At 46.9% G+C, this 81,433-nt stretch carries 73 protein-coding genes, 1 tRNA gene and 2 riboswitches (1 of these 76 cut by a window edge); of the genes, 16 read left to right on the forward strand and 58 right to left on the reverse strand.

The window, feature by feature from the left end; all coding sequences use genetic code 11:
- The 3 genes from DXB83_RS07810 to coaBC all read right to left on the reverse strand — a co-directional run.
- On the reverse strand, nt 1–80 hold the start of the coding sequence (locus DXB83_RS07810; RefSeq protein ID WP_022461124.1) for an NlpC/P60 family protein. It extends 1,924 nt beyond the left edge of the window; 80 of the gene's 2,004 nt are visible here — the first part of the coding sequence; its start codon is at nt 78–80; the stop codon falls past the left edge of the window.
- Between the two features lie 85 nt (nt 81–165).
- Nucleotides 166–936, reverse strand: coding sequence for a TatD family hydrolase (locus DXB83_RS07815; RefSeq protein ID WP_022461123.1), 771 nt, complete (start codon nt 934–936; stop codon nt 166–168).
- A 203-nt stretch (nt 937–1,139) separates the two neighbouring features.
- A complete protein-coding gene (gene coaBC, locus DXB83_RS07820; RefSeq protein WP_117813435.1) occupies nt 1,140–2,336 on the reverse strand; it encodes a bifunctional phosphopantothenoylcysteine decarboxylase/phosphopantothenate--cysteine ligase CoaBC in 1,197 nt (398 codons plus the stop codon).
- A gap of 166 nt (nt 2,337–2,502) precedes the next feature.
- Between coaBC and DXB83_RS07825 the strand changes: the two genes are divergently transcribed.
- On the forward strand, nt 2,503–3,288 hold the full coding sequence (locus tag DXB83_RS07825; RefSeq protein WP_022461121.1) for a type III pantothenate kinase: 786 nt from the start codon (nt 2,503–2,505) through the stop codon (nt 3,286–3,288).
- A gap of 90 nt (nt 3,289–3,378) precedes the next feature.
- Here the strand turns inward: DXB83_RS07825 and DXB83_RS07830 are convergent, their stop codons facing one another.
- The 11 genes from DXB83_RS07830 to nagA all read right to left on the reverse strand — a co-directional run bounded on the left by DXB83_RS07830 (nt 3,379) and on the right by nagA (nt 16,744).
- Nucleotides 3,379–3,987, reverse strand: a complete 609-nt coding sequence (locus DXB83_RS07830; RefSeq protein WP_147399372.1) for a hypothetical protein — start codon at nt 3,985–3,987, stop codon at nt 3,379–3,381.
- 323 nt (nt 3,988–4,310) lie between these two features.
- Complete coding sequence (locus DXB83_RS07835) at nt 4,311–5,021, reverse strand: hypothetical protein (RefSeq protein WP_117805290.1); 711 nt, start codon at nt 5,019–5,021, stop codon at nt 4,311–4,313.
- A gap of 267 nt (nt 5,022–5,288) precedes the next feature.
- Entirely contained in the window at nt 5,289–6,029 is a 741-nt protein-coding gene (locus DXB83_RS07840; RefSeq protein ID WP_022461191.1) for a hypothetical protein, read from the reverse strand.
- 396 nt (nt 6,030–6,425) lie between these two features.
- Entirely contained in the window at nt 6,426–8,222 is a 1,797-nt protein-coding gene (locus tag DXB83_RS07845) for a helix-turn-helix domain-containing protein (protein WP_022461190.1), read from the reverse strand.
- Nucleotides 8,223–8,786: 564 nt separating this feature from the next.
- A complete protein-coding gene (locus DXB83_RS07850; protein ID WP_022461189.1) occupies nt 8,787–9,020 on the reverse strand; it encodes a hypothetical protein in 234 nt (77 codons plus the stop codon).
- A gap of 148 nt (nt 9,021–9,168) precedes the next feature.
- Nucleotides 9,169–10,074 carry a hypothetical protein gene (locus DXB83_RS07855; protein WP_022461188.1) on the reverse strand — a complete coding sequence of 302 codons (906 nt, stop codon included), beginning with the start codon at nt 10,072–10,074 and terminating at the stop codon, nt 9,169–9,171.
- A gap of 224 nt (nt 10,075–10,298) precedes the next feature.
- The gene (locus tag DXB83_RS07860) at nt 10,299–10,946 is read right to left on the reverse strand and encodes a helix-turn-helix domain-containing protein (RefSeq protein WP_022461187.1); all 648 of its coding nucleotides are present in this window, start codon (nt 10,944–10,946) and stop codon (nt 10,299–10,301) included.
- A gap of 524 nt (nt 10,947–11,470) precedes the next feature.
- Nucleotides 11,471–12,223: a hypothetical protein gene (locus tag DXB83_RS07865; protein ID WP_022461185.1), complete on the reverse strand. Its 753-nt coding sequence runs from the start codon at nt 12,221–12,223 to the stop codon at nt 11,471–11,473.
- Between the two features lie 191 nt (nt 12,224–12,414).
- Nucleotides 12,415–14,397, reverse strand: coding sequence for a methionine--tRNA ligase (gene metG, locus DXB83_RS07870; protein ID WP_117805108.1), 1,983 nt, complete (start codon nt 14,395–14,397; stop codon nt 12,415–12,417).
- A gap of 462 nt (nt 14,398–14,859) precedes the next feature.
- Nucleotides 14,860–15,600: a glucosamine-6-phosphate deaminase gene (gene nagB / locus DXB83_RS07875; RefSeq protein WP_117761352.1), complete on the reverse strand. Its 741-nt coding sequence runs from the start codon at nt 15,598–15,600 to the stop codon at nt 14,860–14,862.
- A 34-nt stretch (nt 15,601–15,634) separates the two neighbouring features.
- Entirely contained in the window at nt 15,635–16,744 is a 1,110-nt protein-coding gene (nagA, locus tag DXB83_RS07880) for an N-acetylglucosamine-6-phosphate deacetylase (protein WP_117805110.1), read from the reverse strand.
- A 242-nt stretch (nt 16,745–16,986) separates the two neighbouring features.
- Here nagA and DXB83_RS07885 point away from each other — a divergent pair, with 242 nt between their 5' ends.
- From DXB83_RS07885 to DXB83_RS07900, 4 genes are read left to right on the forward strand one after another with little or no spacing between them, the layout of a single operon-like run.
- Nucleotides 16,987–17,802, forward strand: coding sequence for a MurR/RpiR family transcriptional regulator (locus tag DXB83_RS07885; protein ID WP_022462919.1), 816 nt, complete (start codon nt 16,987–16,989; stop codon nt 17,800–17,802).
- A complete protein-coding gene (locus tag DXB83_RS07890) occupies nt 17,768–18,232 on the forward strand; it encodes a DUF2752 domain-containing protein (protein WP_199608700.1) in 465 nt (154 codons plus the stop codon). The genes DXB83_RS07885 and DXB83_RS07890 overlap by 35 nt, the downstream gene beginning before the upstream one ends.
- Nucleotides 18,233–18,247: 15 nt before the next feature.
- Nucleotides 18,248–18,646 (forward strand): DUF4234 domain-containing protein, encoded by a 399-nt coding sequence (locus DXB83_RS07895; RefSeq protein WP_055220966.1) that lies wholly within the window; start codon nt 18,248–18,250, stop codon nt 18,644–18,646.
- An 18-nt stretch (nt 18,647–18,664) separates the two neighbouring features.
- Complete coding sequence (locus DXB83_RS07900; RefSeq protein ID WP_117510573.1) at nt 18,665–20,017, forward strand: MATE family efflux transporter; 1,353 nt, start codon at nt 18,665–18,667, stop codon at nt 20,015–20,017.
- Between the two features lie 179 nt (nt 20,018–20,196).
- On the opposite strand, the gene DXB83_RS07905 is transcribed toward DXB83_RS07900, so the two are convergent.
- The 3 genes from DXB83_RS07905 to DXB83_RS07915 all read right to left on the reverse strand — a co-directional run bounded on the left by DXB83_RS07905 (nt 20,197) and on the right by DXB83_RS07915 (nt 21,985).
- Nucleotides 20,197–20,730: a cob(I)yrinic acid a,c-diamide adenosyltransferase gene (locus DXB83_RS07905; RefSeq protein WP_022462915.1), complete on the reverse strand. Its 534-nt coding sequence runs from the start codon at nt 20,728–20,730 to the stop codon at nt 20,197–20,199.
- Between the two features lie 140 nt (nt 20,731–20,870).
- Nucleotides 20,871–21,416 carry an NADH peroxidase gene (locus DXB83_RS07910; RefSeq protein WP_022462914.1) on the reverse strand — a complete coding sequence of 182 codons (546 nt, stop codon included), beginning with the start codon at nt 21,414–21,416 and terminating at the stop codon, nt 20,871–20,873.
- 170 nt (nt 21,417–21,586) lie between these two features.
- Nucleotides 21,587–21,985: a Fur family transcriptional regulator gene (locus DXB83_RS07915; RefSeq protein ID WP_022462913.1), complete on the reverse strand. Its 399-nt coding sequence runs from the start codon at nt 21,983–21,985 to the stop codon at nt 21,587–21,589.
- 513 nt (nt 21,986–22,498) lie between these two features.
- On the opposite strand from DXB83_RS07915, the gene DXB83_RS07920 reads away from it, so the two are divergent.
- The gene (locus DXB83_RS07920; RefSeq protein WP_117805112.1) at nt 22,499–23,650 is read left to right on the forward strand and encodes an ROK family transcriptional regulator; all 1,152 of its coding nucleotides are present in this window, start codon (nt 22,499–22,501) and stop codon (nt 23,648–23,650) included.
- 425 nt (nt 23,651–24,075) lie between these two features.
- Here DXB83_RS07920 and rsmA read toward each other — a convergent pair whose 3' ends face one another.
- From rsmA to ileS, 4 genes are all read right to left on the reverse strand, one after another.
- Nucleotides 24,076–24,948, reverse strand: coding sequence for a 16S rRNA (adenine(1518)-N(6)/adenine(1519)-N(6))-dimethyltransferase RsmA (gene rsmA / locus DXB83_RS07925; RefSeq protein WP_022461748.1), 873 nt, complete (start codon nt 24,946–24,948; stop codon nt 24,076–24,078).
- Nucleotides 24,949–24,963: 15 nt separating this feature from the next.
- Nucleotides 24,964–27,858: a hypothetical protein gene (locus tag DXB83_RS07930; protein ID WP_117805113.1), complete on the reverse strand. Its 2,895-nt coding sequence runs from the start codon at nt 27,856–27,858 to the stop codon at nt 24,964–24,966.
- 207 nt (nt 27,859–28,065) lie between these two features.
- Nucleotides 28,066–30,528, reverse strand: coding sequence for a glycogen/starch/alpha-glucan phosphorylase (locus tag DXB83_RS07935; protein WP_117805114.1), 2,463 nt, complete (start codon nt 30,526–30,528; stop codon nt 28,066–28,068).
- A 108-nt stretch (nt 30,529–30,636) separates the two neighbouring features.
- A complete protein-coding gene (gene ileS / locus DXB83_RS07940; RefSeq protein ID WP_117761356.1) occupies nt 30,637–33,756 on the reverse strand; it encodes an isoleucine--tRNA ligase in 3,120 nt (1,039 codons plus the stop codon).
- Nucleotides 33,757–34,246: 490 nt separating this feature from the next.
- Here ileS and DXB83_RS07945 point away from each other — a divergent pair, with 490 nt between their 5' ends.
- Together DXB83_RS07945 and DXB83_RS07950 are read left to right on the forward strand one after the other, a co-directional pair.
- Complete coding sequence (locus DXB83_RS07945) at nt 34,247–35,845, forward strand: AAA family ATPase (protein WP_118640503.1); 1,599 nt, start codon at nt 34,247–34,249, stop codon at nt 35,843–35,845.
- Nucleotides 35,845–36,981: a glycerate kinase family protein gene (locus tag DXB83_RS07950; protein ID WP_118640504.1), complete on the forward strand. Its 1,137-nt coding sequence runs from the start codon at nt 35,845–35,847 to the stop codon at nt 36,979–36,981. The genes DXB83_RS07945 and DXB83_RS07950 overlap by 1 nt, the downstream gene beginning before the upstream one ends.
- A 107-nt stretch (nt 36,982–37,088) precedes the next feature.
- Here DXB83_RS07950 and DXB83_RS07955 read toward each other — a convergent pair whose 3' ends face one another.
- From DXB83_RS07955 to DXB83_RS08040, 17 genes are all read right to left on the reverse strand, one after another.
- Complete coding sequence (locus DXB83_RS07955) at nt 37,089–37,328, reverse strand: GNAT family N-acetyltransferase (protein WP_242991196.1); 240 nt, start codon at nt 37,326–37,328, stop codon at nt 37,089–37,091.
- Between the two features lie 109 nt (nt 37,329–37,437).
- Nucleotides 37,438–38,202, reverse strand: coding sequence for a nucleoside phosphorylase (locus tag DXB83_RS07960; RefSeq protein ID WP_118640505.1), 765 nt, complete (start codon nt 38,200–38,202; stop codon nt 37,438–37,440).
- Nucleotides 38,203–38,287: 85 nt separating this feature from the next.
- On the reverse strand, nt 38,288–38,779 hold the full coding sequence (locus DXB83_RS07965; protein WP_330426809.1) for a hypothetical protein: 492 nt from the start codon (nt 38,777–38,779) through the stop codon (nt 38,288–38,290).
- Nucleotides 38,748–39,230, reverse strand: a complete 483-nt coding sequence (locus DXB83_RS07970; protein ID WP_118595646.1) for a prolyl-tRNA synthetase associated domain-containing protein — start codon at nt 39,228–39,230, stop codon at nt 38,748–38,750. Before DXB83_RS07970 ends, DXB83_RS07965 begins: the two co-directional genes overlap by 32 nt.
- A 38-nt stretch (nt 39,231–39,268) precedes the next feature.
- The gene (locus DXB83_RS07975; RefSeq protein WP_117761360.1) at nt 39,269–40,855 is read right to left on the reverse strand and encodes an AAA family ATPase; all 1,587 of its coding nucleotides are present in this window, start codon (nt 40,853–40,855) and stop codon (nt 39,269–39,271) included.
- A 463-nt stretch (nt 40,856–41,318) separates the two neighbouring features.
- Nucleotides 41,319–42,008 carry a TMEM165/GDT1 family protein gene (locus DXB83_RS07980; protein ID WP_118640506.1) on the reverse strand — a complete coding sequence of 230 codons (690 nt, stop codon included), beginning with the start codon at nt 42,006–42,008 and terminating at the stop codon, nt 41,319–41,321.
- 12 nt (nt 42,009–42,020) lie between these two features.
- On the reverse strand, nt 42,021–43,022 hold the full coding sequence (locus DXB83_RS07985) for a calcium/sodium antiporter (RefSeq protein ID WP_117510557.1): 1,002 nt from the start codon (nt 43,020–43,022) through the stop codon (nt 42,021–42,023).
- Between the two features lie 460 nt (nt 43,023–43,482).
- Entirely contained in the window at nt 43,483–45,447 is a 1,965-nt protein-coding gene (locus DXB83_RS07990; protein ID WP_118640507.1) for an ABC-F family ATP-binding cassette domain-containing protein, read from the reverse strand.
- 419 nt (nt 45,448–45,866) lie between these two features.
- Nucleotides 45,867–46,355 (reverse strand): hypothetical protein, encoded by a 489-nt coding sequence (locus DXB83_RS07995; RefSeq protein WP_117510553.1) that lies wholly within the window; start codon nt 46,353–46,355, stop codon nt 45,867–45,869.
- A 277-nt stretch (nt 46,356–46,632) separates the two neighbouring features.
- Nucleotides 46,633–47,157: a GNAT family N-acetyltransferase gene (locus tag DXB83_RS08000; protein ID WP_055225836.1), complete on the reverse strand. Its 525-nt coding sequence runs from the start codon at nt 47,155–47,157 to the stop codon at nt 46,633–46,635.
- Between the two features lie 25 nt (nt 47,158–47,182).
- Nucleotides 47,183–47,623, reverse strand: a complete 441-nt coding sequence (locus DXB83_RS08005; RefSeq protein WP_117510551.1) for a GNAT family N-acetyltransferase — start codon at nt 47,621–47,623, stop codon at nt 47,183–47,185.
- 27 nt (nt 47,624–47,650) lie between these two features.
- Nucleotides 47,651–48,145, reverse strand: coding sequence for an AAA family ATPase (locus DXB83_RS08010; RefSeq protein ID WP_117510549.1), 495 nt, complete (start codon nt 48,143–48,145; stop codon nt 47,651–47,653).
- Nucleotides 48,142–48,702 (reverse strand): histidine phosphatase family protein, encoded by a 561-nt coding sequence (locus tag DXB83_RS08015; RefSeq protein ID WP_117805117.1) that lies wholly within the window; start codon nt 48,700–48,702, stop codon nt 48,142–48,144. Before DXB83_RS08015 ends, DXB83_RS08010 begins: the two co-directional genes overlap by 4 nt.
- Nucleotides 48,703–49,050: 348 nt before the next feature.
- A complete protein-coding gene (locus DXB83_RS08025; protein ID WP_117761365.1) occupies nt 49,051–49,656 on the reverse strand; it encodes a thymidine kinase in 606 nt (201 codons plus the stop codon).
- Between the two features lie 92 nt (nt 49,657–49,748).
- Nucleotides 49,749–49,979 (reverse strand): hypothetical protein, encoded by a 231-nt coding sequence (locus DXB83_RS08030; RefSeq protein WP_117510543.1) that lies wholly within the window; start codon nt 49,977–49,979, stop codon nt 49,749–49,751.
- Between the two features lie 82 nt (nt 49,980–50,061).
- Nucleotides 50,062–51,687: an AAA family ATPase gene (locus DXB83_RS08035; protein ID WP_117761366.1), complete on the reverse strand. Its 1,626-nt coding sequence runs from the start codon at nt 51,685–51,687 to the stop codon at nt 50,062–50,064.
- Between the two features lie 122 nt (nt 51,688–51,809).
- Nucleotides 51,810–52,760, reverse strand: a complete 951-nt coding sequence (locus DXB83_RS08040; RefSeq protein WP_117761367.1) for a 3'-5' exonuclease — start codon at nt 52,758–52,760, stop codon at nt 51,810–51,812.
- A 283-nt stretch (nt 52,761–53,043) separates the two neighbouring features.
- Between DXB83_RS08040 and DXB83_RS08045 the strand changes: the two genes are divergently transcribed.
- On the forward strand, nt 53,044–55,101 hold the full coding sequence (locus DXB83_RS08045; RefSeq protein ID WP_117805118.1) for an ATP-binding protein: 2,058 nt from the start codon (nt 53,044–53,046) through the stop codon (nt 55,099–55,101).
- Between the two features lie 149 nt (nt 55,102–55,250).
- Here DXB83_RS08045 and DXB83_RS08050 read toward each other — a convergent pair whose 3' ends face one another.
- The 17 genes from DXB83_RS08050 to DXB83_RS08130 form a co-directional block, all read right to left on the reverse strand.
- Nucleotides 55,251–56,426, reverse strand: coding sequence for a glycoside hydrolase family 130 protein (locus DXB83_RS08050; RefSeq protein ID WP_022461807.1), 1,176 nt, complete (start codon nt 56,424–56,426; stop codon nt 55,251–55,253).
- Entirely contained in the window at nt 56,416–57,594 is a 1,179-nt protein-coding gene (locus DXB83_RS08055; RefSeq protein ID WP_055221154.1) for an AGE family epimerase/isomerase, read from the reverse strand. The genes DXB83_RS08050 and DXB83_RS08055 overlap by 11 nt, the downstream gene beginning before the upstream one ends.
- Nucleotides 57,595–57,612: 18 nt before the next feature.
- Entirely contained in the window at nt 57,613–58,635 is a 1,023-nt protein-coding gene (locus tag DXB83_RS08060; RefSeq protein ID WP_117510535.1) for a glycoside hydrolase family 130 protein, read from the reverse strand.
- A 305-nt stretch (nt 58,636–58,940) separates the two neighbouring features.
- Nucleotides 58,941–59,942 (reverse strand): substrate-binding domain-containing protein, encoded by a 1,002-nt coding sequence (locus DXB83_RS08065; RefSeq protein WP_117805119.1) that lies wholly within the window; start codon nt 59,940–59,942, stop codon nt 58,941–58,943.
- 12 nt (nt 59,943–59,954) lie between these two features.
- Nucleotides 59,955–62,144, reverse strand: coding sequence for an alpha-galactosidase (locus tag DXB83_RS08070; RefSeq protein ID WP_117805120.1), 2,190 nt, complete (start codon nt 62,142–62,144; stop codon nt 59,955–59,957).
- A gap of 107 nt (nt 62,145–62,251) precedes the next feature.
- The gene (locus DXB83_RS08075; protein ID WP_055225852.1) at nt 62,252–63,970 is read right to left on the reverse strand and encodes a phospho-sugar mutase; all 1,719 of its coding nucleotides are present in this window, start codon (nt 63,968–63,970) and stop codon (nt 62,252–62,254) included.
- 167 nt (nt 63,971–64,137) lie between these two features.
- Nucleotides 64,138–64,488, reverse strand: coding sequence for a winged helix-turn-helix domain-containing protein (locus DXB83_RS08080; protein ID WP_117805121.1), 351 nt, complete (start codon nt 64,486–64,488; stop codon nt 64,138–64,140).
- A complete protein-coding gene (locus DXB83_RS08085) occupies nt 64,485–65,744 on the reverse strand; it encodes an AfsR/SARP family transcriptional regulator (RefSeq protein WP_117805122.1) in 1,260 nt (419 codons plus the stop codon). Before DXB83_RS08085 ends, DXB83_RS08080 begins: the two co-directional genes overlap by 4 nt.
- A 255-nt stretch (nt 65,745–65,999) precedes the next feature.
- A complete protein-coding gene (locus DXB83_RS08090; protein WP_158565921.1) occupies nt 66,000–66,638 on the reverse strand; it encodes a metal-dependent hydrolase in 639 nt (212 codons plus the stop codon).
- Nucleotides 66,639–66,898: 260 nt separating this feature from the next.
- Nucleotides 66,899–68,515 carry an amidohydrolase gene (locus DXB83_RS08095; RefSeq protein ID WP_117805124.1) on the reverse strand — a complete coding sequence of 539 codons (1,617 nt, stop codon included), beginning with the start codon at nt 68,513–68,515 and terminating at the stop codon, nt 66,899–66,901.
- A gap of 117 nt (nt 68,516–68,632) precedes the next feature.
- Nucleotides 68,633–70,111, reverse strand: coding sequence for an alanine/glycine:cation symporter family protein (locus tag DXB83_RS08100; protein WP_117510525.1), 1,479 nt, complete (start codon nt 70,109–70,111; stop codon nt 68,633–68,635).
- 185 nt (nt 70,112–70,296) lie between these two features.
- Nucleotides 70,297–70,471: riboswitch (Lysine riboswitch) on the reverse strand.
- A gap of 104 nt (nt 70,472–70,575) precedes the next feature.
- Nucleotides 70,576–70,701: a maltose acetyltransferase domain-containing protein gene (locus DXB83_RS08105; RefSeq protein ID WP_117510523.1), complete on the reverse strand. Its 126-nt coding sequence runs from the start codon at nt 70,699–70,701 to the stop codon at nt 70,576–70,578.
- 43 nt (nt 70,702–70,744) lie between these two features.
- On the reverse strand, nt 70,745–71,155 hold the full coding sequence (locus DXB83_RS08110) for a peptide deformylase (protein WP_117805125.1): 411 nt from the start codon (nt 71,153–71,155) through the stop codon (nt 70,745–70,747).
- A 41-nt stretch (nt 71,156–71,196) separates the two neighbouring features.
- Nucleotides 71,197–71,613, reverse strand: a complete 417-nt coding sequence (locus DXB83_RS16665) for a hypothetical protein (RefSeq protein ID WP_173827430.1) — start codon at nt 71,611–71,613, stop codon at nt 71,197–71,199.
- Between the two features lie 72 nt (nt 71,614–71,685).
- Nucleotides 71,686–72,291 (reverse strand): class I SAM-dependent methyltransferase, encoded by a 606-nt coding sequence (locus DXB83_RS08120; protein ID WP_117805126.1) that lies wholly within the window; start codon nt 72,289–72,291, stop codon nt 71,686–71,688.
- A complete protein-coding gene (locus DXB83_RS08125; RefSeq protein ID WP_117805127.1) occupies nt 72,278–72,829 on the reverse strand; it encodes a hypothetical protein in 552 nt (183 codons plus the stop codon). Before DXB83_RS08125 ends, DXB83_RS08120 begins: the two co-directional genes overlap by 14 nt.
- Nucleotides 72,826–73,395 (reverse strand): GNAT family N-acetyltransferase, encoded by a 570-nt coding sequence (locus DXB83_RS08130; RefSeq protein ID WP_117510517.1) that lies wholly within the window; start codon nt 73,393–73,395, stop codon nt 72,826–72,828. Before DXB83_RS08130 ends, DXB83_RS08125 begins: the two co-directional genes overlap by 4 nt.
- Nucleotides 73,396–73,590: 195 nt before the next feature.
- On the opposite strand from DXB83_RS08130, the gene DXB83_RS08135 reads away from it, so the two are divergent.
- Complete coding sequence (locus DXB83_RS08135) at nt 73,591–74,427, forward strand: AIM24 family protein (RefSeq protein ID WP_117805128.1); 837 nt, start codon at nt 73,591–73,593, stop codon at nt 74,425–74,427.
- A gap of 161 nt (nt 74,428–74,588) precedes the next feature.
- Nucleotides 74,589–75,923 (forward strand): MATE family efflux transporter, encoded by a 1,335-nt coding sequence (locus DXB83_RS08140; RefSeq protein WP_118697422.1) that lies wholly within the window; start codon nt 74,589–74,591, stop codon nt 75,921–75,923.
- A gap of 300 nt (nt 75,924–76,223) precedes the next feature.
- Here the strand turns inward: DXB83_RS08140 and DXB83_RS16905 are convergent, their stop codons facing one another.
- The 3 genes from DXB83_RS16905 to DXB83_RS08150 form a co-directional block, all read right to left on the reverse strand.
- Nucleotides 76,224–76,406 carry a hypothetical protein gene (locus DXB83_RS16905; protein WP_243108879.1) on the reverse strand — a complete coding sequence of 61 codons (183 nt, stop codon included), beginning with the start codon at nt 76,404–76,406 and terminating at the stop codon, nt 76,224–76,226.
- Nucleotides 76,403–77,221, reverse strand: coding sequence for a DUF3878 family protein (locus DXB83_RS08145; protein ID WP_243108881.1), 819 nt, complete (start codon nt 77,219–77,221; stop codon nt 76,403–76,405). The genes DXB83_RS16905 and DXB83_RS08145 overlap by 4 nt, the downstream gene beginning before the upstream one ends.
- A gap of 174 nt (nt 77,222–77,395) precedes the next feature.
- Nucleotides 77,396–77,536 carry a response regulator gene (locus DXB83_RS08150; protein WP_117805130.1) on the reverse strand — a complete coding sequence of 47 codons (141 nt, stop codon included), beginning with the start codon at nt 77,534–77,536 and terminating at the stop codon, nt 77,396–77,398.
- A gap of 18 nt (nt 77,537–77,554) precedes the next feature.
- A riboswitch (cyclic di-GMP riboswitch) is annotated at nt 77,555–77,630 on the reverse strand.
- A gap of 109 nt (nt 77,631–77,739) precedes the next feature.
- Here DXB83_RS08150 and DXB83_RS16435 point away from each other — a divergent pair.
- The 5 genes from DXB83_RS16435 to DXB83_RS08175 all read left to right on the forward strand — a co-directional run bounded on the left by DXB83_RS16435 (nt 77,740) and on the right by DXB83_RS08175 (nt 81,321).
- Complete coding sequence (locus DXB83_RS16435; RefSeq protein WP_158565922.1) at nt 77,740–77,883, forward strand: hypothetical protein; 144 nt, start codon at nt 77,740–77,742, stop codon at nt 77,881–77,883.
- A 374-nt stretch (nt 77,884–78,257) separates the two neighbouring features.
- Nucleotides 78,258–78,331 (forward strand) — tRNA-Arg (locus DXB83_RS08155).
- Between the two features lie 326 nt (nt 78,332–78,657).
- Nucleotides 78,658–79,623 (forward strand): ParB/RepB/Spo0J family partition protein, encoded by a 966-nt coding sequence (locus DXB83_RS08165; RefSeq protein WP_071143508.1) that lies wholly within the window; start codon nt 78,658–78,660, stop codon nt 79,621–79,623.
- A 14-nt stretch (nt 79,624–79,637) separates the two neighbouring features.
- Nucleotides 79,638–80,423 (forward strand): ParA family protein, encoded by a 786-nt coding sequence (locus DXB83_RS08170; RefSeq protein WP_117805133.1) that lies wholly within the window; start codon nt 79,638–79,640, stop codon nt 80,421–80,423.
- The gene (locus tag DXB83_RS08175) at nt 80,413–81,321 is read left to right on the forward strand and encodes a ParB/RepB/Spo0J family partition protein (protein ID WP_117805131.1); all 909 of its coding nucleotides are present in this window, start codon (nt 80,413–80,415) and stop codon (nt 81,319–81,321) included. Before DXB83_RS08170 ends, DXB83_RS08175 begins: the two co-directional genes overlap by 11 nt.
- The last annotated feature ends 112 nt before the right edge of the window (nt 81,322–81,433 follow it).

An 81,433-nucleotide genomic window follows, 5' to 3' on the forward strand; every position in this document is an offset into this window, starting at 1 on the left:
AGTGTCACTGCGAGCGCACCGATCATCGCGGCGCGCACCAGCTCGGCGCATTTGTCGCCCATCATTGTTTTATCAACCATTTTCGCTTTCTCCTATTCAATTTGTCCGGCCAGACGGAATTGATCCGAACAAATAAAACAGAAGAAACACCTCTGGTATCGCTTCCTATTCCTCTGCTCGAAACAGTCTGACCGCATTTTTTTCTGTCGTCTCAATGACTTCTTCTTCCGAAATTCCCTTGAGTTCTGCGATCTCCTGCACAACGTACGGCAGATACAGAGATGAATTTCGTTTTCCCCGGTACGGAACCGGTGCCAGATACGGACTGTCTGTTTCCAGCAGAATGCGCTCCATCGGAGCCATCTGAACCACTTCTTTGATCTTCTTCGCATTTTTGAACGTCACCACGCCGCCAATGCCAAGATAAAATCCCATTTTCAGGTATTCCTCTGCCATCTCCACAGAGTAGGAAAAACAATGAATGACGCCGCCGATCTCCTCCGATTTTTCCTCTTTCATGACGCGGAGCGTATCGGCCGCCGCCTCCCTGCTGTGAATAATCATCGGAAGTTTTTCTTCCCGAGCAAGCGCAATCTGACGGCGGAACCAGTATTCCTGCTTCTCGTGATTCTCCTTGTCCCAGTAATAGTCAAGGCCAATCTCACCGACCGCGACCGCCTTTTCCATGCGGCAGAGTTCCCGCATCCGCGCCATCACGTCCTCGTTCAGATCGCCCACCTCATCCGGGTGAAGGCCGAACGCGCCGTAGATGAACGGATACGCTTCCATCAGTTTTCTTGTATTTTCCAGTGATTCCAGATTTGCCGAGACATTGATGATACGCCCGATTCCGTTTTCCTGCATCGAGGAAAGCAGCTCTGCGCGGTCTTCATCAAATTTCTCATCGTCATAATGTGCATGTGTTTCAAATATCATATCCGAATTTCTCCTTAAAAAAACGAAACAGAAACGGAAGAAAGCTCTGCATAGCCTTCCCCTGTTTCCGTTTCCACGTTTATCCATCCTATCGTTCGTTGTTTTCGTAAAAGTAAAGTGCGCCGCTGCGCCTGTGCTTATTATAACGCATTCATTTTTCCCGCGTCAACCAGGAAACGAAAAAAAGTCACTCTTCAACATGATCACCGCCGCGCCGCAATCTCATCCAACAGGCAGCCCGCCACTTCGTCTTTTCCCATGAGCGGAAGCTCCTTGATGCCGTCCTTCGTGATCAGCGTCACCACATTCGTCGCCACACCGAAGCCGGCACCCTCTGTCTTCAAATTGTTTGCCGCGATCATGTCCAGATGCTTCTTCTCCAGCTTTGCACGCGAGTTTTCCACCATGTTCTCGGTTTCCATCGAGAAGCCGCATACAAACAACCCCGGATGACGGTTCTTTTCCACCCATCCCAGAATATCGTCGGTGCGCTCCAGCGGAATGCTCATGTCACCGTCCTTCTTTTTGATTTTCTGATCCGCCACCGTCACAGGCCGGTAATCAGCAACCGCGGCCGCCTTAATCAGAATATCCGTCTCCGGCAATGTCTCCCGCACCGCCTCCAGCATGTCCTTCGCCGTCGTCACCGGTCGCATCGCAACGCCTGGAACCGGGGCTAATGAAACCGGGCCGGAAATCAGCGTCACCTGCGCGCCGCGGAGCATCGCCTCCCGCGCTATCGCGTATCCCATGCGGCCGCTGCTGTGGTTCGTCAGATACCGCACCGGATCGAGGGATTCCTGCGTCGGGCCTGCAGTCACGGTGACACGCACACCAGCGAGCGTCTTTTCGCGGGCAAGCTCCATCGCGATATAATCGAGCAGCACCTCCGGGTCCGGCAGTTTTCCTTTTCCGACGTCCTTGCACGCCAGCATTCCCACGGTCGGCTCGATGATGCCGAAACCGTATTTTTTCAGCGTCGCCAGATTATCCTGCGTAATCGGATTTTCCAGCATTGCCGTATTCATCGCCGGAGAGACCAGCTTTTTGCACTTCGCTGCGAGCACCACCGTTGTCAGCATATCATCTGCAATGCCGTGTGCCATTTTTGCAATCACATTGGCGGTAGCCGGGGCAATCATAATCAGATCCGCCGCTTTTGCCAGCGAAATATGCGTCACCTCATATTTAAAATCACGCGCAAACGTATCGACCACGCAGCGGTTGTTGGTCAGCGTCTCGAACGTCAGCGGGGTGATGAACTGCGTCGCGTTTTCGGTCATGATGACATGCACGTCTGCTCCGGCTTTCCGAAGACCGCTCGCCACATTTGCCATTTTATAGGCGGCAATTCCGCCTGTCACACCAAGTACAACACATTTTCCGTCAAGATTTTCCATTGTAACTCCGTTCTGCTGCCTCGAAGCAGCTTTTTTCCTATGATAGTTTTAAGTATAGCAGACAGAAAAACAGATTACAACCAATCCTGTTTGCCATTGATGCAAAAAGGCTTTATAATAAAAGTACAAAAGAACTCTACTTTTAAAATAATCGCGAGGTATTTTTATGATTTTAGCCATTGATATCGGGAACACAACCGTTACGCTCGGCGGCGTCCGGATCGCACCGCAGCAAGCGTATTCCCTCGAATTCACAGCCCGGATTGACATCAACCACACCTGGTCTGCCAGCCAGTATGAATCTGCGATCGAGCAGCTTTTTGAAGACAAGAATCTTTCCCCGTCCGACTTTCGGGGCGTCATCATTTCCAGCGTTGTTCCGTCGGTTCTGACGCTTCTGCAGGAATGTGTCCGTAATCTGTTCGGCACAGAACCGCTGCTCGTCACATCCGAAAGTGATCTCGGCATGACATTTTCCATCCCGGAACCGGAAAAAGTAGGCCGCGACCGCCTCGTTGATGCAGCCTGGGCCGCCGCACATTATCCGCTGCCGGTCATCACCGTGGATCTTGGAACAGCGACGACCTTCAATGTCATCCGGGAAAACAGCGTCTTCTGCGGCGGCGCCATCGCACCGGGACTCGATATGGGACTTGGCGCCCTCTCCGAGCGGACCGCCCAGCTCCCGCGGCTCGACCTCCAGATCCCGAAACGCATCATTGGCAGAAACACCGAAGAATGCATTCTCTCCGGCACCATCGTCGGCATGGCCGCGATGCTCGACGGAATGGTCCAGCGCATCGAAGCCGAACTCGGCTCCCCCGCCACCCTCATCCTCACCGGCGGCGCGGCACGCTTCGTCGAACCGCTCGTTTTACATCCTCATATCTATGACCCGAACCTTCTGCTGAAAGGGCTGGCGTTCCTGTGTGAGCGGAATTGTGCAAATTAAAATCGTACTTCCAAATATTCATCAAACTTTTTCATTCTGCATGACGTTAAAAAGCGTGTCTGTTCTCCAGGCACGCTTTTCTCTATTTTTCTATGGAATCGTAACCCTTCTTTGTGTTGCCTCTCCGCTTTTCAGTTTTTCCTGATTCTCCTCTTTCAGTTTTAAAATACACGGGCGAATGCTTTCATCATACGTTTCTGTTGTCTGAAGTACATGACCATTGTATACAATCACATCATCGGAATACAGAAATACAAGCGCCATCTGATTCATCTCATGATCGTAGATCAGAACATACCAGTTATAATCATACAAAATCCTCTCTGTCATGTTGAATACCTGTTTTGGCTTCTGGCAGGAAATTTTTTCTCCGTAAATGGTCGAGAGAATTTCGTCCATCTCCTCCGGACGATCCTCGCGCGTGATCGCAAAGGACATTCCGGCTCCGGTGTCTTCCGGGATATAAAGATAAATCATCTCGGCTTTGTCCGTATCAAAGGTTTCGATTTCCTGCAGCAGTTCCTGATCCGATTTTTCTGAGATGAAATCTGCTGCCGTCAGGAAAACATCTGTCGTACCCCGCTCAGGACCAATGGGATTTTCTTTCTGTGTATACACCGCCGTCATTCTTTTTACCAGACATCCTGCAATCACGCAAAGGATCACTCCAGCTAACACAGTGATTTTTCTCTTTTTCATACGTTTCAAGGAAATCACCTCTCTTCCAAAACAGACATTCCGGGAACCTTCCAAAAGTTGAATTTTCTCTTTTCAGTATATCATGAATTTTTCCGGGACACACTCTTTTCCTTCTCCCTATGCACGGAAAAACTCCCGGCACTGCCGGGAGTTTATGACTTTCTTATTTCATAGTAACTATTCAGAACCCCATCTCGATTCCGCTTGCGCTGCATCTCGATGTTGCTTCTCGCCATATGAAATTCCAGAAAACCGTTCATTCATGCAAGCATGATTCACGATTTTCTTCCATTTCGCATGGCTCTGAATAGTTACATTTCATATTACTTTTTCACCTGCTCATATACCAGTCCCGGATAAGCTTCGAGGCTGACACCGTTTTTTTCAAACATTGGAAATGCTTCTGCGCCGGATGCGCATACGGCGGTTGCCATGCTTGCCTGTTCGGTGTAGTTCTCCCAGTTGTCGGTGGTAAGGCCAGGCTGGTATGCTTCCCAGGCGGTTTCGTATTCGGTGCTCTTATCGGAAGGAATCGCATCTTTCAGGCTCTCGCCGGACCAGACGGCAAGCTGATCTGCTTTTTTGTAAGTGTATTCCGGGAGCTGATCGTCGCCCAGCGACTGGTACAGTTCGTAGCGGGTAATGGAGTCTTTGGAACTTCCGTAGGATTTTTCCATTTCTTTTTTCACGGTATCCATATCGGCATCATCCGGGTAGGTGATGTCTACTTCGCACAATACCGGTTTTCCCGTCGCTCCGGTCTGATCGAGGTTGATAAACTGAAACATGACTCTGGAAGTTTTCTCGCCGAAAACAGTGGCTTCTGTATCTACTGCGATCGCGGCTGCACTTTCGGTCTCAGAGAAAATTTCCACCTGATCCCGATCTAAATTCCAGTCGGCAAGCACTTCATCCACTGTTTTTCCCCATCCGGTATCCGGCGGCGTAATTTCCTTGCTGCTCTCTTTCGCTCCCTGACATCCAGTCAGCAACAGAGCGCATATTGCAAAAATACCTGCTAATTTTTTATTCATACACCTGCATCTCCTTTCCGTTTTGTTATTTTTTTCACATACTTTTTTTGTTAGCCCTATACTACCATATATTCTTCTGAAAATCTATGACGTTTGGTGAAAATTTTCTTACATTTTTCTTATGCATTCGATTTAAATCAAAGAAAAAGCAACAACATCCCTTATAGAAATTCTCTACCGCTATTAAAAAACGCTCCCCCAGTATCTATAACGCAAGGGGAGCGTCTATTTTCAATTAGTTCGCTTGTTCTGATAATCGAGTTTTGCTTAAGCTCTCTCCCAGCGGCCTCCCGGGGCTGAAGATATAACACAATAAGCAATATTCAAACTTGAGGTTCCAGCTTTAATATACGAACGACAGGACCGTCCACACTCTAAAGTCGAATATGTAATCATCTGCGTATTATTTGGAGTATAGTGATATGGGGTTCCTCCAGCAGGATTTGAAATTGTTTTTGTAATATCATCATACTGGAATCCCACCTCTGGTGAATATTTGGATGTCTGCATTAAACTACTTGCTTTCATAGAGGTTCCGTAGTTCAGTGTTGTTTCAAACCAATTAATTCGTACCTTTAATGCCTGACGGTCATTTGTCACGGATACTTTCATGGTTGCATAAATGCTGTACTGGCTAAGCTGCCCCGTATTGCTTACAATATCAGTGATTGCTACTCTTTGCTGATGCTCGTCTACAATCAACAAACCCGTTGAAATAATATCCTGCTCGCTGCCATTTTCATCCACTACCTGTGTGATTGACAAATAATCATCCGGCTTTGCATCAATGGCGCGGGTCTTCATCTGTTTTTCCTGATATTGTTCAATTGCAACCTTAATTACGTCACTTTCATTCGTGATGTGATTGTTTAAAACCTCTTCATACACTCTGTTTTTTAATTCTGCATTTGTTTCTGCTTTTACTGTTGTAGCAAATACACTAGTCATCACCAAAGCTAACATACAGAAGCCGATTGCTGTTAACGCATTTTTCAATCTTTCTTGCATAAATAACTCCCTCTCTTTCGATTTGCAAAATTAATCACTGCTATTAATTCTCTTCTGCATTGGACTTTTCTCCTTCCTTCATTTTGCCTGTTAGCCTAGGCTCATTTAAAGCCTGGATTCAGTTTTTCACATTTCTTTACTTAAAAGCCCAAAAAGTTTATGATGTTAAATGAAAATAAAAAAACCATCTAACATCATAAACTTTTTATTTTTTTTCATATATTTTATAGATATATTATTTTACTTAACGAAAGCGAGATCTTCTATGAAAAAAACATTCAAAAAATTATTACTTATCTTCCTAATATTTTCTCATATAACTATTACTATTCCTGCACCCAAATTTCCACCATTTTCAACAACTTCAGCTCCACTCCCTCCAAATGATAATGATCATTAATTTAACAAATTTCTTTCCTCTACATAATTTTTCATTACCTTGTAATCTGCATCCATTTTATACAGCTTGAGCAGATTCAAGTTTTGTTTAAAATATTTTTTACATACTTCTTTTCCTTCTTCTTCCATAATGCACGCCTGAATCATCAAGCAATATCCTAAAGATGCACCCTTGCCTGCATACAGCATCTGCTGAACAGCTTTTTGACATGTGCACATAGCCTCCTTAAAATATTTTAATTCATCCAGTGCTCTTGCATAATTCGCTATATTCATATTCCAATCTAACATATGAAATACTGGCTTTATACAGCTATCACTATATCTGTCGTCTATAAAGTGATAGATTTCCAACGCCATTTGATAATCTTTTTTCCCCCAATAAATAAGTGCTATTTCTGTCAAAACACTGATTTCCTGGCGATTCAATACATATTCTGTTCTATATACATCTTCAAATTTCAATGTTATCTCTAACAATGCTTTTAGTTGCTGTACAAGTTCTTCTGAATTGCCTAGATGTTTATGATATTTTAATTGTATTTTTCCAACTTCTACATACTGTTTGTTTTCTGGCTCACTACGATCTATCTTACTTTCAATCTCAAAAAGTATTTTTTCCGCTTTCTCATATTCTTTACGATGCATATATTTTGAAAATTCTATTTTTAATTCTAATATTTCATATTCTTCTACCTGAATTCCTGTCTCAATTCTTTTTCCATTTCTATCCATTTTTTCCATAATTTGCCAAAGCTTTTCACTTCGCGGCTGCTGATTTCCGTTTTCTATCCGCGCCAGTGTCTCCTGTGTGCAAATATCCTCACTTAACGATTCTTGTGTGAGTTTGGATGCTCTTCTCGTTCTTCGAATTAATTCGGCATCCACCTCAAAATTCCGAATTACATGTTCAAACAAACGATAATTCTCAAACGACACATTATAATCATGTTCTACCTCTAATATGCATTTTTGTTCCTGACGTAATATTTCAATAAAATCCGCATTTGACTGTTCTTTCTCTAAAATTCGTATATACTGACTTAAAATTTCCGGCATATAAAGTAGCTTTCCTTCGTCTCTTAACGCTTCCAGCGCTTCTTCTGTTCTCATTTTTATATATGTAGTATTTTCACCCTCTTCTATCACTTTACTTATTAAAAGTGCTGCGTACGGAATTATTTTTACTCGTTCTGTCTTTTCAAAATTTTTTCGGAAAATTTCTTCTACTAACGCTTTAATTTCATCTTTGGCTCGTTTTTGTTCTGTTTCTTGACAGACTTCCCACCTAAAAAGAAGTAATTTATATTCCTCAGCACTTAAAACTCCCGTCTTTCTTTGGTTTTCTGCCTCCGGCATTGTTTGTAGAATTGCCGTTTCCAGATGCTCACAAACCAGTTCTACCGATTCTCCGCGCAGCCACGCAATCTGCGCACGTTCCTGTTCTATGAATTGTCGATGCAATGGTTCTTTTGCCCGTTTGTTCTTTTCATATTCATCCAGATATTGTTCTGCTTCTTCCCATTTTCTTTGACATATTTTTTGTTGAACTTCCTGTCGTAATTCATAAATTTTATAAACATCCATCGGCAATATATAAGTAAGTCGCTCTACTGATTTTCCTAATCGCCCCATAATTCGATCAATCAGGAAAAAATCTATTTCCTGCTGATCCGCTTCAATTCTTGCATATTTCGACAAAGAAGAAATTCCCATGCATAATTGTTTTTGGCGTATTCCTTCTTTTTCTCGTAGTTTCCACAGTAGCTGTCCAATTCCTTGCATTTGTTTCATTTTTTCTCAATAAGTCCTCTTTTATATGTTATATTTTTTGACTTTTATTATATCTCGTTCTTCTACATATTTACTAATCAATTCTTTGCTAACTTGAACTAAATCTGGCGTACGTACTCCTTCTCTCTTAACGTCCACAACAACTGCCCGATTTTTTTGTCTATTTCATAATTTTCTCGTAATACTTTTGGTTACATTTTGATTTATTTTGACAAAACTACAAATATTATCATTCCTTCTATTATAAATTCTCATTTCTTGCAACAACAAGAGAAATTATATACATATTTGTGTGCTTTTCTTTGTACAAAACAACGTATTTCATTTTTTTTCAATAAAAGTGTAATTTTTCATTCTTTTAAACGTATAAGATTATCTTAGGCGTAAAAAAGGCCCCAGCGTAAACCGAAGCCTTCCTTTGCTCTGCAACTATGCCCTCTTTTTTTCCGAATCATCACACCAATTTCATAATTTCCCTTTTCCCATTTATTTTTTCATCTCTTCTATGTTTTTTTGTCCTCACTTTCACTGAGACTTTTCTATGTTCTAGCAAAACCTTTGCTTTTAATACCCTTCTCGGCTCTCAGATTCCTCATACACTTCCACCGTACCGGAATGATTTCCCATCATAGGACGGTAAATGTACTGCCGCACGTTGATGTCTACCTTCGCTGCCTTATCATCTGCGGAAATGTAAATTCCAGCCTCTGTGTTGTCATCGTCTACCGTGTAGGTATCTCCTGTTCCAAAATAGGAAAGATCGCCGTCCTCTTTCTGCTTCTGTGTTTCTTCTGGCAATTTATCTCTTGTTGTTGTGTTCACGTACCTTTTAGTAAGTTCATATTACGCCTAAATTATCTGAAAATCTATGATTTTATTTAAAATTCTTCTTACATTTTTCTTTATATAAAAGACTTCTTTCCATACGCCAAGGCAGGTTGGATTTTCATGCATCTTCTCTCTTACTTTTTCTTCTAACTACCACTCCCAATACTATGATCGCTGCTAAAACTCCCCCCTCCGTCATCAACATACGATACATCATTTTATGCTGATATTTCCCCGGCTGTGCCGCTACATCAAGAACCGAGCTAGTTCCTCCGAGGGAATTTTCCAGCTCTATGTAAGTGGAATCTGCAACAGCGGCTACAACCGACGGATAGCTGTATGCCGGAAATGCCGTCTGCTTCACAAACATATCATTCGTATTATTTTCCGCCCGTGAACTGTCGGTAAGACAGCCTGCCGCATCTTCGCGTCCCGGGATCAGATATTCTACACTTTTTTCATTCATTGCAATCCAGATCGGAAAACGGATGGGATCTGCTCCACCGACCAGATGAAACTGATAATCTTCCCACGCAACGTCTGGATTTGCAGCAAGCGAAGTCTTTAACTGCTCGATATAGGTAGGTGTATTGTCATTTTCATACCCTCGAGTGCCGCTGATGTGCCACGCATCGCCCGGCTTTCCATCCTCTCCATCAGCTCTCACTGCGCACGCCTCATACAAATGACCATAAGCTTTGATCGGAACAATCCAGATATAATCACTCTCTTCCAGTGCCGTTTCGACTTCCGAAACAGAAAGCAGCTCGGAAGTAAAAAGCGGCGTGTCAATATACTCTTTCAGCGCATTGTCGAAATCAATATCATCGACCGTCACCCCTTCTGAAAACGGGTCGTAAACAGGCCCGCCATTCGTAGAAGACACAATTTCATCTGCAAGCGCCACAATTTTTTCATAGTCTCCGGAATCCGGCAATGTTTCGAATGTTGATGCAGAAACACTCATTGCTGATACTGCAACAGCACCAACCAGTCCCCAAAATATTCCCAATTTTCTTTTCATGCAACGCCCTCCTTTCCCTTTTCATCTCTTCCCTTTTTTCTTTATTATATCTGATCCCGCTTTTCCCAGACAATGCAGCACTTTTCCTATATTTTCCTTTTCTTTTTTGTTACTATTTTAATTGCAACTTGTTATCTTCTTCAAATGATTACCAGTTCCAACACGCAAAAACAGAGGCTCACCTCCTCATTGGAAATGGCCTCTGCTTTTTTTCATTTTTCTTCTTACATCGGAACTTTTTCCACCAGATCTTCTACCTTGCATACTAACACCCGTGCAATCTTCAACAACGTTTCTGTCTGCGCCTTGTTAATGTCTTTTCTTCGCTGTTCGTACTGCTGAATAGTACGAACTGAAACACCTGATTGCTGTGCCAGTTCACTCTGACTTAAATTTGCAAAGGTACGCAATTCTTTCAGGTTCGTCTCCGGTTTTGCTTCACGATATAATTCATTCATTTTGTCCACAAACTGGCGTATATCCATTTCATGGTATGGTGTGTAAAGCATTCGTACTTCAGTTACAGGGATGGCCTGATTTATTTCCGCAAAGGATAAACTAGTACTCCACTGATAATAGGCCAGTGCCCAGCCGATCCAGTATTCAGGGCTTCGATTGTAGGAATATGAAGGTGTTTGTTTCGGATGTGGTTTTCCAGTTTCCCTTAATACTTCATATGCAATCTCAACTCCCGATCTTCCAGCCACTATAGAGCAGTCACCTCTTTCAAACCGCGATGCTGTATTACTCATGCAAAACCACTGCCATGCCGTTTCCAATGGATATTTTAAATTATTCACCATATAATCCAGCATGCAGGCAAGATTTTTTTGAGCAACAGAAAGATATAATTTATCGTAAGCATAGATCATCTGGTTTCATCTCCTCATCCAAACTTTTTTCAAAACAAAGCAAAAAGAACTTTTGACATTTTCACAAAAGCGTGATACTATGATATTGAAAAAGAGTGCTACCGGTAGACGGTTAGTCCGATATAGTTTGCAAAAATAACCGCAACGTTTGTCAGACTGTATGGCGGTTATTTTTGTGTCTTATTGTTATCCTTGCCAAGCGTATATCCGATACTAAAGCAGGTTAAGCCGAAGCTCATTACTGCAAGAAAGTCCATAATACTCATTGGCTTAGCCCTCCTTTCAAAAGATTCTCTTTCGAGTTTCTATGTAATCAGAGGGTCACAGGTCTACACTTCGTTTCGGTCGTTGCTAAACGAGTGCCACCGGCACTCAGCAACCCTCTGTCGAAGGACTAACCGCCTACCGTTTTGATAGCACCCATATTTTTATTATATCCTCTTCACAATCAGCTTTCAACAACAAATTTACTCTCTTCGGTTATATTATAGTGTTTCTTTTTGGTTGTATTTTACGTTCGACACTTATTTTAAAACTTTCTCTTTCCACCACCATACGATCCCCACAACAATTCCTCCCGCCAGCACAAAAATCATCTGCCTTCCTGAAAGCTCCCATCCAAATAACTCAACCCTTGCTTTCTTCGGCTGATACGAATACCCCATCAAAATTCTGTTATCATCCCCCGTCCCCACTGTAGCATGGCAATATGTGGTTCCCATAAATTTCATTGCAGAATTTGATGTTCCCAACTGGCTTCCGGAATAGCTGGCGCCGTTTAGCTGTTGATTATTTGCGACAAGATTTCCACTGACTTCCCAGTCGTTCATTTTGCTGTTTTTGTACCATAAGGTTCCGCCAAATTTATACGGTCTTATCGCCTCTCCCAGCAAAAACGAAAAGCTGTCGTTTCCACATGGCTTTTTATCCTCTGTGAATTCATACGTTGGATAAACATAAATCGTCGAACCATTTTTGAAGGCTGATGCAGAAAATTCAATCCCTTCGAAATCTTCCTCTCTTCCATTCATCGCCTGTTTTCCTACATCGATTTTCATATACTCAAATTTTCCATCCCCATTTTTTAAATCATCGACGATAAACTGCTTCACATGCTCATCCAGCTTTTGTATCTCATTCTCTGGCATCCCTGTTTCCTGCAAATAAGCATCGTAATCAGAAGGAACCTTTTCCTCTGCCTTCACATAAGATACCCCCGCATACAATGACAGTCCGCAGCAAAGTAAAACCAGAAATAACGTCCGCATTTTTCTCATACAACGCTCCTCCTTCCTGTTGTCATATTCGATAAACCCGTTCAAATATTCTCTCTTTATCATTATATTATCATAAGATTCAGAATCTTTATATGACGTTTTCCTTAACTTTTTAAAACGCAAAAAATCCCTCCCCACACATCACGCATGGAAAGGGATTTCTCTATTTACTCTATTTTTCTTTTAATCCATCAGCAGATCTCCGCACCCGCCGGCATTGCTTTTTCCGGGGTCATGAGGCATACGTTGCCTTCGGCGTCTTCTGCACAGAGCAGCATTCCTTCGGACATCATTCCTGCCAGTTTGGCCGGTTTCAGGTTGGTGAGAACCATAACCTTCATTCCGATGGTGTCTTCCGGTTTGTAATATGCTTTGATTCCGGAGACGATCTGTCTTACCTGGCTTCCTACTTTGACCTGGAAGCAGAGGAGTTTTTTGGATTTCTTGACTGGCTCGCAGGAGATGATTTCACCTACCTGGAACTGCATTTTTCCGAAGTCTTCGAAAGTGATTTCTTCCTTCGGCTCAAGGTCAATCACTGCTTCCTCTTCTTTTTCCTCTTCCTGGGATGCAGCAGCCATAGCAGCTTTCTGTTTTGCCTGGATCACTTCTACTTTTTCCATTACCTCTTTGACATCGAGTCTCTGGAACAGGATCTGCGGCTGATCGGTTACTTTATTGCCCGATACGTACAGTCCGAACTGATTGAGCTCTTCGTAGCTGCGTTTCTCTGCGTTCAGCTGAGCCAGGATCTTCTCAGTAGTCTCCGGCATGAAGGACTCGAGCAGGCATGCGCCGATGGTGATGCTCTCTACCAGGTTGTACAGAACTTCTTCCAGACGGTCTTTCTTTGCCTCATCCTTTGCCAGTGCCCACGGCATCGTCTCGTCGATGTATTTGTTGCAGCGTTTGAACAGACCAAAGATCTCAGTCATTGCATCTGCCACACGCAGCTCTTCCATCTTTGCAGCAACTTTTGCTTTTGTTGCGGTAACGACTGCTTTCAGATCATCATCCACCTCTTCTGCTGCGCCGGTCTTTGTCACAACGCCGCCGAAGTATTTGTTGCTCATGGAGATGGTACGGTTTACCAGGTTTCCAAGAGTATTGGCAAGGTCGGAATTCATACGCTCAACCAGCAGCTCCCAGGTAATGACACCGTCGTTCTCAAACGGCATCTCGTGCAGAACGAAGTAGCGGACAGCGTCTACGCCGAACAGGTCTACCAGATCGTCTGCGTAAATCACGTTTCCTTTGGATTTACTCATCTTGCCGTCGCCCTGCAGCAGCCACGGATGACCAAATACCTGTTTCGGCAGCGGCAGATCAAGTGCCATCAGGAAGATCGGCCAGTAAATGGTATGGAAACGGATGATGTCTTTTCCGATCAGATGCAGGTCTGCCGGCCACAGCTTGTTGAACTGCTCGGAACTGTTTCCGTCACAGTCATAACCGATTCCAGTGATGTAGTTGGTCAGTGCATCCAGCCATACATAGGTAACGTGCTTCGGGTCGAAGGATACCGGGATTCCCCAGGTGAAGGAGGTTCTGGATACACAGAGATCCTGCAGTCCCGGAAGAAGGAAGTTGTTCATCATCTCGTTCTTTCTGGAAACCGGCTGGATGAATTCCGGATGAGTGTTGATATAATCGATCAGTCTCGGTGCATATTTGCTCATCTTGAAGAAATATGCTTCTTCTTTTGCCGGCGTAACCGGGCGTCCGCAATCCGGGCATTTTCCGTCTACGAGCTGGGACTCGGTGAAGAAGGATTCACACGGTGTACAGTAAAGACCTTCGTAATATCCTTTGTAGATATCTCCCTGATCGTACAGTTTTTTGAAGATTTTCTGTACCTGTGCCTCGTGATCGGCGTCGGTGGTACGGATGAATTTGTCGTAGGACGTATTCATCAGATCCCAGATTCTCTTGATCTCGGTGGATACGTTGTCTACGAATTCTTTTGGCGTGATACCTGCCTCTTCTGCTTTCAGCTCGATCTTCTGGCCATGCTCATCGGTTCCGGTCTGGAAGAATACATCGTAGCCCTGCTGACGTTTGAAGCGGGCGATGCTGTCCGCGAGTACGATCTCGTAGGTGTTTCCGATGTGCGGCTTGCCGGATGTGTAGGCAATCGCCGTGGTGATATAATATTTTGGTCTGATTTTTTCCATTGCTTTCATTTCTCCTTTCAAATAAAAAAACTGCCTTATTCCGCTCTCTTGTAGTCGGAAGAAGACAGGTTTGTTTACCCGTGATACCACTTCTTTTCGTCCCTGCCTCACGGCAGAAACCTCTGCAGGTACATGTGCTATACCTCTCCGCTGTAACAGGCGGAACCTGTCGCAGCCTTACCGTTTCAGATTGTTGTTCTCACGGTTCGGTGCGCCTCTCGGAAGCCATGTTCGATCTGCCGCTCCTCCTCCCCTCTCAGCCTGCAAAACCGGAATAGTTTTCGGGGGTGTTCTCTGTAAATTCGCACATGCAGATGTACTCTCTTCGTCACTGTGTTTTGTTTTTATGCACTGGTTTTATGCTAACACATTTACATCAATTTGTAAACCGCAAAAAAGCCCGCCGTACGGGGATTTTTTCATATTCTCCCCATTCGGCGGACCTTTCATTCATCGTAACAATTATCTGTGGTTTGCTTTGATCACAGACATTGCTGCTTCATCTGCTACAACTGTCAGATCGTTGTGAAGCTGCAGGATGGAAGCCGGAACCTGCGGAGTAACCGGTCCGTACAGAACTTTGTCGAGGATCTCTGCTTTTCCTTCGCCGCTGACGATCAGCAGAACTTTTCTCGCCTGCATGATGTTCTTGATTCCCATGGTGTATGCCTGGGTCGGAACATCCTCTACTTTTTCAAAGAAACGTTTATTTGCCTGAATGGTGCTCTCGGTCAGGTCAACGCAGTGTGTCTCTTTCTCGAATGCTGCGCCCGGCTCGTTGAATCCGATGTGGCCGTTGTTTCCAAGTCCAAGAAGCTGCAGGTCAATGCCGCCGACGCTGCGGATGATTTCGTTGTATGCTGCACATGCTTTTTCGCTGTCCGGCTCCAGTCCGTTCGGAACGAAGGTGCGCTCTTTGTTGATGTTGACATGATTGAACAGGTTGGTGTTCATGAAGTAACGATAGCTCTGATCATTCTCCGGAGAGAGTCCTTTGTACTCGTCCAGGTTTACGCTGGTGACATTTGCGAAATCAAGGTCGCCTTTGTTGTACCACTCAACGAGCTGTTTGTAAGCGCCGACCGGGGTAGATCCGGTTGCAAGGCCGAGCACTGCGTGCGGTTTCATGATCACCTGCGCGGAGATGATGTTTGCTGCTTTTCTGCTCATATCATTGTAATCTTTTGCTTCAATTAATAACATTTGTTTTTCCTCCAAATTTCTTCTATATAATAAATTACATAATAACCTGTTTCAGGTTCAGTTCGTCGTCCACCAGAAGTACATGCGCTTTTTTGCCCGGTGCAATGGATCCTACTTCATCGTAGATACCGATGCTCTGTGCCGGATTTCTTGTTGCCGCAAAAATGGCATCTGCCAGCGGAATATCAAACGAAACTGCTTTTCTCATGCAGTCGTACAGGTTCGTAGCGGAACCCGCGATGGTCTCACCGTCGGTCAGGGTTGCTTTTCCGTCTTTCATCCAGACAGCCTGTCCCCCGAGGGAATACGTTCCGTTCGGCATTCCCGTTGCCATCATGGAATCGCTGATGAGAACCATGCGCTCACTTCCCATCATGGAGAAGGTCGCGCGGACAACCGCACCGTGAATGTGATAGCCGTCACAGATCAGCTCCATGCGGCACTCCGGATCGTCGAATGCGGCGCCGATGACACCAGGGTTACGGTGTGCGAACGGCGGCATGGCGTTGTACAGATGGGTGACATGGTGTGCTCCTGCTTTCATGGCAGCCAGCGCGGTGTCATAATCTGCTGTTGTATGGCCGATGGAAACCATGACTTCATCGGAAACCTCTTTGATAAATTCCAGTGAGCCAGGCATATTCGGGGCCAGGGTTACGAGACGGATTTTTCCGCCGCTCGCCGCATTGCATGCGCGGAAGAACTCAGCGTTCGGAGCCACGATGTTCTCCTCTGCCTGTGCGCCTTTTTTGATCGGATCGATGAACGGTCCTTCCATGTTGACGCCGGCGATCACTTCTGCTTCCGGCTCATCTTTGATTGCTTCGATGGTTCCGAAGATTTTCAGCAGATCGTCTTTTGGCAGTGTCATGGATGTCGGGCAGTAAGAGGTAATGCCGTGCGCTTTCTCGTAGCGCAGGATCTCTTTTAAACCTTCCACGTCTCCGTCTGAAAAATCATGTCCGGCAGCGCCGTGGCTGTGTACGTCAACCAGTCCCGGCAGAACCATCATGCCTTTCGCATCGATCACTTCCTGATTGATCACTTCTTCTTTTGTGGAAACGAAACGTTTTCCTTCTATATAAAGATCTTTTTCCGCAAACGTTCCGTCTTCCTGAAATACACGTCCGTTTTTGATAATCATTGTCTTGCCTTCTTTCTTTGATCTGTTCTGATTATAATTTATGTTGATTTTATTTTCAACTATTTTTATATTTTAGAAATTACTTTCACGTCATTAAAGTTCTTTCCATTTTTCCGCCCGCTTTCCCGTGCAATTCACACACAATTGAAAGTTGATTCACCACTCTGCCTGTGATACAATAAAACAAGAACTGATCTGAATTTTTTTCAGATATTTACAGATACCAGGAGGACTTACGTTCCATGGAACACTTTGAAAAATCGATTATTCCTGTCATTGAGTCTGTCTATCCCTCGTTCACTCCCCTGGAACGGACGGTAGCAGATTTTTTTATTCATAATACCGACGAGTCGGATCTGTCCGCGCGCCACGTTTCGGAACTACTCTATGTTTCGGAGGCTTCGCTCTCCCGCTTTGCGAAAAAATGCGGCTACACGGGCTACCGCGAATTTGTCTACCGTTACCAGGAAGGCCTGAACGCCGCACTGCCTGGCACGGACGATCACATCAAACAGGTGCTGAATACGTATCAGGAGCTGCTGAATAAAAGCTACTCGCTCGCCGACCGCGCGCAGATTGACCGCATCTGCCATATTCTCACTTCGAAGCGTCGGGTGTATGTCTACGGTCTTGGAAGCTCCGGACTTTCCGCCCAGGAAATGAAGCTGCGTTTTATGCTTGCAGGCGTGGATATTGAAGCAATTACCGACATTCACATCATGAAAATGAATGCCGTTCTGCTCAATGAGAGCTGCGCTGCAATCGGCATTACCGTCAGCGGACAGACACCGGAGGTGCTGCGTGCACTCGGAGCCGCAAAGGAAAAGGGAGCCTCTACCATTCTCTTTACCTCCCGCAGTTCGAGCGATTACGATGCCTTCTGCGATGAGGTGCTGCTGCTGGCAGTCAAGGAGCATCTGAAAAACGGCGGCGCAATCTCTCCGCAGTTCCCGATTCTCGTTATGATCGACGTTCTGTACTCGCATTTTCTCACGACCGACAGCGAGCGCAAGGAGGCTTTATATGAATACGCCGTTACCAAACTCCATGAAACGTGATCCCGGCCGCGGCAGCGCGTATCTTTCTTTTCTGAGGAAACGCTGCCGCGATTTCTTTTTCTTCTGCCTGCTCCTCGGCGTTTACGTCGCCTTCATCACCCTCACAGGCATCGGCTGTCCGATCCGTTTTTTCATAGGCATTTCCTGCCCGGGCTGCGGAATGAGCCGCGCGGTACTGTTAATGCTCTCCGGTCATTTTCAGGCGGCGTTTCGGATGCATCCGCTTGTCTATGCCGTACTGCCCGCAGGTGTCTGGCTCTTCTTCGGGCCGGAACAGACGGCGGGACTTCGGCGTTTTAAAAAGGGGATCATTACGGTGCTTGTCGTGCTGCTTCTCGCCGTTTATGCCTGGCGCATTTATTACCACGACCCGCTCCTTTCTATTGACCCCTCTCTCGGGCGCGTGCTACAATGGTTCTATCTTAATTAAAGGGGGTATTTACAAATGAATGTAAAAGACAACCGCAGTTTCTGGGTCTATCTTCTGCTTTCGATTGTCACCTGCGGACTCTACTCGATCTACTTCTGGTATGTTTATGTGGAAGACCTGAACACCATCTTTTACGGTGACGGCGAAGACAGCCCGAACTACATTATTGTGCTGCTTCTGTCCTGGGTTACCTGTGGAATTTACGGCGTTTACTGGCGTTACAAGCAGGCGAACCGCATGTACCGCGAATCCTACGACCGCTATGGGGTGATGATTGAGGAAAATGGTTCTGCCATTCTTCTGTGGACGCTGCTTGGCTACCTGACCGGCGGCATCGGCCAGCTCGTTGCCGACTATTTCATGATCCAGAACCTGAATAAGACGGCGCTCGTTTATAATTCACGTGCATATTAAGCAGGGGAGGCGTTTTTTATGGCAACATCTATGGTAAAGGGAAATCCGGTAAAGCTGATGCTCTCGTTTGCCTTTCCGCTTCTCATCGGAAATCTGCTGCAGCAGACGTATAACATCATTGATGCGGCGATTGTCGGCCAGGCACTTGGCCCGGAGGCACTCGCCAGCGTCGGTGCAAGCAGCAGTGTACAGTTTCTGGTGCTCGGCTTCTGTATGGGAAGCTGCACGGGATTCAGTGTCCCGGTTGCCAAGTATTTCGGCGCCGGAAAGCTTGATAAAATGCGCGATTATATTTTTAATGGTGCTGCACTTGCTGTCCTGATTGCGGCCATTCTGACCACACTCTGCAGTTTACTCTGTGCACCAATTCTGCACCTGCTGTCGGTTCCGTCCGATATCTTCGCGGATGCCTACGCATATCAGCTTGTGATTTTCCTCGGGATTCCGTTTTCGATTCTGTACAATTATCTTTCCAGCATCCTGCGTGCCGTCGGGGACAGCCGCACGCCGTTTCTGTTTCTGGCATTTTCGGCAATCCTGAATATTTTCCTCGATCTGTTCTGTATTATCATTCTGCATCTGGGATGCGCAGGAGCGGCGATTGCGACGATTTCCGCCCAGGCGATCAGCGGACTCTTATGTCTGTTTTTTATTTCCCGTAGGGTAAAGCTCCTGCTTCCGACAAAAGAAAACCGCACTCTGCGAAAGGATGCCGCGCAGGAACTCCTCGCAATGGGCATTCCGACGGGACTGCAGTTTTCGATCACAGCGATCGGCAGTATGGTAATGCAGTCAGCGAATAATGGACTTGGCAGTGTTTATGTTTCGGCGTTCACAGCTGCTATGAAAATCAAACAGTTTATGATGTGCCCGTTTGATGCGATCAGTACCGCGGCTTCCGTCTTCTGCAGTCAGAATCTCGGAGCCGGCCAGGCAAAGCGAATCCGTCAGGGACTCCGCCAGGGTGTGCTTGTCGGTGTCGGCTATGGTGCGTTTGCGGGTGTCATCATGATTCTGTTCGGACGGCCGCTGACAAAGCTCTTTATTGTCAGCTCTGCTTTTGAAGCAATCAACGCTTCGGCAAAATATCTGCGCTGCCTCGGATTTTTCTACTGGATGCTTGGTATTTTGAATGTCTGCCGTATGGTAACGCAGGGACTTGGCTACTCGGGAAGAGCCGTTTTCTCCGGCGTAATGGAGATGCTGGCACGAACGATTGTCTGCCTGGGATTTGTCGGTGCGTTTGGCTTCACCGCAATCTGCTTTGCGGACCAGGCTGCATGGCTCGCCGCCTGCTGCTATATCGCACCGACATGTCTGTACTGCGTGAAGAAATCCACGAAGATGATTGCGGATCGCGGTGCGAAATAATAACGTTATTTTCTGTCTTACAGCGGCTTCCAGATACTTCTCAGGTTATCGCGGCAATCACCAGAAACTTGTTCCATCACAGATTTTGGTTCATTGCCCGCAAAACAAGAAAAAAGATACTGTTCTGCATGGAATCATCTTCCCCGCAGAACAGTATCTTTTTTCTTGTTTTTTCAGCGTTACCGCTCGATTCCATCTCTTGCCGCAAGACCCTTGTCAAACGGATGCTTGATTTTTTTCAGCTCCGAAACATAGTCCGCCCGCTCAATCAGCGCCTCCGACGGTCCCTGCCCGGTCAGAATCACTTCCAGCTTCTCCGGCTTGTGATCCAGAAAATCCAGAAGGAGCTGCTCATCAAACAGTTTGCTTCCAATCGTATAAACCAGCTCGTCCAGAAACAGTACATCGTATTCTTCCTGAACTGCTTTTTCTGTCACTTTCTGAAACTGCTCTTCATAATACCGTTTCTGCTCTGCCTTCTCCTCCGGTGTCATCAGAAACGAAAACTTTATCTTGTCCTGCCCCGGCACAAACGTCACATTCGGCGACAGCAAGAGCACCTTCCGCTCGCTCGTGCTGTTATCTTTCATAAACTGATAAATCAAAACACGGTATCCATACCCTGCCGCACGCGTGCAGAGTCCCATACCACAAGTCGTCTTTCCTTTTCCATCCCCACAGTAGATGTGGACACAGCCTGTCTGTTTTTCCATGGTGAAAACCTCGCTTTTTCTTTCTATGTTCATTTGTAAACAACAGGTAATTCGAAACAAGTTCGCAATCCCAAGTAAAAATTGTAAACAACGGAAAAAGGAGGGCAGATTTTATTCCGCCCCCCAAAAAGGTTTCCTGATTATTTACCAAAATATCTGGCCAGCAGTCCGGCAAATGCTTTTCCGTGTCTAGCTTCGTCTCTTGCCATCTCATGCACGGTGTCATGGATTGCATCAAGATTCAGGGCTTTGGCACGTTTTGCAAGATCTGTTTTGCCAGCGGTTGCTCCGTTCTCTGCCTCTACACGCATCTGCAGATTTTTCTTGGTGCTGTCGGTTACGACTTCGCCGAGAAGCTCTGCGAATTTTGCTGCGTGCTCTGCTTCTTCGTAAGCTGCTTTTTCATAGTACAGACCTACTTCCGGATATCCCTCGCGGAATGCTACTCTGGACATTGCCAGGTACATACCAACCTCGGAGCACTCACCCTCGAAATTGGCTCTCAGGTCTTTTTTGATATCTTCCGGAACGTCGGATGCTACGCCAACTACGTGCTCTGCTGCCCAGGTCAGATCCTCGCCCTGCTCGATAAATTTCTCTTTCGGTGCTTTACAGATCGGACAGACTTCCGGTGCTTCTGCTCCTTCATAAACATATCCACATACGCTGCATACAAATTTTTTCATAGTCTTTCTTTCCTTTCTTTTTGTTGTGTATTTAATTTTATCATTTCCAATTTTGTGGTTTATAACAGTTTTTTATTTTTGATATTAGTAACTGTTACTGATATTACTTTAGCATAAGCTTCCCTTTTTGTCAATACCTATTTTTAATTTTTTCTTTCTTCCTGGGGATGCTATACGTTCCCCGGGTGATTTTTGCAGTTCTCGCAGATGCCGTAAAAATTCACAGAGTAATCTTCGATCGTACCTCTGAAATTTTCCGCTGCTACGTTCTTGATTTCGCTGATGTCACGCATTGTAAGGTCTGTCACGCAGTGACATTTTCTGCAAATGAAATGGTGATGCGTGGAAGTATCTCCATCGAACCGGTCCGGGCCATCTCCTGTTGTAAGACGCTTGATCTCTCCTAATTCAGAAAGAAGAGACAGGTTCCGGTATACTGTGCCAAGACTGATATTGGGAAATTCTTTCCGTACATCGGTATAGAGCATATCTGCGGTCGGGTGATCCTTTCGCCCCTGAAGGCAGACTTTGATGCTTTCTCTTTGTCTGCTATACTTGAGTGTTGACATAGTTTTTTTCCTTTCGTATCTTTCGATAACAGTAATTGTTATTATATTTATACTATAAGGCTGCTTCTCGCAAAAGTCAAGAAAAAGATCACTACCCTGTCTACACAGATTTCCGTCTGTCCCAAGATCAAAAATTCCTCAAAAATGAGGAGTGCCCAGGAACCTCTCGGCGCCTGGGCTATTATTATGAAAAAATCTTAATTGTGTAGTGATTGCATACACGCTGTTCCTTTGGAACTGAGATAACTATACCAATTAATTATGAACAGATTATGAACGTGCAGTGAATCTTCTGTGAATCTGTACATTTTTTAGAATTATTTTATACTTTCTTTGTGTATTTATCACATATTTTATTTCTAATTCTGTCCCTTACTCTCTACTCTGTCTAGAAATCGTTTTTCTCCGTTAATTTTTCTATTCGTATTGCCCATCCCCGATTTTCCCTGTCATTTCTCTCTCATTTATGTTAAGATTGATGTACAGCCAATGCGGCAGAATGGAGGATTTTTTATGAGTACCGGAAATCAGGAATATATACGAGACATGAACCGCGCCCTGGTTCTCGAGGCAATCGCCAACCATCCGCCGCTTTCCCGCGCAGATCTGGCGAAAATGCTGCATCTGACAAAAGCAACCGTATCCACCATCGTCCAGGAACTGCTCGACCGCCAGCTCGTCATAGAACTCGGCAGCGCCGAAAAAACTTCCATGGGTCGAAAACCGATTCTGCTTACTTTTAATAATCGCTGCGGTTCCATCATCGCCGTCGATCTCGGCGTAAAAAAGATCACCATTCTCACCGGAGATCTGAAGGGAAAATCATGTACTGTAAAAGAATACCCGATTGATCCATCCCTCTCCCTGGAGGAATACCTGATTTCCCTCCTCCACACAACCAAATCCGACCTCCCCAAGACCCCGTGCGGCCTCGTCGGAATCTCCATCGGAATCTACGGCGTCGTCTGCGACGACCTCGTTTTATTCACACCCTACTACGATCTGAAACACTCCAACCTGAAAAACTACCTCGAAGAAGAATTTCAGGTCCCTGTCATCGTAGAAAACGAAGCCAACCTCTCCGTCATCGGCGAAGCCGCCTGCGCAGAGCACTTTAAAAATATGATCTTCCTGAACATCCACGAAGGCGTAGGCATGGGAATCCTCATTGACGGCGAACTCTACACCGGCCAGAACGGCTACGCCGGCGAATTCGGCCACACCATCCTCTTCCCCGATGGCCGGCCCTGCCCCTGCGGCAACCACGGCTGCCTCGAACAGTACATCTCCGAAGCCGCCGTCCTGAACGATTTTGCCGCCGCCGAAGGCTTAGAAAACGTCTCCGTCGAACGCTTCATCCAGTATTACCAGGAAGGCAACCCCAACGCCCGCAAAGTAATGCAGGATTTCACCCACTACATCGGAATCAGCCTGAACACGGTTCTCCACACCTTCAACCCGGACGTCATCGTCATCAACAGCTCCTTCACCAACTACATCCCAGGTCTGATCGACGAAATCACCTCCGGAATCCAGAACCGCCTCCGCTGGTACCTCCACGTCCTCCCGGCTCACCTGCAGGATGTCTCCGTCCTCATGGGCGGAATCAGCCTCTGCTCCCGGAACTTCCTCGGAATTTCCACCTTTAAGCTGCTGGACCTGTAACTCAGAAATAAGTCCCTGTTCAGAGCCCCATCTCGATTCCGCTGCGCTGCATCTTGATGTGGCTTCTCGCCATATGAAATTTCAGAAAAAAGTGCTCATTCATGCAAGCATGATTCGCAATTTGTTCTGAAATTTCGCATGGCTCTGAATAGTCACAATTTGTTCATGATTTTTTTACAACATGAACACGCTTTCAACATAATTTACCCGTATACTAAAAGCATAAATAATGAATGCCAACATTATTTACACAATTTTCTTTTTCATATTGCCGATTAGAAAATCGGCTCTCCTTCCTTTAAAAATAAAAATGAAAGAAAGCACTGTTTCGCCAACGGTGCTTTTTTTCATGCCCTTTTCCCCGCTTTTCCACCGCTGCCATGCGCATCACGCAAGGGCGGACGGGCGGCGGCGAGGCGTCCCCTCTATTTACACAATTCATCCGTCAACCGCGCAAACTCCTGTAAATTCAATGCCTCCCCACGAATCGTAAGCGGCCAGCCGCAGGCTGTGATTGCAGCCTCAATCTCCTCTTTCGAAAAATGCAGCAGCTCCGAATTTTTCAGTCCGTTCGCCAGCGTCTTCCGTCTCTGATTAAACGACGCCCGAATAATGGAGAACATCAACTTCTCATCCTTCGTCTCCACCGGCATCACCTCATGACGCGTCAGCCGGATCACCGCACTTCCAACCTTCGGCCGCGGCATAAAACAGTTCGGCGGCACATTCGCCACAATATACGGCTCCGCATAATACTGCACCGCCAGCGACAGCGCCCCGTAATCCTTCGATCCCGGCCCCGTCTGCATCCGGTCCGCAACCTCCTTCTGAACCATAACCGTAATCGAATCCACCGGCACATGATTCTCAAATAATCCCATAATAATCGGCGTCGTAATATAATACGGAAGATTCGCCACAACCTTGATCGGCCGTCCGTTGTTCTTCTCCTTCGCCAGCGCCGCCAGATCCACCTTCAAAACATCATTGTTGATAACCTCAACATTATCATAATCCGACAGCGTATCCTCCAGAATCGGGATCAGATTCTTGTCAATTTCCACCGCACACACACTCCGCGCAGCATACGCAAGATACTGCGTCAGCGTACCGATACCAGGTCCGATTTCCACAACAAAATCGTCCGGTCCGATACCTGCAGCGGCTACAATCTTATCCAGCACATGTGGATCGATCAGAAAATTCTGACCATACTTTTTCTGAAATACAAAGCCGTACTTCTGCAGTACGGCTATTGTATTCTGCGGCTCCCCGAGCCACGGTTTTACTTTCTCCATAAATTCTCCATGTATTTAGAACTCAAAGTCTTTCTCGTAAAGAATCACGCGGTCGTCCGCATCGGTATGCTTTCTGGACATGCGTCTTCCGAATTTACGGGTTCCCTTTTCTGCATGGGCGATGGCACGATCCACCATATCTTTGACCTGTGAAATCGTCATCGGCTCGCCCTCCTTCTGATTGTTGCCAATCTGTGTATACAGAGCAAGCACACCCATCTCGTCCATCTTGTATCCATTCTCACGCGCATACGTGCGGGCAAACGTAACCAGCTCGTCGTTCGTGAAAACAGGAATCGAAATGACCGTCTCAAACTTCTTCGCAAAATCAGGGTAATTCCGCAGAAGACCTCTCATGCTGACCTTCTCATCCTCGATGATCAGAACCAGACTGTCGGTACGGAAATCCATTGCCTGCGACAGCTTCTCGATCGTCTCCGGGTACATCAGACCGGCACGCTCGATCAGGAGGAAACCTCCCGCCAGCTTTGAAACAATCTGCGCACAGTCCTTTTTGTTCAGAACAGATGCATCCAGACGGGCCATCTTCGTTGCCGGAAGTTTTAAGTCAGCACAGATTGCACGGACGAGATCCTCCGACAGCTTCGTTTTTCCAGTACCGTATCCGCCCATAATGGCAATGTTTCCATGACGGGAAGTACGGTCGCCTGCGTAATGATAAACACCATGCATTGCATCCAGAATCTGGATATCCATGCCTGGAACTTTCGCAAAGTAAGTAAACAGCGCTTTCTGCTCGTCACTCAGCTTATCCGGCTGGGTGTCGTTCAGGATGCGGAGTCTTGCCTCCTCCGGCGTCTCCTCGCGGAGCACCTCTTCAATCGATTTCGCAACAGTTCCTTCCGGAATGTTGTCGCGGATCAGCTGAACGGTGGCATCCGTTGTTTTTTCGATGCTCATGTTGATCGTCGCATCGGATACGCGCTCACGCTTTGGCTCGGTCGGAACTTCGATTTCGATTTCCTCCGGGGTAATCTCGATCGGCTGGGTTCCTGCCGGCTCAAACGGATCGGCTGGCTCAGTCTCGGCCGGAGTTTCCGGCTCTGTTTCGCTTTCCGGCTCGTCAGCAGGTTCTGCTTCCGCAGTTTCCGGCTCATCCGGCAGTTCGATTTCCGATGCTTTTTCAGCTTCCTGCACTTCTGCGTTCAGCGCTGCCTGAAGCTCACTAAAATCGATGGTCGGCCGTGTCTCCTCTGCCGGTTTCAGATCCGCGATGACAACCGTTGCATCCATGGACGGTGTCTCCGCCGGTTCTACGGTTTCCTCAATTTCGGCTTCCGCCTGAGCCTTCTCGGCTGCTTCTGTTTCAGCTTCCACTGCTGGTTCTGTAACTTCTGCTTCTTCGATTTCAGCCTCGGCTGCCGGTTCTATAATCTCTTCGATCTCAGCTTCATCCATCGGCTCTGTAGCTTCTTCGGTTTCAGCCTCATCCGCCGGTTCTGTGATCTCTTCGGTTTCCGCTTCATCTGCCGGTTCTGCATCTTCTTCCGGCTCAGCTTCCGCCTGCGGCTCCTCTGCCGTTTCCCGTGCCTCTGTCTCGGACTCCGGATCCATCGGCTGCTCTGCGGTTTCGGCTTCTGCTGCCGGTTCCACTGGCTCTTCTGCTTCTTCCTCCGCAACTTCCTCCGACAGGTTTGCTGCGGTCTCCTGGAACAGTGCTTCGAGGTCCGGCTCTTCGTATTTCTTCTCCGGCTTCGGTGCTTTCGGCATTACCGGCTCGGCTTTTTCCTTCGGTTTTGGCTGCGGTCTTGTCTTGATTGTCGTGTTGGCATCCGGGGATACCTCTACGTTTACATCAAGCTGCTCCGGCTCCAGATCTTTTACTTCGTACTGTACCGGCTCTTCGCTTGTCTCTTCCTCGACTGCCGTCTCTTCCTGTTTCTTTCCGCGGAAGGAGAAGACATCGCGGATGCTCTTTGCAAGCTCTGCGTGAAGATCGATCGTATTTCCAAGGTACGTCGGCGTGCTGTCTGCATACGCCTGCTCTTCCGGAATCTCCTCGATCGGCTCCTCTGTCTGCTGCAGTGCTTCGTACTCCTGCACCTGCTCTGCATCTGCCTCGGCCTGCTGTGTTTTCTCATATGCTTCGTACGGCGAACCGGCTTCTTTTTCTTCTTCACCGGCCACATACTGGCTCATCACACCGCCGTTTACCGGTTTTACTTCCGGCGTCTCTGCCGGCTCTTTCGTCGCAGCCATTTCACCGGCTCCGCTCTCTCCGGCTAACCGCACTTCAAGTGCTTCCGGATCCTCAGACGGCTCTTCATTCTTTTTGTAGTCAAAACGATGCTCGTATTTGATCTGCTGGGACGGTGACAGCGGCTCGTACTTCATTTTCAGATCCATTGCCTTTGTCACATATTTGCCCTCGCTGAACCACAGGATCAGCTCATCACAGGCATCGATGCATTTCTGCGTCTCTCCGGCTTTGCTGTAAAGGTTTGCCAGTTCATATGCCCATCTCTCGGTAAATTCCCGCTCTTTGTATTCCTCCAGAAGGGAAATCTGCTCCTCAAGCGGCGCTTTCTGTCCTCTTAAAATCTTGTATTTCAGCAGATACCGGGAATTATCGTGACGTGCGACTGCTTCAAACTCGTTGTAAAAGTCAATCGCCTCATCAAAGTCTTTCATTTTTACGGAGACCTCTACCAGGCGGTACAGAATGCCCTTTCCGATGGAGGAACGGTCATACGCCATCAGCAGAATCTTCTTCGCCTCCGGATATCGTTTGTTCGCCTCATAGACATCCGCTACCATGCCGAGCGTGCGCAGACTCTTGACACGCTGCCAATCAACGGCTTCTACAACTGCAAGTGCCCCCTCATAGTCCTCTTTTTTTACCAGACTGTTCAGCTCTTCCAGCCGGCTTTGATATTCAGCTTTATCCAATCTTTTCACCTCAATACATTTCAGATTGTTTTAGTTCATAGACACGAACAGTGTACCACACTCCCCGTAGAATGTCAAAAGAATGCCTGTTTTGCAGGCATTTTTCGGGATGCAGATCCTTCCAGCGGGCATCAAAAAAAGAACACCCGCCCCTCCGGTTTTCCCCGGAAAAGCAGGTGTCCCCTAACTACTTATATTTGATTCTGATTACTTTCTGACAGTAATCTTGTCCAGATGCCAGATATCATCTACATACTGCTGGATGGTACGGTCGGATGTGAATTTGCCGCTGTGTGCGGTATTCAGGATCGCGCTTCTTGCCCATGCAGAAGTATTTCTGTATTTATCCTCAACACGCTCCTGTGCTGCCGCATAGGACTTGAAGTCTGCCAGGGTAAAGTACATATCCGGGCGCGGAGCATTCTTCGGTGTGAGCAGAGAGTCATACAGATCACGGAACATCATGGTGTCGCCGTTTGAGTATCTTCCGCTGATCAGATCCATCACTACGTTGTGGATGTCCTGATCGTGGATGAAGTAGCTCATCGGATCGTAGGTGTAGTTGTTCTCATATTCGATAACCTGATCTGCGGAAAGTCCGAAGATGAAGGCGTTCTCTTTTCCAACTTTCTCAACGATCTCTACGTTTGCACCGTCCATGGTTCCAAGAGTCAGGGCACCGTTCAGCATGAACTTCATGTTACCGGTACCGGAAGCCTCTTTACTTGCGGTGGAAATCTGCTCGGAAACATCGGCAGCGGCAAAGATCAGCTCTGCGTTGCTGACACGATAATCCTCGATAAATACGACTTTGATCTTTCCTTTGATGGTCGGATCGTTGTTTACCACATCACCAACGGAGTTGATCAGTTTGATGATCGCTTTTGCACGCTCATAACCTGCGGATGCTTTTGCTCCGAAGATGAAGGTTCTCGGGTAGAACGGCATATCCGGGTTCTTTTTCAGACGGTCATACAGGTACATAATATGAAGAATGTTCATAAACTGGCGTTTGTACTCATGCAGACGCTTTACCTGAACGTCAAAAATAGAGTTCGGATCTACATCAATGCCGTTATGCTCTTTGATGTATTTTGCCAGGCGAACTTTATTTTTATATTTGATTTCCATAAATTCCTTCTGTGCCTGGGTGTCATCTGCCAGCTTAGCGATCTTTTCGATCTTCGGCAGATCGGTGATCCAGCCGTCTCCGGCGTACTCGGTTACCCAGTCAGCCAGGAGCGGGTTTCCGTGAAGCAGGAAACGACGCTGTGTGATACCATTCGTCTTATTGTTGAACTTCTCCGGAGTCATCTCGTAGAAGTCTTTTAAGGTCTGTTTTTTCAGAATCTCGGTATGAAGCTGTGCAACACCGTTGACAGAATAGCCGCCTACGATAGCCAGACGGGCCATATGAACCTGTCCGTCGTAGATGACTGCCATCTGGCGGACTTTCTCTTCATCACCCGGGTACTGCTCTCTTACCTGGATCAGGAAGCGGCGGTTGATCTCCTCTACGATCTGATAGATACGCGGAAGAAGTCTGGAGAACAGGTCAACCGGCCATTTCTCGAGTGCCTCTGCCATGATGGTGTGGTTGGTGTATGCGCAGGTCTTTGTGGTGATCTCCCATGCCTCATCCCAGCCAAGGCCTTCCACGTCCATGAGGATTCGCATCAGCTCCGGAACGGCTACGGTCGGGTGAGTATCGTTCAGCTGGAAGGTAACCTTCTCATACAGCTTTGTGATATCATCGTGATGTTTTTTATATTTTGCAACTGCTCTCTGTACGCTTGCAGAAATAAAGAAATACTGCTGTTTCAGACGCAGCTCTTTTCCTTCGTAATGGTTGTCGTTCGGATACAGAACCTCTACGATGGTTTTTGCAAGGTTTTCCTGCTCAACCGCTTTGTGGTAATCACCTTTGTCGAAGGAATCCAGGGAGAAGTCCTGAATAGCCTCTGCATCCCAGATGGTCAGCGTGTTTACAACATCGTTGTCGTATCCTACGATTGGCATATCGTAAGGAATTGCGTTTACAGACTGGTAATCTTTCTGTACGAAGTTTACGCGTCCGGTAGCCTCATCATACTCCTGTGCTACGTATCCGCCAAATTTTACTTCTTTTGCGTATTCCGGGCGTTTCAGCTCGAATGGATAGCCGTGTTTCAGCCAGTTGTCCGGTACTTCTACCTGATAACCGTCGCGGATCTGCTGTTTGAACATACCGTATTTATAACGGATACCGCAGCCGTATGCCGGATATCCCAGTGTAGCCAGGGAATCCAGGAAGCATGCTGCCAGACGGCCAAGACCGCCGTTTCCAAGCGCAGGATCTCTCTCCTGGTCCTCCAGAAGGTTCAGGTTCAGTCCCATCTCATCAAGAGCTTCCTGTACCTGTTTGTATGCAGTCAGGTTAATCAGGTTATTTCCCAGCGCACGTCCCATCAGGAACTCCATGGACATATAGTACAGAATCTTCGGATCCTGCTCATCCATTGCTTTCTGGGTTTTCAGCCAGTTGTCAATAATAACGTCTTTTACTGCGTAGCAGACTGCCTGGTAAATTTCCTGCTGGGAAGCCTCTTCCAGATTTTTTCTGTACAGCATTTTTACGTTTTCTTTGACACTGTTCTTAAAAGTTTCTTTGTTGAACTCGGCGTTTAACATCTGCGTCCTCCTCAATAGCAGTCTGCGAGCGGAGAGCTTGTCTGCATCCCCGCTCGCAGGCTGATTTTTATATTAACGATCGTCGTGGAAACGCATCCAGAAGTATTCTTAGATACGCTCTACTGCCATGGTAACCTTTTCGGAGTTGATATTCCACTCCTTCTCATAGCCCTTTGTCTCTCCAGTCACGATTTCTTCTGCCAGAACTTCAGATTTAATTTCATCACCATGGTTTTTCATGATGCTTACAATCTTGTCGTTGTCTTTTGCATATACTCTGATCTTGTCCATAACCTCAAAGCCGGCCTCTTTACGCATGGTCTGGATTTTACTTACCAGCTCACGAACAAAACCTTCCTCGATCAGTTCCGGAGTCAGATTGGTATCCAGAACAACGGTGATTGTATGGTCGGATTCGGATACATAGCCTTCCATCTGTGCCATGTCAATTAACAAATCCTCCTCTAATAATACAATTTCCTGTCCATCGATGTCAAGTTTAAGTTCGCCGGTGCTCTTGAGCTCTGCCATAGCCTTGTTTCCATCCAGCTCAGACAGGGTTGTTTTGATCTTGTTCAGGAGTTTTCCGTATTTTGGTCCTACGGTACGCATCTGCGGTTTGAAGCTGTAGCTGATGAAATCTGCGATGTCATCTTTAAATACAACTTCTTTGACATTCAGCTCGTCCTCGATGATCTCTTTGTAGAATTCGGAAAGCTGGAACTCGCTCTTCACGTACATGGTTCCGATCGGCTGACGGTTTTTGATATTGGCGGTGTTTCTTGCGGCACGTCCCATAACGACGATCTCCAGCAGGTCTGCCATATCCTCTTCCATCTTCGGATCGATCCAGTTCTCATGTACCTCCGGGAAGTCGCACAGATGGATACTTTCCGGTGCACTTGCATCGATGCTCTTTACGAGGTTCTGATAAATATCCTCTGTCATGAACGGAATCATCGGAGCTGCTGCTTTTGCAACGGTCACCAGTGCGGTGTACAGAGTCATGTAAGCATTGATCTTATCCTGCTCCATGCCTTTTGCCCAGAAACGTTCACGGGAACGGCGTACATACCAGTTACTCATATCATCCACGAAGGACTGCAGTGCTTTTGCCGCCTCCGGGATACGGTAATTTGCCAGGTTGTCGTCTACAGCTTTTACAGTGGATTCCAGACGGGACAGCAGCCATTTATCCATAACAGCCAGCTTGTCATACTCCAGACTGTATTTTGTTGCATCGAAGTTGTCGATGTTTGCATACAGAACAAAGAACGCGTAGGTGTTCCACAGGGTTCCCATGAACTTTCTCTGTCCTTCCACTACCGTCTTGCCTGCGAAACGGCTCGGCAGCCACGGAGCGCTGCTGGTGTAGAAGTACCAGCGGATTGCATCTGCGCCATAAGTCTGCAGTGCGTCGAACGGATCTACGGCATTTCCTTTGGATTTACTCATCTTCTGTCCGTTCTCATCCTGTACCAGACCAAGAACGATAACGTTCTCGTACGGTGCTTTGTTAAACAGCAGGGTGGAAATTGCAAGCAGGGAGTAGAACCATCCACGGGTCTGGTCTACAGCCTCGGAAATAAACTGTGCCGGGAACTGTTTCTCGAAGATTTCTTTGTTCTCGAATGGATAGTGATGCTGTGCGAACGGCATGGATCCGGAATCGAACCAGCAGTCGATAACCTCCGGTACACGGTGCATCTCTTTACCGCATTTCGGGCACTTAATGGTCACTGCGTCGATGTATGGGCGGTGAAGCTCAATGTCATCCGGGCAGTTGTCGGCTTTTTCTTTCAGTTCTTCGATACTGCCGATGCAGTCCTGATGGCCACATTCACACTGCCATACCGGAAGCGGAGTTCCCCAGTAACGGTTTCTGGAAAGTCCCCAGTCCTGAACATTTTCCAGCCAGTCGCCGAAGCGTCCTTTTCCGATGCTCTCCGGAATCCAGTTGATGGTGTTGTTGTTGCGGATCAGATCCTCTTTTACTGCAGTCATGCGGATGAACCAGGTCTCGCGCGCATAGTAGATCAGTGGAGTATCACATCTCCAGCAGTGTGGGTAGCTGTGCTCAAACAGCGGTGCATCAAACAGAAGATCTTTGTCTTCAAGTGCCTGCAGAACCGCCATATCTGCTTTCTTGCAGAAGGTGCCCGCCCAAGGAGTTTCCTCGGTCATTTCACCTTTTTCGTTTACGAGCTGTACGAACGGAAGGTCGTATCTATGGCCGACTTTGGAGTCGTCCTCACCAAATGCAGGTGCGATATGAACAACACCGGTACCATCGGTCAGTGTTACGTAGGTATCGCAGACTACATAGTATGCTTTTTTGTTTCCGATTCTCTTCTCAGCGTACGGGAACAGCGGCTCGTACTCTTTGAACTCGAGATCTTTACCCTGATAATGCTCCAGGATTTCAGCGCCCTCACCGAGAACGGTGTCTACCAGAGCAGCTGCCATATAATAGGTATATCCTTTGCTTGTTACTTTTACATAATCCTCATCCGGGTTGACGCAGAGTGCAACGTTGGACGGAAGGGTCCACGGTGTGGTGGTCCATGCCAGGATGTAAGCGTCCTCGCCTTTTACTTTAAAGCGGACAACGGCTGAACGTTCTTTGACATCTTTGTATCCCTGCGCTACTTCGTGGGAAGAAAGCGGGGTACCGCAGCGCGGGCAGTAAGGAACGATTTTGTGTCCTTCGTACAGAAGACCTTTCTTCCAGATCTCTTTTAATGCCCACCACTCGGACTCGATGTAGTCGTTATGATACGTAACGTATGGGTTTTTCATATCAGCCCAGAAGCCAACGGTATGGGAGAAGTCTTCCCACATTCCCTCGTATTTCCATACGCTTTCTTTACACTGCTCAATAAATGGCTCTACGCCGTATTTTTCGATCTGGTCTTTTCCGTCCAGACCGAGCTTTTTCTCAACTTCCAGCTCTACCGGCAGTCCGTGGGTATCCCAGCCTGCTTTTCTCGGCACCTGATAACCCTTCATGGTACGGTATCTCGGGATCATATCCTTGATAACACGGGTCTCTACGTGGCCGATGTGCGGTTTTCCGTTTGCGGTCGGCGGTCCGTCATAGAACACGTAGGACGGATTTCCTTCACGCACTTTCATACTTTTTTCGAAGATCTGATTGTCTTCCCAGAACTTCTCAACCTGTTTTTCTCTCTCGACAAAGTTCATGTCGGTTGAAACTTTCTTGTACATGCTTGTACCTCCTGAAACTTAAGTTTCTCGTTTGATTTGCTCGCGTAAAATAAGAAAAAGCTCCCGCCCTGTAATAGGACGAAAGCTGTACTTATCGTAACCACCTGTTACATACTATCATATGCATTTCCTGTAACGGGGAACGGCCGGCAACTTCTTACCACTGCTCTCCGGTTTTCTATATTTTATGCGCCGGGTACGCAGATTCAGAACTGCAACTTGGAAGTGATGTTCACCTGCCGCTACTTGTACCGGACTCCCACCATCCCCGGCTCGCTTTCCACAGACCGTTCACGCGCAGACTACTGTCTTCGTCATCGTTTTTCATGCCTTATTATAACTAGGGGCTGTAAGCGTTGTCAAGAGTGGAAAGCACATTTTATCGGTTCTTTTCCGCAATTTTACGGGATTTTCGGGGGTGTGCGTTGCTATTTGGATGGGGGAATGGTAAAATCGGGGTATAATCAAAAAACGGAAGGGAAGTGAAATCATGGGAAGATTTGTGAATCCGGACAACAGTGCATTTCAGGTTGCTCTCAATTCCGAAATCTATGTGGACAAAACAGGACTTTTATCGTATACCAACAAAGTTCTGGACACCATGCAGGGCTATATCTGCAACAGCCGCCCGCGGCGGTTTGGAAAATCATTTGCTGCAAATATGCTGGCGGCCTATTACAGCAAGGGCTGTGATTCCAGAAAGATGTTTTCTGGCCTTGCGATCAGCCAGACGGCAGACTTTGAGAAGCATCTGAACCAGTACGATGTGATTCATCTGGACATCCAGTGGTTTCTTTCGAATGTCAGCGATCCGGAACAGATTGTGGCCTACATTACAGAATGTACACTGGCCGAGCTGCGTACCATCTATGCAGATCAGCTTCCGCCGGAAGTTTCCACCGTTCCCGACGCTCTGTCCCGGATCAAAGAGGCGACCGGACAGAAATTTGTGATTATTATTGATGAATGGGATGTCCTGATTCGTGATGAGGCCTCCAACCAGAAAATTCAGGATGATTACATTAATTTTCTTCGTGGAATGTTCAAAGGGACGGAACCGACGAAATATATCCAGCTTGCGTTTCTCACGGGTATTCTTCCGATCAAAAAATTGAAAACGCAGTCTGCCTTAAATAATTTTCATCAGTATTCCATGCTGAATCCAGGCCCGCTGGCTTCCTATATTGGATTCACAGAAGATGAAGTTTCCGCTCTCTGTCAGAAATACGGACAAAATTTTGAGGAAGTCAGACGATGGTACGACGGCTATCTGCTTGGAAATTACCATGTATACAATCCAAACGCGGTAACAAGTCTGCTTCTGGATGGGACATTCCAAAGCTATTGGTCGGAGACGAGCACATACGACTCGATGGTTCCTTTTATCAATATGGATTTTGACGGATTGAAAACAGCAATTCTGGAGATGCTCTCCGGCGCCGCAGTTCCTGTCATGGTTACCTCTTTTAAAAATGACATGGTCAGCTTTGTAAATAAAGATGATGTTCTGACGCTGCTGATTCATTTGGGCTATCTTGCCTACAATCAGCAGACACAGATGGCATATATTCCCAACGAAGAAATCCGCCGGGAGTTTCTGACTGCGGTGACTTCCAATCATTGGAATGAACTTTTCGCTTTCCAGCAGGAATCTGCGGATCTTTTAGATGCTACGCTCGATATGGATGAAAATGCTGTCGCTGCCGGAATTGAAAAGGTCCATGAGGAATATACTTCCGTGATTCAGTATCATAATGAAAATTCGCTCAGTTGTGTCCTCACGATTGCTTATTTAAGTACGATGCAATATTACTTCAAACCCACTCGTGAACTTCCGACCGGGCGCGGTTTTTCCGATTTTGTCTTTCTGCCAAAGCCGGAATACCGATACGATTTTCCGGCGCTTGTAGTAGAACTGAAATGGAACAAGAATGCGAAAACGGCACTGGATCAGATTAAAAGACAGCATTACCCGGCTTCCATTGCATCTTATACAGGGGATATTCTGCTGGTTGGTGTTAATTATGATAAGAAGACGAAGGTGCATGAGTGTCGGATTGAAAAATATTTGAAATCAGGAGAAAAATGATGAAAGTTGTGATTGCAATTGATTCTTTTAAAGGAAGCCTTTCCTCTCTGCAGGCTGGAACAGCGGCCGCCACCGGGATTTATCGTGTCGATCCGAAGGTGGAGACGGTTGTGCGCCCGCTTGCCGATGGCGGTGAAGGTACCGTTCAGGCACTGACCGAAGGTCTTGGCGGACGGCTTGTCTCCGTTTCGGTGACCGGTCCTGCCGGAAAGCAGGTTATCTGCCCGTATGGCATCATCGACCGGACGCAGACCGCCATTATCGAGATGTCGGGGGCTGCCGGTATTACGCAGGTACACGGCGATGAGAAAAATCCGCTGTACACCACAACGTACGGTGTCGGTGAGGTTATCTGCGATGCCATCCGCAATGGCTGCCACCGCTTTATCATTGGAATCGGCGGAAGTGCCACAAATGACGGCGGTATTGGTATGCTACAGGCACTCGGTTTCGGACTGCTCGATGCAGAAGGAAAACAGGTTCCTTTTGGTGCTGTCGGACTGGAATCTCTTACCGCGATTACGGCAGATCACGTTCTGCCGGAACTTTCGGAATGCACCTTCCGTATTGCCTGCGATGTAACGAATCCGCTCTGCGGTTCCAACGGCTGCAGCGCCGTTTTCGGACCGCAGAAGGGCGCGGATGCTGTCATGATCAAACGTATGGACACATTGCTTGCCTCCTACGCCGCGCTCTGCCGGAAAACATTCCTGAACGTTGACGCGGAATTTCCCGGAACGGGTGCTGCGGGCGGACTTGGATTTGCTTTTCAGACGTTTCTTTCTGCTTCACTGGAACCCGGCATTCAGATCATACTGGATGAAACCCGACTTCGTGATGATGTGAGAGACGCTGATCTTGTCATCACCGGTGAGGGACAGCTCGATGGGCAAACCGTGATGGGAAAAGCGCCGATTGGAGTTGCAAAACTGTCAAAAGAATACGGCAAACCTGTCCTTGCGTTCTCAGGCTGTGTTACAAAAGATGCATCCACATGCAACGCCGCCGGAATTGATGCCTTTTTCCCTATTATGCGGAGCGTCGTTTCACTCGAAGAAGCTATGGATGTGAAAAATGCGGCAGAAAATATGGCCGATACGGTAGAACAGGCTTTTCGGCTATTTTTGCTTCAGTAAAGCGGATATTCGCAATCCGCTTCGCTACTTGCTTGATTCGGTTAAAACACAAGACCGTTTTCTCCTGCTTTAATTTTTGCAGGAAGGACAGAAAGCACGCCGCGCTCTCATCGTCTTAATTCCAGCAGATATTCTGTCGTTCCTGCTTCCAGCTGTTTCGTTCCTGCCCACCGAAATCCGTGGCGGTTGTAAAACGCAATGGCACGCGTATTTTTCTCCAATGCCCATAGATGGTCTGCGTCAAACTTTTCAATTACAAAGGTAATCAGCGCGTGGCCGACCCCGTTGTTCTGCAGACATGGATCTACGTATAGTTTACAGATTTCGGTTCCGATAATCGGACTCACTATGTGTTACTACATACAAATCCGACATCTCGACCCATCTTCATACAGAACATTTCGTATTATGCAATCCTGCCCATTTTTCAAAATTATGTTTTCTTTATATTTCATTTTACCGTCCCTCTATCCTCATGTTTTTTGCTATCTGCAGCGCCAGAAACAGCTTGTCCAGATCGTGGTTAGCGGCAGATAATCCATCCGTTTCATAGTTTCCTTCGATCAGCACATCTCCCGCAACAAGAAAATCATACAGTTCAAATCCATAAAAATCACTGATCGCCTGAACGCCTGCGAGTTCCATTTCCACGGCAATGCATCCTTCTTCTTTTCGTTTTCTTACAAGATTTACCGTTTCCCGAAGCATACTGTCTGTCGTCCATACGCGCCCCTGAACGTATGGCAGTTTCCTTTCTTTGAAAAATTCCGCCAGTTTGTCCGTGTTTTTTATTTTTATGTAGTCCTGCGGTTCTGCAAAATAATAGGACAGTCCTTCTCCCCGGTATGCCTCCGTTGGGAGAATAAACTTTCCATCGGTTGCTTCTTTGTCCAGACTGCCGCACGAGCCAAACATGATAAAGACGGATGCTCCTGTTAAATGATTGACTTCGGCAATCATTCCGGCTGCAAGAGCGGAACCAATTGGTGTCAGGTAGAAAGCAATCGTTTCTTCCTCATATGGCAGAGTCCAAACCGGTATATTTCCATTGCATGCTCTTACTTCTGCAATCTGTCGGCATGGGAATTTTTCAAGCATGTATTCATATATTACTTTTGAAAAAATTACCATACATTTTTTTACCAGATGCTGCTTCTCCCCATAAAAATTCTCCAGCTTTACAATCGGCTCGCTGTTGATATCATAAGAATCAATAATCATTCTGTTTCCTCCATAAATTTTATTTATCTTTACCAAAAAGTCCCATATCCACCACCCTTACTGCGCAGACATGAGACTTCCGTTTTTATTTTTGCATTACTTCAATAACACATTCATGTTTCTTCGTTTTTTTATTATAATTGATACCGGCAAGCATTCGAACCACAGAATCTTTCAGGCCATCCATATCCATTTGAATATAAATTTTTAAGGCCTCATACGTTTCCGTCTGGTTCCAATAGGTTCCGAATTTGTGGCGCAGCATGGCTTCTACCACAGATTTCGGGCTATACATGGAATAAATTTCGTCTCCAGTCTGCCGATGCGTAATCAACTGATAACCATCGTACCACGTTTTTGCTTCTTCAAAACTCATCTCATATTTTTCACAGAGGGCAGATATCTCCTGCTCTGTGAAGCCAAAATATTCCGCCAGATCACCGGGATCTGTCATGGAATACTCGGTAAATATATTTAGTGCAGAATAAGAACCATTTTTGTTTGTGAACTTTTCTTTTTTCAGACTTTTCAGCAATACCTTTCGATTATATACATGCGTATTCCACAGTATTTCCATGCTTCTGAATTATTTTCATTAAATCATCAGCCTGCATCCAAACGGTTGCTGTATTATCATTTGGATGAACACCAATTTTATTTCCGACAAATTCCACGTCCATGAAGACTTGAACTCTGTGTTCGGCATCGTTTAGAATACCAAGCGGCGTAACGGCACCGGGTATCAGTTTCATAATATCAAATAATTCCTCCGCAGATGCAAAAGAAAGTGCACGCAGACCACGTTGCCTGCGAAACGCTTTCAAATCTACTCGCTTGTTCCCTTTCATCGTTATCAAATAATAATTACGTTTTTTATCGTCGCGAACAAATAAATTTTTAGCGCCCCACTCTGGATATGGCAAATCAACAGCATCTGCTTCTTCCATATTGAAAACTGCCTTATGTTCCGTAATTTCATACGCTATATTTTGCCTTTTTAAATAATGATATATCTCTATCTTATCCATACTCTTTTATCTCTGTAAACTGAAATTGAAATATGCCCTTATTTTTCATACTTTTCAATCCGGCATTCATGTTCTTTTGTTTTTTCATTGTAGTTAATTCCCACCAGCAAAAGCTCCCCTGCATAGCATGCAACAGACTCCGGATATTTTCTGTCTCTGATCTGATCTAATGCTGCTCTGACGCTTTTGTCCCATTTCAGTTCCACAACAAGCGCCGGGTAATAATTCTGAAACTCCGGCTTTGGAATAAACACAAAGTCTGCAAATCCACGACCCGCGGGAAATTCGCGGATTGGTTTGAAATAGTATTGCATGGAACTCAAATAGGCAATGGACAGAACACTGCTGAGTGAGTTTTCATTGTTATACTGAATCACAGAAGTATATTCCCTGTGAATTTTTTCAATTTCTTTTGCTACTGCGTTTCCATTCATCTGAATTGTATCTTTCAGAAGCTGCTCTGATTCTTTTTGAAATACAATCAACTCATTCCATTTTTTCCTTTTCGTTGCCAGAATCAATTCCTGACGGATTTCCTCATTCGGAATAAAAGCAGTTCTAAATGTCCGGTCATAGGCCAGATATCCAAGGTGAATCAGATACGTCAGCACATCGTCTTTATTGGCGAAGCTAACGGTATCGTTCTGAAAAGAGGTAACATCAACCGGAACATGATCTCCTGAAAGCATTTCGATTACGGCACTTTTCAGGCCATCAAAATCCATATTGATCAGCGGAACAATCGCCTCATAGGATGCGGTTCCGGACCAGTAGCTCTGGAATTCGCCTTCGAGCATCAGGTTCACAACGGCATTTGGATTGTATACATGATATTTCCCAATCTGATAACCGTCGTACCATCGTTTGACTTCTTCAAACTTCTGACCATATACTTCACATAGTTTTTGAACTTCTGTTTCTGTAAAACCTACATATGGTGCAATCGGCCCGGCATGCAGCATCGAATAATCTTTGAAATTGTTCAGCGCCGACTGTGTCTTTTCTTTTTTTACAGGCAAAATACCTGTCAGATATGCCAGTTGAATATATTTTGTCGGCTCCGTCCCTTTGAACATCGCCCGCAGAAAATTGATATATTCTTCCTGTGTTTTGAGATCCGCCGCCTCGTCACGAATCAGAACATCCCATTCGTCTATAATCACAATAAATTTTGTCCCGGATGCCGCGTTGATCCGCGACAGCGCCTCCGGCAGTGACCGGATTTCTTCTGGAAGTATATGGGGATAATATTCTTTTAACTCCGAAATCGTTTTTTCTGAGATATAAGAAACAATCCGCTCCGGTCCGCCTGCCGGTTCCATACACCATTGGATATCCCAGTGGAGCACATCATACTGATTCAGATGTTTTTCAAAATCCTTTGCCCTGCTGATTTCCAGCCCGGAAAACATTTCTTTCGAACTGCAGCCCTTGCTGTAATACGCGGTGAGCATATTTGCCGTAATTGATTTTCCAAACCGCCGCGGGCGGCTGTTGCAGATATATCCCTGCAGAGTGTTCATGACTTTATTCGTATAAGTCAGCAGTCCTGTTTTATCAACATAAATCTCAGAATTTAATGCAACCGCAAATGCTTCATTTCCCGGATTCAGATAACTTCCCATGCAAATCCCTCCCGTCAACATTTTATATGACTCATTATACTTGATCCCTCTGACTATCACAAGGACAGGATTTTCCCACGCAGCTTCCGGTTTTTCACTTTCGTCCTCCTGTGAGAATCCCATACAATTCCGGTCTTCTGTTTTTCAGTCCGCATTTTTCCCGCTTTCTGCATTTCCTGCATTTCGTTGATACTAAAATCAGACATGTTATTATCCTTCATCCTCGTAAATAATGATTTGAAAATATTGTAACTATTCAGAGCCATGCGAAATGGAAGAAAAATCGCGAATCATGTTTACATGAATGAGCTATTTTTCTGGAATTTCATATGGCGAGATGGGACTCTGAATAGTTACAAAATATTATACCCTATAAATGCTTCAATGGTAAACTTTCATTTTGCCGCATAAAAAATACGCGCCGCATTTCTCATCAAAATCATGAGTATGCGGTGCGCAGTTTTTATTTTGCTTTTTTCTTCTCTCTTTTCACAAAAAGACAGACACATACAACAACAAAAACAGCCGTTGCAGCGATCAGTACCGGCCATACCGGCAGTGGACAGACGCCTGCGCTGATCAGTTTCAGTCCCTGGTAAAGTGTGTATACACCGAAAATTGAAAAGATGACAAACGCCAGTGTATTCAGCAGCCCATCCGGTGTCTTGCTCTTTAAGAGATAGCCGACCAGCATTCCGAGAATATCCGCTGCGAACAGTCCGAGAGAACATCCGATCCATACAACGAATGCGGATCCCATACCTTCATTTGCACCAAAGGTGATTGCGGTAAGCTGTGTTTTGTCTCCGAGCTCTGCTACGAAGAACGTACAGAAAACGGCGAGCGGTGCGAACCGAATTTTGGATTTGCCGCCTTCTTCCTCTTCCTCGTCATCATCACCGGAAATGGTGGATGCTGCGAAGTAAAGAAATGCGAGTGCTGCAATCGTCTTAATCAGCCAGTCCGGAATGAATTCGCTGACGAGGCCGCCTGCGAGAACCGCCATTCCATTCAGTACCAGAATCGCGGCTGCGGTTCCCAGGATAATGTCTTTCAGCTTGTACTTCGAAGTAAGCGCAATCAGCATGAGCTGCGTCTTATCGCCCATCTCTGCGATGAACTCGGTAAGAAACACCTTTAGAAATAACACCATTTTCCATTCCCCTTATCTTATAATGATATAAATGGCATATGCGGCATAAAATGCGACCATACAGAAACCTTCGACTCTTCCGATTTTCTTTTTGGTTCCTGCAAAAATCCATACACATACCGTGAATACGATCAATACACACAAATCAATTATATTTTCCGTAATGATGGCCATCGGGCTGATTGCGGATGCAATGCCAAGTACCATAAGAATGTTGAAGATATTAGAACCGATCGCGTTGCCAAGTGCCATATCAACTTCATTCTTTCTCGCAGCAACGATAGAAGTTACGAGTTCCGGAAGGGAAGTTCCGATGGAAACAATGGTCAATCCGATCAGAGTCTGGCTCATTCCGAGATCGCCTGCGATTCTCGCTGCGGCATCTACGGTCACATCTCCGCCGACTGCAATGGCGACTGCTCCGCCGACGATGAACACGATACTCTTCGGAACGGAAAGCAGTTTGATATCCTCATCGGAACCGCCTTCAATTTCGACTTTTTTTCCTTCCCTGTTTGCCTTTAACGCAATCTGAACCATGTAGACAATATAGCCTGCGAAAAAACCAATTAAGATCACGCCGTCCAGGTGACCGAGCATCATACCGGATTTATCGCCGAGTCCGCTAATCCCCAAAACCATTAAAAGTCCGGCGCAGATCAGGGACAGCGGGATGTCTCTTTTGATGGTTTCCTTTGCAACTTCTACAGTAGTCAGTACGGCACAGACACCGATGACAACCATCAGGTTAAAGATATTGGAACCAATGACATTACTGACGGCAAGCTCGTTGTTGCCGGTAAGTGAAGCTGATACACTGACCGCGGTCTCCGGAAGTGATGTTCCCATGGCAACAATGGTCAGTCCGATGATGATCGACGGAACGTGCAGTCTCTTTGCTGCGCTTGAGCTTCCTTCTACGAAAAAGTCCGCACCTTTGATCAGCAGGACAAAACCGATGACGAGACAGACAAGCACAAGAGCAAACGGGGCGTTGTTGATGAAATTTTCCATGTTTTCCTCCTTTGTTTTCCAAGCATATATTCCAAAATAGTATCGTTAACAGAAGCAGGTTTTACTCATTATCCGCAAAAAAAGACTCATGTATATCAAGGAACATCCGATATGCGATACACCGGTGATTCATCGATATACATGAGTCTCATTATTTAAGATTTGCCAGATTATACTCTTTTCTTATAATCAGAATGTTGACAAATCACACATTCGTGCTAACTACTCCCTCATGGAATATTACATTACTTGATAAATACTATCAAATGTCTTCGGGGTTGTCAACAAAATTTGACTTTTTTATCCGAAAGATTTCAGCCCCGCTTACGAATGCATACCAGTCATGGGTGCAGAATACTTTACAAAATATAACAAACCGAATATCCTAAAACGAGAAAAACTTCATTTTCATGATAGTCCATTTTTAGACTGATCTATCTTTTCTATGGTACTCACCTCTCTATTCGTCCTGTGTTTCCATCTCTTCGAGTTCCAGTTCCGTTTCCATCATGCGTTCCAGCAGGGATTCCTGTGTCTGATTTTCTTCGTCTATTTTCGTCTGAAGCTCCATCAGCCGTTCGTAATCTGCGGAAAGTTCCGGGTCCATCATTTCCAGTTGAAGTTCTGACATTCTGCTCTCACTCTCCGCAAGCTGCTCCTCGTATTTTTCGAGCTGCCGTTTTAAGCGGGACAGAATTTTTCCCGGGTTATAATATTTCTTTTTGTCAAACACATCATCCAGCGTCGGAACGTCGGCCGGTTTTCGTACAGCTCCTCCCGCATTTCCCGTTTCTCTGCCCGGCGTCTGCCGTTTGATTTCTTCGAGATACTGTGCATAATTCATTTCGTAAAATTGTACGTCGCTCTCGCCGAACTCCAGAATACCGGTTGCCACCTGGTTGATGAAATAACGGTCGTGCGATACGAACAAAACGGTTCCCTCGTAGCTGGTCAGCATTTTTTCCAGCGCTTCTTTTCCCGCCAGATCCATGTGATTCGTCGGCTCGTCCAGGATCAGGAAATTCGGTTTCGTATAGAAAATCCGGCAGAGCTCCAGCCGCACTTTTTCACCGCCGGAGAGCTGCCCCATTTTCTTTTCGACATCCTCACCGGAAAACAGAAAGGCTCCCAGTGCGCTTCGGACATCGTTGCGAAGCAGGTTCGGATAAAGACTCCAGAAATAGTCGAGCACCGTCTGCTCCGGGTCGAATTTCTGGTTGACTGCTTTGTGCTGATCGAAGTAGGCAAAATCCACGCGGTTTCCAAATTGATAACTTCCGCCCAGTGGATTGATTTCGCCCACAACGGTTTTCAGAAGCGTCGATTTTCCTTTTCCGTTTTCTCCGATGATCACAATCCGTTCTGCTTTTTTGATGACGGCCGAAACCTCGCTCAGGACGGTATCGTATCCGATTTTCAGTTTCTTCATCGTGAGCACATCCGTATAGCTTTCGCGTACCGGATGGAATAAGGCGTGGAATGTCCTCGTGTCAAACCGCCGCGGTTTCTCAATTTTTACCATGTGCTCGATCGCCATTCGTTTCGAACGGGTGGCCGCAACTTTTGTCGGTGTGTTTTTCCATTTTTCAATCCACGCCGTCAGACGCTCGATTTCCTTCTGCTGCGCTTCATAGTCTTTTTCCTGTTTGATCTGTGCTTCTTCTTTTTGTTTCACAAATGCCGAATAATTTCCCGGATACCGTTTGATGTCACCGTATTCGATTTCATACGTCACATCAATCACGCGGTCCAGAAACATGCGGTCATGTGATACAATGATAACGGCATTTTCGTAGCTTTTCAGATAATTTTCCAACCACTCCACTGCAGCGATGTCGAGGTGGTTGGTCGGCTCGTCCAGAAGCAGGATGTCCGGGCGCTGTAAGAGGAGCTGAATTAGGGCAATTTTTGTCTGCTGTCCGCCCGAAAATTCACCGATCGGTTTTTCCAGATCTTCGAGCGCAAAACCAAATTTCTGGAACATCGTTTCCATATCTTTTTTCCAGCTGTACCCGTGCAGACTCTCGATTCTCCGCTCCAGAAAATCGTACTCCGCCAGCAGCTTTTTGTGATCTTCCGTCTCGGCGAGCAGCTTTTCGATTTCCTTTTTTCGTGCCTCGCACGCAAAGACTTCTGAGAAAGCCTTCTCCAGCTCCTCTTTTACCGGCACATCTCCATCGGTAAAATTAATCTGGCGCAGAAAACCGATGTTCTGTTTTCCGCTCATTGTAATCCCGCAGGTCTCGTCGCTGTCCAGATTACTCATCTCAATATCCCCGGCAATCAGCCGCAGCAGCGTCGTTTTTCCACAGCCGTTTCTACCGACAATTGCAATTTTTTCTGTATCGTGAATTTCGAAATTCACACTGTTTAAAATCGTATCCGCGCCAAACTGTACTTTTGCATTTCTGATCTGATATCTCATGTTTTATACCTTTTCTGTTGTGTGAACCTCACAGTCGGTATTTTCACGGAGTCTGACATGTCGAAAATAGTTCGACTGTGACCTACCTCATGTCAGTGGAGGATACCGATTTCTCTCCGCCCGCCACTGCTGTTATGTTTCTTTTAACAATTCATCCCACCGCTTTAGAAGCGGGGGACTTCTTGTCTACTGATGTTAAAATTCTGCTTCCATTATACCGTCTCCGCCCTTCGTTCTCAATGCCAAAAATTTTTCGAATCAAATTTGGTACGCCTGCGGCATAAAAATATCTCTGTTTTACTGATTTGCTCCAGTAAAACAGAGATATTTAACTTCCTATATATTCCGAAAGTCCCTTACGCAAAAATACTACTCATGAGTAGTATATAATATTCTTCTCTTTTTTTCAATGCTGTCTCTTAACAGATTTTCCCAACCAGCACTACAATCCCAGCTGTCACAAGTGCAATGATCAGATACAGAATCGTCGCCAGGCCTCGTTTTGTCAGCACGGTTTTCCATGGTTTTATGTACGGAATCCCTTCCATTCCTTTGATCTCCCATATTTTACTGTGTCCAACCCACACCCGGTCAAGCATAATTCCGTCGAACCAGTTCATCACCACAAGGAAGAGGTAGGATTGGAGATATGCCGTCTTGAAATCGGTGACTTTATTCCAGACAAAAATGATCGCGATCAGCACCACGAACAAAATGATGCAAAATGGAATCATAACCTGCTTTCCTTTTTTCATGACCGCATCTTTGTCGATCAGTCCACGTTTATCGGCTTCTTCTATATATTCCTTTGGATAAAAATAAACACAGTTCATTCCATCATTTCTTACCAGACACTTTACCATCAGAATAAACAGAAGACAGTATAATATGTTTTGCAACAACAGCATCTCACATTCCTCCTCAGACTACCGTTTATGTTTCTTATAGCTTCATGTTAGTTCAGGCTAATCACATTGTCAAGAGGACTTGCTGTTTTTACATTAACACTGCCGCAATGGATAAATTATAATCGTTTATAAAGCAAAAAAAGAAACGAGCAAGTCCTGTCAGGCATAAACCTTACCCAGTGAAAACCCATTTCTTTTTTAGACAATGTCAAAGATACCATACTTCTTTCTCCCATCGAACTTTCTTTACACTCGTCCCTCATTTATTTTACAATTTCTATTTCAGATTGCAAAACTCATCCGCCGTCAGCTCATAGTCGACAGAAGATTCCATTTCCCCCAGCTGATTTTTCCAGGAATTGTAATGGACTGCGGTTTTGCGGAAGCCGAGTTTCTCGTAGACATGCTGTGCTCTTGTGTTTTTGAGGTTGGTATCAAGAAAAATAACGTTGGCTCCCATGCGGAACAATTCTTCTATGAGCATGCTCAGTACAACTCTTCCAATGCCTTTTTCCTGGTAATCGGATTCGCAGATTTTGATTCCGATTTCATATCGATGATTTTCGAATACATAGAAACTCATTTCGCCGATTCGCACATCGTTGTATTCTATGATGAGTCTTCGTCTTGTTTCATCGCTGTCGTCGGCAATCTGTTTTTCAATTTCCGCTGCGCTTGTCCCAAGCCCGTTTGGAAATCCGGCGTGGGCCATGACGGTTCCATCGTTCCACCAGACGGCTAATTGTTCACAATCTTTCTTTTCGGCATTTCTAATGCACAGCTGATTGTATTTTATGTTCATTTCTTCTCTCTTTCTCTGCAATCACTTACAGCTTAGACTCATACCATTCCTCCGCCGTTTTCTCAAATCCGACCGACTGGAACATGCGCTGGCTTTGTCCATTAAAAGAATAAATATTGGCTTTTACCCGCTCCATTCCCTTTTCTCTTGCAAGCTTCAGCATCTCCAGAACGCACCGTCTTCCAATATGCTGATTCTGGTATTCTTTACAGACAACGACAGCGATTTCACTATTCTCTCTCAGCGAAACATCTCCCACCAGCACGCCCTTATATTCTATATAATAGCAGTCACCGTGCGCGGTAAGATAATCATACATCCGATGCAACAGCTCCACATCATACGGCTTCTCCCGGTTGTCCACCTGCCTACACACGTCCAGATCCTGATACCACGGAAGAGAGGCCTCGTCATTCCTGTAATATGGGATCAGCCGGAGTTCATTGTCTATGATTCGTTCGGTCATTTTGGTTTGGCTCCTTGTTTTTTGATCTTAAAGTGCTGCAATTTCCTCTGTAATTTCACAGACACTCTTATTACTCGTATCAATTTTTACCGTATCAAGTACCTGATACATCTGAATTCGTGCAATGCTTTTGTCCATAATCTCTTCCGTACGAATCTTATTTGCGATGTCGGATAATAACCGCTTCCGCAAATTTGCTTCATCCACGATCAGCGAAATTTTAATCACTCTGCATTCTTCCGTGTCCAGCTTACTGACGATTTCATCAACAATACTCTGCTCATGCATCACCCAGCAGAAAATAACGTTTTCATAAGCGCTGCAATGCAGAAAGTTATTCAGCAGATAACAGATGTTGTCCATCACCATCTCTTTCGTCTCATCCGTCACCTGAAACGGATCGGCGTCCCAGCACCAGTCGCCGTCAAGAAAAACGCTGTTCGCCAGATCTTTTTTCAGCTGCTGACTTACCGTCGTCTTGCCAACGCCCATCGTTCCGCCGATCAAATATAATGTTTTCATTTTTCTCTCCCCATAACACGAATGTCCGAAAAAATATCGTTTTCAAAAAGGATTTCAAATCCATCTGCCGGCTGAAATCTGCCATTCAGGATTTCTTTTCCATGGAAGGATATTTTTCTTACTTTGTTTTCCGCATCTTTCACTTCAATTTCACAGTAAGAAAGCAAATATGCACAGATCGCCGTCGCATGAGAAACCACGAGTGCTGTTTCTCCTTCTTCCATCTGTCCGACGATAGAATCGATCGCGGTTTTCATCCGCACCTTCACTTGATTTAACGATTCCCCGCCCGGATTGCGAAAATCGTGATCTTCATACTGTTTCAGCCAGAAATCCTCCCTGGCATCCCCGATCGTTCTTTCATGCAGCTCCTTCACAATGACCGGGTGATCTGCGATGAATTCAGCCGTTTCCATTGCTCTCCGATAAGGTGAAGAAAAGCATCTGTCCACATTTGAAAATATATTTCTTTTTGATACAGCAAGCGCTTTTCCCTCTTCCGATAGAGGAATCTGCTCATTCGGTATATCCCCTTTTTCCGGGATGGAATGCCTCATTAAAAATATTTTTTTCACTTCACTCTCCCCTGCTGTTATTCCTAAAGTTTTTTAATCAAAAACATCTCCATCGGCTTTTTTCCATATCCTTTTTCTGATGTTCCCCAGCGATAAAAAGCATGGTGCAAAACGGAGTATTATCCCAGAAAAGATTATATTGCAGCAATCAAATGTTTCCAGCGGACCTGCTCTTGTGGATATTCTTGATAAACTGATACGAATGGATGTTGTTGCAAAAGAAGCTCCTATTAACGATGAAAATGATGTGTCGCACGGACGGAAGCTTCCCACAGTTCCACCAGCGTTTCCATCCGCGGCATTCTCTCCTGTACTTCATATATTGTTATCTTACTCATCTTCCTTCCACAGCTTTCCTTCTTTATAATGTTTCCTGCAAAGCGCCACATAACTCTCGTTCGATCCAAGGAAAATCTGCGCGCCTTCCCGAACGATTTTTCCGTCTGCGTATCTCGTATTGCACTGCGCCCGTCTTCCGCACCAGCAGACCGTTGGGACTTCCTCGATGATGTCAGCGATTTCCATCAATCTTCTCGAACCCGGAAACAGATGTGTCTGGAAGTCCGCACGCAGACCGTAGCAGAGAACCGGAATCCCATAAAAATCCACGATGTCCGAAAGCGTATCAACTTCCTCCGGAGAAAGAAACTGCGCCTCGTCGATAAGAACCGCATCCACTTTCTTTCCGTGATACCGGTATTCCCCGCTGTCTGCACTCCAGGTCTCTGAAATTTCTTTTAAAAATTCATCCACATATTCCGCCGGTGCCTCCAGCCCGATGCGGGACTTGATTTCATGTTCTCCGTCGCGGTTGTCCGTCCGCGGCTTCAACAGGACAGCATACTGCCCGCGCTCCTCATAATTATAGCGAACCATCAAAATATTAGCAGATTTCGAACTGCCCATCGCGCCGTAGCGGAAATATAATTTTGCCATTGTTTTTCGTCCTTTTGTCTTTTCTTATTCTTTCAGTTCTTTCCGTAAAAACGACTCCTCATCAAGCCAAGTCTCTTAAAAATCATCGCCTTCTATTCCTTCCTCATTTTTCTTTGAATCACCCACCGAACCGCCAGCGTCACCGCAATCAGAACCGCCGCAATTACGCCATCCCGCAGAATCCCTGTATACCACGGTGCAGACCACGTCTCATACAAACCGGGGTGTGCTGTGTAGTCATAATACGTATAAACGCTCTTTCCAAGAAACACGCCAACGACACACCACAGAAAAATTCCGGAAATTTTATGGATTGTTTTCATTGCTCTGCCCCCATTTCTTCTCTATAACAGAAAACTACCGACAAACCTGCTTTTATCGATAGTTCTCTTACCTCTCAAGCACTCAATTTAAGCTTTCCACTCTACACCTGTGCTTTTTCTCCGTCTTTTCATACCCAATTCCCACAGCCAGTATTTTTCCTGTATACTTTTTCTGTTCTGCAAGCCGCGGCACAAATTTTAATGCATACTTCCTGTCTTTGATCTGCTGAATTGCTTCTTCCGGAGTGTGGTCTACTTTTAGTTCAAGAATAATTCCATCTGCGGTCAGATCATATGGATAGAAAATAAAATCCACATACCCAACTCCCGCCTTATCCTCACGCTCTACCCGGTAACTGTCACGCGCAGCCAGGTATACCAGATTGACAATGGCTGACAATTCTGTCTCATGGTTGTACGACAGCAGCGGAACTTCCGTATCGTGCACCAGTTCCAGAATTTTTTCCATCGTATGCGTATCTCCCGCCAGAGTCGCTTTCAGCATTTTCTCGGACTCTTTCGCCAGACGATATACATATCCCAGAGATTCATTCTTCATCAGCAGCTCATCAAACTTCTCCATCAATTCCCTGTTCGGAATAGACACTTTTCCATTCAAATAGCTTAAAAATCCATACACCACCATCGCAGAGTAAATTTCATCTCTCGTAGACAGGTTCATGGAAGTGGCCGCATATTCCTGTATTTTTGCCGAAACTGACTCTCCTGCTGCCATCAGTGCAAGGTCATCCCTGACGTCGGATACATTATTTCGAATGTAATAATAAATTTCATCATATGGACCTGAGCTGGTCCAGTAATTTGCCAGATTGTTAAACTGTAGTGCAAAAACAACGGAGCGTGGATTGTATACCCGCTCTCCCGATTTTGTATAATAACCGTTATACCAGTCTCGCAGACCTTTTCGCGTCACATTTTTTATTTTTCTCTGTTTTTCGCATTCTCTACAGTACCTTTCATACAAATCATCCACTTCGTCATCTGTAAATCCAAAGTATGTTCCGAACATTGGTGAATTTACCATCGTGAACTCCGCAAACATATTCAGTTCCGATCCGCTGGAATATTTCGCAATCGGCAAAATTCCCGTCATATACGATAAAATCACATAGGGACGGTCCTTCAGCAGATTACTTAAAAATGCCACATACTTTGCTTTATCCGCTTCTGTTATAAATCCCCTGTGAAAAATAAAATCCCATTCGTCCAGAACAAAAATAAATTTTTCGCCATGATACTGTTGAAAGATCTCTTCCAGAATATCTCCAATCGCATCTGTTTCACTGGTTTTTGCATCCGGATACGCTTCCCGCAGATCACTGATCAGAAGTTCTTCCACACGCTCGATATACTGTCGGTAAGATTCACAGTTTCTCGGCATTTTACTGAAATCAATCCGAATGACGTTATACTTGTTTTTGTATTTCTGGCAGTCATCCGCTTCTGAAATTTTAAGCCGGTCAAAAAGTTCACCTGAATCAATACCCTTCTGAAAAAACGAGCTGATCATATTGGCCGCAATTGTTTTTCCAAATCTGCGCGGCCTTGTGACGCAAAGATGGCGATTCCCTGCAGCCACATAGGGAAACAGTTCCTGCAGCAGCATTGTTTTATCCACAAAATACGGGCTGCGGCTCTCACTCTGATACAGGGTATACGGTGTCTGACTGTTTAAATAAGCTCCCATTCTGCGCCTCCTCTTTTCATACGTTCCATTATTTTTTATTATAACCGATCCCGCTCTGTTTTCCAATTAAAAAGGCAGAAGAAATGAAACCTTTTATCCCGTTTCCATTTCCTCTGCCTTTCTTACATTTCTTTCCTCTTCTGATTCCTCTTCTTCCGCAGGTTCTCTTTCTTCTGCCGGATTTCCCCCGCCTCCTGTTCGCTGCTGATGCGGATGGTTTTCACGACGAAGAGTTTTCCTTCATCCGAATGTTTCATGCGGGCTTTGCCTTTCAAATATCCGTGCTCCGGGCACCAGGCTACGCAGTAGTAGTTTTTCCCGCCGGCCGAAAACCAGCGTAAGCGTTTTCTTGCCGTTTTCCCGCAGATGCAGCAGTGCGTGCTGCAGACCTCGCGGTCGTGCATGGCTTCTTCTTTTGTGTCGAATTCGCGGGAGATGAATTTCGTGTAGCCATTATAGACGGCGTGGATCTCCTCTTTTTTCGATTTCGGGTTCTGATATACGTCGATCGAGTCGTACGCCAGCACAACATCCATATCGATGCGCGCAAAAATGTCGGCCGTATATTTTGCATCCGAAAGCGCCTGATGAAAATGCTCGTCCTTCGGGAGATGGAGGAAGTCGGCGGCGTACTCGAGCGCCCGGCGGCTCTTCATCGTTTCGTACTGGATCGCGAACAGTTTCTGTACATCGTAAAAATGAATCGGCCCGCGGATCAGCGACAGGAGGTTATAAAATTTCATGTTCCGCTGGAGCTCCGTCAGGTCTCCCGGTCCCCAGGTGCCGAACATGCACGCACCGCCGGAGAATGCAAAAAATTCCTGCACGGCCTGCGCAAATGGGATTCCGTTCTGCAGATCCTCTTCTGTCAGTCCGACGACCTCGCGCGTCCGGTGATGGAGATGCTGGTAGACCACCGGTTTTACAATCCGGTGAAACGTTCCCAGCACATTCCGCTCACCATCCATCTTCACCGCGCCGATCTCAATAATCTCAAATGGCAGCTTCGGGTTCTCTTTTCCTTTTCCATAGGGACACTGGTTCCATTCCAGGTCAAAAATCACATAGTCCATTGTATTGTCAATCCTTCATTCTGTGTCGTCTGTCCCTATTATAAATGATTTTGATATAATGAGCAACTATCTGGCAATTCCATTCTCCGCCCATTCTGGCAATTTTCTTCTTATGCATTACATTTCCCATTCATTTCATCCCGTTCTCTTTCAAACTTAACGCTTCTTTTATTGAAATCCCAGGGTAAATCCGATATAATATTTTTAACTCCGGCCTTCGTTTTTACTCAAAAAAATCACCTGAAAAAGCCGGAAATATTACGAATTTAGATGAGCATCCGATATGAAAACAAAATTAACGCAAAAACAGATTCGATTTCAGGCGCTTCTGCTGTTTTTTATTACATTTTTTCTTGTCGAGCTCTGCGCCGTTTTTCTGTATCAGAATCAGTTAAAGGAAGCAAAGCTGAAAGCTGACTATACCGCACAGACGACCATCGGCCGCGTGAAATCGCAGTTAAACCATTATCTTGCCGAATCCAATCTGATGAAACACATGATTGAAGCCGGTTATACCGTCAATGACGAAGAGTTTTCCGTCCTCTCCTCGCTGATGCAGGACGACCAGAATGTCATCAAAGCACATGAGCTTGCAAAGGACGGCATTGTCACACTGATTTATCCGATGAGCGGAAACGAAGCCGCACTCGGACTTAACATGCTCGAGCATCCTGCCCGGAAACAGGAGGCACGCCTTGCCAAAGAGAGCGGCGAATACACGATTGCAGGACCGTTTGAGCTGCAGCAGGGCGACATCGGAGCACTGCTCTTTGACCCGATTTATACCACCGATGCCAACGGTGACCAGACCTTCTGGGGCTTTTCGATTCTCGTTCTCGACTGGGAATCGTTTCTGAACGAAATTGAACTGGATACACTGGAAGAAGCCGGCTACACCTACGAACTCTGGAAAATTTCTCCGGCCACCGGCGAACACGTTTCCATCGCACACTCCGGCAATTCCCGGCGTTCCGATGCCATCGAAGTTCTCTGCACCGTGCCGAACGACACCTGGCATTTTGAAATTGTACCGAAAAACGGCTGGCTCAGTCCGCTGCAGGTTTTTGTTTCCTTTGCACTCGGACTCATCCTTTCCCTGCTTGCCTCTATTGGTTTTCTGCAGTTCCAGATGCGCCGCTATAAAGACGAGATTCACGCAGCAGAACTGGAAAAAGCCGTACAGGAAGCACAGTCTGCCAACGAAGCAAAAACACGTTTTCTGTTCAACATGAGCCACGACATCCGAACTCCGATGAATGCCATCATCGGTTTCTCGGATCTGCTGGAAAAGCACATCGACGAGAAGGACCGCGCGGTCGACTACATTGCAAAAATCAAGTCCTCCAGCAGTTTTCTGCTCTCCCTGATCAACTACGTGCTTGAGATGGCGCGCATTGAGAGCGGTAAGGCCTCGCTGAAAATCGAGCTCGGCAGCTACAGCGAGCTGATCAATTCCCTGAATGCAGTGTTTGAGCCTTCGTTAAAAAGCAAAAAGCTTTCCTATCTCTGTTACAACACGGTGGAACACGATGCCATCCTCTGCGACCGGACAAAAATACGGGAGATTCTGCTGAATATCATCAGCAACTCCATCAAGTATACGCCGGAGGGCGGAAAAATTTTCGTAAAAATCGAAGAGACACCGGCACCAAGGAAGGGCTTTGCCTCCTACCGCATCACCGTGAAGGACAACGGTATCGGCATGAGCAAAGAGTATCTGCCGCATATTTTTGAAGAATTTACAAGAGAACATTCCTCCACCGAAAGCCACATCACCGGAACCGGCCTCGGCCTTCCGATCGTCAAATCCCTCGTGAATCTGATGGGCGGAACGATCGATGTGGAAAGCGAACTCGGTGCCGGAACAATAACTACGGTCTGCCTCACGTTTGGACTTCCGACCGAAGAACAGCTTGCGGCTCACCAGCATAAAGACGAGATTCTCGAGCAGTCCCTGCAGACGCTTTCCGAAAAACGTGTGCTGCTTGCCGAGGATAATGACCTGAATGCAGAAATTGTACTCACCGTTCTGGAAGAAAACGGCATTCACGCCGAGCACGTAAAAGACGGCGCCCTCTGCTTAAAAGCAGTCCAGAACGCACCAGAAGATTATTACAATGTTATTCTGATGGATATTCAGATGCCGAACATGAACGGCTATCAGGCCGCAGAAGCGATCCGTGCACTCCCGGGAAAACGCGGGGAAATCCCGATTGTCGCCATGACGGCAAACGCGTTTGAAGAGGACCGCCGAAAAGCACTGGAATCCGGCATGAACGCCCATATCGCGAAACCCGTTGACGTTTCGGTTCTTCTCGAAACACTTTCCAGGTTTTCATGACCTTTACAGATCCCGATGCACCGCGCCTCTTCTATGGAATTTTAACTTCCATCGACGATCAGAAACCCAAAAACAAATAATATGCATGAAAAAAGGAGCGTTCCCGTAAAGAGAACAGCTCCTTTTTTCATGCGCCGCAGCGGACGCTTTTATTTCTCGTTTTTCAGCAGCTCCAGGTTTTTGGAGATCAGCTCGCATCTCTGTTTTACGCAGTCCGGGGATCTGTGCGGATCCTGCGGTGTGTTGAACAGATAGTCCTCGAGTTTGTCGATTGTGGTGGTTGCTACATGCATTCTTGTATCGCAGGATGCATAGTAGATGTAAACCTCTCCGTTCTCACGCGCAATCGCGCCGTTTGTAAATACAACGTTGGAAACGTCTCCGACTCTCTCTTTTCCAAGCGGAACCAGGAATACACCGGACGGCTCTGCAATGACTTTGGACGGATCGTTCAGATCAGTACCGAAGACATACAGAACGTAGCGAAGGCCTGCTGCTGTATTTCTTACACCGTGTGCAATGTTGATCCAGCATTTCTTACCGCGGATCGGCACTGCTCCGGCACCGTTTTTGGACTCGGTCAGGGTATGATAAATACGTTTGCTGATGATCTTCTCCTCGTCGATGACAGCATGTGTGATATCATCGCAGAGTCCGAAGCCGATTCCTCCGCCGCTTCCGGTCTCAATGAAACCATCCATCGGACGGGTGTAGAAGGCATATTTTCCGTCTACGAACTCCGGATGCAGAACAACGTTTCTCTGCTGCGGAGAACGTAAGGTTTTCAGGTTGTCCAGACGCTCCCAGGTCTTCAGGTCTTTCGTTCTTACGATACCAGCCTCAGCAACAGCCGCGGACAGATCCGGATCGTTTTTGTCCTTGCTCTCAGAGCAGAACACTCCGTAAATCCAGCCGTCCTCGTGCTGGGTCAGACGCATGTCATAAACGTTGGTTTCCTCTGCGCAGGTATCCGGCAGCACAACCGGGTAATCCCAGAAATGGAATCCGTCGATACCAGTATCACTCTCTGCAACAGCAAAGAAAGATTTTCTGTCATTGCCCTCCACGCGGACAACGAGATAATACTTTCCATTCAGATAAATCGCGCCGGAGTTCATCACAGCGTTGATGCCGAGACGCTCCATAAAGTACGGATTCGTCTCCTCATCCAGATCATATCTCCAGTGAACAGGAGCGAACTCTCTTGTCAGCACCGGATACTCATAGCGGTCATAAATACCGTTGTAAAAATCTGCTTTTGTGTTCTTTCTTGCCACAAGGCGGTCTACCTTGGCTTTTTCCACATAATACTGTTTATTCAGCATCTTTTAACCTCCCAATTACTTCCATACACATACGTCCATTGTGATACGGGCATTTCCACGGTTCTACAATCGGCTCATGAATCGGGCTTCCGTCTGCATTCACGCACCAGAACCACTCAGACCCCTCTCGTTTGTCGATCACATATTCCTTGATGTAGCCCCAGATGTCTTTTGCCGCATCGAGATACTTTGTTTCCTCCGGTTTTTTCTGCCATGCATTTAAAAATCCAACGACTGCTTCTGCCTGTACCCACCAGACTCTTGTGGTATCATCCACACCGCGCTCGCACTCATTCATCAGCGAATGATTTTTGTATGCCGTGTTGTAGATATTTTCCGCAATCTCTCCGGTGATCGGCAGCAGTTTTTCCCGGTAAGCCGGATCGCCGAGCACTTCTGTACCCCGGTCGATCAGCCAGGAAGTCTCGATATCATGGCCATAAGAATACAGATCAATCAGCGTATTCCATGTCCGGTCGAAGAATACTTCCTGACGGCCTTTTTCTTTGTTATATACTTTATCCGCGAAGAGATCCATCATAAAGCGGAGACGGTCACCGGTAAACGGATCCTTTGTCACGCGGTACAGCTCGGTATATGCTTCGAAAACATGCAGCAGCGTATTCATGGTCTTCTCTGCCATGACGCCATTCTCCGAGAGCTTTTCATTGCTCTCCGGCTTGAAATCGCGGGTAAATGCCTCGAGATAACCGTACTCGTCGGTGCAGTGTGTCTCGATGATCTGCTGCAGCGATTTTGCCAGCTCCAGCGCCTCGGTGTCGCCCGTCGCATCAAAATACGTAGACAGCGCATAAATTGCAAATGCCTGATTGTACGTATGCTTTGTCGTATCGAGCGGTTTTCCGTCGTAGGTGACAGACCAGAACACGCCACCGTACTCGCGGTCCACACACGCCTGTTTCATAAAGCGGTACGCATGCTCCGCATCGGCGCGCAGCTTCTCGTCCTTTAAGGTCAGGTACGCATTCGAGAAAAACCAGAGAATTCTGCTGTTTAAGATGCAGCCCTTCTCATACGTTTTCTGCACGTTCAGATCAAAGTCCTGATAGCCGTAAAATCCGCCGTATTCCTCATCTCTTAAGCCCTCCCAGAACGGAACGATCCGTCCAGTAAGCTCCTGCTTTACTTCCTTTGCCAAAGACTGCATCTTTTCTTTCCTTCTTTCTTATCTTCTTCCAATTTCGGTGTCAGACTCGCGTACGACACTGTTTTTCTTGATATAATCTACAATCAGATCTACGGTTGTGAATGCCAGTCCTACATACGTATCGGCTGCGCCGTAGTAGATCGCGATCTTTCCGGTCTCTGCATCGTGAATGGTTGCGCACGGGAAGGTTACGTTCGGAACGAAGCCTCTCTCCTCATACCACTCTTCCGGTGTCAGAAGGAAGTTCTGGCAGCGGTATTTTACGATGGACGGATTCTCTTTGTCGAGGATTGCGCCGCCGATGCTGTATACATAGCCATTGCAGGTGCCGCTTACACCGTGGTAGAACAGCAGCCATCCTTCGTTGGTCTCAATCGGAGCTGCGCCGCCGCCGATCTTTAAGGACTCCCACCACTCCGGGCTCTTGCTCATGACGTGGCGGTGTTTGCCCCAGTACAGCATATCCGGGCTCTCGGACAGGAAGATGTCACCGAACGGTGTGTGGCCGCTGTCGCTTGGACGGGACAACATCACGAAGTTGCCGTTGATTTTTCTCGGGAAGAGAACGGCATTTCTGTTGAATGGAAGGAATGGATTCTCCACACGTACGAAGGTTTCAAAATCTTTTGTTTTTGCCATTCCGATGGCTGCACCGTAGAAGTCCTGGCACCAGATGATGTAGTAGGTATCTTCTACTTTTACAAGACGCGGGTCATATGCGTAAACCGGCATGAACGGTTTGCCTTCTTCGTCAACGAACTGGATTTTGTTCTCATCGAAATTCCAGTGGATCGCATCTTTGCTTCTTCCAAGGTAGATGTACGGGATTCCGTTTGTCTGCTCACCACGGAATACTCCGATGAACTCGTCGCCGTACGGCATAACGGCGCTGTTGAAGATTCTTGCTACTTCCTTCACCGGATTTCTTCCGATAATCGGATTCTCGCTGTATCTCCATACCGGTGCACCGGAAAACTCAGCCGGGCCTTCCTGCCATGGCATATTTTTGACAGCATCTCCAATAATTTTAACTTCGCTCATTTTTTGAAACCTCCATGAAAAATATTGTTTGTTTATGAGTTGTACTTTGTTTTTTTAAGTTTCTGTTAGTGGACAGAATCTTGTTTTTTAATTCTTTTTTCTCCGAACCGCCGTGTTTTATCACCCTCACGCCCAGTCCTTTAGCTTAATTTTAACATAGATGATTAATTTTTCAACTGGAAATCACTTAAAAAATAAGTTCCGTTAGATACTGTCAATTTTTAAGTGACTTTGTTGTGTAATATGTACAAAAACGGGGCATTTCAAAATGCCCCGTTTCTTAATTTATAATTCAGTTATAAAAATCAAAGCTTTACGCTCTCTTTCGGCACCAGCTGTCCGGAGACAATTTCCATATTTTTGCCGGATGCCGCGCCGCGGATCTGCTTCAGCGCTTTTTCGAGCGCTACTTTTACCATCGCCTTCGTATTGATCTCATACGAAGTGATCTTGAGATCCGGGAAACCCGGATACAGGTAATTGTCGAAGCCGACAATGGAAACATCCTCCGGCACGGAGATGCCGCGTTTTTCCAGCTCGAGCATCAGAAGGCCGGCGGTCAGGTCGCAGTTGCAGACGAACGCTTCCGGCATCTGTTCCGGGAGATGAATTTCGATCTGGCCCTGCTCATCACGGTCCTCCAGAATCCATTCCGCCGGTGTCACATCGCGGTGTTCCAGAACAGCCTTGGAAAAACCGCAGTACCGATCCATGATACTGCTGGAAAAATGAATCGAACCGACAAAAGCCAGCTTGGTCAGGCCATGCTCATACAGGTATTCCGTCATCAGATACATTCCGTGAAAGTTATCTGCGATCACGGCATCTTTTGCCAGCTCATTGTCGTAGAAATCCAGAAATACGATCGGAAGATCCACGTTTTTCTTCAGATAGTGGATGTAATCGCGGCTCGTGTCTCCCATAAGGATCAGTGCATCGACGGTCTGCTCCTTGGCGATGCACGGCACGATCATCTCATCTTCCATCTCCTGTTTCAGGATCTCCACGGTCACCATACAGCTCTTTTCCGTCGCCGCCAGTGCCATCTCCTGATACATTTTCCAGTAAAATGTCGTATACTCTGCCAGATACCGTTCCGGAATCACCACTCCGATGCAGCGCAGGCTTTTTCCCTGTGTATTTCTCGCTCCGCTTCCCGGCTGGCGGTACCCCATTTCCTTTGCAATTTCCAGAATCCGGGCGCGCATCTCATCGCTGACCCCTTTCTGTCCTGTAATCGCGTTATGCACGGTGACGGCGCTGACGCCCGCCACCTTTGCAATATCTGCCAATCTTACTTTTGCCATATATGTTACTCCTTAGTCCACTGCGATAAAGTGATACAGTCTGCTGACGAAATCGCCCCAGAAATCTTTCATGCGGAATCCGGCATTCATCAGCATCTCGCCGCTGTAAACCTCATCGGTTCCTTCCAGACGGTATTTTTTCGCCGGATCGAAGCCGCGCAGGCGTACCTTGCGGGACGGCATATTTACCTGTGCCAGCACCTGTACGTAAGTTACAAGCACTTCGTTTTTATCCTCAGAAGCTACTGCCCAGCAATCGGATCTGTGGTTTTCACGGTAGGAAAGAATACGATAATACTCTCCCTCGCGGATCAGTTCATGATATTTGTGATACATCGCGGTCTGCTCCGGAATCAGCTTTCTCTCTTCTTCCGGCAGTTTTGTGATATCAAGCTCATAGCCGAACGTTCCGGCCAGTGCCACATGGCCTCTCGTTGTAAACGGAGTTACACGGCCAACCGTGTGGTTCGGGCATACGCTGACGTGTGCACCCATTGAGCAGAGCGGGTAAATGAGGGCTGTTCCCTCCTGGATTTCCAGACGCTCAATCGCATCGGTGTCGTCGGAGCACCAGATCTGCGGGCTGTAGTAAAGCATTCCAGGATCGAAACGTGCACCGCCGCCGGAGCAGTTCTCCAGAAGCAGATCCGGGAACTCCTGTACCAGACGCTCCTGCATCGCATACATACCGAGCACGTAGCGGTGGAACAGCTCCTGCTGGGAATCTTTGTCCAGGTAGGTGCTTCCCAGGTCGCTTAACTGACGGTTCATATCCCATTTCACGTATTTGATGTTTGCACTGCGCAGGATTTTTGCCACACATTCATACGCATAATCCTGCACTTCCGGGCGGGAGAGATCCAGCACGTACTGGCAGCGGATCTCAGTCGCTTCTCTTCCCGGAATCTGAATCGCCCATTCCGGGTGCTCTCTGTAGAGATCAGAGTCCGGGGAGATCATCTCCGGCTCGAACCAGATACCGAATTCAAGACCGATTTCATTCACTTTGTCAACCAGATTTTTCAGGCCGCCTTTGATCTTCTCTTCGTTGACAACCCAGTCACCGAGGGAAGAATCGTCTTTATTTCGTTTTCCGAACCAGCCGTCATCCATAACAAGCATCTCGATGCCGTCTTTTTTTGCCTCTCTTGCGATATCGAGGAGTTTATCGGTATCAAAATCAAAGTAAGTTGCTTCCCAGTTGTTAATCAGAATCGGGCGTTTTTTGTGGTTGTACGGGCTGCGGATCATATGTCTGCGATAAAATGCATGGTAGGAACGCGTCATTTTGCCAAGTCCCTCGGCAGAGTAGACCATAACAACCTCCGGCGCCTGGAATTCATCGCCGGCTTTTAAATTCCAGCAGAACTCCTCCTGGTTGATACCCATCACCATACGCACGGTGTCGAACTGGCATCGTTCCACCTGACCGATGAAGTTTCCGGAATATACGAAATGCATTGCGTAAACCTCGCCGCGCTCCTGATCCGTTCCCGGTGTTACCATTGCCACGAACGGATGCTCCTGATGGCTGGACTCGCCTCTTCCGGAGGAAACGAGCTGTTTTCCGTAACGGAGCGCACCCTGCTGGATGTGGCGTTCTCTTCCCCAGGATCCATGAAGAGAAAGCATCTCAAAGTCTTCGTTGTCCATATCGAGGCAGGCACTGTAGATTTTCTCTACCTTCAGCGCTTCACTGCCTTCATTTTTCACGCGGACACTTCGGGTGATAACGTTTTCTTTTGTAAAAACAGAGTAGGAAAGGATAACAACAAGATCAAGAACAGGATCTTTGCAGGTGATTTCCAGAGTTTCTACTTCGTCCTCGGTTCCAAAAGAAGCCGGAAGACCGGTCAGCGGGCGTTTTCCTTTGAAAATTTCATAGGAATCAAAGAAAATCTCACATCCCATACGGCCCTGTGCATTTCTTATATTCAGACAGCTCTCACGGTAATCGCCGACTCCTCCGGTCGGGTATTCCATTGGAAAACGGTCGAGGAACGAAGATTTCTCTCTCTTATTGACGGACGGGGTGAACGGCGGCTCATCCATGCGGAGCGGATACAGATCCGGCTCTCCGTGCAGAAGGGGTCCGTAGTAAACATGTCCGACGTAGCCTTCCGGGCTCAGGCCGATCACATACGTCGTATTCTCTGTATTTAACTGAAAAAGCTTTTTCTCATCATAATATAAAATCGCCATTTTCTTCTCCTTATTTCAGGTAAGCTTGATCCGCCGGGCCGATTTTTGTACAAAAAGACCTCACCCGCCGGGCTGAGGCCTTTTTTTGTTTCTATATCACACAGCGTTTAAGCAGTTACCATTGCATTTTTTAATTTTTCCAGTTTCTCGGCTGCATCTTCAAGGGATGTGCCTTTTACGCCGAAATAGAATTTGATCTTCGGCTCAGTACCGGATGGGCGCACACAGCACCATGCGTTGTTTTCCAGCTCATAGTAAAGAACGTTGGAGGACGGAAGTCCGGTCGCGCTCTTCTCTCCGCTTACGAGATCCTGGCGTACATCTGCTTTGTAATCGCGTACGGCAAGAACCTGGAAACCGCCCAGCTCTTTTGGCGGGTTCTCACGGAAGTTGGTCATCATGGTCTGGATCTCTTTTGCACCGTCGATACCTTTTAAGGTCATCGTTGCAAGACCCTCTTTGTAGTAGCCGTACTCCTCGTACATATCCACCATGGCATCCCACAGTGTTTTGCCCTGCTGTTTGTAGTATGCAGCAACCTCGCAGAGCATCATAACTGCCACGCAGGCATCTTTATCTCTTGCATATGTTCCGGCCAGGCAGCCATAGCTCTCTTCCAGACCAAATACATAATTGTGTGCACCGCTCTGCTCAAAAAATTTGATCTGCTCGCCGATGTATTTGAATCCGGTCAGAACCTCGATCAGTGCCACGTTATAAGCTTTTGCGATTGCTTTTGCCATATCGGTCGTAACAATCGTCTCAACGAGTGCCGGGTTCTCCGGCATGGTTCCGTTCTTGGTGCGCTCACGCAGAATATACTCTGCGATCAGCATACCGGACATGTTTCCGGTGAAGCTTACGTACTCGCCGGTCTTGCTGTCTTTTGCATAAACGCCGAGACGATCTGCATCAGGGTCGGTTGCAAGGATGATGTCAGCGTCTACTTCTTTTGCCAGTTTCAGCGCCAGTGTCCATGCTTTCTCGTCTTCCGGGTTCGGGTAAGCCACCGTCGGGAAGTTTCCGTCCGGCACTTTCTGCTCTTTTACAACGTAAACCTGATTAAAGCCAAGCTCGCGCAGAACGCGGCGTACCGGCACATTTCCGGTTCCGTGAAGCGGTGTGTAGACGATCTTCATATCTTTTGCCGCATCTTTGATGATTTCCGGATGAATGCTCTGCTCTTTTAATTTTGCAACGTAACGGTCATCAAAATCGGTTCCGATGACCTGGAACAGGCCTTCTGCTCTTGCATCATCTTCTTCCATCGTTTTAACGGCAGAAAACTCGGTTACTTTTGCTACCTCTGCGAGAATGTTTTTGTCGTGCGGCGGTGTAATCTGTGCGCCGTCCTCCCAGTATACTTTGTATCCGTTGTACTCTCTCGGGTTGTGGCTTGCGGTAATGACGATACCGGAAATGCAGCCGAATTCACGGACAGCAAAAGAAAGCTCCGGTGTCGGGCGCAGGGACTCGAACAGATACGTTTTGATTCCGTTTGCATTCAGGCAGAGTGCTGCTTCGCGTGCGAATTCCGGAGACATTCTTCTGGAATCGTGTGCGATGGCTACGCCTTTTTCCTGTCCGTTCTGGGAAATGATGTAGTTGGCAAGGCCCTGGGTTGCCTGGCGTACGGTGTAGATGTTCATGCGGTTGGTACCCGCTCCGATGACACCGCGGAGTCCGCCGGTACCGAACTCAAGCTGACGGTAGAAACGGTCTTCGATTTCTGCCTCATTTCCTTCGAGTGCTTTCAGCTCTTCTCTGGATGCCTCATCAAAATATGGATCATTGCACCATTTTTCATATACTTCTCTGTAACTCATGTTTGTTATCCTCCCTGTCTGTTGTACTTTATTTAACTTAAGACAGCAGACTTTTTCTGGATTTAAGCTCGTTTCATCACAGCTTAAAGTTACCATTTGTTTAGTCTGCTGTCAACTTAAAAATTAATTTATTTTTTCTAATTCTCTTGGTTCCTGATAAAGCTCTTTTAGATCACTGAGAACCTGTACTTTTCCTTTGCGGTCTGCGGTGCTCCAGGCTTTTCGTCAGTTCCATGACAGCCTTCATATAGCAGGCATGATCCTCTCTTAACCGGCCATACCTTCCGCAGCGTTCCGCGCAGACGGTACATCATATTTTTCAGTGCTCCGTACGGATTTTCACTCTCCTCATCCGTCCAGAGTGCTTCGGTTAACTGTTCCAGTGTTACGATGTGGTTTTTGTTGCAGATCATATAAACCAGCAGCTTTGTGATCATCGGGGAATGAATCGCTTCCTCGTTGAGGCAGCGTGTTTCATCGTACATGCGGAATCTTCCAAGCAGCTGTACGCGAATCATAAAACATCGTCTCCTTCTAAGAACTCAAGCTCTTTTTCGATCTGAATTGCCGGCAGTGCACTGTATTTCAGATTCTTTGCCCAGCCTTTTTTCTCCTCGGAGAAGCGCTCGCTGATTCTCTTGTAGACGAGTTCGCATCCTCTCTGGCTGCCGCCCTGCAGCAGAATCACATACTGGGACGGGCTGTATTTTGCAAAAAAATCGGAATGACGCAGGCTGCGTTTCATTACCTCAAGCAGCTTTTCGGACATACGGTCAAGGCGCGGACCGCCTTTTGCCGGGTAACCTTTTCCGTCTGTAATGGTGCACAGCATCAGCCACGGCATCTGTCCGTTCAGCTCGGACATACGGTAAACAAGTCGGTAGCAGTCACGGAATCCGGCGAGGGAACAGAAGAATGCTCCGCCCTTTTCTCCCGGGCTCTCCTGAAGATCTGCCTGTACCTCTTCGATCACGCGGTGTCTGCTGCCCATGCGGCTTCCCAGATAGCGGTACTGCTCCACCAGTTTCTCGCTCGGTGTAACGCCAAGCTCTTCAAAGTAATGTTTCGAGGTCTGCTCGTACAGTTTCATGGCCTCTTTGTATCTCTCCAGGCCGATCAGCGCCTGCATCTGGACTGCCTGCCACTCGTCGAACGGATACAGTTCGGAAGCAACAGAAGTCAGTTTCTGCAGCTCATCGAACTCCTCGTTTTTCAGAAGATACTCACTTACTTCTTTCAGTGCATCGGAATATACTTTTTTCAGCTGCGCGCGCTCCGCCTGTACCCACTCTTCCTCGCCGAAATCTGCAAGGAACTCTCCGGTGTACAGCTCCAGTGCTTCGATCATCTGATCCATGCGCGCTTTCTCGTCCGTCTCTTTTCCTGCTTCCAGGATCTTATTTTTGATATCAATCGCATCTACCTCGACCGGCATCGGGCTGGTCCAGTGGTAAACGCCTTTCTGTGTATAAATGTACTCAAACTGCGGAAGTCCTGCCTCGACAAGGCTTCTTTTCAGGCGATGTACGCCGACACGCAGGCTGTTTGCCGCGTCCGCCACATCTTCTCTTCCGTATGTGCTCTCCAACAGTCTTCCTCTGGAAATTCCATTGTCCTTGTTATAGAGGAAAATCTGCAGAAGTCTCATCGATTTTGTTGCCATTGTTTTCCGGAAGGAAATCGGCTGGTCGCCGTACTCCAGGAAAAAACTTCCCATCATGTGTACTTTTAAAAGCGGTAACTGTTCTGTTTGGTTTTTCATTTCTTCGTTCATACTAACTCCTGTATTGCCTGTTGTGCTCTAATCTCTGTGGTCGGTTGCGCTGCGCTCCGCAATCGGCTGCGGTAACGGGCCGGCGGTTCCCTGTTCGTTCATTTCAAAAACAATTACGGACGCCGGATTTCTGTTTTCTATTTTACATCATTTTAATCAAAAATCCTACTATAAAATGTATAAAATATTAACTTTAACACCGAAAAATTCCTGCTTTTTCTTCTTTTGTCTTGTTATCTTTTTGTCAATCCCATCTCATCCGTAAATTGCCCGCATGATTTTAGCCATCAGCCGCCCTGCAGGCGCCGAGAGCACCAGTACTACAGCAAGAGATACCATGCCGCACCCGAGCAGTGCGCGGTTCACAAGTCCCCGTGCTGAGCAGAATCCGAGGCAGAATCCCTTCTTCCAGGGCCAGAACAGCTTTTCCGGTTTCCGGTTGAAAAAATCGAGCACCAGATGGGACAGAAAGCCCACGGTAAAATAAGCGGACGCATCCGGGTAGATGATGTCCACGCACGCCGTCAGCAATGCCAGCGCCGCAAATGAATGCATGAAGGAGCGGTGCGGCTGCTGTTTCCCATAGGCGCAGATCAGCAAAAATGCTGCCGTTCCGGTGAGGAGACGCAGCACGCTGCTGTCGCTTGTGAGGCGGCGGTAAATTCCAAGATTCAGTTTATACTCCGCAAGAATTGTGAGCACCGCAACTGCAACTGTTGCCGTAATAATCTTATCGGCATCGCGGTGCGCCTGTGAAGTGCCGACATCAATGTCACTGATCAAACCGCCGATCGCGGCAGCCCCGGCACCGGCCACAAGCGCGGGAACCGTCTGCGGCTGTAAAACAGCAAGTGCCGCTGCTGTTCCAATAAAAAAATGTGTTCTTCCAAGCATTTGTCTGTTTTTTCCTTTCGTAAAATTTCCTTTATCATAGCACATTCCCGCCCTTTTATGCAACCATTTGTTCGATTCTTTTACGACCGTATGGTCCTATCAGGATCAAAAAAGAACCTCCTGCGACCGTTTATCGCCGCAGGAGGTTCTCCTCTGTTTCTGCCTTTATTCCATACTATTTCCAGGTTATCTTATTTCACGTTTTTCCCTTCATTGTATGAATTTTCATTTGACATTTATCGCTCATTTGAGTTATATCTTTATGCTTCATATACCAGTTCACCAGCAAGATACGTCCGGCACACCGGAATGTCTTTGATCGTGCTCTCATCCACCTCAAACGGATTCTGACCCAGTACGACGAAGTCTGCCATCATGCCTTCTGCGATCTGGCCTTTCACGTTCTCCTCGAAACTTGCCTCGGCACTGCGGATCGTGTAACTGTCGAGTGCTTCCTGTACGGTGAATTTCTGATCCGGCAGGTACGGGCCGACATGGTCGCGCAGCGTTGTTCTTGTGACAGCGCACTGCATGCAGGCGAGGGCATCCGGCAGCTCTACCGGGCAGTCAGTTCCGTTGCTGACGGAGACGCCGTTATTCATCAGCGTCTTCCAGCTGTAGCTTGTGCTCGCAAGCTCTTTGCCGACGCGCTCCTCTACGATATGGTTATCGTAATCGAGGAAGATGCTCTGTGCGTAAACGTGAAGATGCATTTTCGCGATTTTTTCAAGCTGATCGGCTCTTGTGATCTGGCAGTGCACGATGCCGTGGCGGTGATCTTCTCTCGGGTTTTCAGCAAGGGCTTTTTCATAGGCACTTAACACGCGGTCGAGGCACGCATCACCGATCGTGTGAACTGCAGCCTGCATGCCGTGTGCATTGGCGTAGCCGATCATCTCATCCATGGTTTCCTGGGTGAATACCGGGATTCCGCAGGTGGACGGGTCGTCTGCGTATGGGCGACTGAGGAATGCTGTTCTCGCACCGAGTGCGCCGTCGCCGAGCATTTTCAGCGGGCCGATTTTAAAGCGGTCTGTGCCGATGCCGGTCACATTTCCAGCCTCAACGAAACCTTTTAAGGATTCCAGATCGGTAAAGTTGCTCTGCTCGTAAACGCGGACGGTCAGCTCGCCGGAATCCTCGAGTTCTTTGTATGCTTCGTTGACGGTCTGCCACGGAACGGCGCGGTAAACGCAGTAATCATCACTCTGGCTGCTGGTGACGCCGTAGCTGTTCAGGGCTTTGCAGGCGCTGCGGATCATATCTTTGATTTCCTCTTTGCTCGGCACCGGAATGCTGTCGTAAACCGGTTCCATTGCATTGTCGAAGAATCTTCCGTCCGGCTCACCGTTTTCCATACCGATCTCTCCGCCCTCCGGCTGCGGGGTATCTGCGGTGACGCCGAGGAGTTCCAGCGCTTTGCTGTTGACTACGAGGCAGTGGCCGCACGCTCTCGTCGCGCAGATCGGAACTTCAGTTGATACGCGGTCAAGATCGTAGCGGTTCGGCATGCGGTCCACGTCCGTGAAGTAATCCTGATTCCAGCCGCGGCCCATCAGCCATGCGCCGTCTTTTCGCGGATGCTCTTTCTGGAAGGTGTCGAGGCAGGCGAGCATATCTTCCAGGCTTTCGGTATGTGCGGCAAGCTGCGCTTTCAGCAGGGAGCTTCCGTAATTTAAAAGGTGCATATGGCTGTCGTTAAAACCGCTGCAGACGAATTTTCCGCCGAGGTCTACAACTTTGTCGCCGGCTGCTGCAAGGGCATCTGCCTCTGCGCTGCTTCCGGCGAAAACAAATTTGCCGTCTTCTACTGCAAACGCTTCGACAAGCGGCAGTTTTCCGGTGTAGACAGCTCCGTTTTTGTAAATTGTTTTCATATCATTATCCTCCTACTGTCATCTAAATTTGATTCTATTCTTTTCTGCCCATTTGCGCAATATACAAATTCAGACACGCTATTCTCATGCGTGTCTGGATTCGCTTTTGAATATTTTTTATTTCGTTTTCTCTTCGTAGAACAGGCAGGCGTTCTTGTCTACCGTGCCCTGGCCGAAGTTTCTTGCTTTGTAGTCTTTCAGCAGTTTGAAATACTGGTTCGAGAGAATCAGGATCACTGCTACGTTGACGAAGGTCGGGATCGCAGATGTGATATCAACGACAGTCCAGATAAAGCCCTGGTTGTTTGTCTTTACCAGATAGATCGTCCACAGTACGCCCGGCAGAGCGCGGACTGCGTAGAAGATTTTCATGACGATATCTTTCATCTTGCCTTCTTTTTTATACAGATGCTCCAGAATTGCCAGATAGTAGGTGAACCATCCGCCGGAAGTCGTTACAGTGAAAATGACCATGATGACTGCCAGAAGGATGCTTCCAAATTTGCCGAATCCGCTTGCAAATGCACTTAAAGCAAGTGTTCCGCCGTTCGTTCCGTCGGTCCAGTTTCCGCTTAAGATAACGGAAAGTGCGGTGATCGTACAGATAACCATGGTATCAAAGAATACCTCGAAAGATCCCCACAGACCCTGCTCTACCGGATGCGGTGTTTTTGCGGAAGCATGGATCATTGGAGAAGTACCCCATCCAGCCTCATTGGAGTATACGGAACGCGCCATACCCACACGGATAATCTCGCTGACTGCGCAGCCGGCAAAACCGCCGATCGCTGCTGTTCCGGTAAATGCGTTTGTTACGATGGCTGCAAATACGCCAGGAACGCGGTTGATGTTGATGATGATCATGCCAATTCCCATCAAGATATAAAGAACGCTCATAAATGGAACGAGCTTGCTGAACAGACTTGCGATTTTCTTCGTACCGCCGCTTGTAACGACATAGGTCAGAATGCAGAGCAGAACGCCCATCACGATAACGCCTTCTACTTTGAAGCTTCCAAGATTGATATTCTCAATACCGAACGCACCGGCTACGACCTGAGATGCGGTCAGGTTGGAAGAGGTTACGAAGAAGGTGGAGAAAATACCGATGCCGAAGATGAGCGCCGGGATCAGCCACAGCTTGCCCCAGTGGCGCTCCTCGCCAAGTCCGCACTCCATGTAGTAAGTCGGACCGCCGTAGTACTCACCTTTTTCGTTGGTGTGACGGTAGTAGCAGCCGAGGGTAACCTCAACCTGTTTTAATATCATACCAAGCAGAGACGAAAGCCACATCCACATAATGGCTCCCGGGCCGCCTGCTGCAACTGCAGTTGCAACACCGGCGATATTACCGAATCCTACGGTACCGCCGATAGCGGTCGAAATCGCCTCAAACGAGGAAAGCATACCCTTTCCTTCACTTGCTTTGTCTTCTTTCTGGAACAGTTTTCCGCCGGTTCTCTTCATAATCCAGCCAAAGTGACGGAACTGGAAAAATCCAGAACGAACGGTAAAGTACAGACCGGTCAGAATCATCAGCGCGATCAGCGGCACGCCCCAAAGGACACCGTCCAGCCAGTTAAGAAATGCTATCATGTCAAAATCCTCCCTTTTTTCTTTTCCGGCAACAGTTTTCTTCAGACGTATCCTGTAACACCCGTTTCGTCTTTCGTTCTCCAACCAAACAGATTTCCACCCCTGGAACCTTTTGTCACGGTTCCAACTGCAGTACAATAAAAAGAGCAGCGGTCTTCACCACTGCTCCATTAAATCTACGTTCATGAAGCAATAGCTCCTCCACCAGTACGGTGAGAGTGCACAGCCTGTTCGACTGTACCCCAACGCAGACAGTTTTTCGGGAACTGCCCCGTTTCGGCGAATGCTCCTTTCCCTGCCCGTCCCAGACCCCGTTGTCTCAGGACAGCTACTCTTAGCCTTCGCGCCTCTATTGCCGAATATGTATATTGACAGGTATTATCATATGTTTCTTTTCGCTACTTGTCAATCGTTTTTTCGACATTATTTTACAAAAATTTTATATTTTCGAAATTTGTCCTGATTTATTTGACTTTCTTGTCTCCCTCTGACGGCTTCAGCTGGTTGAACTTCCACAGACGCTCCATATAGCCGGACTGCTCTTTGGCCAGCTCTTCCACATTCGGGTTGTAAATGATTCCTTTTACCATTCATTCTCTGTCTGTCATACTGTCCTCCTGTCTGCTGTAGGATCTAAATAAGTATCCCTTCCAGATGATCCATCTCATGCTGGCAGATCTGGGCTGGCCAGCCGGTGAATTTCTGGCGTTGTTTTTTCCAGTTCCAGTCGTAGTATTCGATTTCGATGTTCTGGTACCGCTTTGTTTTCCGCACGCCTGGCAGGGAAAGGCAGCCTTCTTCTGTTTCGTAGGGGCCGCTTTTGCGGACGATCACCGGGTTGAACATGATGATGTCGCGGAATCCGGCGTTTACGATGATGATGCGTTTTTTCACGCCGATCATATTTGCCGCCATGCCGACGCATGCCTCGCGGTTTGCTGCCAGTGTGTCCTGCAGATCTCTTCCCACCTGCAGATCTTCCTCTGTCGCCGGGACGGATTTCTGTCCGAGGAAGAGAACGTCTCTCATAATTGGTTTTACCATTTGTGTTTCCTTTCTCTTTCGGCCTTAAAGGCCAAAATCGTTTAATTTTCTATTTGAATCCACATATCGCACGATGTGCATCCGATTACGTTTTTTCCGCCTTTCTGCTCCAATCGTTCTACTGTTCCGCTGCAGAACGGACAGATCCAGTCAATCTGTTTTCCGGCTTTGACGGCCTGCATCATGTTGACGAATTTTGTCGTATCTACATTTTTCGAATTGCAATTCTGCGTCCAATCACCGGAGAGTACTTTTCGCAATTCGCCGTTTTCATTCAGAATAACGGTGTCGCCCTCCTCGATGTTCCAGTCATACAGCATCTGATCCTCCTGGCGGATGCGCGATTCTGTTCCGTTTTCATCTTTCAAAACAACAACTGCCATGACAGGCTCGTCGGCACCGCGCTCCTCACAGCCGAAATCAAGGTCTTCCTCAATTCGCATTACCTGATATTTCATAAAAACGCCCTTTCTTCAAATATAATTCATGCTTTTTTGTATTCCACACGGTTTTTGCTGTTACAAAACTTTTTATTCCTGAATCGTAAAAATCACAACCCGCTCCCGGCTATCCCCGCCCGGAAACAGATCCATACAGTCGATCTCATCGAGAAATTCCAGTTCCGGCACCGTCATCAGATACGAGATATAAGCATCCGACGGGTAATAGAAAAACAGCTGGATCTCCCGCGGATTTTCGTAGTACGATTCCAGCAGTCTTGCCATCGCTTTTCTTAAGATTTCAAGCGAAAACGGGTTAAAAAAATACACCCGGTCCACTTCCGCAGGAACGGGAAAATTTTCGGCGCTCTCCAGCACAAACTCCGTCCGCGCACCAGAGGCCGCCGCCTTTTTGTTTTCCATTGCCTTCGCATAAATCCGCTCATCATACTCCACACCGATGGACTGGCACCGGGTCTGCGCCGATAAGAAGAAATCTACGCGGCCCTTTCCGCATCCGTAATCGAGCAGCGTATTTCCCTTTCGGATCATCCCCGTGTTTGCCATCCGCTCCAGCACGCAGTACGGGGTCGGCTCATACGGATACCGGTACAGATCCGACCGGCTGTCGTCCCGCCCCATTGTGTGGATCTGAAGCAGCTTGTCCCAGCGGTTTTCGTTTTTATCCTCTCTCATCGCCCGTCTCCCGATACTGTTCGAATAATTCCAGATACTCCTGTTCCACCGCATCAAACGGCCGCACCGCGTAGTCCAGCGTGATGTGAAGCTTCGGTGCATCCCCCTCCTGCGGCTCCTCCAGCAGATTCGTCAAATCGTACCACAGCAGATCATTGTCGATCTGTTTCATCATCCGCTGCTCCTCCGCCGTCAGATCACTGCCAAGATATTTCTCATAAATCACCGAAAGCAGATGGTCCTCGATCTCGCGGTACCGCGGCATTTCCTGTTTTAATGGCCGCGGCACGTCCGACATGTAACACTCGCTCGCGTCATGCAGAAGGCACGCCAGCACCAGCCGCCGGGAATAGCCGCGCGCGGCCGCCTCTTTCGCACAGCAGATGCAGTGCTCTCCCACTGACCAGAACGTCGTCACATGGCCGTTTCCGCGGCAGATCATCGGCAGCGCATGCGCAAAATCCTCCACACAGAGCAGTTCCGGAGCGGGATGCACAGGGTCAAAATGTTTTCTTGTATACGTTGTTATTGTGCTCATTCTTTTATCTCACTATATGATTTTACTGCCGGCTGTCCCGCGTGCGGCTCGCCGATGATTTTTTCCATCCAGACCATATCGTACCAGCGGTCGAATTTGTAGCCGCAGTTGTGGAAGGTTCCCACGAGTTCGAATCCGAGATGCGCATGGAACTCGGCGCTGTTTTTCGTCAGATATTCATCCTCGACCTGCGGATAGCCGATGCAGGCGTAGAGGTTCAGAATGCCCATTTTTTTCAGGCGGTCCGCCAGCTCTTCATACAGTCTCCGGCCAAGGCCTCCTTTTCTTGCATTGTGATCGAGATAAATGGTCAGCTCGCTCGACCAGTCGTATGCGGCGCGGCCGACAAAGGCATGTGCGTATGCATAACCTTCGATTTTTCCATCCTGCTCGATGACGAGGTATGGATATTTTTTCATGATATCACGCATGCGGTTCTCAAATTCTTCCAGAGACGGCACGTCCCACTCGAAAGAAATGACGGTGTATTCTACATAGTAAGCATAAATCTCCAGAATGCGTGCGGCATCCTCTATTTTTGCATCTCTGACAGTAATTGTACTCATAATAAACTCCTCCTCTGACCGTACTGCTTGCGTTTTCTGAACTTTATCTTATCACTCCGCTGAAAAATGGACAACATGATTTCCAGATTTCCTTTTTTTCTAAATTTTTCTGTGCTCTTTGCTTTCTTTCCTGTATAATAAAAGAAACAAGACGGATCACTATTTTTCTTCTTAATGAAAGAAAGGAACGTGCCTATGAAAATTTTAAATCTCGAAAACGAAAACCGGAAATTCACCAAGTCCATCGAAAATTTCCACGTCATGGAATATCTCCAGGATTCCAGCGTCTCGCCGATGACTGCCATGGAGGAGTATTACATGAGCAAAATGAATGTGCGCCGCCGCCAGGTTGTCATTGAACTGGACAAGGAGCACTCCGCGATTATCCAGTCCGGTGCGATGCAGTGGATGGGCGGCCATGTACAGGCGACCGCCGGAATCAAAGGGATCGGCGACCTGTTCGGAAAGGCCATCAAAGGCGCCATGACAAAGGAATCTGCCGTAAAACCGGAGTACGTCGGCGACGGATATCTCGTGCTGGAACCGACCTACAAATACATCATTCTTGTGGATGTCGAGAAATGGGGCTCCTCCGGAATGACGATTGAGGACGGCATGTTCCTCGCCTGCGACGGCAGAGTCAAAACCAAACTGACCGCCCGCAAGAGCATTTCCTCCGCTGTCCTCGGCGGCGAAGGCTTCTTCAATCTGAGCCTCGTCGGCAGAGGCGCCGTTGCCCTCGAAAGCAACGTACCTGAGGACGAGCTGATCGAAGTCGAACTCGAAAACGACGAACTGAAAATCGATGGAAACCTCGCCGTCTGCTGGTCCTCCAACCTTGATTTCACCGTAGAGCGCTCCACCGGAACCCTCGTCGGATCCGCCGTCAGCGGTGAAGGCCTCGTCAACGTCTACCGCGGAACCGGCCGCGTCCTCATGAGCCCGGTCGCCCCGACAGATTCCCTGCCGACTGCAACCAACACGACCCAGGCGAACCCCGCTGTGAAGAACAACCTTCCGCCGGAAAATTAAATTCGAATCCTCTCCGCCCCTATGCCTAATACGCATAGAAAAAAGTCAAATTAAACCTCGTTTTTGATTGACACTTTCTTCAAAACATGTTAGCGTAAAATACGCATTTATCTTTACATTCTTAAGAAAAACCATACGATAAAATACATGTTCTGGAGAAAATGATGAATAGAATAAACTGGACTGAACTGAAACCGCAGATTCAGCAGGTCGGGCGATTAAGTCTGCCTGCGATTCTTACACAGATTACTACGATTGCGATGCAATACATTGATTCCGCGATGGTCGGCGCGCTTGGGGCGAATGCTTCGGCGGCGATCGGACTGGTTTCGTCGACGACGTGGCTCCTCAGCGGTACGATTTATGCGGTTTCAGCCGGTTTTTCTGTTCAGGTAGCGCATCAGATCGGGGGAAATCATGACAAGAAGGCAAGGGATGTTGTGCGGCATGGCATCGCGTCCGCGCTTGTTGTGTCGGCTGTTTTGTGCCTGATCGGGCTTCTGATCAGTCATCCGCTGCCGGGGTGGCTCGGCGGTGCGCAGGAGATCCGGCGGAATGCCACGCTCTATTTTATGATGTTTGCCATCATGCTTCCGTTTTCCCAGCTCAACTCGCTGATGTCGTCCTTCCTGCAGTGCAGCGGTGATATGGTGACACCCAGTATTTTAAATGCCGTCATGTGCGTGCTCGATGTCATTTTCAATGCTCTTTTGATTCCGGTTTTCGGTGTCATGGGTGCCGGTATGGGAACGATGCTGGCCTGCGCCGTCATCAGCCTCACGGGTGCCTGGTTCTGTTGTGTCCGCAATCCGCGGCTGCGTCTCCGCCGGAAGGAAAAAACGGTTTTCGATGCGAAAATTCTGAAAACTGCATTCAAAATCGGTGTGCCGGTTGCCGTACAGGAAATCGCGATGAACAGCGCCATGGTTGCTGCCACCATGCTGATTGCCCCTCTCGGCTCCATTGCGATTGCGGCCAATTCGTTCGCCGTCACCGCCGAAGGCCTCTGCTACATGCCAGGCTACGGCATCGGTTCCGCCGCGACAACGCTCGTCGGCAGAAGCTACGGCGCCGGAAATTACAAGCTGGCGAAACGCTACGGAAATATCTGCATTGCCATGGGCGCAGTCCTGATGGCCATCACTGGAGGTCTGATGATGATCTTCTGTCCGTTCGTCTTTAGCATTCTGACTCCTGACCCGCAGGTTCGCTCGTTTGCCGCCGAGGTACTCCGCATCGAACTGCTCGCCGAGCCGTTTTTCGGCGCTTCCATCGTTGCCGCTGGAGCCCTCCGCGGAACAGGCGATACGTTTGTGCCAAGCCTTCTGAACCTTGGCAGCATCTGGGTCATCCGCCTCGGTCTCGCGGTGCTTCTCATCACCCCGCTCGGCCTGCACGGCATGTGGATCGCCATGGCTATCGAGCTCTGCATCCGCGGATTGCTGCTGCTCTACCGCCAGCATACATCGAAATATTATAAACTGCCCGCAGCCTGACTTGGCGGCAGCGTATAGAAAAAGCGCTTATTTGAGATTTCATTCCCGCCTCAAATAAGCGCTTTCTATTTTACCTTATCCCTTGTTTCAATTCACAGTCGGTATTTTCACGGAGTCTGACATGTCGAAAATAGTTCGACTGTGACCTACCTCATGTCAGTGGAGGATACCGATTTCTCTCCGCCCGCCACTGCTGTTATGTTTCTTTTAACAATTCATCCCACCACTTTAGAAGCGGGAGACTTCTTGTCTACTGGTATTAAAACTGAATCACTTCCGGCTCATCCGTAAAGGAGCTGATCATTGCCGTTGCGTTCTGGAAATTTTAAACGTCTCAACCTCCACAACCCGCTCTTTCCCTCTCGTTCCCCAGATCATCAGATGGACCTTATATTCCACCGAATCCCGTGCATAAAAGAATGGCTCCTCGCGCAGCAATGATGCGCGTTTTCCTTCGGCTTCCAGTATCTTTTTCCGTTTCATTGCCTGCTCCTGGATTTTTCGGATCTGGGTTCCTTCTTCGCCGGTGAAGCGTCGTTTCGGATAATTCTGTGCTTCGCGGGCCAGTTTTTTTTCCAGTAAATCCACGACTTTCGCGTGGCGGCTCGTATGCAGCAGTTTTGCAATCTGTTTTGTGAGGAGTTTTCCTGCCATTTTTCATAAAGTGCAAGATACCGCAGCAGCACTTTATCGCCTGCCTCCGATGCCAGTTTTTTCATCTCCGTAATTGCCTCTTCCGTCGCTTCCCACCACGGGCATGACGGTACGAGATACTGATCCGGCACGGCCGGGTAGCAGCAGAAATTGAGCGGCGGGAAATTGGCCAGCGATGCCAGACGCATTTCTTCCTCGGTGCAGAACGCCTCGCCGAGGTATTCCAGCTTGTCCCGCAGGATCGCAATACGGAACTCAATCTGCCGCAGATACTCGTATCCGTCCACCCAGAAATGACCCGTTTTTCCGTAATCAAACAGATGCACTTCCAGTGAAAGGCGGCTGAAAAACAGCGTGCACACCGTCTCTTTCTGCCGCACGATCAGAACGTACTGCTCCCCGTCTTTTTCCAGTGCAGCATCTATTTCTCCCTCGTATTCCTTCTGATACGTTCCCGTCAGCTCCGCGTCATGAAAAACGAGAAAGCTCTCTGCCGCATCGTTCATCAGATAGACAAGCCAGATCTCCTTTTCTCCTCCACCGTACCGCTCACCCGGAAGCAGCAGCTCGAACTGCCCCTGCGAAAGAAGCACATCCAGCCTTTCCAGTTCCTCGGTCCATGTGATATTTTCTGCAATTTCCATTCCGTGATTCTCCCCTGTTTTCTTTTACTTCCTATGATACACCATAAAAAGGCTCCACTGCAATCCAAAGCAGTAGAGCCCCTTCTCCAAATTTTTCTGTTATTAATCCGTCCCGTTATCCGGCGCATGCCGTCCGCACTTTCTCGTCCAGCGTCGTCTGAATCTCTTTTAAATTCACCGGTTTCGGAATATGCCCGCGTCCGCGCACCGCTTGCGGTCCGTTGCAAAGGTATTTGCTGTCATCGCAAAAATCGGAACATCATTGTCCTCACGCACACTGTTTCGAATTTTTTTCGTCGCCTCGATGCCATCCATCACCGAAATGTTCCATATTTACGCAGCTGGCTGCCATTTTACAGGCCCTGTAGCTTTGCGTCACAGCCTTTCGACTGCTTTGCCGAGATTCTTTTTTTATTTTAATTCATTGCTGTAAGACTCTCTTCTCCTTTCCCATCGGAATATGATATAATGACCTCTGGATTTTGGCAGATTACTGTTTTTAACATTGGAGGTGTACGATGAAATACAGACTCATAACAGAAAACGATTTAGAATATGTTGTCGAAAAAAATAATGAATACTACAACAATGTCGAAGGCTGCTGGACCTATGAAAAAGCCTATAAGAGAATTTATCAGGTACTCACAATGGAAAATTCCTGAAGTAAACTGCGGAATCGCAAGTATGTGTTTCGTCTTGAAAAAGCAGCAAAAATATAGTATAATATTTTTGTTTCTGACCTGGCTGAAACATTTATAATTCTTGTTTCTGTAGCTCAGCAGGATAGAGCGTCCCCCTCCTAAGAGAAAGCCGAGGCATTCCCCAAAGGGAAAAAATGAAAAACAACTTTCAGTTCGAATCTATTCTGAAAAATGCCAAAGGTGACAACAAAGCATTCCCCAATTTGGGGAACGTTCTAATGTTACCAAAGTAAAAAAATCTGTAGATTGACAACTCGAAAAAGAGTTGATAATCTTATATATGGCCGAAGGGAAAAATCCCAGAAACCCAGTAAAATCAAGGGTTTGCGGCATGTGTCGTCATAGCTCAGCTGGATAGAGCACTCGCCTCCTAAGCGAGGGGTCGGAGGTTCAAATCCTCTTGGCGACGGGCTTCAAAGCGTTCGAAAATGTTAGCTGGATTAGCTGACAGCGAACGCTTTTCTTATTTTCTAATCACGTTCGTGGCATGAAATTCCATTCAAAATGATCCATTTCCAGCTAACACAATCCGATTTTTGTTAGCTGACAGCTAATCAAAATCACCGGTTTGCAAACATGGTTTTTCAAGAGTCCAGCTAACATTTGGGTTCCGCTCTGTTGTCACCCCTTATTTGGGGATGTAAATCAGAGAAAAGGCAGGAAAAGAAACAATCTCTCCGAAACCTGCAAACATAAATTAGCTGAAACAGTATTCAATTCTATTAGCTACAGCTAATAGTCAAACGGCAATGTCTGTTTGGAACTTTTCTTACAACAAAAGTTCCAGGCAGGCATTTTTTATTTCCTGAATCCTGGAGGAAAGGAGTCAAGATGACTGATGCAAACAGACAATCAGGAGAAAAAGAAGAAAGAATCATAGAAATTGAGATTGAACGTCTCCGCCCTTTTAAGGAGCATCCGTTTCAGGTGAAAGATGATAAGGAAATGTTTCTTCTGCAGGAAAGCATTGAGAAATATGGAATCTTAAATCCGCTGATCGTCAGACCGGTACCGGATGGCTACTATGAAATCATATCCGGTCACAGAAGAAAACATGCTGCAGAGAAACTTGGATACCGTAAAGTACCGGTGATCATCCGGGTATTAAGTGAAGATGATTCCATCTTAAGCATGGTGGATTCGAATCTTCATAGAGAACGGATCAGCTACAGTGAAAAGGCTTTTGCTTACAAATTAAAGAATGACGTATTGAAAAGAAAAAGTGGTCGAAAAAAGAGCCAAGTTGACCACAAAAAAACAAGAAAACGTTCGATAGATATTATCAGTGAGGATTGTGGTGATAGCCCAAAACAAGTGCAGCGTTATATTTCACTGACAAAGCTGATACCAGAAATGTTGCAGAAGCTGGATGATGAAATTATTTCTTTTTGCCCGGCTGTGGAAATAGCAGCACTGAAAGAAAATGAACAAAGAGAACTGCTTAAAGCAATGGATTATGCACAGGCGATTCCGTCACTCTCACAGGCTCAGCGGATAAAGCAGCTGAGTAAAGAAAAACAGTTATCGCTGGAAAAGATGGAAGAAATCATGTGTGAAGTTAAAAAGGGTGAGATCACAAGAGTGGCATTCACAAACGAGCAGTTACACAAGTATTTTCCAAATTCCTATACACCGGCAATGATGAAACGGGAAATACTGGCACTGCTGAAATTATGGAAAAAAGAATCATGGGAAAGTTAAAGGAGGAAGAAATCATGTGTAAAGTTATATCCGTAGTAAACCAGAAAGGTGGAGTCGGCAAGACCACCACAACCGTAAATGTAGGTATTGGACTGGCAAGAGAAGGTAAAAAAGTACTGTTGATTGATGCAGATCCGCAGGGGAGTTTAACAGCAAGTCTTGGATATGAAGAACCGGATGATCTTCGAATTACACTGGCAACAATGATGATGGATGTTATCAATGAAGAAGATATTAATCTGGAAGATGGTATCTTACATCATCAGGAAAATGTAGATCTGCTTCCAGCAAATATTGAGCTTTCCGCACTGGAAGTAACGATGGGAAATGTTATGAGCAGAGAAATGATCATGAAAGAATATATCGATGCGATAAGATCCCGATACGATTATATCCTGATCGACTGTATGCCAAGTCTTGGTATGATGACAATCAATGCACTGGTTTCTTCCGATTCCGTGCTGATACCTGTACAGGCCGCATATCTGCCTGTTAAAGGACTTCAACAGCTGATTAAGACCATTCTTACAGTAAAGAAAAGATTGAATCGGAAACTGGCGATTGAGGGCATTCTCCTGACTATGGTAGATTTCAGAACCAATTACGCAAGGGACATTGCATCAAGAGTACATACAACCTACGGAAGTCAGATTGAGGTATTTGAAAATGTGATCCCGATGTCTGTAAAAGCTGCTGAGACCAGTGCGGAAGGAAAAAGTATCTACATGCACTGCCCGAAGGGAAAAGTTGCTGAGGCATATATGAATTTAACACAGGAGGTTTTGAAGAATGAAAAATAGAAGTGGTGAAAAGATTAAGCTGGCAAGTATTGATGAACTGCTCGGTGTGGTAAATGAAGAATCTGCAATGGAGATAGAGATCAGTAAGATCCATCCGTTTAAGAATCATCCATTCAAGGTGTTGGATGATGAAAAGATGCAGGATCTGGTAGAGAGCGTAAAGATCAATGGAGTGTTGACACCGGTACTTCTCCGTATGGATGAAAACGAAGATTACGAAATGGTATCCGGTCACAGAAGAATGCATGCAGCACAGCTTGCAGGACTCACAACTATTCCGGCAATCGTAAGAGAATTATCAGATGATGATGCCATTGTGACGATGGTGGACGCTAACATTCAGCGAGAGGAACTGTTACCGAGTGAGAAAGCCTTTGCCTACAAGATGAAACTTGATGCAATGAAAAGACAGGGAATCAGAACAGATTTAACTTGTGTACAAAATGAACACAAGTCAGGTAAAAAGTCACGAGAATTATTGGGTGAGCAAGTTGGAATAAGCAGTGTGCAGGTGACTCGTTATATCCGACTGACAGAGCTTATTCCGGAACTTCTTGATCTGGTAGATAACAAAAAGCTTCAGTTCACGGTTGCTGTAGATATCTCTTACATCGATAAGGAAGTACAGGGATGGATTTACGAATATATCTGCGACACAGGATTTATCAAACCAAAACAGATTGCAGCACTTAGAAATCAGCTGAATGATGGACCAATCAATCAGATCCAGATGTTATCGATTTTCAATAATTGTGTAATGGCAAAGAAAGTATCCCGGTCTCTTACTTTCTCAGAAAAGAAACTGACAAAGTATTTTCCGGATGATTATACAGCCAAAGATATGGAACAGATAATTGAATCATTATTAGAAAAATGGATGCAGGAACAGTCCTGTTAAGGATAGAAAAAGCTAAGAAAACAAAGTCAAAGAAGTTTAAAAAGAGGACTTCTTAGCAGAAAACGAAAGACTAACTATTAAAAGTCAAGCCTTAAAATGATATTTTTTGAAT

It is taken from the genome of Blautia sp. OM06-15AC (genome assembly GCF_003481425.1).
GTDB classification, from domain to species: Bacteria; Bacillota; Clostridia; order Lachnospirales; family Lachnospiraceae; genus Fusicatenibacter; species Fusicatenibacter saccharivorans.

Bases quoted from the DNA above. Each gene is read 5' to 3' on its own strand.
- DXB83_RS07815 (WP_022461123.1), bottom strand. From the start codon at position 936: ATGATATTTGAAACACATGCACATTATGACGATGAGAAATTTGATGAA.
- coaBC (WP_117813435.1), bottom strand. From the start codon at position 2,336: ATGGAAAATCTTGACGGAAAATGTGTTGTACTTGGTGTGACAGGCGGA.
- DXB83_RS07825 (WP_022461121.1), top strand. From the start codon at position 2,503: ATGATTTTAGCCATTGATATCGGGAACACAACCGTTACGCTCGGCGGC.
- DXB83_RS07830 (WP_147399372.1), bottom strand. From the start codon at position 3,987: ATGAAAAAGAGAAAAATCACTGTGTTAGCTGGAGTGATCCTTTGCGTG.
- DXB83_RS07835 (WP_117805290.1), bottom strand. From the start codon at position 5,021: ATGAATAAAAAATTAGCAGGTATTTTTGCAATATGCGCTCTGTTGCTG.
- DXB83_RS07840 (WP_022461191.1), bottom strand. From the start codon at position 6,029: ATGCAAGAAAGATTGAAAAATGCGTTAACAGCAATCGGCTTCTGTATG.
- DXB83_RS07845 (WP_022461190.1), bottom strand. From the start codon at position 8,222: ATGAAACAAATGCAAGGAATTGGACAGCTACTGTGGAAACTACGAGAA.
- DXB83_RS07855 (WP_022461188.1), bottom strand. From the start codon at position 10,074: ATGAAAAGAAAATTGGGAATATTTTGGGGACTGGTTGGTGCTGTTGCA.
- DXB83_RS07860 (WP_022461187.1), bottom strand. From the start codon at position 10,946: ATGATCTATGCTTACGATAAATTATATCTTTCTGTTGCTCAAAAAAAT.
- DXB83_RS07865 (WP_022461185.1), bottom strand. From the start codon at position 12,223: ATGAGAAAAATGCGGACGTTATTTCTGGTTTTACTTTGCTGCGGACTG.
- metG (WP_117805108.1), bottom strand. From the start codon at position 14,397: ATGGAAAAAATCAGACCAAAATATTATATCACCACGGCGATTGCCTAC.
- nagB (WP_117761352.1), bottom strand. From the start codon at position 15,600: ATGTTATTAATTGAAGCAAAAGATTACAATGATATGAGCAGAAAAGCA.
- nagA (WP_117805110.1), bottom strand. From the start codon at position 16,744: ATGATTATCAAAAACGGACGTGTATTTCAGGAAGACGGAACGTTTGCG.
- DXB83_RS07885 (WP_022462919.1), top strand. From the start codon at position 16,987: ATGGAACACTTTGAAAAATCGATTATTCCTGTCATTGAGTCTGTCTAT.
- DXB83_RS07890 (WP_199608700.1), top strand. From the start codon at position 17,768: ATGAATACGCCGTTACCAAACTCCATGAAACGTGATCCCGGCCGCGGC.
- DXB83_RS07895 (WP_055220966.1), top strand. From the start codon at position 18,248: ATGAATGTAAAAGACAACCGCAGTTTCTGGGTCTATCTTCTGCTTTCG.
- DXB83_RS07900 (WP_117510573.1), top strand. From the start codon at position 18,665: ATGGCAACATCTATGGTAAAGGGAAATCCGGTAAAGCTGATGCTCTCG.
- DXB83_RS07905 (WP_022462915.1), bottom strand. From the start codon at position 20,730: ATGGAAAAACAGACAGGCTGTGTCCACATCTACTGTGGGGATGGAAAA.
- DXB83_RS07910 (WP_022462914.1), bottom strand. From the start codon at position 21,416: ATGAAAAAATTTGTATGCAGCGTATGTGGATATGTTTATGAAGGAGCA.
- DXB83_RS07915 (WP_022462913.1), bottom strand. From the start codon at position 21,985: ATGTCAACACTCAAGTATAGCAGACAAAGAGAAAGCATCAAAGTCTGC.
- DXB83_RS07920 (WP_117805112.1), top strand. From the start codon at position 22,499: ATGAGTACCGGAAATCAGGAATATATACGAGACATGAACCGCGCCCTG.
- rsmA (WP_022461748.1), bottom strand. From the start codon at position 24,948: ATGGAGAAAGTAAAACCGTGGCTCGGGGAGCCGCAGAATACAATAGCC.
- DXB83_RS07935 (WP_117805114.1), bottom strand. From the start codon at position 30,528: ATGTTAAACGCCGAGTTCAACAAAGAAACTTTTAAGAACAGTGTCAAA.
- ileS (WP_117761356.1), bottom strand. From the start codon at position 33,756: ATGTACAAGAAAGTTTCAACCGACATGAACTTTGTCGAGAGAGAAAAA.
- DXB83_RS07945 (WP_118640503.1), top strand. From the start codon at position 34,247: ATGGGAAGATTTGTGAATCCGGACAACAGTGCATTTCAGGTTGCTCTC.
- DXB83_RS07950 (WP_118640504.1), top strand. From the start codon at position 35,845: ATGAAAGTTGTGATTGCAATTGATTCTTTTAAAGGAAGCCTTTCCTCT.
- DXB83_RS07960 (WP_118640505.1), bottom strand. From the start codon at position 38,202: ATGATTATTGATTCTTATGATATCAACAGCGAGCCGATTGTAAAGCTG.
- DXB83_RS07965 (WP_330426809.1), bottom strand. From the start codon at position 38,779: ATGGAAATACTGTGGAATACGCATGTATATAATCGAAAGGTATTGCTG.
- DXB83_RS07970 (WP_118595646.1), bottom strand. From the start codon at position 39,230: ATGGATAAGATAGAGATATATCATTATTTAAAAAGGCAAAATATAGCG.
- DXB83_RS07975 (WP_117761360.1), bottom strand. From the start codon at position 40,855: ATGGGAAGTTATCTGAATCCGGGAAATGAAGCATTTGCGGTTGCATTA.
- DXB83_RS07980 (WP_118640506.1), bottom strand. From the start codon at position 42,008: ATGGTGTTATTTCTAAAGGTGTTTCTTACCGAGTTCATCGCAGAGATG.
- DXB83_RS07985 (WP_117510557.1), bottom strand. From the start codon at position 43,022: ATGGAAAATTTCATCAACAACGCCCCGTTTGCTCTTGTGCTTGTCTGT.
- DXB83_RS07990 (WP_118640507.1), bottom strand. From the start codon at position 45,447: ATGAGATATCAGATCAGAAATGCAAAAGTACAGTTTGGCGCGGATACG.
- DXB83_RS07995 (WP_117510553.1), bottom strand. From the start codon at position 46,355: ATGCTGTTGTTGCAAAACATATTATACTGTCTTCTGTTTATTCTGATG.
- DXB83_RS08000 (WP_055225836.1), bottom strand. From the start codon at position 47,157: ATGAACATAAAATACAATCAGCTGTGCATTAGAAATGCCGAAAAGAAA.
- DXB83_RS08005 (WP_117510551.1), bottom strand. From the start codon at position 47,623: ATGACCGAACGAATCATAGACAATGAACTCCGGCTGATCCCATATTAC.
- DXB83_RS08010 (WP_117510549.1), bottom strand. From the start codon at position 48,145: ATGAAAACATTATATTTGATCGGCGGAACGATGGGCGTTGGCAAGACG.
- DXB83_RS08015 (WP_117805117.1), bottom strand. From the start codon at position 48,702: ATGAGGCATTCCATCCCGGAAAAAGGGGATATACCGAATGAGCAGATT.
- DXB83_RS08025 (WP_117761365.1), bottom strand. From the start codon at position 49,656: ATGGCAAAATTATATTTCCGCTACGGCGCGATGGGCAGTTCGAAATCT.
- DXB83_RS08030 (WP_117510543.1), bottom strand. From the start codon at position 49,979: ATGAAAACAATCCATAAAATTTCCGGAATTTTTCTGTGGTGTGTCGTT.
- DXB83_RS08035 (WP_117761366.1), bottom strand. From the start codon at position 51,687: ATGGGAGCTTATTTAAACAGTCAGACACCGTATACCCTGTATCAGAGT.
- DXB83_RS08040 (WP_117761367.1), bottom strand. From the start codon at position 52,760: ATGGACTATGTGATTTTTGACCTGGAATGGAACCAGTGTCCCTATGGA.
- DXB83_RS08045 (WP_117805118.1), top strand. From the start codon at position 53,044: ATGAAAACAAAATTAACGCAAAAACAGATTCGATTTCAGGCGCTTCTG.
- DXB83_RS08050 (WP_022461807.1), bottom strand. From the start codon at position 56,426: ATGCTGAATAAACAGTATTATGTGGAAAAAGCCAAGGTAGACCGCCTT.
- DXB83_RS08055 (WP_055221154.1), bottom strand. From the start codon at position 57,594: ATGCAGTCTTTGGCAAAGGAAGTAAAGCAGGAGCTTACTGGACGGATC.
- DXB83_RS08060 (WP_117510535.1), bottom strand. From the start codon at position 58,635: ATGAGCGAAGTTAAAATTATTGGAGATGCTGTCAAAAATATGCCATGG.
- DXB83_RS08065 (WP_117805119.1), bottom strand. From the start codon at position 59,942: ATGGCAAAAGTAAGATTGGCAGATATTGCAAAGGTGGCGGGCGTCAGC.
- DXB83_RS08070 (WP_117805120.1), bottom strand. From the start codon at position 62,144: ATGGCGATTTTATATTATGATGAGAAAAAGCTTTTTCAGTTAAATACA.
- DXB83_RS08075 (WP_055225852.1), bottom strand. From the start codon at position 63,970: ATGAGTTACAGAGAAGTATATGAAAAATGGTGCAATGATCCATATTTT.
- DXB83_RS08080 (WP_117805121.1), bottom strand. From the start codon at position 64,488: ATGATTCGCGTACAGCTGCTTGGAAGATTCCGCATGTACGATGAAACA.
- DXB83_RS08085 (WP_117805122.1), bottom strand. From the start codon at position 65,744: ATGAACGAAGAAATGAAAAACCAAACAGAACAGTTACCGCTTTTAAAA.
- DXB83_RS08090 (WP_158565921.1), bottom strand. From the start codon at position 66,638: ATGCTTGGAAGAACACATTTTTTTATTGGAACAGCAGCGGCACTTGCT.
- DXB83_RS08095 (WP_117805124.1), bottom strand. From the start codon at position 68,515: ATGAAAACAATTTACAAAAACGGAGCTGTCTACACCGGAAAACTGCCG.
- DXB83_RS08100 (WP_117510525.1), bottom strand. From the start codon at position 70,111: ATGATAGCATTTCTTAACTGGCTGGACGGTGTCCTTTGGGGCGTGCCG.
- DXB83_RS08105 (WP_117510523.1), bottom strand. From the start codon at position 70,701: ATGGTAAAAGGAATCATTTACAACCCGAATGTGGAAGAGCTGGCCAAA.
- DXB83_RS08110 (WP_117805125.1), bottom strand. From the start codon at position 71,155: ATGGTAAAACCAATTATGAGAGACGTTCTCTTCCTCGGACAGAAATCC.
- DXB83_RS16665 (WP_173827430.1), bottom strand. From the start codon at position 71,613: ATGAAATATCAGGTAATGCGAATTGAGGAAGACCTTGATTTCGGCTGT.
- DXB83_RS08120 (WP_117805126.1), bottom strand. From the start codon at position 72,291: ATGAGAGAGGATAAAAACGAAAACCGCTGGGACAAGCTGCTTCAGATC.
- DXB83_RS08125 (WP_117805127.1), bottom strand. From the start codon at position 72,829: ATGAGCACAATAACAACGTATACAAGAAAACATTTTGACCCTGTGCAT.
- DXB83_RS08130 (WP_117510517.1), bottom strand. From the start codon at position 73,395: ATGAGTACAATTACTGTCAGAGATGCAAAAATAGAGGATGCCGCACGC.
- DXB83_RS08135 (WP_117805128.1), top strand. From the start codon at position 73,591: ATGAAAATTTTAAATCTCGAAAACGAAAACCGGAAATTCACCAAGTCC.
- DXB83_RS08140 (WP_118697422.1), top strand. From the start codon at position 74,589: ATGATGAATAGAATAAACTGGACTGAACTGAAACCGCAGATTCAGCAG.
- DXB83_RS16905 (WP_243108879.1), bottom strand. From the start codon at position 76,406: ATGAAACGGAAAAAGATACTGGAAGCCGAAGGAAAACGCGCATCATTG.
- DXB83_RS08145 (WP_243108881.1), bottom strand. From the start codon at position 77,221: ATGGAAATTGCAGAAAATATCACATGGACCGAGGAACTGGAAAGGCTG.
- DXB83_RS08150 (WP_117805130.1), bottom strand. From the start codon at position 77,536: ATGGATGGCATCGAGGCGACGAAAAAAATTCGAAACAGTGTGCGTGAG.
- DXB83_RS16435 (WP_158565922.1), top strand. From the start codon at position 77,740: ATGAAATACAGACTCATAACAGAAAACGATTTAGAATATGTTGTCGAA.
- DXB83_RS08170 (WP_117805133.1), top strand. From the start codon at position 79,638: ATGTGTAAAGTTATATCCGTAGTAAACCAGAAAGGTGGAGTCGGCAAG.
- DXB83_RS08175 (WP_117805131.1), top strand. From the start codon at position 80,413: ATGAAAAATAGAAGTGGTGAAAAGATTAAGCTGGCAAGTATTGATGAA.